Raw genomic sequence first — 115,343 nt, 5'->3', positions numbered from 1 at the left:
ATTTGCCGATCGTTTCCGGTCTCGCGGAAATGGCGGCATTGCTGGCGGCCTTGCCCGCGCCCGATATGCCTGCGTGGACCGGGGCCGCCACCGAGGCGCACGAAGCGTATCTCGCGTGGCGCGCGCCGCGCCCGATGCCCGGCGATGTGCAACTCGGCGAAGTCATGCAACAGTTGCGCGCGCAACTACCCGATGACGCGATCGTCACGAACGGTGCGGGCAACTACGCGACCTGGCTGCATCGGCACTTTGCTTACCGGCATTTCCGTTCGCAGCTTGCGCCCACCAGCGGCGCGATGGGTTATGGCGTGCCCGCTGCGATCGCCGCAAAGTCGCTTTATCCAGAACGCGCCGTGGTGGCGCTCGCGGGCGACGGCTGCTTCATGATGGCCGCGCCCGAACTCGCCACTGCGATGCAGTACGGCCTGAACGTGGTGTTCATCGTCGTGAACAACAGCCACTACGGCACGATCCGCATGCATCAGGAGCGCCACTATCCGAACCGCGTGCATGGCACGCAACTCACCAATCCGGATTTCGCGGCGTTCGCGCAGTCGTTCGGCGCGCAAGGCGAAGTGGTGACGAGCACGGCGCAATTCGGCCCTGCACTCGAGCGCGCGCTCAAGGCGGGCAAGCCCGCGCTGATCGAAATCCGCGTGACGAAGGAAGCGAGCACGCCAGCGGCTACGCTCGAACAGGTACGCGAAGCGGGCAGAAAATCGCGCGGCGAATGACGGGAAAAAAGACTGAAAAGGAATCCTGAATAAGCTCACCTTTGACGTTATCGAAGGCGCGCGCATAAAACAGAAGCCCCGCGGATCTTGCGATCTCGCGGGGCTTTTTTACTTCAGGCTAGCGTCAAGCGCTCAAAAGCGCTTACTTGCCGCCCACGCTTTGCAGCGTCGTCCACTTGCCGTCGACAACCTTGTACAGCGTGATGCCGCCGTTCTTCAGGTCGCCCTTCGCGTCATACGCGAGGTCCTTGGACGTCACAGCCGGCATGCTGGTCTTCGCGAGGAGCGGCAGGTACTTCGCCGGGTCCGTCGAATTGGCCTTCTTCATGGCGTCGAACATGGCCATTGCGCCGTCGTATGCGTACGGCGAGTACGTCTGCACGTCTTCACCGAAGCGCTTCTTGTACTTCGCAACGTAGTCCTTGCCGCCCGGCATTTCTTCCAGCGGCAGGCCCGCCAGCGAAGCGACCGTGCCGTTCGCTGCGTCACCCGCGATCTGCAGGAAGGTCGGCGTGTGAACCATTTCGCCGCCCATCAGCGGGGCCTTCACTCCCAGCGACTTCATCTGCTTGACCATCGGTGCGGCCTGCGAATCGGCGCCGCCGTAGTAGACCAGATCCGGGTTCAGCGACTTCACCTTCGTCAGGATCGACTTGAAGTCGACGGCCTTGTCGTTGGTGTATTCGCGATCGACGATGGTGCCGCCAGCAGCCTTGGCCGCCTTGGCGAATTCGTCGGCGAGACCCTGGCCGTAAGCCGTGCGGTCATCGACCACGACGATCTTCTTCATGCCGAGGTTCTTCACCGCGAACGCGCCAGCCACCGAGCCTTGCTGCGTGTCCGACGTCATCATGCGGAACGTCGTTTTGAAGCCTTGCTGCGTGTATTCCGGCGCCGTTGCCATGGCGATTTCGGGGATGCCCGCGTTCGCGTAGATGCGCGAAGCCGGGATCGTCGTGCCCGAGTTGAAGTGGCCGAGCATGCCCTTGATGCCGTCGTCGACAAGCTTCTGCGCGACCGTCGTGCCCGTGCGCGGGTCGGCCTGGTCATCCGCGGAATCCAGCACGAAACGCACTTGCTTGCCGCCGATCACCGGCTTGGTCGCGTTCATGTCTTCCACTGCGAGCGTGATGCCGTTCTGGAAGTCCTTGCCGTAGTGCGCCTGCGCACCCGTCATCGGGCCAGCGAAACCGACCTTCACGTCCTCGACCTGCTGCGCGTGTGCGGTCCCCGCCAGCGACAGGGCGGCAACGAGCGTTGCGCCTGCCAGCTGCTTCATCGTGTGTTGCATAGCTTCTCCTTGGTACCAGGTAACGAATGAGCGGCTTCGGCTCGTAGCTTTGCCGCTTCCTTGTCTTGAGACGACCGACAGTATGGACTGTGCTTAACCGATCGTCATCAGATTTGCATTGCCGCCAGCCGCAGCCGTATTCACGCTGACCGAGCGCTCCGTGAGGAGTCGTTCGAGCGCGTAATCCTCATCGCCGTTGGCGAGCGCGTGAGCCGCCACGCCCTGCACCGAGACGATCGGGCCGGTGCGTTTGGCCACGTCTTTCACGAGGCCGAGCAGTTCGTCGCTATCGCCTTCGAACAGCACGGCGTCGAAGTCGGCGTCGGCCGTCTTCTTGATCGCGACGTGTGCCTTGAGCGCTGCGGGCAGCGCGTTCACCAGCGCTTCGCCGGCCGCGCCCTGGAACAGCGCGCGGTTGCCGGTGGCCAGCACGACGGCGAGCTGCGCACGTGCGCCGGTCGGCGTCGAAGCCACGCACAGCACCGTGCCGCGCGCCGACAGCGTGTAGGTGTTGCGCTCGCCGGTCGGGCCCGAGAGCACCGCCGTAGCGCCTGCCAGCACGTATTGCAGATAGCCGTCGCAGCGCGCCGCGAGTGCGGGTTCGCGCTCGGCGATCAGCCAGTCGCGCAGCGTCGTGAGATTCGCGTGAGCGGAATTGCCCGAGCCTTCGCCTTGCGGTTGATCGACGATCAGCGCATCCGCGAGCGACTTCGGCAGACCGGCCGGACGCTTGGCCAGCAGACGCGACAGATACAGCGCGCCACCCGCCTTCGGACCCGTGCCCGACAGACCTTCGCCGCCGAACGGCTGCACGCCGACCACCGCGCCAATCACGTTACGGTTCACGTAGATGTTGCCCACATGCGCGCGGCCAATCACGTGCGCGATGGTTTCGTCGATACGTGTATGGATGCCGAGCGTGAGGCCGTAACCGGTTGCGCGGATCTGTTCGAGCAGCTTGTCGAGCTGGCTGCGGCGATAACGGATCACGTGCAGCACCGGACCGAACACTTCGCGCTTGAGTTCGTCGAGGTTGTCGATTTCGATCAGCGTCGGCGGCACGAAAGTGCCCTTCGCGCAGTCGTCGCCCATCGCCATCTGCAGGACCTTGCGGCCCTTTTCGCGCATGCCGGCCACGTGAGCGTCGATACCGCGTTTGGCATCGGCGTCGATCACCGGGCCGACGTCGGCCGAGAGACGATCGGGGTTGCCCACCGCCAGTTCCTGCATCGCGCCCGTGAGCATTTCCAGCGTGCGATCGGCCACGTCGTCCTGCAGACACAGCACGCGCAGCGCCGAGCAACGCTGGCCAGCCGAGTCGAATGCGCTTTGCAGCACATCGGCGACGACCTGTTCCGCGAGCGCCGACGAATCGACGATCATCGCGTTCTGGCCGCCCGTTTCGGCGATCAGCGGGATCGGACGGCCATCCGAATCCAGACGCTGCGACAGCGTCTTGTTGATGAGGCGCGCGACTTCGGTCGAGCCCGTGAACATGACGGCGCGCGTGCGTGCATCGGCGACCAGCGCCGCGCCCACGGTTTCGCCATCGCCCGGCAGCAGTTGCACCGCGCCTGCGGGCACGCCCGCTTCGCGCAGGATGCGCACGGCTTGCGCGGCGATCAGCGGCGTCTGTTCGGCCGGCTTCGCGAGCACGGTGTTGCCGGCGGCGAGCGCGGCGGCCACCTGGCCGATGAAGATCGCCAGCGGGAAGTTCCACGGGCTGATACAGACGACCGGGCCGAGCGGACGATGCGTGTCGTTCGAAAACTCTTCGCGGATCTGCGTGGCGTAGTAGCGCAGGAAGTCGATCGCTTCGCGGATTTCGGCGATGGCGTTCGGCAGCGACTTGCCCGCTTCGCGCACGATCAGGCCCATCAGCGTGTGCATCTGCGCTTCGAGCAGATCGGCAGCGCGCGACAGGCAATCGGCGCGCGCTTCGACCGGCGTGGCCTGCCAGATCGGCGCGGCGGCGACGGCGTGCGCGAGCGCGGCGCTCACGTGTTCGCTGGTGGCTTCGACCACGGTGCCGACCAGATCGCGGAGATCGGACGGGTTGCGCACGTCACGCGCCACGCCGTCGGCGAGATCGATGTCGGCGAGCATCGGCGCGGCGCGCCACGGATGATGCGCGCTTGCCAGCAGCGCCGACGACAGCGACGCCAGGCGATGTTCGTTCGAGAGATCGAGACCCATCGAATTCAGACGCTCGCTGCCGAACAGTTCGCGCGGCAGCGGAATCTTCGTGTGCGGCGCGCCCGGCGGCACGACCTTCGAGGCATCGTCGACGGGGTTCGTCACGAGCTCGCTGACCGGCACGGTTTCATCGGCGATACGGTTCACGAACGAGGTGTTCGCGCCGTTTTCCAGCAGACGGCGCACGAGGTACGCGAGCAGCGTTTCGTGCGTGCCGACCGGTGCGTACACGCGGCACGGACGGTTCAGCTTGCCCTGCGCCAGCGGGCCGGTGACTTCTTCGTACAGCGGCTCGCCCATGCCGTGCAGGCATTGGAATTCGTACTGGCCAGGATAGTAGTTGTTGCCCGCGAGGTGATAGATCGCCGCGAGCGTGTAGGCGTTGTGCGTGGCGAACTGCGGATACACCGCGTCCGGCGCGCCCAGCAGCTTCTTCGCGCAGGCGAGGTACGAGACGTCGGTGTAGATCTTGCGCGTGTAGACCGGATAGCCTTCGAGGCCGTCGACCTGCGCACGCTTGATTTCCGTATCCCAGTACGCGCCCTTCACGAGACGCACCATGATGCGGTGACGGCTGCGGCGCGCCAGATCGACGATGTAGTCGATCACGAACGGGCAGCGCTTCTGGTACGCCTGCACCACGAAACCGATGCCGTTCCAGCCCGCCAGTTCCTGATCGAAACAGAGCGCTTCGAGCAGGTCGAGCGAGATTTCGAGACGGTCGGCTTCTTCGGCGTCGATATTCAGGCCGATGTCATAGCGGCGTGCGAGAACTGCGAGCGCACGCACGCGCGGCAGCAGCTCGCTCATGGTGCGCTCCTGCTGCGCACGCGAGTAACGCGGATGCAGCGCGGACAGCTTGATCGAGATGCCCGGACCTTCGTAGATGCCACGGCCGCCCGCAGCCTTGCCGATCGCGTGGATCGCCTGCTCGTAGGCGGCGTAGTAGCGCTGCGCATCGGCTTCGGTGGTGGCCGCTTCGCCGAGCATGTCGTACGAATAGCGGAAACCGCGTGCTTCGAACTTGCGGCTGTTGGCCAGCGCTTCGGAGATGTTTTCGCCGGTGACGAACTGCTCGCCCATCAGGCGCATCGCCATATCGACGCCCTTGCGGATCAGCGGCTCGCCGCCCTTGCCGATCATGCGCGTGAGCGCCGACGACAGACCGGTTTCGCTATTCGTCGTCACCAGCTTGCCGGTGATCATGAGGCCCCAGGTGGCGGCGTTCACGAACAGCGACGGCGCGTGGCCAACGTGCGATTTCCAGTCGCCCTTGCTGATCTTGTCGCGGATCAGCGCGTCGCGCGTGGCGCGGTCGGGAATACGCAGCAGCGCTTCGGCCAGGCACATCAGCGCCACGCCTTCCTGGCTGGACAGCGAGAACTCGTGGATCAGGCCTTCGACGCCGCCGCCGGTGCGCTTGGCGCGCAGCGTTTCGACCAGCTTGGTGGCCAGCTTGGTGACGTCGGCGGTCAGATTGGCGGGCAGACGCGCTTCGCCGATCAGGAACGGCACGCACTCCGGCTCGGGACGGCGATACGCCGCCGTAATGGCCGCGCGCAGCACCGATTGCGGTTGCACGTTCTGGGCGAATTCGAGGAACGGGTGCGACGCGTATTCGTCGGGGCCGTCGCCGGTGTTATCGGAGAGATCGGCGGCGCTCACGTGACCGTTCAGCTCGGGCGGCAGCTGGCCGTGCTCGATCTTTTCGAGGTACGCGAAGATGGCCTGCTTGATGAGCCAGTGCGGGGTGCGCTCGAGGCGCGTAGCGGCATCTTTGAGCCGCGAGCGGAGGAGGTCGTCGACCTTGACGCCAAGGGTGGTGCTAGCCATGTTTCCTTCGTATGCCGGCTGACCCGCACCGGCCAAAGACTAAAAAGTTGGCGAATCGTACCCCTCCCAAAAAAAAGGTGCAACCAGTTTCGCGGCGCGGTTGCACCACGCCGAAAGCCCCGTGTAGCCTGGGTTTGAGGCCAGTGGCGGGGTTCGGGGCGACGGCGGGTTGCGCTCGGTATTTTCCCTGGGCGTGAATCTTTTTTGTCACCCTGTTCAAATCGCATCGATTGCCGATATACAGGCATGACGGGGAGCCGGTCAGTCCGGCGCGAGGACCAAAAAATGGAAAAGTGGATGGTGGTGGCAGGTGTCTGGAGCATGTGCGCGCTGTGCGCCGTGCTGTTTATCCGGGGCGCGACGGCGGTGTCGTCCCGGCGCGTCCGTATGGCGCAACCTGAGAGCGGCGAAGCGGCCCACGCGGTGCAACGCTGATCCGCCGTGCGCCAGCGGCGGCGCAGCCAGTATCGGAAAGATCGGCGAAATGACCGCAGCGGCAAGGCAGGGGCGCGTCTCACCGCAACGCATCGGCCACGGACCAGGCCATCGCGTTGCGCGAGCGTCTCGACACCTCGAAGGCGCGGGTTGCGCTTTTGAGCGCCCCGCTTTCATCGCTCAGATATCGAGCGGATCGACTTCGAGATTCCATCGCAACACGCCGCGCAGACCGCGCAGCGTGGGTTGCCACGCGCGCAGCGTCGCCTGCAGCGCGGCGCGCGAGCTGCTTTCCACGAGCAGTTGCGCGCGATGCACGTTCATCACCTTTACGATCGTCAGCGGCACCGCGTCGTAGGCCATCACGCGCGAGGCGGTCGGCATCGCCGCGAGCGCCTGTGCAGCTTCGGCGAGAAACGCCAGCGCCGCTTCCAGCGTGCGCCCTTCGGCGCGCAGCAAGGCCTGATAGACGAACGGCGGCAGATGCGCGTCGCGACGCTCGGCGATCTGCGAATTGGCGAAGCCGACGTAATCGTGCCGCGCCAGCGCGTGATAGATCGCGTGGCGCGGATAGCGCGTCTGCACCATCACTTCGCCCGGCAGCCCAGCGCGGCCCGCGCGGCCGCTCACCTGCATCAGTTGCGCGAACAGGCGCTCGCTGGCGCGGAAGTCGTGCGAGAACAGCGCGTTATCGGCGTTCATGACGCCCACCAGCGAAACGCGCTGGAAATCGTGGCCCTTGGCGACCATCTGCGTGCCGACGAGGATATCGACCTCGCCCGCGTGCACGTCCGAAAAGAGCGCCTGCGCGCTGCCCTTGCGGCGCGTGCTGTCGGCGTCGATGCGCAACACCCGCGCGCCCGGCACCGCGCTCGCCAGCGCTTCTTCGATACGCTGCGTGCCGCGTCCCATCGGCGCAATATCGACGTTGCCGCAATCCGGGCACGAGTGCGGAATGCGCGATTCCCAGCCGCAGTGATGGCAGCGCAGCGCCCGCTCGGGCTTGTGCAGCACCACGTAGGCGCTGCAGCGCGGACAGCCCGCCACCCAGCCGCAGGCGTCGCACGAGAGCACCGGCGCGTAGCCACGTCGATTCAGGAAGATCAGGCTTTGCTCGCCGCGTTCGAGCCGAGCTTTCATCGCCGCGACCAGCGGGCCGGACAGGCCTTCGAACGACGCCCGGCCGCGGCGGCGCTCTTCTTCGAGATCGATCAGCTTGACGGTGGGCAGCACGGCTTCGGCCACCGCGCGGCGTGACAGCGTGAGGCGCGTATAGCGGCCCTGATCGGCCTGCCACCAGCTTTCCAGCGACGGCGTAGCCGATCCCAGCACGACCGGCACACCGAGCTGCTTGGCGCGCCACACCGCCAGATCGCGCGCCGAGTAGCGCAAGCCTTCCTGCTGCTTGTAGGCGGGATCGTGTTCTTCGTCCACCACCAGCATCGCGAGGCGCGGCATCGACGCCATGACGGCCAGCCGCGTGCCCAGCACGATGCGCGCACGGCCCGTGTGCGCGGCCAGCCAGTGACGCGCGCGTTCGCCTTCGGCCAGGCCGCTGTGCAGCGTAACGATGGCGCCTTCGGGCAGCACGCCCGCGAAGCGCGTGCGGAACGCGGCCTCGAACTGCGGCGTGAGATTGATTTCGGGGACGAGGACCAGCGCCTGGGCGTCGGGCTCGCGTTCGAGCAGACCGGCGAGCGCGCGCAGATACACCTCGGTCTTGCCGCTGCCCGTGACGCCATGCAGCAAAAACGGCGCAAAACCCGTCGATTCGAGGATGGCCTCTACTGCCGTGGTTTGCTCGTCGCTGAGCTGATGAAGCGCGGGTTTGGCGGACTGTGCCTCGGTAGTTTTTGCAGCCGTGCTTGACGCTCCATGCGCGCCGAATTGCGCCGTGCCGAACTCGACGCATTCGTATTCGACCCAACCCGCTTCGCGCCACGATTCGAACGTGGCAGCGGCCTTGGGATGCAGCGCGCGGGCATCGGCGAGATCGAGTTCGCCGGCGTCCACCAGCGTCTGTGCGAGACGTCGCAATGCCTGCGCGCGTGCGGGCAGCGCATCGGGCAAGGCTTCGTGCCCGGCGGGCAGCACACGGTAGCGCTCTTCAGGGGCAAGCAGTCGCGCCCAGCGCGCGGGATCGCGCAGCGCCTGCGGCAAGGCCGGCAGCGCGACTTCGCCCAAACCGCGCTGGTAGTAATCGGCGGCAAAACCCACCAGCGCCAGCCAATGTTCCGACAGAGGCGGGCACGATGCGCACACCGCGATCACGTCGCGCAGCTTGTTGGCCGGCACGTCGCTGTGAGCGCTCACTTCGAAGATCAGCCCCACCGCTTCGCGACGTCCGAACGGCACGCGCACCAGCATGCCCGGCTGCGGCGGCGCGGCGTTGGCCGGATAGCGATAGTCGTAGAGCGCGGTCAGCGGATGATCCAGCGCGACGCGCACGAAGCATGGCGTCACGCTCCACCCCGCGACAGACGGCACATGCAACGTGCGCTGGCGCACCGACGCCCGAACTTAATGTGGAACGTCACTTTTCGCGCTAAGTTTTGGATTCGGCTGAACAATCGCGCTCCGCGCCGCTACGCCTGTGGATAACTTTGTTAAGAACTTCCCCCGAGCGCCCGGCTGCTCGCCGCGTGGGGCCATTATGTGGGACACCGCACAAATGGCCGTGGAGCGGCGAAAGCCTTATCTGTCAAGGGTCTGATTGATTGTTCACAGGCCTTGCTGACGCCCTGCGGCAATATTTCCCTCTTGCGCGCCGCAACGTGGCAAGTGTGTATAAGTCAAGACTTGACAGCGGCGCGATGGCGTCTGGATGGCCTGTTGCGCCGCACGCGACCCTAGTGCCCAGAGCCCAGATCGCTGCGACGCAGCAAAAGCTCAGGCGCCGGCGTGGATTGCGCGGCTATGACGATGGACCTCGTCGACCAGCTCGGAGACGCTCTCCGGCGGCGTGAACTGCGAGATGCCGTGGCCCAGGTTGAAGACGTGGCCGGGGTGCGCGCCGAAGCTGTCGAGCACCGCGCGCGCCTGTTCGCGGATCGCCGCCGGCGATGCAAACAGCACGTTCGGATCGAGATTGCCCTGCAGCGCCACTCGGTCGCCCACGCGCTCGCGCGCACGGCCGAGGTTGACGGTCCAGTCGAGGCCGACCGCATCGACACCGGTTTGCGCGATCTCGTCGAGCCACAGCCCGCCGCCCTTCGTGAAGGTGATGACCGGCACGCGCTGGCCGTCGTGCTCGCGCTTGAGCTGCGCCACCACGCGGCGGATGTATTCGAGCGAGAAGCGCTGATAGATGCCGTCCGCGAGCGCGCCGCCCCAGGTATCGAAAATCATCACGGCCTGCGCGCCCGCTTCGATCTGCGCGTTCAGATACGCGGCCACGGCCTGCGCGTTGACTTCGAGAATGCGCGTCATCAGATCCGGGCGCGCGTAGAGCATCGACTTCACGGTGCGGAAGTCGTCCGAACCGCCGCCTTCGACCATGTAGCACGCGAGCGTCCACGGGCTGCCCGAGAAGCCGATCAGCGGCACGCGCTGGCGACCTTCGGCATCGGTGAGCGCGCGGCGGATTTCGCGCACGGCATCGGTCACATAGCCGAGCGTTTCGCCGATATCCGGCACCGCGAGCTTCGCGACATCGGCTTCGGTGCGCACCGGATGCGCGAACTTCGGACCCTCGCCCTGCTGGAACGACAGGCCGAGGCCCATCGCGTCGGGGATCGTGAGGATGTCAGAGAACAGGATCGCGGCGTCGAGCGGATAGCGCTCCAGCGGCTGCAGCGTCACTTCGGTCGCGTAATCGGGATTCTTCGCGAGGCCGAGGAAACTGCCCGCGCGGCTACGCGTGGCGTTGTACTCCGGCAGATAGCGGCCCGCCTGGCGCATCAGCCAGATCGGCGTGTACTCGGTCGGCTGGCGCAGCAAGGCGCGCAGGAAGGTGTCGTTCAGAAGAGTGTGGGCCACGTGCGGAGGCGCTTGCGCGCGAGAATCGGAAGCAGTCTGTCATTTTACCGGAGGCGCCGCCGAGGCATGGCGCTGATGGCCGGGATAAGTGTGCCCGGCGAGCCTGCAATGCGCGGGCGGCCACCGCCTATCGGTGGAGTCCATGGTTATCGCGCCGATGCGTGCGGGCTAAGATCGATGAGCTTTTCGCTCCATAACACCGACATCGCATCAGACATCGATCGGCCAGATCGGGCACGAGGAGACCCCAATATGAAGAAGAACAGGATCGCGGCGGCGTGCGCGCTCGTATCGACATTGCTGACGGCGCTGGCTGTCACGCCCGCCGCATTCGCCGAGGGCAGCGCGAGCGCCTCGCGACTCGACGACGTACTGGCGCGCGGCACGCTGCGCGCCTGCACGACCGGCGACTACAAGCCCTACTCGTTCTACAGGCCGGACGGCACGTTCGAAGGGATCGACATCGACATGACGGAGTCGCTCGCGAAGTCGCTGAGCGTGAAGGCCGAGTTCGTGAAGACCACGTGGTCGAACCTCATGACCGACTTCCTCGCGAAATGCGATGTGGCCGTGGGCGGCGTCTCGACCACGCTCGAGCGCCAGAAGCGCGCGTTCTTCACCGAGGCCTATCAGGTCGACGGCAAGACGCCCATCGTGCGTTGCGACGACGTGAACAAGTATCAAAGCGTTGCGCAGATCGACCAGCCTTCGACGCGCGTGATCGTGAATCCGGGCGGCACGAACGAGCGCTTTGCGAAGCAGTTTTTCCCGCACGCGAATCTCACCGTGTACCCCGACAACGTGACGATCTTCAAGCAGATCCTCGCGGGCAAAGCCGATGTCATGGTGACCGACGCATCCGAAACGCTTCTGCAACAGAAGCTCAATCCCGGACTGTGTTCCGTGCATCCCGACAAACCGTTCCAGTACGGCGAAAAAGCCTGGATGGTGCCGCGCGGCGATGTGGTGTTCCAGCAATATGTCGATCAATGGCTGCATCTCGCGCGCGCGAGCGGCGAGTATCAGACGATCTCGGACAAGTGGTTGAAGTGATATTGCGCATCGAATTGATTGCCGCGCGCTCGTTCCGACGCGACAACATTCGTTAAACCGTATGACGAGTTGCAACCACTCGTTGCAATTGGATATGACGAATCATTGCATGACGCACATGAATGCGAACGTGAATGCTCGCTGCATGTGCGCCATGCATCATGCCTTTTGTGTGACGTATACCGTGCTTCGCCCAATCAGCGGGGCTTCCTTCATGCACATGGAATTGCGGCGTTACAAAACGCATTTTTACGGTTACGCAGCGCACTAAAATGCAGGTAAAAATGACTTTCGCAAAACGCTCAGGATGGCAAAAAGTCCCGCCGAGCCTTATCGGACGGGCGTTACAACCTGAAACACTTTGTTACCGCGAAGCTTCATTAATTCGCCCACAATGCCTTCAACGGTTTCAACACGGATGTGGCTCGGTGCCAGTGTGAGCGGACACGATCACCGGCCGGTCGGCATTATGCCGAAGCCCTTTCTTAGGGGCATCCTTGCTGGAGCCGTGACCGGCGTTTTTATACGTTTCTAGCCGGCTCCTCCTTTGGTCTCCTCGCGCTAACCCCGTAGCGTGTGGTTTTTAGCGGGCTCCAGGCCCGCTTTTTTTTCGTCTGCAGATTCCCAAACCCCTGTTTTGAGCGCTTTTTATCGATGCTTTTTTGCGCATCGGTATGACTATTGGTTTGTGCAAAACAGTATTCCGATTCGAATGAGCGGGTGCAGATTTCCGCTCATTCGTTCGGCATCCCGATTATTTTCCCGCGTCTCGATCAAGCGGTTTTCTGCTCGCCAATCTTGAGTTCGTCGATCATGCGCGCGCGCATCACGAACTTCTGCACCTTGCCCGTCACCGTCATCGGCAATTCGTCGACGAAGCGGATGTATTTCGGAATCTTGTAGTGCGCAATCTGGCCCTGGCAGAACGCCTGGATCTCCTCGGCCGTCGCGCCTTCGCCGGGACGCAGCACGATCCACGCGCACACTTCCTCGCCATATTTCGCATCGGGCACGCCGAACACCTGCACCGTCTGCACCTTCGGATGACGGAACAGAAACTCCTCGATTTCACGCGGATAAATGTTCTCGCCGCCGCGAATCAGCATGTCCTTTAGCCGCCCGACGATATTGCAGTAGCCCTCGGCGTCGAGCGTCGCGAGATCGCCCGTATGCATCCAGCCATCGACGATCGACTCGGCCGTTTTGGCGTCGTCGCCCCAATAGCCGCGCATCACCGAATAACCCTTGGTGCAGAGTTCGCCCGTCTCGCCCACGGGCACGATATTGCCCAGCGGATCGACGATCTTCACTTCCAGATGCGGCTGGATGCGCCCCACCGTGGTCGTGCGCTTGTCGAGCGGATCGGTGGTCGAGCTCTGGAACGACACCGGGCTCGTTTCCGTCATGCCGTAGGCGATGGTGATTTCCGCGAGATGCATCTTCGAGACCACGCGCTTCATGGTTTCGATCGGGCACGGCGAGCCCGCCATGATGCCGGTGCGCAGCAGCGAGAGATCGAAGCTCGCGAAATCGGGATGATCGAGTTCCGCGATGAACATCGTCGGCACGCCATGCAACGCGGTGCAACGTTCCTCCGACACGGCCTGCAGCGTCGCGCGCGGGTCGAACGCCTCGCCGGGGAACACCATGTTCGCGCCCACCGAAACGCAGGCCAGCACCGCGAGCACCATGCCGAAGCAGTGATACAGCGGCACCGGAATGCAGAGCGAGTCTTCCTCGGTGAGCCGCATCGCCATGGCAATAAAGCGGCCGTTGTTGAGCACGTTGCGATGCGTGAGCGTCGCGCCCTTCGGGTTGCCCGTCGTGCCGCTGGTGAACTGGATGTTGATCGGATCGTCGGGGGCGAGCGTGGCGCCCAGCGCGTCGAGTTCGACCTTGCCGGCTTGCGCGAGACGCTCGCGGCCCTGCTCGATCACGTCGCTGAAATTGAGCATGCCGGGCGTGTCGGTGTCGCACATGCGGATCACCGCGCGCAGATCCGGCAGCTTCGCCGCGTGCAGATCGCCCGGCGTTGCGCTCGCGAGTTCGGGCGCGAGCGTCTGCAGCATCTCCAGATACTTCGAGGTCTTGAAGCTCTCGGCCGCGACGATGGCCTTGCAGCCCACCTTGTTCAGCGCGTATTCGAGTTCGGCCAGGCGATAGGCCGGATTGATGTTGACCAGCACGGCGCCGATGCGCGCCGTGGCGAACTGCGTGAGCAGCCATTCCACGCGGTTCGGCGACCAGATACCCACGCGCTCGCCCGGCTCGATACCGAGCGCGAGAAAGCCCGCGGCCAGCACATCCACCTCGTCGGCGAATTCTCGCCAGCTCCAGCGAATGCCCTGCTCGCGAAACACGACCGCCGGGCGGTCGGGAAAGCGCTGCGCCGTGTCGAGCAGAAACGCGCCGAGGGTCGCATCGCTCAAAGGCGTGGCGGTCGAGCCGCGCACGTAGGAAAGCCCGTCTTTCGGCGCGATGAGCGCTGCCTGCGCACCTGCTGCGTCGATTGCCATGGTGGCTGTCTCCCCGGGAGTCTCCGTCCCGTTCGATATGGATTTGGAAACCTGCGATCTGGAAAGCGCCAAGCACAAACCATTCTGCCACCGGCTTTCCTGGCGGCGGCATCAAGTCTTACCCGCAGCGCATGCGCCGCGATTCACGCTCGCCGCAAGCACCATCGGCGAATACGAAGGCATGATTTCGCATTACCTTTCCGTAAACGTCAAGTGATTTTCCGATGTCGGGCAAGGAGATCCGGGAAGTCCCCGAAACGCGCGGACGAAAAAAAACGGGCTCCCGCTGGGGGAGCCCGTTTCACAACGCCCAGCACACCCGCAAAGGCGCGCTGTCGCGATATTTAATGCTGGTTCATCTTGCGCAGGCGCTGGATCGCCGCGAGTTGCGCCACTGCGTAGGCCAGTTCGGCCTGTGCGGTTGCGTACTCGAGGTTCGAACCGGCGTTCTGCAGCGCCTCTTCGGCACGCTTGCGCGCTTCGGCGGCCTTCGCTTCGTCGAGATCCTTACCACGGATCGCGGTGTCGGCGAGCACCGTCACGGCGCCCGGCTGCACTTCGAGAATGCCGCCTGCGACGAACACGAACTCTTCGTCACCGTTTTCGGCCACGATGCGCACCGCACCCGGACGAATCCGCGTGATCAGCGGCGTGTGGCCCGGCAGAATGCCCAGCTCGCCGGCTTCACCCGGAAGCGCGATGAACTTCGCCTGGCCGTTGAAGATGCTCTCTTCGGCGCTGACGACGTCTACCTTGATGGTTGCTGCCATATGTGTCGACTCCTTGGGGATTAATTGGCTGCTGTAGCGAACAGGCCGCATGACCTGTTCGCACTTAGGCAACTAACCCTTACTGGATCTTCTTGGCCTTTTCGAAGGCTTCGTCGATCGTGCCGACCATGTAGAACGCCTGCTCCGGCAGGTGATCGCATTCGCCTTCGACGATCATCTTGAAGCCGCGGATGGTTTCCTTCAGCGGCACGTACTTGCCCGGCGAGCCCGTGAAGACTTCCGCGACGTGGAACGGCTGCGACAGGAAACGCTGGATCTTACGTGCGCGAGCGACCGACAGCTTGTCGTCCGGCGACAGTTCGTCCATGCCCAGAATCGCGATAATGTCGCGCAGTTCCTTGTAGCGCTGGAGCGTCTGCTGCACGCGGCGCGTGATCGAGTAGTGCTCTTCGCCGATCACGTTCGGGTCGATCTGACGCGAGGTCGAGTCGAGCGGATCGACTGCCGGGTAGATACCCAGCGAAGCGATGTCACGCGACAGAACGACGGTTGCGTCAAGGTGGCCGAAGGTCGTAGCCGGCGACGGGTCGGTCAAGTCGTCCGCAGGGACGTACACGGCCTGAACCGACGTAATCGAGCCCTTCTTGGTCGACGTGATGCGCTCTTGCAGCTTGCCCATTTCTTCAGCCAGCGTCGGCTGATAGCCCACTGCCGACGGCATACGGCCGAGCAGTGCCGACACTTCCGTGCCAGCCAGCGTGAAACGGTAGATGTTGTCGACGAAGAACAGAACGTCGAGGCCTTCGTCACGGAAGTGCTCAGCCATCGTCAGACCGGTCAGCGCGACGCGCAGACGGTTGCCCGGCGGCTCGTTCATCTGGCCGTAGACCAGCGCAACCTTGTCCAGGACGTTCGAGTCCTTCATTTCGTGATAGAAGTCGTTCCCTTCGCGGGTACGCTCGCCAACACCGGCGAACACGGAGAAACCACCGTGTTCCTTCGCGATGTTGTTGATCAGTTCCATCATGTTGACGGTCTTGCCCACACCGGCGCCACCGAACAGGCCAACCTTACCGCCCTTTGCGAACGGGCAGATCAGGTCGATGACCTTGATGCCGGTTTCGAGCAGTTCAGCCGACGGCGACAGTTCGTCGAATGCCGGAGCCTTCTGGTGGATCGCGCGCGTGACTTCGTTCGAGATCGGGCCAGCTTCGTCGATCGGGCGACCGAGCACGTCCATGATACGGCCAAGCGTCGGCTTGCCGACCGGCACGCTGATGGGCTTGCCCGTGTTCTTGACCACGGTGCCGCGGCGCAGGCCGTCCGACGCACCCAGACAGATCGTACGGACAACGCCGTCGCCGAGCTGCTGCTGCACTTCCAGGGTCAGTTCCGACCCGTCGAGAACCAGCGCGTCGTAGATCTTCGGCATGCTCTCGCGCGGGAATTCCACGTCGATCACCGCGCCGATGCACTGTACGATCTTGCCTTCTACCAAAGCAGTTGTACTCATCGATTTTCCTTTAGATACCTGAATTCTTCACTCGCCCACCGGTTTAGCACCGGCGCGGTTCGCAATCGGTTCGCGTTTATCAGACGGCTGCTGCGCCGCCGACGATTTCCGAAAGTTCTTTCGTAATCGCGGCCTGGCGGCTCTTGTTGTACGAGAGCTGCAGTTCGTTGATAACCGTCTTCGCGTTATCCGACGCGGCCTTCATCGCGACCATACGGGCCGACTGTTCCGATGCCATGTTTTCCGCCACGGCCTGATAGACCAGAGCTTCGACATAACGCACCAGCAGTTCGTCCACGACGGTTTGCGCATCCGGCTCGTAGATGTAGTCCCATTGCGACTTCGGCGTCGCGCCATCGTCTTCGCCGCCTGCAAGGCGCTCGTTCGACAGCGGCAGCAGCTGCTCGATCACCGGCTCCTGCTTCATCGTGTTGACGAAGCGGGTGTACGCCAGGTAGACCGCCGACAGCTTGCCTTCCGAATACTGGTCGAGTTGCACCTTGATGGCGCCGATCAGCTTTTCGAGATGGGGCGTGTCGCCGAGCTGCACGACGTTCGAGACAGTCTTCGCGCGCAGACGGTTCAGGAAACCGAGGCCCTTGCTGCCGATCGCAGTTGCTTCGATCGACTTGCCGGACGCTTCCAGATCCTTGAACTTCTGCAGCGTCGCGCGCAGCACGTTGGTGTTCATCCCGCCGCACAGACCCTTGTCGGTCGTGACGAGAATCACGCCGGCGACCTTCGCATCGTTGTTTTCCGTCATGAACGGATGGCGATACTCGGGGTTCGCACGGCTCATGTGCGCAGCGATGTCGCGGACCTTATCGGCATACGGGCGAGCAGCGCGCATGCGCTCCTGGGCGCGGCGCATCTTCGATGCCGCGACCATTTCCATCGCCTTGGTGATCTTGCGCGTGTTTTGCACGCTCTTGATCTTGCCGCGAATTTCCTTCATTCCAGCCATTGCTTGCTCCTTTGTCGACCCGAGTTCGCGTTCACACGCTTACTCGGGTCCCAGTCCGATTATCCAGATTGATTCGCGGACGGATCAGTATGCGCCGGACTTCTTGAAGTCCTTGAGAGCCGCGTGGAGCGCGTTCTCGTCGTCCTTCGCCAGGTCCTTCTTGTCCTCGATGCGCGCGACGAGGTCGGCGTGCTTCGACTTCAGGTATTCGCGCAGGCCCTTTTCGAACGGCAGCACTTCGGCGACGTCGATGTCGTCGAGGTAGCCGTTGTTGGCCGAGAACAGCGCCACAGCCAGTTCCCAGACTTGCAGCGGCTGGTACTGGGGCTGCTTGAGCAGTTCGGTCACGCGGCGGCCGCGCTCGAGCTGCTTGCGGGTCGCTTCGTCGAGGTCCGATGCGAACTGGGCGAATGCTGCCAGTTCACGGTACTGCGCGAGGTCGGTACGGATACCGCCCGACAGCTTCTTCACGACCTTCGTCTGAGCCGCACCGCCAACACGCGACACCGACACGCCGGCGTTGATAGCCGGGCGGATGCCTGCGTTGAACAGGTCGGTTTCCAGGAAGATCTGGCCGTCGGTAATCGAGATCACGTTCGTCGGAACGAATGCGGTCACGTCGCCAGCTTGCGTTTCGATGATCGGCAGTGCCGTCAGCGAACCCGTCTTGCCCTTGACTTCACCGTTCGTGAACTTCTCGACGTAGTCAGCCGACACGCGTGCAGCGCGCTCGAGCAGACGCGAGTGGAGATAGAACACGTCGCCGGGGTAAGCTTCGCGGCCCGGCGGGCGGCGCAGCAGCAGCGAGATCTGACGGTATGCCCAGGCTTGCTTGGTCAAATCGTCATAAATGATCAGGGCATCTTGACCGCGATCGCGGAAGTATTCGCCCATCGTGCAGCCGGCGTACGGTGCGAGGTACTGCAGCGCAGCCGATTCCGAAGCCGAAGCCGCGACGACGATCGTGTACTCGATCGCGCCGGTTTCTTCGAGCTTGCGCAGCACGTTCTGGATCGACGAAGCCTTCTGACCGATGGCGACGTAGATACAGATCAGATCCTTGCCCTTCTGGTTGATGATCGTGTCGACGGCCACTGCGGTCTTGCCGCACTGACGGTCGCCGATGATCAGCTCACGCTGGCCACGGCCGATCGGCACCATTGCGTCGATCGACTTCAGACCGGTTTGCACCGGCTGCGACACGCCTTCACGCCAGATCACGCCCGGCGCGATCTTTTCGATCGCGTCGGTCATCTTGGCGTTGACCGGGCCCTTGCCGTCGATCGGGTTGCCGAGCGGATCGACCACGCGGCCGATCAGTTCCGGACCAACCGGGACTTCCAGAATGCGGCCCGTCGTCTTGACGATGTCGCCTTCCGAAATGTGTTCGTATTCACCGAGAATCACGGCGCCGACCGAGTCACGCTCGAGGTTCAGCGCGAGACCGAAGGTGTTGCCCGGGAATTCGAGCATTTCGCCTTGCATCACGTCCGACAGGCCGTGGATGCGCACGATGCCGTCGGTCACGGAGATCACGGTGCCCTGGTTGCGAACGTCCGCGCTCGCTTCAAGGCCCTGGATCCGGCTCTTGATCAGCTCGCTGATCTCAGAGGGATTGAGTTGCATTATTCGCTCCTGATGTTCAATTCTGTTGCGTGCCAGCCGCCACGCCCGATCGTTGCGATCGAGGCGTTCAAGCGGTCAAAGCCGCCTGCATGCTGGCGAGCCGCGCGCGGACCGAGGTATCGAGCACTTCGTCGCCGACCGTCACGCGCACGCCGCCGATAAGCGACTTGTCGATTTCGACAGTCGGCTTCAGCTTGCATTTGAACTTGCGTTCGAGGCTGGCGAGAAGTTCGGCCAGTTGCGCGCCTTCGAGCGGGAACGCGCTGACGATCAGCGCGTCTGCTGCACCGGCCTTGGCGTTCTTGAGCGCTTCGAACTGCGTGTGGATTTCCGGCAGCAGTTCCAGGCGGTGATTCGCGACGAGCATCTGAACGAGGTTCTTCGCCTCGGCCGAATCCTTGAGCGGGGACTTCACCGCCGCGAGCAGCAGCTCGACGACCTGTGCATGACTGACTTTCGGGCTCGATGCGACCGACAGCACGTCGGGCACGGACGCAACCTGTGCCAGCTCCGTAACGAGCGTGGACCAGGCGGCCAGGTCCCCTGCTTCGGCCACGCCAAACAGGGCTTCTGCGTACGGGCGGGCGATGGTTGCAAGTTCGGCCATGATCAGAGCTCGGCTTTCAGTTGATTCAGCAGTTCGGCATGTGCCGACTGATCGACTTCGCGCTTCAGGATCTGTTCGGCGCCTTGCACAGCGAGAGCAGCGACTTCGGCGCGCAGAGCTTCACGTGCCTTGACGACCTGCTGGTCTGCGTCCGCCTTCGCCGTAGCGATGATGCGGGCCGCTTCAGCTTGTGCCTGGGCCTTGATTTCTTCTGCGACAGCCAGAGCGCGCTTTTCTGCGTCGGCAATACGGCTTTGACCCTCGTTACGGGCCGAAGCGAGTTCTTCGCCTACGCGCTTGTGCGCCGCTTCGAGTTCCTGCTTACCCTTTTCAGCAGCCGCGAGGCCGTCAGCGATCTTCTTCGAGCGCTCGTCGAGGGCGTTGATCAACGGCGGCCACACGAATTTCATCGTGAACCACGCGAGGATCAGGAACACGACCATTTGCGCAAACAGGGTTGCGTTGAGATTCACGGTGTTTCCTTAATCAGCTATTCCGGGGAATTGAAACGGCAAGGCGCTCATCGGTTGTGAAACTCGATCAGCGCCTCGTCACCCGTTCCGCTCTGCGCCATTCCGTTATAGGTCAGGCGCAACCTTCCAGGGAACTTAGCCCGCGACCGCGGCGAGCTTCGACAGCAGCGGATTCGCGAACGCGAACAGCATTGCAACACCAACACCGATCAGGAACGCTGCATCGATCAGACCAGCCAGCAGGAACATCTTCGTTTGCAGCGGGTTCATCAGTTCAGGCTGACGTGCGCACGCTTCGATGTACTTGCCGCCCATCAGGCCGATACCGATACAGGCGCCAATTGCACCCAGGCCGATGATGATGCCGATACCGATGGCCGTGAAACCCTGGATGTTGGCGATGAAAGCTTGCATGATCACTCCTTTGTGAGATTTTCTGGAACTGGGGATTTGAAACTTAAAACTGCAATTCTTGGTTCGACTGCCGCTTAGTGGCTGTCGTGTGCCTGGCCGATATACACCAGCGTCAGCATCATGAAAATGAACGCTTGCAGCAGAACGATCAGGATGTGGAAGATCGCCCAGACGCTACCTGCAATCACGTGGCCGATGAAGCCAAGCACCGTCGTGTCCGCACCGAAGGTCCAGAGACTGCCCAGCAGGGCGATCAGCAGGAACAGCAGTTCGCCTGCGTACATGTTGCCGAACAACCGCAGCGCGAGCGAAACCGTCTTGGCGACGAACTCGATGATGTTGAGTGCAAGGTTCGGAATCCACAGCAGCGGATGCGAACCGAACGGGGCCGACAGCAGTTCGTGCACGAAGCCGCCAGGACCCTTGATCTTGAGGTTGTAATAGATCATCAGCACGAAGACGCCGAGCGCGATACCGAACGTGCCGTTAAGGTCGGCGGTCGGGACGATACGCTGGTGCGGCAGTGCTTCGGACAGACCCAGCCAGCCGATCACGCGGCCCGGCAGGTCGACGGGGATGAAGTCGAGACAGTTCATCAGCGCAACCCAGACGAACACCGTCAGAGCCAGCGGGGCGATGAATTTACGATTGCCGTGAATGATGGACTTCGACTGGTCTTCGACCATTTCGACCAGCATCTCGATCGCGCACTGGAAGCGGCCCGGAACGCCCGGGGTCGCCGAACGCGCAGCGAGACGCAGCAGGAAGATGGTCACGAGGCCGCAGAGAATCGACCAGAACAGCGTGTCGATATTCCAGACGTGAAAATCGACGATCGACGTCTGATGCGAGGTGGAAAAGTTCTGCAAGTGGTGCGCAATGTACTCTGACGGATCCAGAGCGCGCGTGCCTTCGCTAGCTGCCATATCGTTAAAAGCCACCCAAATTGTCGAAAATCGGTTCCGGCTGTTCCCGCGCAAAACTGTATTGCGGGAACACACCGCCGCGGAGTGAGTCATAACTCCGCATGTGCCGCCCCGCGTTGTCCAACCAGCACTGCCTCGATCGCTTCGACGCGCTCTATATAGATAGAGGGCGGCGCGATGTCAGCGTGGGTCAGCGCAACGCAAGCGCGATCCAGTATGTCTTCAGTGCGATCAGGTAAGTCACGAGCAACGGAATCCACTGCACGTCGTGATACCCGAACGCGATGGCGACGAACATCGCTATCGTCGCCCCCATCTTGAATGCTTCGCCGAGCACCCAGTTGAACACGGTCGCTGCACGGCTCAACTGCTTGAGGCGCGCCGCGAACAGCGCACCCGGTACCCAACAGATCGCTCCACCCAGGAACGCCGATAGCGCTACGGCGTTCGGCGCATGCACACCCGGCGGCTTATAAAACAGCCACCAGACCAGCGTAGCAACCAGGGACAAAACCACTTGCGCCGCCACGACACGAAAAGGTGTGACGCGGGATGGGCGGCTCACCTGTGCGCCGAAGATCTGCTCGGCTTCTGCCCGGGTGAGCGGAACGATGTCGTTGTTATCTGGCTGGTCGGCGTCCCACTCTGCGTTGTGGTCAGTACCTTTACGCACCGTGGCTCCTGCCGTATCCGTTACTGCATCCTGCTCATGGCTGGATGCTTCGCTCCCGCGTTGCGGACCATCGGGCCCTTCATGCGCCTGCGGCGCTTCGTCTGGCCTCTGACCCACCATCGTTTGCTTCCGGATATTTGCCTTGCGCGCGTTTCTTGCAACGTGCTTACAGCATCGCCAACCAAATAAATCCGGGCGATTGTAAGCGATAGTTGCAGCCAATTCAAGACTTTAGCCCGCTCAATAACACCCGTGAAATGCTACTTCATCATGCGGGAAACACGCCATTACGCGGGGGGTAATGCCAACTGTAAGGGAGCGCGCGCCGCACGTTCCGCACTCAGGAGAGCCAGGCAAAACGGGGCGCGATTTTACCGTGGAACGGCGCTCGTGTCGCCGCCTTGTCGCATTTCCGTCAGAAAAAATACAACAAAAGTCCGCCGCCAAATACTGCGATTAACCAGAATGGCATGGAGATCAGGTGGAACGGCAGCCATACGCCGCGTTCGCCGGACAAACGCACGGCAATCAGGTTGGCCAGCGAGCCGATCGCCAGCCCAAAGCCGCCGACGCTCACGCCGAATGCCAGCGCGCGCCAGTCGTGCGTGAAGTTGGCCAGCACGATTGCGGCGGGAACATTACTGATCGCTTGCGAGAGAACCGCTCCTGCGGCATAAGCGCGCAGGGGTGTCTGCAACGCGAGATCGGCGAGTGCGTGATGAATCCACGGCAGTGCCGCCGCGCTGCGCAAAACGATGAACATCAGCACGAAGATCAACAAAAGCAGCCAGTCGATCTTCAAAACGATGCGCGCACGCCACAGCAAAAAGCCCGCCCCTACTCCGGCCAGCGCGATGCCGGCGCGGTGCGCATCGGCGAGCAGCACAAAGCCGATGAACAACACGGCGGCCACGCCGGCCAGCGCGCGATCGACGGGATGTTCTTCGACGTCTTTCGTGAGGTCGAGCGCCTGTGGCTTGAACATCAGCGCGGCCAGCACGAATAGCATCGCCATCAGCAGGACGCACAGCGGCGCAAGCGCGACGACGAAGCGACCGAACGACGCGCCGCTCAGTTGCCAGAGAAACAGGTTCTGCGGATTGCCGAGCGGCGTGAGCACCGAGCCGGCGTTCACGGCCAGCGCGATCATGATGACGAGCCGCTTGAGCGGTAACGGCGTGAGCTTGTGCAGCGAGAGCACCAGCGGCACCACGACGAAAAGCGCGACGTCGTTGGTCACCACGGTCGAGAGCGCTGCCGCGAGCGCGATCAGCAAAAAAGCGAGCGAACGCTCAGAGCGGATGCGATGGACCAGGCGATGCGCCGTCCATGTGAGGAATCCTGAATATTCCAGCGCCTTGGTGAGAATCAGCAAACCGGCGAGCGTCATCACCGTTTGCCAGTCGACCAGCGCCGGTAGCGTGGACCATGGGCGCGGCGCAAAAACCTGCAGCGCAACGAATGCGACGACGAGGATCGTCAGCACTGGCTCGCCACGAGCAAACGCGCCGAACCGTTGCAACAGGTTCGGCGTTTCGTTCGCGGAGCCGCGCTTGGCGGCGTCGGATTCTCGCACTGGGCGCGGCGTGGCGCGTCAGACTGCGGTTTCGCCGCGCAGACGCAGCAGGATGCCCTCGAGCGAATCGAGGTCGCCGAAGTCAACAGTCAACTGACCTCTTCCACGGCGGCCCACTTTGATCTTGACCGTCGCAGCCAAGAGGTCAGACAACTCTTCCTCGAGCCGACGCGTATCGCGCCCGCCATCCTGCGCAACCTTGGCCTTGACTGCGGGTACGGCTTTGGTTGTGGCCGCAACGAGCTTTTCCGTTTCACGCACGGACAGGCGCCGATTGACCACCTGATGCGCGAGCTGGATCTGCGTTGCCGCATCCACGGCGAGCAGCGCGCGCGCGTGACCCATGTCGAGGTCGCCGGCGAGCAGCATCGTCTGTACCGGCATCGCCAGATTCAACAGACGCAGCAGATTCGATACTGCGCTGCGCGAGCGCCCGACCGATTCCGCGGCCTGCTCATGCGTGAAATTGAATTCGTCGAGCAGACGCTGGATACCCTGCGCCTCTTCCAGCGGATTCAGATCTTCGCGCTGGATGTTCTCGATCAGCGCCATCGCGGCGGCGGCCTGGTCCGGCACGTCCTTCACGAGTACCGGCACTTCCGTCAGACCCGCGATATTCGCGGCGCGGAAACGTCGCTCGCCGGCGATGATCTCGTAACGATCGCCGCCGATCGGACGCACGAGAATCGGCTGCATCAGACCCTGCGCGCGAATGCTCGCGGCGAGTTCCTGAAGCGCGCCTTCGTCCATGCGCGTACGTGGCTGGTACTTGCCCGCCTGCATCTGCGTGAGCGGGAGCGTGTTGGGTGCGCCTTCGATCTTCACCGCTTCGGTGATGTCCGCGCTGCCGCCGAGCAATGCTTCGAGTCCTCGGCCCAATCCTTTCTTACGTGCTACTGCGTTCATCGTGCTTCCCCAGTCTGCGTCAGAGCGCGCGCACGCGCTCGATCATTTCCGCGCCGAACTGCACGTAGGCCTGCGCACCGCGCGAAGCGCGATCGAACACCACGCCCGGCAAGCCGTAGCTGGGTGCCTCCGCGAGACGCACATTGCGCGGGATCACCGCGTCGAACACCTTGTCGCCAAAGTGCTCCTTGAGTTGCTCCGACACCTGCTGCTGCAGCGTGATGCGCGGATCGAACATCACGCGCAACAAGCCGATGACCTTCAGGTCGCGATTCATGTTCGCGTGGACCTGCTTGATCGTGTTCACGAGATCCGACAAACCTTCGAGCGCGAAGTACTCGCACTGCATCGGGATCACGACGCCGTGCGCTGCGCACAGGCCGTTCAGCGTGAGCAGCGACAGCGCGGGCGGGCAGTCGATCAGCACGAAGTCGTATTGATCGTCCACCTGGGCCAGCGCGTTCTTCAAACGACGTTCGCGTTGATCGACCGACACCAGCTCGACTTCGGCGCCGGCCAGTTCGCGGTTCGCGGGCAGCACGTCGTAGCCGACATGCTCGGGGCTCGTGCGTGCGTCGGGCACCGAGATGCCATCGACGAGCACTTCGTACACGGTGTACTCGCAGGCGGCCTTGTCGATGCCGCTGCCCATCGTGGCATTGCCCTGCGGGTCGAGATCGATGAGAAGGACACGCTGTCCCTGCGATGCGAGGCTCGCGGCGAGATTGACCGTTGTCGTCGTCTTGCCGACGCCGCCCTTCTGGTTCGCAACGCAGAAGATTTTTGCCATCTTGTGTGTGTCCCTTTTACTGCCTTGAAAGTTTGCTTACGTTAGCGCAGCCTTGTGGGCCACGCTATTCGGCCTTTCGGCCAATGGTGCTGGTTGTGCTGCGTGTGCTGCTATTCGTTGCGTACGCCTGGCGTACTTTCTGCCGCGCTCAAGCCTGCGGCAGCGGTTCGACCAGTACTTCGCTCAGATGGCGTTCTGCATCGAGCATCGGTACGGCCAGACGAATCGTCTTCACCGCACGCGCGCCCTCGGGCAAACGCTCGATTTCGCCGTCCGGACGTACACCCTTCATCGCCCAGATCGCGCCATCGTCGGCAACGAGGTGACGGGCCAGTGTAACGAAATCGGACAGTTCCGCGAATGCCCGCGAGACGATCATGTCGAATTTTTTCGGCACTTCGATGCCAGGGCGCAGCGATTCCACGCGCCCCGTCACGACCGCCAGATTCGTCAGTCCCAGTTCAGCCTTGGCCTGCGACTGGAACGCCGTCTTCTTATGCACGATGTCGTTCAGCGTCACATGCCAGTCCGGACGCGCAATCGCCAGCACGATGCCGGGCAGACCACCGCCCGATCCAACATCGAGCACCGTCGCGTTTTCACGTGAAGGCAGATGCGGCAGGATCGAAAGCGAATCGAGGATGTGCTGGATCATCATCTGGCGCGGATCACGGATGGCCGTCAGGTTGTAGACGGCATTCCACTTCGCCAGCAGCGTGACGTAGTCCAGCAGTTGTTCGTGTTGACGCTCGGTCAGATTGAGGGAAAGCGCCGTGGCGCCCTCCTCCAGCATGCGTGCAAGTCCGTCGCGGTCCGCGACACCCGGTTGCCGTGAACGAGCCGTCATTGAGCCGCCTTGTTATCGGTGCCGGCATCGGCCGGATTCTGGCGACGACGCCCCAGACCGCGCTTGAGGTGAACCATCAGCAGCGAGATCGCGGCAGGCGTAATACCCGAGATACGCGACGCCTGACCGATAGTTTCCGGGCGGAACTGGCTGAGCTTCTGGCACGCCTCGAACGACAGTCCACGCACTTCCGCGTAGTCGATACCCTCGGGCAAGCGCGTGTTCTCGTGCGCACCGTTGCGTTCGATTTCGTCGGCCTGACGGTCGATGTAGCCCTGATATTTGATGCCGATCTCGATCTGCTCCTTGATCTGCTCAAGAAGGATCGCGTCATCCGCAAGCGGAGCGTCGGGTGCGCAGGCACCTTCGCGCAGCGCAATCACACCGTCGTAGCTCACGCCCGGGCGACGCAGCAGATCGGCGAGATTGTATTCGTGGTCGATCGGCTTACCGAGCAGTGCCGTTGCTTCTTCCGCGCCAAGCGTCTTCGGATTCACCCACGTCGACTTCAGGCGTTCGGTTTCACGTGAAACAGCATCGCGCTTGCGACTGAATGCGTCCCAGCGTTCGTCGTCCACGACACCCAGTTCACGGCCGATTTCCGTCAGACGCATATCGGCATTGTCTTCACGCAGGCTCAGGCGGTATTCAGCACGGCTCGTGAACATGCGATACGGCTCGGACACACCACGCGTCACGAGATCGTCGACCAGCACGCCGAGGTAAGCCTGATCGCGGCGCGGGCACCATGCATCCTTGCCCTGCACCTGCAGACCGGCGTTGATACCCGCGAGCAAGCCTTGGGCGGCCGCTTCCTCGTAGCCGGTCGTGCCATTGATCTGACCCGCAAAAAACAGACCGTTGATGACCTTGGTTTCCAGCGAAGCCTTCAGACCACGCGGATCGAAGTAGTCATACTCGATCGCATAGCCGGGACGCAGGATATGCGCGTGCTCAAGGCCGCGCATCGAATGCACGAGGTCCAGTTGCACGTCGAACGGCAGGCTCGTCGAGATCCCGTTCGGGTAGAACTCGTTGGTCGTCAGCCCTTCCGGCTCCAGATAAATCTGATGCGACTCCTTCGAGGCGAAGCGATGGATCTTGTCTTCGATCGACGGGCAGTAGCGCGGCCCTACTCCTTCGATCACGCCCGTGTACATCGGCGAACGGTCCAGACCGCCACGGATGATGTCGTGCGTGCGCTCGTTGGTGTGCGTGACCCAGCACGGAATCTGCTGCGGATGTTGCTCGGCACGGCCGAGGAACGAGAAGACCGGCACCGGATCGAGGTCGCCCGGCTGCTCTTCGAGCACCGAGAAGTCGATCGTGCGGCCGTCGATACGCGGCGGCGTGCCCGTCTTGAGGCGGCCCTGCGGCAGCTTCAGCTCCTTCAGGCGTGCGGACAAGGTCACCGCGGCGGGATCGCCAGCGCGACCGCCGGTGTAGTTGTTCAGGCCCACGTGAATCTTGCCGTCGAGGAACGTCCCTGCCGTCAGCACCACGGCGCGGGCGCGGAAGCGCAGACCGATCTGCGTCACTGCGCCGACCACGCGATCGCCCTCGACCATCAGGTCTTCGACAGCTTGCTGGAACAGCCAGAGATTCGGCTGATTTTCGAGACGACGACGGATCGCAGCCTTATAAAGAATGCGGTCAGCCTGGGCGCGCGTCGCACGCACAGCCGGGCCCTTGGACGAATTGAGAATGCGGAACTGAATGCCGCCCTCGTCCGTCGCTGCGGCCATCGCGCCGCCGAGCGCATCGACTTCCTTGACCAGATGGCCTTTGCCAATACCGCCGATCGACGGATTGCAGCTCATCTGGCCGAGCGTTTCGATGTTGTGCGTGAGCAGGAGCGTCTTCACGCCCATACGGGCAGCGGCAAGCGCGGCCTCGGTGCCGGCGTGACCGCCGCCGACGACGATTACGTCAAACTCTGTGGGAAAAAGCATGGCGGGGACCTCACGCACGGACGAATGGACCGCGTGAGCCTTCTCAGAAAAAGTGGTATGCGCGGATTATAACGGTTTCAGGTTTTCGACCGATCACACCCGAATAAGGTTTAATCGGGCCGAAGAAAAAAAGCGGCGTGTTTCACGTGAAACACGCCGCCGATTTCTGCAGAGCCTGACGAGAACTAGACGGGTTTCTTCGCCAACCCAAGATACGTCTCGATCACTCGCGGGTTCTGCGCCAGATCATTTGCCGGCCCTTCCAGCGCCAGATCGCCCGTTTCCAGCACGTAGCCGTAGTCGGAAATCTGCAAAGCCGCGCGCGCGTTTTGTTCGATCAACAAGGTCGCGACGCCCGTTTGCCGCAGCGCGCTGATGATGTGGAAGATCTCTTTCACGATCAACGGTGCCAGGCCAAGGCTCGGCTCGTCCAGCATCAACAGGTCGGGCTTGCCCATCAACGCCCGGCCCACCGCGAGCATCTGCCGCTCGCCGCCCGAAAGCGTGCCTGCGGCCTGCGCGCGTCGTTCCTTCAAGCGCGGGAAAAGCTCGAACACGTGATCGAGTTGATCGAGAAAGTCGCGCTCCCCTGCCCGCTTGCGCCGGTACGCGCCGAGCACGAGATTGTCCTCAACCGACATCGACGCAAACAACTCCCGCTTCTCCGGCACGAGGCACATGCCACGCGCGACCCGGCGTTCGATGGGCAAGGCGCCGACGTCTTCGCCCTGGTAGGCAATCTTGCCGCTCGCATGCCCGGTAACCGGCAGCGCGCCCATGACTGCATTCAGCAGCGTCGACTTGCCCGCGCCGTTCGGCCCGATCACCGAGACGATCTGCCCGGCGCCAACCTTGATCGACGCCTTATGCAGCGCCTCGATCTTGCCGTAGCGCACGGCCAGGCCCGTTACTTCGAGGATGGCTTGCGTCATCATTCCACCCCGCCCAGATAAGCTTCGAGCACCGCCGGGTCTTGCTGGACATCTTGCGGCAAGCCTTCGGCGATGCGCGTGCCGAACTCCATGACGACCAGTCGATCAGTGAGATTCATCACGAAGTCCATATCGTGTTCGACCAGCAGCACGCTCATCCCCTCTTCCCTCAGCTTGCGCAGCAACGCCGCCAGTTGCAGCTTCTCCTGATAACGCAGGCCCGCCGCCGGTTCGTCCAGCAACAGCAGGGTCGGATCGCAGCAAAGCGCCCGCGCAATTTCCAGAATCCGCTGCTGGCCCAGCGCCAGACTGCCCGCTTCCTCATACATCTGCGACTCCAGGCCGACGCGCTTTAGCTGCCTCGCCGCCTCGCTCATCAGCCTCCCCTCTTCCGCCGCATTGAGCTTGACGACGCTGCGCAGCACGCCCGAATGCCCACGCAGATGCGCGCCGATCGCCACGTTCTCCAGCACGGTCATCGTCGGCAGGAGTTTGACATGCTGGAAGGTGCGCCCGATGCCACGCGCGACGATTTCACGTGAAGTCAGCTTGTCGATACGCTCGCCACGGAACGTGATCGCGCCGCTAGTCGGCTGAAGCACGCCAGTCACGAGGTTGAATGTGGTCGATTTCCCCGCGCCGTTCGGCCCGATCAGGCCGATGATCTGGCCAGCCTTCACCTCGAAGCTCACATCGTTCACCGCCACCAGCCCGCCGAACTGCTTGCGCGCCTTATCGACGGTCAACAGCAACTCGCCCGTCGCCGGCTTGCTGCGTTGCGGCAAAGGCTCGGCGTGCTCGGGCACGTGCGCCTGCGGCCCACGTGGAAAGAAGCGCGCAACAAATGGCCAGACGCCGCGCCGCGCGTACTGGAGCAGCAGCACCATCAGAATGCCGAAGACGATGATCTCGAAGTTGCCGTTCTCGCCGAGCAGTTTGGGCAGCAACGTCTGCAGCCAGTCCTGCAGCAAGGTGAGGATCGCCGCACCCAGCACTGCGCCCCAGACATGCGCAACGCCGCCCACGACCGCCATGAAGAGATATTCGATGCCGTGGTTCAGGCCGAACGGCGTCGGGTTCACGGCGCGCTGCAAGTGCGCGTAGAGAAAGCCCGAGACCGCCGCCAGAACCGCCGCGTAGACGAAGATCACCACGCGCATCCACGCCGTATTGACGCCCATCGCCTCGGCCATCAGACCGCCGCCGCGCAGCGCGCGAATCGCCCGGCCGGTGCGGCTGTTCAGCAGGTTCTGCACCGAGATCACCGAAGCCAGCACCACCACCCAGATCAGGTAGTAGATGTGCCGCCCCGACTCCAGCTCGATGCCGAACACCTTGAGCACCGGAATCCCGTTGATGCCGTCGTACTTGCCGAGCATGTCCAGATTGCCGAACAGGAAGAACAGCGCAAGGCCCCAGGCGATGGTGCCCAGCGGCAGGAAGTGGCCTGAGAGCCGCATCGTCACGAGGCCCAGCACGAGCGCGACCAGCGCCGTAATCACCACGCCGACGATCAGCGCGAGCCACGGCGAAACGCCGTACTGCGTCGTCAGATACGCCGTGGCGTAAGCGCCCAGCCCGACGAACGCAGCCTGCCCGAAACTCGTCATCCCGCCGATGCCGGTCAGCAGCACCAAGCCGATCGCCACGATCGAATACAAGCCGATGTAGTTGAGCAGCGTGATCCAGTATTCGGGCACGCGCACGACGCCGGGCAACACCGGCAGCGCGAACATCACCACGAGGAACAGCCAGAAGAAGTGGTTATGCAAAACAAGTCGTTTCATCGCGTCACTCCTCTTCCTCTTCGGCGTGCGGCGTGGACAGACTGCGCCACAGCAGCACGGGAATGATCAGCGTGAACACGATCACCTCCTTGTACGAGCTCGCCCAGAACGACGAGTACGACTCCAGCAGCCCCACGAGCACCGAGCCCGCCGCGGCCAGCGGATAGCTCACCAGCCCGCCGATGATCGCGCCCACGAAGCCCTTCAGCCCGATCAGAAAGCCCGAGTCGTAGTAGATGGTCGTGAGCGGCGCGACCAGCACGCCGCACAGCGCGCCCAGCCCTGCCGCGAGCGTGAACGCGAGCCGCCCGGCCTGCGTCGTGCCGATGCCAACCAGCCGCGCGCCCAGCCGGTTCACCGAGGTCGCGCGCAACGCCTTGCCGGAGATCGTGCGATCGAAATAGAAGTACAGCGCGACGATCAACACCACCGCCGTGCCGACCACCCAGAGACTCTGCCCCGAGATCGACAGCGCGCCGATGTTGAAACTGGCGTCCGAGAACGCGGTCGTGCGCGAGCCTTCCGCGCCGAACATCACGAGCCCGAGACCGACCATCGCGAAGTGCACGGCCACCGCCACGATCAGCAACAGCAGCGTGGTGGCTTCGGCGATCGGCTCATAGGCAAGCCGGTAGATGAACGGCCCCATCGGCACGACGATGGCGAGCGTCAGCGCAATCTGCGCGAGCATCGGCAAGGGCTGCCCTGCCAGGCCGCGCGTGAGCGCATAGAGCGCGATGGGGAACAGCAGATACTTGCCCGCGAGCGAGACGAGCGTGCGCGCCGCGTGGCGACGGCGTTCTGCATGACGCACGAGCCCCGCCGTTTCGACGACAAAGCACGCAGCGCCCAGCGCAACGAGCAGCCAGCAGGTGGCGGGAAACTTCTGCGATTGCAGCGCGGCCAGCGTCAAAGCGCCGTACGAAACGAACTCGCCCTGCGGAATGAAGATCACCCGCGTCACGGAAAACACCAGCACCAGGGCGAGCGCGAGCAGCGCGTAAATCGCTCCGGTGGTGATGCCGTCCTGCGCGAGGATCGCGGCGATCGATAAATCCATAACCCCTCTTTCTGGAACGCGTGAAGCCGCCAACGTCAGGACGACGTTGGGAGATGCGGGACAAGACAGCGCAGACAGCGCAACGGGAAAGCGCGCGGCGCGCCAGGTTCAGCCGCGCCGCTTCAGAGACAGGACAACAGATACCGATGCCGCGCCGCACGTGAAACACGCCAGCGTTTCACGTGCGAGCGCGCGGCATCGACCACGCGAACAAACCTCAATCGCCTTGCAGCTTCCACTTGCCGTTGACGACTTCGACGATCACGCGCGCGCGGTCGTCGAGGCCGTTATGGTCGGTCGCCGACGTGTTCATGATGCCGTGCGAAACCGGCAGATCCTTGATGTTTTCGAGCGAGTCACGCAGCGCCACGCGGAACGCCTCGGTGCCCGGTTGCGCGGTCTTGAGCGCGGCCGGAATCGCACGCTGAAGCATCTGGCCTGCGTCCCACGCGTGACCGCCGAAGGTCGCCACCGTGCCTGCGCCGTAGGCTTTCTCGTAGGCCGCCTTGTAGGCCAGCGCCGACTTCTTCACCGGGTTCGAATCAGGCAGTTGATCGGCGACGAGAATCGGGCCGGCGGGCAGCAGCTCGCCTTCGCAATCCTTGCCGCACACACGCAGGAAGTCGTTATTGGCGACGCCGTGCGTCTGATAAATCTTGCCCTTGTAGCCGCGATCCTTGAGCGTGGTCGCGGGCAGCGCCGAAGGCGTACCGGAACCGGCGATCAGCACCGCATCCGGGTTCGCCGCCATCAGCTTGAGCGCCTGCCCCGTCACCGAGGAATCGGTGCGGTTATAGCGCTCGCTCGCGACGATCTTGACGTTGTGCTTCGCCGCGGCCGCCGTGAATTCGCGCAGCCAGCTATCGCCATAGGCGTCCGTGAAACCGATGAAGCCCACCGTCTTGACGCCGTGCTTCTCCATATAACCGGCGATCGCATCGGCCATCAGGCTGTCGTTCTGCGGCGGCTTGAAGGCCCACTTGCGCTTGTCGTCCACCGGCTGGATGATGGCCGCCGATGCCGCGAGCGAGATCATCGGCGTCTTGCCTTGCGCGACCACGTCGAGCATCGCCAGCGAGTTCGGCGTCACCGAGGAACCGATGATCGCGTCGACGTGATCTTCGTCGATCAGCTTGTGCGTGTTCTGCACGGCCTTGCTCGTATCGGACGCGTCGTCCAGCACGATGTACTGCACGCTCTTGCCGCCGATCTCCTTGGGCAGCAGCGCGATCGTGTTCTTCTCCGGGATGCCGAGCGACGCCGCCGGGCCCGTCGCCGAAAGCGTCACGCCGATCTTCACCTGCGCGGCCGCCACGCCCGCCATGCTCATCAATGCCGCTGCGAGCCCGGCATTGAGCGCCGTCACCGACCACTGTTTCATCGCCAACTTCTTTTTCATTGCGCGTCTCCAAACGCTTCGTCTGCGTGTCGATTTGTTTTTCCAGCGGCGTGTCGCGAAGCGCCTGAAGGTGTTCGCGGCCGCGCCGGCCTTTGAGTGTAGTAATCGGGATCGCGCGTGTGACGCATGGTTTTCCCTGCCTGCGGCACTGCACAAGCCGCCACGCGATCCGCCCTGCTGCGTGCTGCCCTACCCTGCTGCTCTTCGCTGCTTTGCGCTACAACTGCTCGCGGCATCGACGCGCGCACATCGTTGCGGCAGCAACAAAAAAGGCACGTCCTGGGGAGCGTGCCTTTTGATGTCGGATGCGATGCGTGTGCGTTCCTTGAGAAACTCAGTCGCCAGCCAGCTTCCATTTGCCGCCGACGATCTCCACCATCACGCGCGCCCGGTCGTCGAGGCCCGCGTGATCGGTCGCGCTCATCGTGAAGATGCCGTGCGCGCCCGCTACGTCGTGCGTGTCTTCGAGCGCCTTGCGCAACGCCGTGCGGAACGCAGGCGTGCCCGGTTGCCCGGCCTTCAGCGCAACGGGAATCGCGTGCTGGAGCAACAAGCCTGCGTCCCACGCATGGCCGCCGAAGGTGGAAATGGAAGCTGCGCCGTAGGCCTTCTCATAGGCCGCCTTGTAGGCCAACGCCGACTGTTTCACGGGATTCGATGCGGGCAGTTGATCGGCGACCAGCAGCGGGCCGGCGGGCAGATACGTGCCCTCGCAGTCCTTGCCGCACACGCGCAGGAAGTCGTTATTGGCGACGCCGTGCGTCTGATAATACTTGCCCGCGTAGCCGCGCTCCTTGAGCGTCTTCTGCGGCAACGCGGCGGGCGTACCCGCACCGGCGATCAGCACCGCGTCGGGATGCTGCGAGATCATCTTGAGCACCTGGCCCGTGACGGACGCATCGTTGCGCGCAAAGCGTTCGTTCGCGACGATCTTGATGTTCTGCTTCGCCGCCGCCGCGCTGAAGGTCTTGTACCAGCTCTCGCCGTACGCATCCGAGAAGCCGATAAAGGCCACCGACTTCACGCCATGCGCGGCCATATGTTGGGCGATGGCGCCGGCCATCAACTGATCGTTCTGCGGCGTCTTGAAGACCCACGCGCGCTTCGCATCCATTGGCTCGACGATCGAGGCGGCGGCCGCCATCGAGATCATCGGCGTGCCGGTTTCGGCGGCGACGTCGATCATCGCCAGCGAGTTCGGCACGACGGTCGAGCCGAGCAGCGCGTCGACGTGATCTTCACTGGTGAGCTTGCGGGCGTTCTTGACGGCCTGGGTGGAGTCGGTGGCATCGTCGAGGACGATGTAATCGACCTTCTGACCCGCAATGTCCTTCGGCAGCAACGCGATCGTGTTCTTTTCCGGGATGCCCAGCGACGCCGCCGGTCCCGTGGCGGAAAGCGTGACGCCAATCTTCACGTCCGCATGCGCCGCGCCCGCCGTGGCGGCGAGCATCCCCGTGGCGGCCATGGCCGCACTCATCCAACGCCAAACCAACTGCATCTCCACTCCTTCGATCTTCGTATTCTTTATTGCGCCGGAAATGCGAGGTTTTCCGGGTTCGAAATCAGGCAGGGTTTTACGCGCCGATAATGCTGACCGCATGGTCGGCGAATGGCGAGTGTAACGGAGCGATGTTTTGCGCGGCAAGCGCTTTCCGGCAGCTTACAGCGCGGATGCAACGGTGCAAAAACGGCTGCGGAAATGCGTAACGGCGCAGGCCCCGCACGACGGCGGTTTCACGCAAAGCCAAGCTGTTTGCGTAAATCGACGCAATGCGACAAAGCGGAAACGACGGATTAATGGTGAATCGATGGCGAACGCCAGATTGAACTACCGGGAAAAACCGGGAAAACCGCGAGGGGGGAAAAACGGGAAGGGAGAGACGAGAGAAGACGAGAATGGAGAACGAGGTGCATTAGCGATTTGAGCCAATGCTGAATATTAAAAGCGCAGTTGGATTCTCATCCAACTGCGCTTCCTTGTCCGGGCACTTTGTGCCTCAGTTGTCTCCTCGTTCTCCACCTGCAAATTCGGTGCATCAGAACTAGGTGAAACTTTAACTTTCGCCCCTCTCATGGGCAACTAGCATTTACCCTAGTGGTGCAGTGCGGCACCGAATTGGGGCGCACTGACACAGAGATGTCGCATTCAAACGCTGTGCGGCAGGCCGTTTGGCACAAGACCCCGTTCACACACGAAGACACCTATTCTCACGTGAATTTCCACGTGAAGCAAGGGTCGGTGCACGCGCCGGTCAGGCGCGCAGCGGCCGCACCCGCGCCACGATTTCGCCGACGATGCCACGCCGGAACGCCAGCACGCAGGCGATGAAAATCAGCCCCGTGACGATGGTTGCGGACTCACCCAGCGAGCGGAACCACTCCACGCCCGTCACCGAAGCCAGCATGCCGCCGATATCGCCGAGCCGGTCTTCCAGCGCGACGATCAACGCCGCACCCAGCAGCGGCCCGAACAGCGTGCCCATGCCGCCCACCAGCGTCATCAGGATCACGAGGCCGGACATGGTCCAGTAAGCGTCGCCGAGCGTCTCGAAACCCAGCACCAGCACCTTGAGCGAACCGGCCAGCCCCGCAAGCCCGGCCGAAAGCACGAAGGCGAGCAGCTTGAAGCGATCGGTGTCGTAGCCCAGCGAAATCGCGCGCGGCTCGTTCTCCTTGATCGCGACCAGCACCTGGCCGAACGGCGAATGCACGATACGCACGATCAGCATGAAAGCCAGCACCATCACCACCAGCACGACGTAGTAGAGCGAGAGATCCGAATCGAGCGACACCACGCCGAACAGCTTGCCGCGCGGCACGCCCTGCAGACCGTCTTCGCCGTGCGTGAACGGCGCCTGCAGGAACACGAAGTAGACCATCTGCGCGAGCGCGAGCGTGACCATCGCGAAGTAGATGCCCTGGCGGCGAATCGCAAAGATGCCGACGATCACGCCGAGCAGCGTAGCCACCGCCGTGCCGGCCAGCACGCCCAGCTCCGGCGTGAAACCGAGCGACTGGATCGCGTAACCGGCGGTGTAGCCGGCGCTCGCGAGAAACATCGCGTGACCGAACGACAGCAGGCCCGTATAACCGATCAGCAGATTGAACGCGGCCGCGAACAGCGCGAAGCACAGCACCTTCATCACGAAGAGCGGATAGCCGCCGGCGAACGGCGCCACGATCAGCCCGAGCAGCAGCAGCGCATACAGCACTTTTCTTTGCATCATCGTTCCTTGCCGAAGAGTCCAGCGGGGCGGATCAGCAGCACGATCGCCATGATGACGAACACCACGGTCGCGGACGCCTCCGGCCAGAACACGCGCGTAAAGCCCTCGATCACGCCGAGCATCAGCCCCGTGAGAATCGAGCCCATGATCGACCCCATGCCGCCGATCACGACCACGGCGAACACCGTGATGATCATCGGCTGGCCCATCAGCGGCGAGACCTGGATCACCGGCGCGGCCAGCACGCCCGCGAAGGCCGCGAGCGCCACGCCGAAGCCATAGGTGAGCGTGATCATGAGCGGCACGTTGATGCCGAACGCCTCGACGAGCTTGGGGTTTTCCGTGCCCGCGCGCAGATACGCGCCCAGCCGCGTTTTCTCGATCACGAACCACGTGGCGAAGCACACGGCCAGCGAAGCGACGACAACCCACGCGCGATAGTTAGGCAGATACATGAAGCCGACATTGGTTGCGCCTGCAAGCAGATCGGGCACGTCGTACGGCTGGCCCGAAGCGCCATAGATCGAGCGGAACACGCCCTCCACCACCAGCGTCAAACCGAAAGTCAGCAGGAGTCCGTACAAATGATCGAGCCGATACAGCCAGCGCAGCATCGAACGCTCGATCAGCACGCCGATCAAGCCCACCACGAGCGGCGCGACAAAGATCATCACCCAGTACGGCAGATTGAAATACGCGAGACCCATCCACGTGAGCATCGCGCCCAGCATGAACAACGCGCCATGGGCGAAGTTGATCACGTTGAGCATGCCGAAGATCACCGCAAGGCCAAGGCTCAGGATCGCGTAGAACGACCCGTTCACGAGCCCGAGCAACAACTGGCTCAGCATTGCCGAAAGCGGAATGCCAAAGATCATCATGAAAGCCGCCCCCGATGGAACTGCGATGTAACCGCGATCTAACGATTCAGGCACGGGTTATCGGTTGAAGCATCGATGCGGCGCCTGGCGCGTACAACCGCACCGGACGCCGCATGCCCTCTTCCCGTCACGCGTGCGCGCTCAGTGCGCGCTCAATGCGCGCCTACTTCCACAACGCGCACTTCGATTCCGCCTTCGACGTGTAAGCCTGTTCGCCCGGAATCGTCTGCACGACCTTGTAAAGATCCCACGGTCCCTTCGATTCCGAAGGCTTCTTCACTTCGACCAGATACATGTCGTGGATCAGCACGCCGTCCTGGCGGATATAGCCGTTGCTCGTATAGAAGTCGTTGATCTTCGTCTTCTTGAGCTGCGCCATGACCTTGTCGGAATCCGTCGAGCCAACCGCCTGCACCGCCTTCAGGTAGTTCATCACCACCGAGTAATCGGCGGCCTGAAGCTCGGACGGCATCTTCTTGTTCTGCTCGTAGTAGCGCTGCGCCCACTTGCGCGTCGCGTCGTTCTGGTCCCAGTACCAGCCGCTCGTCAGCACGAGGCCCTGCGTGGTCTCCAGTCCGAGGCTCTTCACGTCGGGCAGGAACATCAGCAGCGCGGCGATCTTCATCGTCTTTGTGATGCCGAATTCCTTGGACGCCTTGATCGCGTTGACCGAGTCGCCGCCCGCATTGGCGAGGCCGAGCACCTGCGCTTTCGACGCCTGCGCCTGCAGCAGGAACGACGAAAAATCCGAAGCCGAAAGCGGATGGCGCACTTCGCCCAGCACCTGGCCGCCGTTGGCCTTCACCACATCCGCCGTGTTCTTTTCGAGCGACTTGCCGAACGCGTAGTCGGCGGTCAGGAAGAACCACGACTTGCCGCCCTGCTTGAGCACCGCGAGGCCCGTGCCCTTGGCGAGCGCGACCGTGTCGTAACCGTAGTGGATCGTGTACGGTGTGCATTGCTCGTTGGTCAGCGCGTCGGTGCCCGCGCCCGTGTTGAAGTAGACCCGCTTCTTCTCCTGCGCGACCTGGTTCATGGCCAGCGCAGTCGCCGAATTGGTGCCGCCGAGCAGCATGTCGATGCCATCGCGATCCATCCATTCGCGCGCCTTCGACGCGGCGATATCGGCCTTGTTCTGGTGATCGGCGTACATGATTTCGATCGGCTTGCCGTTCACCTTGCCGCCGAAATCGGCGATTGCCATCTTGATGGCGGCGAGACCGCCCTGGCCGTCGTCGTCCGCGTAAAGCCCCGACATATCCGTGATGAAGCCGATCTTCACCGCGTCGTTCGCGGCCTGCGCAGTCCCCGCGCAGAGCGCCGTAGCAGCCGCCGTGGCGGCAACGTAAGCCGCGAGCCGCGCGAACGTGGTCTTCTTCATTGCTGTCTCCTTCACTGGTTGCGTTGTGATGCAGCGTTGTTATTCAGGCAAGGCAAAACAGGACAAAACGACACGACTCGCGCGGACCGGGTTCGACAACCCCACTCCGCGCGCGATACGAATGCGCAAACTAGACACCGAGCAGATCGTGCAGCACGGGCATCTTGCCCTCGAGCTCGGCGATACCGAAACGCTCGACGATGCGCCCGTGCTCCATCACATAGAAGCGGTCGGCGAGCGGCGCCGCGAAGCGGAAGTTCTGCTCGACCATCACGACGGTGTAGCCGCGCGACTTGAGCGTGACGATCATGCGCGCGAGCGTCTGCACGATGACGGGCGCGAGGCCCTCGGAAATCTCGTCGAGCAGCAGCAGATTCGCGCCGGTGCGCAGAATGCGCGCGACGGCCAGCATCTGCTGCTCGCCGCCGGACAGGCGCGTGCCCTGGCTATGGCGGCGCTCCGCGAGGTTGGGGAACATCGAATAAATCTCGTCGAGCGACATGCCTTGCTCGCCGCTTTTCCCACCGCCTTTCACACCGATGGCGGGCGGCAGCAGCAGGTTTTCTTCGCACGACAGACTCGAAAAAATGCCGCGCTCTTCCGGGCAATAACCCACACCGCAATGCGCGATGCGATAGGTCGGCATCTGGATGGTTTCGCGCGCACCGATGCGGATCGAACCCGTGCGCCGGCCCGTCAAGCCCATGATGGCGCGCAGCGTGGTCGTGCGGCCCGCACCGTTGCGGCCGAGCAGCGTGACGACCTCGCCGCGCTTCACGGAGAGATCGACGCCATGCAGGATGTGCGATTCGCCATACCACGCCTGCAGGCCCGCGATTTCCAGCGCGCTCTCGCCCGCGCCCGCCGCGCTGTCCTGCTCACCGTGCTGCTCCGTCACCGTGCTCATGCGTGCGCTCCCGCGAGCGCAGCGTCCGCACTGCCCATATAGGCTTCGGCCACGAGCGGATTCTTCGACACTTCGGCGTAGCTGCCTTCGGCCAGCACTTCGCCGCGTTGCAGAACCGTGATGGTGTCGGAGATGCCCGCGATCACATTCATGTTGTGCTCGACCATCAGGATCGTGCGGCCCGTCGATACCTTCTTGATCAGCGCCGTCACGCGGTCCACGTCTTCGTGACCCATGCCTTGCGTCGGTTCGTCGAGCAGCATCAGTTCCGGCTCCATCGCCAGCGTGGTGGCGATTTCTAGCGCGCGCTTGCGCCCATATGCAAGCTCGACGGTCGGCACATCGGCGAAATCGGTGAGGCCCACCTGGGTGAGCAGATCCATCGCGCGGTCGTTGAGTTCGGCCAGCGAGCGCTCGCTTTTCCAGAAGTGATACGCGGTGCCCAGTTGCCGTTGCAGGCCAATGCGCACGTTCTGCAACGCGGTCAAATGCGGAAACACCGCCGAAATCTGGAACGAGCGAATGATGCCGCGCCGCGCAATCTGCGCGGGCCGCTCGCTGGTGATGTCGATGCCGTTGAAGACGATGCGCCCGGCGCTCGGCACGAGAAATTTAGTCAGGAGATTGAAGCAAGTGGTCTTGCCCGCGCCATTCGGTCCAATGAGCGCGTGAATCGAACCGCGGCACACGCGCAGGTTCACGCCGTTCACGGCCGTGAAGCCCTTGAACTGTTTCGTGAGGCCGCGCGTCTCCAGAATCGTGTCGCCGAGAATCATGTTCCCTTCCACGCGAAGTAGGCTGATGCTTCGACTGGCTTCGATGGGTTCGTGCGTGCCGGATCAAGTGGGTCTAGCCGAATCGGGCCGCGCACGACGATGCATGACGCGCCATGTTCCGGCGCCTGCCTCCCCCGCTTTTGTCATTCCGCGCCATTGTCTCGCCATTGATGCAGCGCAATCATTGGGATTTGCACTTACGGGTGAGCGTCAAGTTTCATGGAATCGCTGCGCGCCATTTAGCGCAACAATTAACCGACGATATCAGCACGATGACAGCACGTTAGAAACATCAGATCGATGAAGCCGACGCACGAAAGCGCACGCGCCGCAGTCGCGGCGCGTGTCCTGGATAGTGGTCCGAAACAACGGCTTTGCTGCGCGTCGTTTTGCGGGCATCGCCGCAAGACGCGCAGTTAAGCGGGTGCTTCACGCCACGGGTGCGGATGCAGCCAACTCCGTGCGCACGGTGGTCGATAGTCCCGCGCGGCGGTCTTCGCGCATCATCTGCGCCGCGCGTTCGGCGATCATCAGCGTCGGCGAATTGGTGTTGCCCGACGTGATAAACGGCATCACCGAGGCGTCCACCACGCGCAGCCCTTCCACGCCGCGCACGCGCAGACGCGCATCGACCACGGCGTCGGCGTCGTCGGTGCGGCCCATGCGGCAGGTGCCCACCGGATGGAAGATCGTTGTGCCGACATTGCCCGCCGCCTCGCGCAGCTCTTCCTCGCTCTGATACGCCACGCCCGGCAAAATCTCCTGCGGCTGGTAACGCGCAAGCGCGGGCGACGCCGCGATCCGGCGCGTCAGACGCAGCGCATTGGCGGCCACGCGCAGATCGTGATCGGTCGAGAGATAGTTCGGCGCGATGGCGGGCGCGTCCTCGGCACGCGCGGAAACCGCGTGAATGCCGCCACGCGACGTGGGCCGCAGATTGCACACCGAAGCCGTGAACGCATTGAAGCGATGCAAGGGCTCGCCAAAGCGATCGAGCGAAAGCGGCTGCACGTGATACTGCAGATCGGGCCGCGTGAGCGCCAGGTCGTTCACATCCGACTTCGCGAACGCACCCAGTTGCGAAGGCGCCATCGACATCGGGCCGCTTTGCAGCAGCGCGTATTCCATGCCGATCATCAGCTTGCCCCACCAATGCGCCGACGCCGTGTTGAGCGTGCGCACGCCGTTCACGCGAAACGCCATGCGCAGCTGCAGATGGTCCTGCAGGTTTTCGCCCACGCCGCGCAGATCGTTCACCACCTCCACGCCCAGTTGCGCAAGGCGCGCCGCATCGCCGATGCCCGAACGCTCCAGCAATGGCGGCGAATTCACCGCGCCCGCGCTCAGAATCACTTCGCAGCGCGCGCGGGCGCGATACGCCACATCGCCTGCGGACTGCGCCCGGTAATCCACGCCGACGCAGCGTTTGCCTTCGAAGATCACGCGCTCGGTCAGCGCGCCCGTCACGACGGTGAGATTGGGCCGCTTCATCGCCGCGCGCAAAAACGCCTTCGACGCATTCCAGCGCACGCCGCGCCGCTGGTTCACATCGAAATAGCCAACGCCTTCGTTATTGCCGCGATTGAAATCGCTGGTCGCGGGAATGCCCTGCTCCTGCGCGGCCTGCGCGAAGGTTTCGAGAATCTGCCATTTGAGGCGCTGCTTTTCCACGCGCCATTCGCCGCCCGCGCCGTGGAATTCGCTCGCGCCGCCGTGGTAATCCTCGCTGCGTTTGAAGACCGGCAGCACCGAATCCCACGACCAGCCCGAATCGCCCGTCACGCGCGCCCAGTTGTCGTAGTCCTCGCGCTGGCCGCGCATATAGATCATGCCGTTGATCGACGACGATCCGCCCAGCACGCGCCCGCGCGGATACGACAGCGCACGCCCGTTGAGGCCTTTTTCCCCGGCGGTTTTATACAGCCAGTCCGTGCGCGGATTGCCGATGCAGTAGAGATAGCCGACCGGAATGTGAATCCAGTGATAGTCGTCCTTGCCGCCCGCTTCGATCAGCAGCACGGACACGTCCGCGTCCTGCGTGAGGCGATTGGCGAGCACGCAGCCCGCCGTGCCCGCACCGACGATCACATAATCGAATTCACCTGCGGTTTTACGAAGCTCGCGCTTTGCGAAGTCATGAGTCGCTGACATGACGTGCCTCGCTTACTTCGCCACCGGCATGGTGAATTCGGCGCCCTTGGCGATGCTGTCCGGCCAGCGCTGCATGATGCTCTTGTAACGCGTGTAGAAGCGCACGCCCTCTTCGCCATACGCGTGGTGATCGCCGAACAGCGAACGCTTCCAGCCGCCGAACGAATGCCACGCCATCGGCACCGGAATCGGCACGTTGATGCCCACCATGCCCACCTTGATCTGCCGCGAGAACGCGCGCGCCACGCCGCCGTCCGAGGTGAAACACGCCACGCCGTTGGCGAATTCGTGCGCGTTGATCAGCTCGACCGCACTCGCGAAATCCGGCACGCGCACGACCGACAGCACCGGCCCGAAAATCTCTTCGCGATAGATCGACATATCGGTTTTCACCTCGTCGAACAGCGTGCCGCCGAGGAAGAAACCGTTCTCGCGCCCGGCAACCGTGTGACCGCGCCCATCGACCACGAGCTTCGCGCCCGAGGCGATGCCCGCGTCGATATAACCCTGCACTTTCGCGCGATGCGCCGCGGTCACGAGCGGCCCCATTTCCGAGGCCTCGTTCATGCCGTCGCCGATATTGAGCGACTTCACGCGCGGCGTGAGGCGCTCGATCAGTTCATCGGCGATATGGCCCACGGCCACCGCCACCGAGATCGCCATGCAGCGCTCGCCCGCCGATCCATAGGCCGCGCCGATCAGCGCATCGACGGCCTGATCGAGATCGGCATCGGGCATCACCACGAGATGATTCTTCGCGCCGCCCAGCGCCTGCACGCGCTTGCCGTGTTTCGTGCCTTCCGTGTAGATGTATTCGGCGATCGGCGTGGAGCCGACAAACGACAGCGCGGTGATGTCCGGGTGCGCGAGCAGTGCGTCCACCGCGACCTTGTCGCCGTGCACGACGTTGAACACGCCATCGGGCAAGCCCGCTTCCTTGAGCAGTTCCGCAAGCCGCAGCGACGCCGACGGATCGCGCTCCGAAGGCTTCAGCACAAAGGTATTGCCGCAGGCGAGCGCGACCGGAAACATCCAGCACGGCACCATCATCGGAAAGTTGAAAGGCGTCACGCCCGCCACCACGCCCAGCGGCTGGCGCAGATTCCAGTTGTCGATGCCGCCGCCGATCTGGTCGGTGAAATCGGTCTTGAGCAGGTTCGGAATGCCGCACGCGAATTCGACGATTTCGATGCCGCGCATCACCTCGCCTTTCGCATCCGAGAACACCTTGCCGTGCTCGCGCGTGACGAGTTCGGCCAGTTCGTCGTGGTGACGGTCGAGCAATTCCTTGAACTTGAACAGGATGCGCGCGCGCTTGATGGGCGGCGTTTCGCTCCAGGCGGGAAAGGCAGCGTGGGCGGCGGCCACGGCGGCATCGACTTCGGCGACGCTTGCCAGCGGCACGCGTGCGCTGACGGCGCCAGTGGCGGGATTGAAGACGTCGGCATAACGGCCGCTGCTGGATTCCCGTGCGCGGCCGTCGACGAAATGCGGCAGTTGCACCACGGCGCGCGCAGGCGCCTCGCTACGTTCTGTCTCGCTCATGTCTGCCTCTTCGATGGAGGTTTATCGATTGGATGGCGCGCAGGGCGCGCTTCTGCGCGTGACGCGCAGACCGGCTTTAGCGTAATCGCACGACACTGCGCCGATCCAATGATTAATCCTCAACAGCGATATAAGGCGCGTTAATATCAGCGCATGGACCTGACCTTGTTGCGGGCGTTCGTCACGGTCGCGCGCGAAGGCAATCTCACGCGCGCCGCCACGCATCTGCATCTCACGCAGCCCGCCGTGAGTCTGCAGATCAAGCATCTGCAGGAAACGCTGGGCGTGACGCTGTTCACGCGCACCTCGCACGGTCTTGCGCTCACGCGCGACGGCCAGGCGCTGCTGCCGCACGCCGAACGCGCGCTGGCCGCCGCCGGCGACGTGCAGCGGGCCGCTGCTGCGCTGCGTCATGAAGTGCGCGGCAAGCTGCGCATCGGCACGATTCTCGATCCGGCGTTTTTACGGCTCGGCGGCTTTTTGCGGCAGCTCGTGGAGACCTGGCCGCAGATCGAAACGGCGCTGCGGCATGGCATGTCGGGCTGGGTGCTCGACCAGGTGCGCGCGGGCGAACTGGACGTGGGCTACTACATCGGCCAGCCCGGCCCGGATGCCGAGACCTTTCACACGCTCACGCTCACGCATTTTCAATATCGCGTGCTCGCGCCCGCAGGCTGGAAAGATCGCGTGAAAGGCGCGCACGACTGGCGCGCGCTCGCGGCCTTGCCGTGGATCTGGACGCCGCCGGCATCCGCGCATAACCGGCTGCTGTCCGGCCTGTTCGAAGCGGCGGGCGCGAAGCCCAACAAGGTGGCGGAAGTGGATCAGGAGCCGTCGATGCTCGATCTCGTGAAATCAGGCGTGGGTCTGACGCTCGCGCGCGACGCCACGGCCATTGCCGAAGCGCACGCTCACGCGCTCACCATCGTCGATGGCGTGACGGTGCCCACCGAGCTCACCTTCATCACGCGCGCGGATCGTCGCGACGAACCCACCATCGGCGCAGCGCTCAAGGCCATCGAAACACAGTGGACGATATGAGCCGTACTCATGAACATGCGGCGGGATCGGTGGCGGATTCGGCAGCGTTAAAAGCAACTAACGTCTGATCTTATCCGCGCAGCATGCGCGATCGACGGCTCTGTCATCGGCTGTAACAGCGCGGTCACGCAAGTTTTGCTAGATTCGGAATTCGCGCCGTGATTTTCGATGCTCCCTGATTGGCTCAATGAGGAAGCGATGCGGCGCGTCCCGAGCCTCGCCCATCGTTCCCTCGTTCCAACAGGAGCCTTGCATGGCCCGCAACATCGAAATCAAAGCCCGTGCCCGTCAATTCGACGCCCTGCGCGAGCGCGCCGCCCAGCTCGCACCCGATGCGCCGCTGATCTTTCGCCAGCAGGACTTCTTCTACGACGTGCCGCGCGGCCGCCTGAAGCTGCGTCAATTCGACGACGGCACGCCGCCCGAACTGATCTTCTACCAGCGCGACGACCGCGACGGCCCCAAGGCCTCGTACTACACGCGCAGCCCCGTCACCAACGCCGAAGCGATGCACTCGCTGCTCGCCACCGCGCTCACCACGCGCGGCATCGTCTCGAAGGAGCGCCACGTCTACACGGCGGGCCGCACGCGCATCCATCTGGACCGCGTGGACGGCCTGGGCGATTTCGTCGAACTGGAAGTGCTGCTCGGCCCCGACGACGACGAGCAAGGCGGCGAAGCGGAAGCCGCAGCGGTGTTCAAGAAGCTCGGCGTGGAGGAAGCCGATCTCGTGGCCGTGGCTTACGTCGATCTGCTCAACACGCCGGCACAGGCGGCCTGATTGGCGCTCATCGTCGCTAACCGGCGCGGCACGCCTTAAAGCGGCGCCGCGCCAGGCTCCAGATGGCCGAGCGGCAGCGGACCATTGCGCTTGAAAGTCGTGAGCACGATGTTCGAGCGCACGCTGTCCACGCCGGGCACGCGCATGAGCTTTTTCATCACGAACGACGACAGCGCGTTCAGATCCGGCGCCACGATCCGCAGCAGATAATCGGCGTCGCCCACCACGGCATGGCATTCGAGCACTTCCGGCAGCACGTCGATCTGCTGCTGGAACTGTTCGATGATCGAATCGCCGTGGTGCTTCAACTTCAGGCTCGTGAACGCCGTGACGCCCAGCCCCAGTTTCTCCGGCCGCAGCACGACGCGATAACCGTCGATCACGCCCGACGCCTCCAGCCGCTGCAAACGCCGGCCGATCTGCGAAGGCGAAAGCGGCACCTGTTCGCCCAGTTGCTGATGGGTGGCGCGGCCAAAGCGCTGCAATACGTCAAGCAGCGCGAGATCGAAGTGATCGAGTTCGAGCATGAAAATATCCTGCATTGAATAGCTAATCGATGCACGATTATCGCATGACTAGCGCAATCAGCACCCGAAACGCGCACCTTCCGCATGCACTCCGCTCTACACTTTCTCATCGAAAAGTGCTTTTAGTGGAGCGTTCACAAACATGGCCATCGCCGCCACCGCCAAACTGCAGGAACAGTTCGACGCGGGTCTCGAAACCCGCGCGGATTTCACCATCGACCAGCCGCGCGAGCGCTATGGCGCGGTCGATCACGCGGTCTGGGACCAGCTTTACCGGCGGCAAATGGCGCTGCTCGAAGGGCGCGCCTGCGCGGCGTTTATTGAAGGCGCCAAACGCATTGGGCTGGACGTCGCGCAGGTGCCCGATTTCGAGGCCGTGAGCGAGCGCCTGATGGCCGCCACGGGCTGGCGCATCGTCGCCGTGCCGGGTCTCGTGCCCGATCGCATCTTCTTCGAGCATCTGGCCAACCGGCGCTTTCCGGTGACCTGGTGGATGCGCCGTCCCGACCAGCTCGATTATCTGCAGGAACCGGACTGCTTTCACGACCTGTTCGGCCACGTGCCGCTGCTCACCGACCCCGTTTTCGCCGATGCGATCCACGCCTACGGCCGCGCCGCACTCGCGGTGGAAGACCGCGCACTGCCGCTGCTCGCGCGCCTCTACTGGTACACGGTGGAATTCGGCCTGATGCGCGACGCCGACGATCGCTCAAACGTGAAGATCTACGGCGCGGGCATCGTCTCCAGCAAGGGCGAATCGATCTACAGCGTGGAAAGCGCCGCGCCCAACCGGCTCGGCTTCGATCTCGATCGCGTGCTGCGCACGCGCTATCGCATCGACACGTTCCAGAAAACCTACTTCGTGATCGACTCGTTCGCGCAACTGTTCGACGCGCTGGGCGCCGGTATTGCGGCACGCCTGACCGACCCCGCGCCGATCATCGCCTTCGAGCCGCACGCGGCCGGCGACGTGCTGGCCAGCGACACGGTCTACACGCGCGGCACGCGCGAAGGCTGGCTCGCGGACGGCGACGTTTAAGGCCTCGCCGCGCTTGCCTTGCGATCCCGTTTTGCGGCAACGCAATACGTGTGCCCTCCGGCACGCGCCGATTGCCGCAGCGCGCGGGCGCACGCTCGCACGCCCTGGCTATCCGTGGAAGAATCAAAGACGCGCCCGGCACGCTGGCCGATCCCAGCGCCGGACGCGAATCGCATTACGTACACATCGCGCATACAGGTGCCATGATGATCAACCGACTCACCTCCGAAGAGCGCGCCTCGCAGCTCGCACGTCTGCATGGCTGGCAGGCCGTCACCGGCCGCGACGCCATCCAGCGCCATTTCCGTTTCGCCGATTTCAACGAAGCCTTCGGCTTCATGACGCGCGTGGCCATCAAGGCGCAGGAAATGAATCACCATCCCGAGTGGTTCAACGTCTATAACCGCGTGGAAATCACGCTGTCGACGCATGAAGCCGATGGCCTCACGACGCGCGATATCGAACTCGCGAGCTTTATCGATTCGATCGCGCCGGGCCCGCTCGCCACGTAATCGCGGCGCGATAGCTAGTCGAGTACGACGCAGGCGCAACATGAAATGTGTTCATGAAGCGCCGACGCGTAAGCGCAATGGATGGGTCGCGCGTTAGGCAAGGGTGTGCACGGCGCTCAACAGGCAAATACGCTGCAATGAAAGCATAATGCAGGCTATCGGACGTCCAAACCTTCAGCTTTGAAGGCCATTCTTGAGGGACACGTAAGACTCCCAGGCAATGCGTGCCTGAGGGTCTAAACGATCCGGTGAGAAGACGTTCTGACGCTGTACAATCAGCAGCGCATATGGCCTGGAGAGCGCAACTGCCTCCTGGCACAACGCGAGTTCGTCGCCGCTCGAAGGCGAGCGGTCGCGCCAGAAGTTGATCGCGGCTTCGAGTTCGGTGATGGAGATATCGGACATGTTGGTCGTGATCGTGCAACTGTTGCACGCAGCGCCGCCCAGTCGCTGCGCTGCCGTTTCCGTTTCACGAACGAGCGGCGCATTGCGAACTGCGTGCCTGAACGCTAAACCCATTGTACTTGAGCGAAATCCATGCGACTCCTTCTGATCGAAGACGACCGCCCCATCGCACGCGGCATCCAGTCCAGCCTCGAACAAGCCGGCTTCACGGTCGACATGGTCCACGACGGCATCTTCGCCGAACAGGCTCTCACGCAGAACCGTCACGAGCTCGTGATCCTCGACCTCGGCCTGCCGGGCATCGACGGCATGACGCTGCTCTCGCGTTTCCGCCAAAGCAACCGTCATACGCCCGTGATCGTGCTGACCGCGCGCGACGAGCTCAATGACCGTGTGCAAGGCCTCAATTCCGGCGCCGACGACTACATGCTCAAGCCGTTCGAACCGGCCGAACTCGAAGCGCGTATCCGCGCCGTGATGCGCCGCAGCGGCCCGCACGGCGACGTGCCGCGCCCCGAAGTTTCGCTCGGCGGCGTGCGTCTGTCGGGCGTCGATCGCCGCATCTTCAACGACGACAAGCCGCTCGAACTCTCGCCGCGCGAATTCGCCGTGCTCGAAATGCTGCTGCTGCGTCATGGCCGCGTCGTCAGCAAGGCGCAGCTGCAGGACCACCTCACGCACTTCGGCGGCGATCTCGGCGATACCGCGATCGAAGTCTATGTGCACCGCGTGCGCAAGAAGCTCGAAAACTGCCGTGTCGAGATCGTCACGGTGCGCGGCTTCGGCTACCTGCTGCAGGAAATCCGCCAGGCGGCCTGACGCCAGCCTGCCGCCGTGCAAAGCCGGACGGCCTGAATCGCTCAGGACCGTTCGCAGGGCGCCTCGCCATTCCGGGAGGCGCCCTTTTTCCATCCTCTGCCGCGCGAGCCTGCACCCGCGTAAAATGATCCGGGCCTGCGTGGACCGCCTTCGCGCGCCACGCCCACGTCTTTCCTTCGCCCAAACCGATCATGTCCCTACCGGCCGCAACGAGCCTGCGGCGTACGCTGCTGCGGCGCCTCGCCGCCCCACTGTCGCTGCTCGCCTTGATGAGCGGCCTGATCGCCTATTGGCTTGCGTGGCAGTACACGCAGCACGTGGTCGACCGATCGCTCGCCGACCTCGCCACCGCCATCTCCAAACAGATCCAGATCGCCGGTCCCGACGCGCCCGTCACCGTGCCGCCGCTCGCCCAGGCGATGTTCTCCGACCCCGTCGAGCATCTGGTCTATCGCATCAGCAACGGCGAAACCGAAATCGCCGGCGATCACGATCTGCCCCTGCAAGGCACCAACGTGCGCCGCATGCATTACGCGTACGTGTTCGAGACCATTTATCAGGGCGTGAGCGTGCGCGTGGCGCAAGTGCGCGTGCCGCAGCCGCACGGCAATCCGATCGTCGTGGAAGTCGGCCAGCCTGTGCATCACCGCTTTCGTATCGCCGCCGAATTCCTCGTGGCGATCATGATGCCGCTGTTACTGCTGCTGCTCGCGGGCTGGGTGATCGTGTGGCGCGTGGTGAACCAGCAGCTCAACCCGCTGACCGATCTCGCCGATTCGCTCAACCGGCAGACGCACACGTCGCTGGAGCCGGTCGACGAAACCTATGTGCCCGTCGAGATCCGTCCGCTCACGGGCGCGCTCAACGCGCTGCTCGGGCGTCTGAAGACCGCGCTCGAAGGCCAGCGCAAATTTATCGCCGATGCCGCACATCAGCTGCGCACGCCGCTCACGGCTGTGAAGCTGCACGCGGAACAGGCCGTCAACGCGCGCGAGCCGCAGAAGGTCAACGACGCCGTGCGCGAACTGCGCGCCGCCGCCGATCGCGCGGTGCGCCTGTCGAATCAGTTGCTGTCGCTCGCACGCGCGGAACCGGGCGAACAGGCCGCGCGTTTCGTCGATATCGACATGTCTGCGCTTGCCTTCGAAACCGGCGCGGAATGGGTGCCGCGCGCGCTCGCGTGGCATGTCGACCTCGGCTTCCAGCGCCTCGACGATCCCGAGAACGACACGCCGCTGATGGTGCGCGGCAACCCCGTGCTGCTGCATGAGGTGATCGCCAATCTGCTCGATAACGCGCTCAAGTATTTGCCGCCCGCGCGCGCCGATGGCGGCCGCATCACCGTGACGGTTTCGCAAAGCGTGGCCGATGGTGTGCCGATGGCGGAAATCGTCGTCGAGGATAACGGCCGCGGCGTGCCGCAAGGACAGCAAGCCGATCTCTTCAAGCGCTTCTTCCGCGGCGACGGCCAGAGCGAAAGCGGCGTCGATAGCGGCGCGGGTCTGGGCCTGGCGATCGTGCACGACATCATGACCCTGCATCGTGGCAGCGTGCATTACGAAGATGCGCCCGAAGGCGGCGCGCGCTTCATCGTGCGTGTGCCGCTCAACCAGCGTCGCGCCGGCAGCACGAAAACGCTGAGCCCGGACGACGCGCTCGCGCACAAGAGCGCGGCAGCGCACGACGCGCCTGCAGAGACCAGCGAGAAAAAGCCTTCGCATCAGGCGCCGATCGATCTCTGAGCGCATTCAACGCAGCAACAAAAAACATGGGCCGCAATTGCGGCCCATGTGCTTTTCGATCGCGCGACGCCCAAACAACGGCATCGACGTCAGCGCCTCATTTCTTCTTTTTGCTCTTCGACTTCGCGCTCTTGCCCTTCTCTTCGCTTTTCTCGGGCGGCGCGAGCATCGTGCCGCGGCACTTGCGGGCGCCGCAGCGGCATTCGTATTCGCGCTTGAGCTTCTTGGTCTGCTTCGCGTCGATCACGAGACCGTAGTCGTAGAACAGTTCCTCGCCTTGCTCGATATCGCGCACGGCGTGGATGTACACGTGACCTTCGATCTCTTCGGCTTCGCAGTTCGGCGCGCACGAATGATTGATCCAGCGCGCGCTGTTGCCCTTGATCTTGCCGTCGATCACGTCGCCGTCGTCGAGCGCGAAATAGAAGGTGTGATTCGGTTCGTCGGGGTTATGCGGATGACGCCGCAATGCTTCCTTCCACGAGATGCGCTCGCCCTTGTATTCGATGAGGCGTTCGCCGGCCTCGATCGCATCGGCCGCAAATACGCCCTTGCCGTGTACGCCCGACTGGCGCACGACGATCCTGCGTACACTCATTGATGGAATCCTTGTGAAGTATCGCGTCCTGCGCTTCGCGGCGCGACGAGAAAGCCGCGCTCCACGCAAACACGGCGCCATGTCGGCGCCGCGCTCGTGTGCGTGCATCGAACTGCATGAGCCGTGCGAGGCGCGCCACAACCGGCATCGTACACGTTCGCGCCTCTTTCGTTCAACCTGCTGCACGGAACTCATTCACCGCGCACGATGAATGAGTTCCGTGTTGCGCTTAACGTTGACCGAGCGTGGTATCGCCGAACAGATGCTTCTGCTCGCGCGGTTGCGAACGCCAGTACTGCGGCGGCGCGCTGACCGTCGCGCCCAGTTGCGCAGCGGCGTGCCACGGCCAACGCGGATCGTAGAGCATCGCGCGCGCCATCGCGATCATGTCGGCTTCGCCATCTTCGATGATCTGGTTGGCCTGCAATGCATCCGTGATGAGGCCCACGGCAATCGTCGTCATGCCGGTTTCCTGCTTCACCTTGCGCGCGAACGGCACCTGATAACCGGGCTCGACTGGAATCTTCTGCAACGGCGAAACGCCGCCGGAAGACACGTCGATCCAGTCCGCGCCGCGCGCCTTGAGCGCCTGCGCGAACACGACCGTATCGTCCGGCGTCCAGCCGCCGTCGACCCAGTCGCTCGCCGAAACGCGCACGCCCACGGGCCGGTCTTCAGGAAACTCCGCACGCACGATGTCGTAGATTTCGAGCGGAAAACGCATGCGGTTCTCGAGCGAGCCGCCGTATTCGTCGGTGCGCTGATTGGCGATCGGCGAGAGGAATTGATGCAGCAGATAACCGTGCGCGCAGTGCACTTCGAGCGCGTCGATACCGAGTCGCGCCGCGCGGCGCGCAGTCGCCGCAAACGCGTTGCGCACGCGATTCAGACCGGCGGTGTCGAGCGCGAGCGGCGGCGTTTCGTCGTCCTTGTGCGGCAACGCCGAGGGCGCGTGCGGCAGCCATCCGCCATCGGCGACGGCAATCAGCTGGCCGCCTTCCCAGGGCACCTGACTCGATGCCTTGCGGCCCGCGTGCGAGATCTGCATGGCGATGCGGATCGGCGAATGACGGCGGATGGCGGCGATCACCGGTTCGAGCGCGGCTTCGGTGGCGTCGTCCCAAAGGCCGAGATCGCCGGGCGTGATGCGGCCATCGGGCTCGACGGCGGTGGCTTCGATGCACAGCATCGCCGCGCCCGAGAGCGCGAGATGGCCGAGATGGATCATGTGCCAGTCGTTAGCCTCGCCGCGTTCGGCCGAGTATTGGCACATCGGCGAAACGACAATGCGATTGGCCAGCGTCACGCCACGCAGCGCGAGCGGTGAGAAGAGCTTGCTCATGGGGAAATAATGCGGACGGTGGTGAGGAGCGTCCGAGAATAGCACGCGCTTTTGACAGGCGCTTTCAAGGCCCGCGAGGCGCGCCGGGGCGCCTCGGGCGGCTTATCCGCTGAAGAAATGCGCGGTTAAATAACGTCGCGAAAATGTCGCAGTAACGTCGGAATAGCGTCGCCGACCGTTGGCTTCAGGGCTGCTTCGCCGGCGCGTTTGCAAACTGCTGGTCGAGCGCGTCGAGCCATTCGTGGAACATCAGGCCCGCCTGGGTTTCCAGACGCGGCGCATGCTGCGCCGTTTCGGCGCGCAGGACATTGATGTCGATACCCGCGGCATCGAGTTCGCCCGCGTTGCCGATCAGCCAGGGCTCGAAGCGGTCGGCGCGCACTTCGGGATGACATTGCAGCCCGAGCACGTGATTGCCCCACGCAAACGCCTGGTTCTCGCACAGCGGCGTGGACGCCAGACGCGTGGCGCCCTGCGGCAGATCGAAGGTGTCGCCGTGCCAGTGCAGCATCGAGGTCGAGGCGCCATCGACGTGACGCAGCGGCGATTGGCGGCCGGCGTCGGTGAGCGTGAGCGGCGTCCAGCCGATTTCCTTGTGACCCGACGCATAGACGCGCGCGCCCAGCACACGCGCGATCAGCTGCGCGCCGAGGCAAATGCCGAGCGTGGGCAGACCCGCCGCGATGCGCTTTTCGATCAGCGCGGCAATCGGTGCAAGCGTGGGATAGCGTGCGTCGTCGCAGGCATTGATGGGACCGCCGAGGATCACCATCAGCGACGCAGAAACGGGATTGAGTGCGCCGACGCGGGCAAAGCCGACATCGACATAACGTACCGGCCGGCCCCGGTCGCCGAGCACGCGCTCGAAACTGCCGAGGTCCTCGAAATATACGTGGCGAACGGCCAATACTTCGCGATTCATCGGCAAATCCCTGGGTCAGCTACACAATTCGACGCGTGGCGCCGGCAGCGGGCCGGACACACATCGGGGGTACGTGACAGGCACGCTGGAAGCACGCCAACGCGTGTCACAGCCGTGCGGCAGACGGCGCGGGAACGACGCGCCACAAGGGACGCCTCGCCAACCCGCCCCACGAAACCGCCATGAACGCAGCACGTCAGGCGCAGCCGTCCATCCGATGGACGGCGCGGCTTCGTACCGGCCGCAGGTTTCGTGGGCTTTGCGTGGCGCTACATGGCGTCGTGAGACGCTACGTAGTGCCACGTAACGCTATGTGACCTTAAGTCACATCAAGCCGCGAAGATCTTCCAGTTTTTCTTCTGGGTCGTCGCGTCGGCCTGTTCGTAGACCGAGCAATCGAGACGCAGATCGGTATCCGCCATCTGGATGCCGAGCAGCGCACACTTGTGCGGCGTCTTCTTCGGGGTCTTGCTGGGCTCGAAATGCGTGCAGGACAGGCACATGCGGTGTTGCGGCATGGCTTCCTGCGATTCGAGCACGTAGACGGTCTTGAGCAGCGTGCGGTAGAACGCCGATTGCTCGTCCGCGCGCAGCGTGTTGACGGCCTTCGAGAGGAAATCCGGCCATTGTGCGGCCTTCTTCGCAGCCGTACGGCCACGCGCGGTCAGACGCACCGCGAGCGCGCGGCCATCGTCGAGCGCGCGGCGCTTTTCGACGAGACCCTTGGTTTCGAGCGTGCTCACTGCATCGCTGGTCGTGGCGGCAGTCAGTGCCGTTTCACGGGCGATCTCGCCGAGGCGCATCGGCCCCTTGCGCTGCATCAGCAGCACGAGAATTTCGCCCTGGGTCGGCGTGAGGCCTGCGCCTTCGGCCCAGTCCCACGCCTGGCTCCGCATTGCCGTGCTCAGTCGCAGCAGGCTATGGGTCACCCGCCCGGCTGCCTGCTCTCCGTATACGCCTTCGCTCATAGTCTTTCGCTGGTTATTTGGCAGCTTTCGCTGCGTCGTCAGCCGCCGCATGCGCCGACGGCCTTGTGGGAAACCTTGTAGGCAATCTCAGTGAATCGCCCACACCATCTCAAAAAATTCCTGCTTCGCACGCGCTGAATACTCTCGTAATCGCACGCTGCATCCAGTCATTTCCTGTTGCCTGGCAGACCCGAAGCTTCCTTCGCAACCTCGTGCCCGCGCAGCAAACCGACATTCTATGCGAGAGTGGCAAATCGCACAGCTAACTTATCAAGCCGCAATTGTGGATAACCAGTTAGTAAGTGCACTCAAGGTCTGTGGGCAAATTACCAGCCCTGCACAATTGCCGTTTGATTCGCATTCCGGCTATCGCGATCCGCTCTTGCCAGGCAAGCGCACCGCGTCCTCGCGTGCATGACGCAGGCCCTTGAGTTTTCAGGCATTTCCGCGGTTACCCACAGACACCATGAGGCCCTGCTGCACACTATTGCCCATAACGGCGCAAAGATCAAAAAAATAAGAACACCCTGGTATCTTGCCTGGGACAAAAAATTTTTAGTAAGTCGGCGCAAAAGTCCGTTGTGTGCTTCGACACGGCGCCGCGAAGGCCTTCGGGAAGACCTTCTGGCAAGGCTCAAACGACAAGGGCAGCCCGCAGGCTGCCCTCTCGTACTGCGGTTTTCAGCCGCATTTCAGCGGGTTTTCACCGGCCAGGCCACGCGCGCTGTCCGCCGTTTTCCGCTTTTCATGGCTTTTTCCATCAGGCTCGCCAACGCAGACACTGCTGGCGCACGGCCTCGTGCAGCGATTTTTCATCGGCGACCACGCTGCGCAGCCAGCTCGCATCGTTGTTCTGGTTGCGCGCGATCGTGCCGATTTCGGCCAGCGCGCGCGTCGAGCCGAGCGCCTCGCCATGCGGCGCGATCTTGTCGAGCGTGGCCAGAATGTCTTCGGAGATGGTGCGGCGCTCGCCCGTCTGCGGATCGACACAGGTGCCCGCAAGACCGAAACGGCAGGCCTGGAAGCGGTTGAACGTGTAGACGAGATAGTCGTCTTCGAGCGGCTGGATCGGCCGGTCGATCAGCAGATGGCGCGCCAGCGTCTGGATGTAGCAGGCGATCGCCGCCGCGCGCTCGACCGACAGCGGCGTATCCATCACGCGCACTTCGATCGTGCCGAAACCGGGCTTCGGGCGAATGTCCCAGTAGAAGTCTTTCATGCTGTTGACAACGCCCGTGTGAACCATCTTCGAGAAGTATTCCTTGAACTCCTCCCAGCTCAGCACGAACGGCGCGCGCCCGGACAACGGGAACGCGAACACGGAATTCAGCCGTGCCGAATGAAATCCGGTGTCCACGCCCTGCACATACGGCGACGACGCGGACAGCGCAATGAAATGAGGAATGAAGCGCGAAAGCGAATGCAGCAGGAACAGCGCGCTATCGGCATCCGGGCAGCCGATGTGGACGTGCTGGCCGAACACCGTGAACTGCTTGGCCAGATAGCCGTACAGCTCCGAAAGGTACTGAAAGCGCGGTGTATCGACGATACGACGGTCGCTCCACTGCTGGAACGCGTGCGTGCCGCCACCGCACAGGCCTACGTTCAGACGGTCGGCGGCGGCGACCAGCACGTCGCGGATCTTGCGCAGATCGGCCACCGCCTGCTCGTGATGCGTGCAGATGCCGGTGGACAGCTCGATCATGCTTTCGGTGATTTCGGGCGTGATATTGCCCGGAATCTCCTGATCCTTGATGAGGCGCATGAGATCGCTGCCGGCTTTGGTCAGATCGTAATCGTGCGTGTTGACGATCTGCATTTCGAGTTCGACGCCGAAGGTGAACGGCTTCGAATCGATAAAGGTTTCCAGTGACATGACGTCCCCTCTTTCGGCCACGCCGCGCGCGCCACCCGCTTCATGATGTGATGAAACGAAGGCAGCGCGTGCGGCAGGCAGTGTTTCGTGGCGGCGCGCTCAGAATGGCGCGGCCGCCGCCATCATTGCTCGTCGCGCTCGCCGACGAGCGCCAGCGCCCGGTACACGAGCCACGGCCCGAGCAGCTGCAATACGACGATTGCACACATCATGATCGCGCGCAGACGCGGATCGAAGCCCGGGTACAGATCGTAGGTGTCCTCCATGAGCAGCAGCGCGAGCGCGGACATCGGCGTGAGCGCGATGCCCAGCGCGACGCCCTGCTTCCATTCGAGGCCGCTTGGCTTCGCGAAGATCAGCACGCCGACCAGCTTGGCCACCAGACGCGCCACGATCAGCCCGGCCGCCGCCAGTCCGCCGACCAGAATGTCGTGCCATTCGAACGTGGTCATGGTCAGCACGAACAGGATCACCGTGAGCAGCCAGCCGGCCGTGCCGAAATGCTGCGGCCACAGTTGCGGGCGCACTTCCAGATTCTTCACGATGATGCCCGCGGCCAGCAGGCTCAGGATGGTCGAGAGCTTGAGCAGGTGCGCCACGGCAATCGCCAGCAGCACGAGGCCGAACAGCGCAACGAACGAATGCTCGTCCTGCGGGCTCAGGCGCCGGTAGAACAAGGTGCAGGCGCGCGCGAGCACATACGCGACCACGATCGAGCCGACCAGCAGATAGAGCGGCTGCAGGATGGTGGCAAACACGTTGCCGTAGATTTCCTGATGCAGCCAGCTGGAAGCGAGCTTTTCGATCACGACCGCATACATGCTGTTGAGCGCCGTGAGCGTGATCAGACGCTGCGTGACCTGCCCTTCCGCGCGCAGTTCGGTCTTGAGCTGGATCACCATGGCGGGCGACGTGGCCATCGCAATCGACGCTACGACGATCGCGACCATCGCCGGCACGGAAAGAAAGAGCAACACGGCCAGCACGAGCACGAAGGTGAGCGTGGCTTCGGCAAGACTCGAAAGGATCAGCCACGGACTGCGGCGAATCCAGCGCAGATCGAGGCGGCTGCCGAGTTCGAACAGCAGCAGGCCGAGCGCGACATCGAGCAATGGCCGCGCGGCGTTCGCCGTATCGATATCGATCACACCAAAACCCGCCGAACCGGCGATCAGGCCGATGACGGCATAGCCCGAAATACGCGGCAAACGCCAGGCGCGGTAGCACAGCTCGCCGCACAGACCGGCGGCCAGCAGCGCGAGGCCTGCCCAGAAAATGCCGTCGGGCTGCAACGGCCACGCGGGAAAGAACGAAAACGCCGACTTCATCGTGAAGGCTTCTCCTTGGCAACACCTTCCTGCAGGGGACCGAAGCGGCGCTGAAGCCCGCTTGGGCCGGCACAGAAGACAAGTCCAGCTGTCCGACGTACGAGTACCGCTACGGCCCGCATCATGGGCAAGCCGCGTGCCACGCAGACATAACACATGCGTGGCGAACGCGCGGCGAGGCGGTTCGCGAGCGGGAAGTTCCGCGTCAGCCGGGGACGCGCAAGCCCGCAGCCTGTATCAGGCAGCGGCTGGATTGCAGCGAACGACGGCGGGGAACCTCGCACCGGTGCCGCTTGCGCGGCGCACAGCCGGTCCAGGCGCGTTCTTTAAGGATTGTCGGCGCCTGGGTGGGTGAACGAACGCAGCCGGCTGTCCTGAGCACTGAGATTCAGTTCAGGCGGCATCCGTTCCGTGGACGCGTCGGCCATTTGATACCGATTTGATGTCGCTAGATATGGCGGGTGACGCGGAAAAGAACGGCGATTGTGCCATAGCTTTTTTGCAATTGTCCCGCTTCGAACGATGAAGCCAGGCGATGCCGGTAATTGCGCCCGCTTTGTACAAAGTTCAACGACGATGTGGAAAAAATGACCGTCGGCACGGTGTCGAACTTCAGGCAGCGAATCGACCAGCACAACAGTGCCGTTAACGCTTTTCCTGCCGACAGCGGTGGCGCCAGCTTCAGGTTTACGGTTTACCGTATGTATACGTAGTAGAAGTTAACAAGGGGCGCCCTTTCCTGTGGATAACCCCTGTATACCTATGTGAATCATCGGCTTGGCGTTCGCACAACCCGTCGCATACCGTGTGGCATGTTGCCTGGCAATCAAGAATAACTTTTTGAGGGCGCAAAGCGGTCGCCGAGTTATCCCGTTTACGCCCACATCGCGCCCACACCAAACTTGTCCACAACTCGCGCAGTTATCCACACGTTCGCGGGGATAACTGTATTGGTCGCGTTGTAAGCTTCGATGTAAGGTTTGCTTTCGTTTTCTGGAATCAGAGGCTGCGCTGGCGCAAGGCGCGCTGCAGGAAGCGCGCCGGATCGATCTGTTCGGCCAGTTCGCGTTCGAGCGGCCAGGGTTCGCCTTCGAGCTGCGAAGCGATCAGTTCCGCCCCCAGCGCCGCCCAGACGAGGCCGCGCGAGCCGAAGGCGAATGCGCCGTAAAGGCCAGGCGTGCGCGGCAGATCGAGCGGCCAGGCGCCCGACAGACGCTGGGCGTCCTGGCGTGCGGCGGATTCGTCGCCAAGCTGGCCGATCATCGGCATGCGGTCGCTGGTGACGCAGCGCAGCGCCACGCGGCCGCGCCAGCCAGTCGATGGTTCTGCGGCGGCGGCCAGTTCGGGCAGCATCAGCGCGACGCGTTCGAGGTTTTCCACGTGACCGGGCGCGCGCAGATCGAGATTCGTGTCGTCCACTTCGTAGGTCGCGCCCGCGAGCGTCACGCCGCCGTCGAGCGGCACCGCATAGCCGTCGCCGATCACGGGCACGCGCAGCGCCGCGAGCGGGCTTTCATCGACGAGCGTGAGCTGGCCGCGCACGCTGCGCGTCGGTGCAAAGTCGAGCGCGGCGGCACGCGCGGCATCGTGCGCGTTGGCGAAGATCACCGCGCCCGCCTGCGTAATCAGCGTGCCCTTGTCGTCGAAAACCTGCCAGGCGTCGCCGTTACGTTCGAGTTTCCCCACTTGCACGCCGTAACGCGTTTCCACCTGCGCGCCGCTGTATGCGCTGGCCGCCGCGATCTGCGCGCGGCACAGCGAAGCCGGATCGATCGCGCCGCCAAGCGGATAAAACCAGCCGCCCTGCGCGAGTTCGACACCGGCGAGCGCCTGCGCCTGCTCGCGATCGACGCCGTGCACGAATTCGTTGGGATAACCAAACGATGTCAATGCCGCCGATACCGCGCGCGATTCGTCGTCGGTGGCGAGATGCAGGAGTCCTGCATGACTGCGTGTGGGCGCATGGCCGAGCGCATCGAGCGCGGCCCAGCGTTGCAGCGCATAGAGAAAGCCCGCGCGCGTGATGCGCGAGGCGCTGCTGTCGTCGCGTGAAATCAGCGGATGGAATACGCCAGCCGGGTTGCCCGAAGCTTCGAACGCAGGCGCCGCGTGGCGCTCCAGCAGCGTGACGCGCCAGCCGCGCGCAGCCAGCCGCTCCACCAGCGCGCTGCCCGCAAGCCCCGCGCCGATCACGACCGCGTGCCGTTCGGCGAGCGGTATCGGCAACGGCGGTTCGTAACGGCGCACGCGCCAGCGCGGCGCGAAGCGCCCCGTCAGCATCGCCCATTTGCCGCTGAAACCCGGCGTTTTGCGGAATTCGAAACCGTTTTGTTCGAGCGCGCGTTTGACGTCGCCTGCGCTGCTCCAGGTGGCGAATGTGGCGCCTTCGCCTGCTACGCGTGCGAGCGCCTTGAAGATCGCTGGCGACCAGAGTTCGGGATTTTTCGCGGGCGCGAAACCATCCAGATAGATCGCATCGGCGCGTAACCACATTTTGGGCAGCGCCTCGACGGCGTCGCCGAATGTGAGCGTGAGCGTCACGCGCCCGCCCTCGAATTCGAGCCGATGGGTGCCCGGCACGAGCATCGGCCACGCTTGCGCCAGTTGCTGCGCGAGCGCGGCGAATTCGCTGCGCGGCGCTTGCGCAGCAACTGTGGCGAGCACCGCGCGCAGATCCTCGCGCGCAAACGGATGCTTTTCCACCGAGACAAAATGCAGGCGCTCGCATCGAGCGGGGTCGGCGCGCCACGCGGCCCAGGTCGTCAGGAAATTCACGCCAAGACCAAAACCCGTCTCCAGCACCGTAAAAATGCGCTGTTTTTGCCAGCGTTCGGGCAAATCGTTGCCCTTCAGAAACACGAAATCGGCCTGTTCGAAGGCGCCTGAAGGGCTGTGATAAACGTCGCCGAAGGTGGGTGAAAACGGTGTGCCGTCCTCGCGAAAGGCGAGCGTGGCGGGAATCAGGGTGGCGGTCATGACTGGCGCGAAGGCGGCGAAAGCGGGAAATTGCGGCGAAATGCCCGTGGGCTCTGGGTTTGCGGCCGCAAAGCGTTGGCGGGACGCAACGCGAGAATGTTAAATCTATGCATGCCGGCTGCATTCCTGAAGCGGCAAACATCAAAAATGTGGGATGGCGCAAAAAAACCCGCGCGGACCCCTCTAAATCTTCGAAACCCTTGTCGTTATTGGGTTTGCGCTGCGCTATCATAGCAAGCGCCGCCCAGGGAAGCGGCAGCACGGACGTTGCGGGAAAGTGCAGGCACTCGCCAGCCCTTCAAGCCGCGACGCAAATCCCCGGGGTGCTCCGGGTCCGCGCTGCTCGACGGCGCGGCACGCGTCCGTATAATCGGCGCGTTCGCGCTGTTCGTGTCAACCTAAACACAGAAAGGAATATCTCAATGAATAAACAGGAACTGATCGACGCCGTCGCAGCACAGACGGGCGCTAGCAAGGCTCAAACCGGTGAAACGCTGGACACGCTCCTCGAAGTGGTCAAGAAGGCTGTGTCGAAGGGCGACGCAGTCCAGCTGATCGGCTTCGGCAGCTTTGGCTCGGGCAAGCGCGCGGCACGTACGGGCCGTAACCCGAAGACCGGCGAGACCATCAAGATTCCGGCAGCCAAGACCGTCAAGTTCACGGCTGGCAAGGCGTTCAAGGACGCCGTCAACAAGCGTTAAAGCAATACCGCTTTAAGTTGACACCCGCCCCTGGCGGGTTTTTTTTCGTCCAACGGCGCCGCATTGCACGGCGCCGTTGTGGTTTTCGCCCGCATTTCGCAGGCTATTTTCAGCGTCGATCAATCGTGACGATGGACGATTTCGCCTTCGCCATCGTGGTCATGATCGTCGTCTTCGTCGAAATCCCAGACCGGGAACGGGTCGGCGTAAGCCTGCCAGGCGTCGGGGCCTGCTGCGAATTCCGCATCCGTGACGAGGCAGGCGTCGAGCTTCGCGCGCCACGCCGCATGATCCAGATTCACGCCGATCATCACCAGTTCCTGGCGACGGTCGCCAATGCGCGCATCGTTCGCGTCGCCAAACCAGTCGCGCGCGATTTCGGCTTCGAGTTCGGCATCCTGCGGCCATTCTTCGCGCGGCTGCGCGGCCCACCACGTGCCCGCCGGACCGTGGCGGCACACGCCGCCCGCCTGCGAAAGCTGACCGGCCACGTCGTTACGCGTGGCGAGCCAGAAAAAGCCCTTCGAACGCAGTACGCCGGTCCATTCCTGATTCAGCAGCGCCCACAGACGCTCTGGCTGAAACGGCTTGCGCGCGCGATAGACGAAGTTGCCGATGCCGTAGGTGTCGGCTTCGTTGCGATGCTGGTGATCCGGATGGCTGCAATGCGCGCCGCAGGCATCGCCGTGGTCGTGGTGGTGATCGTGATCATGATCGTGCGCGTGATCCGCGTGATCGTCTTCGTGCAGCGAAGCGAGCCAGCCCGGCGCGCTCGCGGCGGCGTCGAAATCGAAACGGCCCGTATTGAGCACGGTTTCCAGCGGCACTTCGCCGAACCGGCTCACCACCTGCACCGCGCGCGGATTGATGCGCGCAAGGATGTGCTGCAGGCGCGCGAGATCGTCGGCGCTCACGAGATCGGCCTTGTTGAGCACCAGCACGTCGCAGAATTCCACCTGCTCGATCAGCAATTCGACGATGGTGCGGTCGTCGCCCTCGCCCACCGTCACGCCGCGTTCGGCGAGCGGGTCGGCGCTGGCGTAGTCGCGCAGGAAGTTGAACGCGTCCACCACCGTGACCATCGTGTCCAGACGCGCGAGATCGGCCAGCGACCCGCCGTCTTCGTCGGTGAACGTGAAGGTTTCGGCGACCGGCATCGGCTCGGCGACGCCGGTCGATTCGATCAGGATGGCGTCGAAGCGCTGGCCCGCCTGGGCCGGATCGGCCAGACGGCGGATTTCGGCCAGCAGGTCGCCGCGCAGCGTGCAGCAGATGCAGCCGTTGGACAGCTCGACGAGACGTTCCTCGACGCGCGAAACCGCGGAGGCGTCGCGCACGAGCGCCGCGTCGATATTGACGGCGGCAAGATCGTTGACGATCACGGCCACGCGCAGACCGGCGCGGTTGGCGAGGACGTGGTTGAGCAATGTGGTCTTGCCCGCGCCCAGAAAACCGGAGAGCACGGTGACGGGCAGTGGCGTCTGGTTCATCGCAGTGTGCAGTAGAAAAAGGCAGGAAAAACGGTCCGCGCGGGCAGTCCGGCGGCGCAAGCCTGCATTTTGCACCATGCGGGCGTGCTGCGCTGTCAGGCGCAGCGCCGAAGCAGGTTCAAGCCTTACGGGGCGCGGGATGCTCGGCCGTCAGGGCATCAGCTTCCATTTACGCAGAATGGTGGCGATCTGCTGGGCGTACTGATCGCGCAGCGCCGGCGTTTCCGAATGGTAAGCGCCGACTGCAGACCAGGTATTGCCGTATTTATTCATCTTCTGGCGCAGATGCCAGGCGGCAATGTAGACGTTCTTGCACGGCTCCATCAGCGTGCTTTGCGAAATACCGTACTGCGCGAGCGCGGGCAGATGAATCGAGTTGATCTGCATCACGCCGTAGTCGGTCGAACCGTTCGCATTCCTGTGCATTGCATCAGGCGTGTTGTGCGACTCCTGCCACGCGATGGCGCGCAGGATCAGCGGATTGACCTTCTGGTAGCGGGCGGCTTCGTCGAAACAATCGGCGCGTGCGGGCGCGCTGGCCAGTGCGGCGAGCGAGAGCAGAACGGCGATCGTGGAGGACGCAACCTTTTTCATTGCAACGGCGATAGAAGTGCAAAACGGAATGAAGCGGTCTGGACGACACCGCGCGCGAACTCACGCGAGCCGGTGAAACTGCGGGAAAACCCGCGTCTTGCCGATGCAAGCTGCGCAGTCCCAGATCCATGCCGCCCGTATGATACCGGCAGTCGATGACGCTTCAAACAGACCGAACGGCCAGAATGCCTGCTTCCTTACGCAGGTCAATTCTTACAAATGCCTTGTGCCGCGATCAGCGTACTAGAGGAAATCCCCAGACGTTTTCGCTTTGTGACAAATTCGACACGAAAAGCTGCTACTGTTCCTCTTTTTGGTGAGCATCGGTTGCCGGGGAGGAGCGTCGGCAGTCGGCGGCGGTTGGGGAGCCAGGCGGGTGCACTCGAGTGCACCAGGCGGGCTGTTCGCACGGGCACGATGCACACGTTGAGCACGATAAGTACGACTAGCCGGCGGTGTCCATTGCCGGCTTCGATATGACACCCATGAGAAGAAATCGTATGGCTTTGCGTCGCGTCGCCACGGCGCTGCTCGTGAGCGGACTGATGACGGCGCAGCTCGCCTATGCCCAGGTCACGCTCAACTTCGTCAACGCCGATATCGATCAGGTGGCGAAGGCAATCGGTGCGGCCACCGGCAAAACCATCATCGTCGATCCGCGCGTGAAGGGGCAGCTCAATCTCGTTTCCGAGAACCCCGTTCCCGAAGATCAGGCGCTCAAGACGCTGCAATCGGCGCTGCGCATGCAGGGCTTTGCGCTCGTGCAGGACCACGGCGTCCTCAAGGTCGTGCCGGAAGCCGACGCCAAGCTGCAAGGCGTGCCCACCTACGTGGGCAACGCGCCGGCCGCGCGCGGCGACCAGGTCATCACCCAGGTGTTCCAGCTGCGCAACGAATCGGCGAACAATCTGCTGCCGGTGCTGCGTCCGCTGATTTCGCCGAACAACACGATCGCGGCCTATCCGGGCAATAACGCGCTGGTCGTGACCGATTACGCCGACAACGTGCGGCGCATCGCGGCGATCATCGCGGGTGTCGATACGGCGGCGGGCCAGCAGGTTCAGGTCGTGCCGCTGCACAACGCGAATGCGCTCGACATCGCGCCTACGCTGCAGAAAATGCTCGATCCGGGCGCGATCGGCGGCTCCGATCCCACGCTCAAAGTGACCGTGCTGGCCGATTCGCGCACCAATTCGGTCATGCTGCGTGCATCGAATCCGCAGCGCCTCGCGGCCGCGAAGGAACTGGCGAAGCAGCTCGACGCGCCGACCAGCATGCCCGGCAATATGCACGTGGTCGCGCTGCGCAACGCCGACGCCGTGCAACTCGCCAAGACCCTGCGCGGCATGATGGGCAAGGGCGGCAACGATTCGTCGTCGTCCGGCAGCGGCGCGAATTCGTTCAACCAGAACGGTGGTGGCGGCAACAACAGCACCTCGACCGGTGCATCGGGCACGCCGCCGCTGCCGAATTCGCTGAGCAACAGCGGTTCGTCGAATAATCCGATGGCGGGCGGCGGCTCGTCGAACGGCAACAACAGCGATTTCCTCGGCGACAACAGCAAGGACAAGAGCGACGACAACGCGTCGGGCGGCGGCATGATCCAGGCCGACGCCGCCACGAATTCGCTGATCATCACCGCGCCGGACCCGCTTTATCGCAATCTGCGCAGCGTGATCAACCAGCTCGACGCGCGTCGCGCCCAGGTTTATATCGAAGCGCTGATCGTCGAACTGAATTCGAATACGAACGCCAATCTGGGCATCCAGTGGCAGATCGGCACGGGCAACGTGCTGGCCGGCACCAACCTCTCCACCGGCAGCAGCAACAGCATCATCAACCTGACGGCAGGCGCCGTGGAATCCGGCAGCCTCGTCAGTTCGCTGGGCAATCTGCAGCAAGGCCTGAACGTAGGCTGGGTGCACAATCTGTTCGGCGTGCAGGGGCTGGGCGCACTGCTCCAGGCGCTCTCGCAGACCAACGACGCGAACGTGCTGTCCACGCCTAACCTGATCACGCTCGACAATCAGGAAGCGAAGATCGTCGTCGGGACCAACGTGCCGATCCAGACCGGTTCGTACTCGAATCTCACGAGCGGCTCCACGAGTTCGGCGTTCAATACCTACGATCGCGTCGATGTGGGTCTCACGCTGCACATCAAGCCGCAGATCACCGAAGGCGGCATCCTCAAGCTGCAGCTGTACACGGAAGATTCGGCGATCGTGAACGGCACGACCAACGCGACGACCAATCCCGCCGGCCCCGATTTCACCAAGCGCTCGATCCAGTCGACCGTGCTGGCCGATAACGGCGAAATCATCGTGCTCGGCGGCCTGATGCAGGACAACTATCAGGTCAGCAACAGCAAGGTGCCGCTGCTCGGCGATATTCCGTGGATCGGCCAGCTGTTCCGCTCGGAAAACAAGACCCGCTCGAAGACCAATCTGATGGTGTTCCTGCGTCCGGTGATCATCAGCGATCGCGATACGGCGCAGGCGGTTACGTCGAACCGTTACGACTACATCCAGGGCGTGACGGGCGCGTACAAGTCGGACAACAACCTGATGAAGGACAAGGACGATCCGGTCGTGCCGCCGATGCCCCTGGGCCCGGCCGAAGGCGGTTCGGCGCTGAATCTGTTCGATATCGACAAGATGCGCCGCGAGCAGGTCATGCGCTCGGTGCAGCCGGCCTCGGGCGCGAGCGCGGCGCAGATGCAGCCCGTGCAGACCGCGCCGGTGCAGACCCAGACGATCCCGGTTCAGACGATTCCGGCGCAAACCGCGCCCGCGCAATCGGGCGATCAGCAGCCGCTGACGACCACGCCGAGGACACAGCCTTGAGCACGGCCGATACGCCGCGCACTGCGCCCTCGCCGATCGCGGCGCGCCTCGTGCCGTACAGCTTCGCGCGCAGCGGCCAGATCCTGGTCGCGCAACAGCACGCCGACGGCCTGGAAGTGTGGATCAGCGAGCGCACTTCGGGTGCGTCGATCGCCGAGGTCGCGCGCAACTTCGGCGCCTTCACGCTGGTACGCGTGCCCGCCGACGAGCTTGCGCTCGCCATCAACCAGGCTTACGCGCGCCAGGACGGCAGCGCCGCGCAGGTGGTGGGCGAAGTCGAAGGCGAAGTCGATCTTTCGCGTCTGATGCAGGACATTCCCGAAGTGGAAGACCTGCTGGAGTCCGAAGACGACGCGCCGATCATCCGCATGATCAACGCGCTGCTGACCCAGGCGGCGCGCGAGCAGGCATCGGATATTCACATCGAGCCGTTCGAAAACGCGTCGGTTGTGCGCTTTCGCGTGGATGGCACGCTGCGCGACGTGGTGCGGCCGAAGAAGGCGCTGCACGGGGCGCTGATCTCGCGTATCAAGATCATGGCGCAGCTCGATATCGCCGAAAAACGTCTTCCGCAGGACGGCCGTATCACGCTGCGCGTGGGCGGGCGGCCGGTGGACGTGCGCGTGTCCACGCTGCCCACGGGTCACGGCGAGCGCGCGGTGCTGCGTCTGCTGGAAAAAGACGCGCAACGCCTGAATCTGGAAGCGCTCGGCATGGCGTCGGATACGCTCGGCCAGTTCGACCAGCTGATCGCCAAACCGCACGGCATCGTGCTCGTGACCGGGCCGACCGGTTCGGGCAAGACGACCACGCTGTACGCGTCGATGTCGCGGCTCGAAACCGCCACGACCAACATCATGACCGTGGAAGACCCGATCGAATACGATCTTTCGGGCATCGGCCAGACGCAGGTGAACGAGCGCATCGGCATGACGTTCGCGCGGGCGCTGCGCTCGATCCTGCGTCAGGACCCGGACATCATCATGATCGGCGAAATCCGCGATCTGGAGACCGCGCAGATCGCCGTGCAGGCGTCGCTCACGGGCCACCTCGTGCTCGCCACGCTGCACACGAACGATGCGGCTTCCGCGGTGACGCGTCTGACCGATATGGGCGTCGAGCCTTATCTGCTCGCGTCGTCGCTGCTCGGCGTGCTGGCGCAGCGTCTGGTGCGTCAGCTTTGTCCGCATTGCAAGGAAGCGCGCGTGGAAGAAGATGGCCGCACGCGCTATCACCCGGTCGGCTGCGAGCGCTGCGGCAATTCGGGCTACTCGGGCCGTCGCGGCGTGTATGAACTGCTGCTGATCGACGAACCGATCCGCGCGCTGATTCACCGCAACGCCGCCGATGCCGAAATCTTCGCCGCCGGCCGCGAGCAAGGCATGCGCACGCTGCGCGAAGACGGCGAGCGCTGGCTCGACAAAGGCACGACCTCGCTCGAAGAAGTGCTGCGTGTGACGGGCGGAGCGTAGCGGTCATGCCGGCATTCCGTTTTGAAGCGATCGACGCCGCGGGCAAAGCGCAAAAAGGCGTGCTCGACGCCGATAGCGCGCGCAGTGCGCGTCAGCAGTTGCGCGGCCAGGGCCTCACGCCGCTGGTCGTCGAACCGGCCGCAAGCCGCACGCGCGGCGCGCGTCAGCAGCGTCTGGCGCTCGGGCGCAAGCTCTCGCAGCGCGAGCAGGCGATTCTCACGCGCCAGCTCGCGAGCCTGCTGATTGCGGGCCTGCCGCTGGGCGAAGCGCTGGCCGTGCTCACCGAGCAATCCGAGCGCGACTACATCCGCGAACTGATGGCCGCGATTCGCGCCGAAGTGCTCGGCGGCCATTCGCTGGCCAATGCGCTGGCGCAGCATCCGCGCGATTTCCCCGATATTTACCGCGCGCTGGTTGCGGCGGGCGAACACACGGGCAAGCTCGGCATCGTGCTGTCGCGCCTGGCCGACTACATCGAGCAACGCAACGCGCTCAAGCAGAAGATCGTGCTGGCGTTCACGTATCCGGCGATCGTCACGTTGATCGCGTTCGGCATCGTCACGTTCCTGCTCAGCTACGTGGTGCCGCAAGTGGTGAACGTGTTTGCGAGCACCAAGCAGCAGCTGCCGTTTCTGACCATCGTGATGATGGCGCTGTCGTCGTTCGTGCGGCAATGGTGGTGGGCGGTGGTGATCGTCGTGGCGCTGGTGGCGTGGGTCGTGCGCGCGACCTTGCGCCGGCCCGGCCCGCGTCTCGCGTTCGATCGCTGGCTGCTGACCGCGCCGCTCGCGGGCAAGCTCGTGCGCGGCTACAACACGGTGCGTTTCGCGAGCACGCTGGGCATTCTGAGCGCGGCGGGCGTGCCGATCCTGCGCGCCTTGCAGGCCGCGGGCGAAACGCTCTCGAACAAGGCGATGCGCAACAACATCGACGATGCGATCGTGCGCGTGCGCGAAGGCACGTCGCTGTCGCGCGCGCTCGGCAATACCAAGACGTTTCCGCCGGTGCTGGTGCACCTGATCCGCTCGGGCGAAGCCACGGGCGACGTCACGACCATGCTCGATCGCGCCGCCGAAGGCGAAGCGCGCGAACTCGAGCGCCGCACGATGTTCCTGACGAGCCTGCTCGAACCGTTGCTGATTCTGGCGATGGGGGGCGTGGTGCTGGTGATCGTGCTCGCGGTGATGCTGCCGATCATCGAACTGAACAACCTCGTGCAGTAAGCAATGCAGCGCTGCGCTGCACGAGGCGGTTTTTTTAACGCACGTAGATGGTAGGACCGCCGGGGTTGGCGGGCAGGAAGATTTCGGAGTGCACGCCATGGCGGTCGATCACGATCGAGCGGGCGCGCACTTCGGCGAGCTTCGAATCCTGGCCGATCAGGCCGCCCAGCGAGATCGCCTTGGCCGGTTCGCCGCCGATGCTGACGATGGCCGCAGCGCCCTGCGAGAGCGCGAGGATGCCGAACAGATGGATATCCTGCGCGACGTTATGTTCGAGCTTGCCGCCGAACGGCGTGCCGGCCTGATCGAGCGAGACCGGCGCCTGGGCGGCGGCGGCTTGCACGGGCGCCGCGCGCGTAGCGGCGATTTCGAGTGTCCACCACGCTGCCGTGGCGCAAAACACCGCGAAGGCAGCGAGTGACAAAAGACGGATTTGTAGTGGGTTCATGCGTTCCATTGTACGGAGTAATGTGAACGTTTTGATGGCAGGAAGATGGCAGGAATCAGTGCGCGAAGGTTGTTCGGGAAAGTACCGGAAACGTTCGCGAAAAAGCGGGTCGCGAAGGCGTCATCGTGTGACATTACAATGACCCGTCATGTACGCGGATACGCTGCGAAACAGCTAGTGAAGCACGCAGCGAACCACGATCAACACCAGGAAACATCAGGAGGGAAGCAAGTCATGTCCATGTGGGCCAAATACCGTGGGCCAATCAGCCGCGACGTCATCGAGGGCCGGCGCGCGCGCCGTCAGGGCGGCTTCACGCTGATCGAAATCATGGTCGTGATCGCGATCCTCGGCATTCTTGCCGCGCTGATCGTCCCGAAGATCATGAGCCGTCCCGATGAAGCGCGCCGTGTGGCCGCCAAACAGGACATCGGCACCATCATGCAGGCGATGAAGCTCTACCGCCTCGATAACGGCCGCTATCCGGCGCAGGATCAGGGCCTGCAGGCGCTGGTCCAGAAGCCCACCACCGACCCGGTGCCGAACAACTGGAAGGACGGCGGCTATCTGGAGCGCCTGCCCAACGATCCGTGGGGCAATCCGTACCAGTATCTGAACCCGGGCGTGCATGGCGAGATCGACGTCTTCAGCTATGGCGCCGATGGCAAACCCGGCGGTGAAGGCAACGACGCCGACGTCGGTTCCTGGCAGTAGCCGCCCAGCCGCGATGTCACGCGTGGCGCGATCCGGTCGAATGGTGTTGAACGCATCCGATCCTCGCGCCGCGCGGCTTCGCCCCGAGTGCATGCCGATACGCCCCTCGCCGCGCATTTTCCTTCCGCTTGACCTCTTTTCAGCCCATGCAATCCCGCCCCATTCGCATCCCGCGCCGCTGTGACCGCGCGCCGACGCCTGCGCGCTCGGCGGGTTTCACGCTGCTGGAAATGCTCGTGGTGCTGCTGATCGCCGGGCTGCTGGTGTCGCTCGCCTCGCTCTCGCTCACGCGCAATCCGCGCACCGATCTCAACGAGGAAGCGCAGCGTCTCGCGCTGCTGTTCGAATCGGCCGGCGACGAAGCGCAGGTGCGCGCCCGCCCGATCGCCTGGCAGCCGCTCTCCGGCGGTTTTCGCTTCGATGTGCGTACCGAGGACGGCTGGCGCCCGCTGCGCGACGACCTGCTCGGCCCGCGCCAGTGGGAAGGCGGCGTGACGGGCGTGTCGATCACTTATCCCGGCGGCGAAGACGATTACCACGCGAACCGGCTGATTTTCGGCACCGAAGCGGTCGAGCAGCCGGTCGAGATCACGCTGTTTTCGGCGGCGGGCCGCGCCACCATCATCGGCACCGGGACTGGCCGTTATGAGGTTCGTTGAGATGCGCGCCCGTGGCTTCACGATGATCGAAGTGCTGGTCGCGCTTGCCATCGTGGCGATCGCGCTTGCGGCTTCGCTGCGCGCCGTGGGCAGTCTCGCCGCGAGCGAGGCCGAACTGCACGACCGTCTGCTGGCCGGCTGGAGCGCCGACAACGCGCTCGCCCAGTTGCGCCTCGCGCATGCCTGGCCCGATCTCGGCGAACACAGTTTCGACTGCTCGCAGGGCAATCTGCGCCTGACCTGCACGCAGCATGTCGCGGCCACGCCCAATCCGGTGTTTCGCCGCGTGGAGGTCACGGTGACGATGCCGGGCCGCGACGGCAATCTCGCGCAACTCGTCACGGTGCTCGGCAATGAGACGAACCGGTCCCTGTGATTTCCCGATGAGTATCCGACGCGCCCGCCCCGCCCGCGGCTTCACGCTGATCGAGCTGCTGGTCGCCATCGCGATCCTGGCCGTGGTGGCGATTCTGTCGTGGCGCGGCCTCGACCAGATCGTGCGCGGACGCAACGTCATTTCCACGTCGATGGCCGAAGAGCGCGTGTTCGCGCAGATGTTCGACCAGATGCGGATCGACACGCGCCAGGCCGTCAGCGACGACGAAGCCGGTTCGCCCGCCGTCGCCGTCGATGGCGGCGCGCTGCAGATCGTGCGCGCGTTCGCGGTGCCGCCCGGCGCGGCGCCGCGTCTGCAGGTGGTGCGTTATCGCGTGAGCGACGGGCGTGTCGTGCGTTACGCCTCGCCGCCGCTTGCCACCATCGGCGAATTGCGGCGCGCGCTGCGCGGCGGCGAAAGCAGCGCCTGGAGCGCTTTATCGATGATGCAGGGCGTGGGCTCGATCAACGCGCGCCTTTATGTGCCGAAGGTCGGCTGGACGTCCGATATGGGCGAAGTGCGCGGCCAGCTCAACGCCAACAATAACGGCGTGAAGGTCCCGCAGCTCGGCAACGCGCCGGTGCCGCGCGCCGTGACGGGGCTCGAGGTGAGCGTCGGCGCGCACGCGCTCGCGCGGCCCGTGACACGCGTTTTCCTGGTGGGGGAATGAGCATGCGCCGCCCCTTGTTTTTGCCTGTTTCACGGCTTTCGAGACTTTCCCGGCTTTCCCGACGTATAGGCGCGCGCGCAAAGCAGCGCGGCGCGGCGATCATCACCGCGCTGCTGGTAGTCGCGCTGTCGGCGATCCTGGTGTCGGGCATGCTCTGGCGCCAGCAGGTGCAACTGCGCCGCATCGAGAATCAGCGTCTGCTGACCCAGGCGCAATGGATTTCGCGTTCGGCGCTCGACTGGACGCGTCTCGTGCTGCGCTCGGAAGCCGATACCTCGGCGGGCGTGACCTATCTGGGCGGCGCGTGGGGCATGCCGGTTGCGCGCACGCGGCTGTCCGACTTTCTCGGCCAGATTGGCGAAGTGCGCGCCGATCAGGGCGCCGACACCTGGCTCTCCGGTTCGATCGAAGACGCCCAGGCGCGCTACAACCTGCGCAATCTGGTGACGGCGTCCGCGCCCGGCGCGCTGCAGCTCAATCTCACGCAGATCCAGGCGTTCGCGCGCCTGCTGCAACTGCTTGGCGTCGATGGCCAGCTCGCGAAGAACGCGGCGGTGTATCTGCGCTCGGGCCTGGCGTATTCGGTCACGCGCTTTCAGACCGCGTCGGCGGGCGTGACGGCGAGCGGCACCGCCGCGACCCAGCCGGTTGCGGGCGGCGCAGGCGGCGGCGCGAACTTCACCAGCAACCCCGGTCTTTCCGATGGCGACAGCAACAGCGGATCGGCGCCAATCCTCATGACGAGCGTGGACGCCCTGCTCGACGTGCCCGGTTTCACGCCCGACATCGTCGCGCGCCTGCGCCCTTTCGTGACGATCCTGCCGACCACCACGCCGGTCAACATGAACACGGCGACGGCCGAAGTGATCGCCTCGATCGTCCAGGGCATGAGCCTGTCGAGCGCGCAGGCCTTCGTGTCGCGACGCCAGACGGTGTTTTTCCGTAATCTGAGCGATGTGCAGCTCGCGCTGACCGGCGCCGGCAGCCCGCAGACCGGCATCGACTCCACGCTTTGCGACGTCAATTCGAATTACTTTCTCGTGCATGGCCGCGTGCAGCATGAGCGCGCGGTCGTGGACCGGACCACGCTCGTCTGGCGCGACCCGCTTACCCATGTGACGCGCATCGTGCGCGTTCGCGACGAATCATGAAACCGTACCAGTCCAACATCGAAAAGAGGTGCGTGTGAGCACGCTGATCGTCCTGATGCCGCCGCGCGACCCGGCGGTCCACTCGCAGGAATGGCAGTTGCCGGAACTGCCGTTCGCGCTGCTCGACAAGTCGGGCCGCACGCAGCGCGCGGGCCGCGCCGCGCTCGGCCTGTTGCCGAAAGCGTCGGCTACCGTGCTGCTGATCGCCGCGCGCGACCTGCTGATGATTACGGCCGCCGTGCCGCCGCTCAAGGGGCCGCGACTGCGCCAGGCGCTGCCCAACGTGGTCGAGGATCATCTGATCCAGGACCCGCAGACCTGCCATCTGGCACTCGATCCCACGCGCCTCGCCGATGGCCGGCAGACCGTGGCGGCGATCGATCGCGGCTGGTTCCGCTTTATCGTCGAAGGCTTTACGGGCGCGGGGCATCGCAACCTGCGCGCGGTGCCGGTGGCGCGCTGCCTGCCGCTCGCGCAAAGCATCGTGGCGCCCGTGGCCGAACCGGCGATGGCGGGCGAAGGCGCCACCGCTTCGAATCCCGCCGAACGTGCCGATAGCGCCGTGCGCGAAGCCGTCACGGCCTGCGTGCTCGGCCAGGTGATGTCGACCGCGCCGGAGCTGCTGCCCGATCTGGCGGCCGCGCCTGCCGCGCCCGCAGCCTTGCTCGAACTCGCCATCGTGCGCGGCACGGCGGCCGAAGGCTTCGCGGTGCCGTCGGCGAGCGTGGCCGCGACCGTCGACGCGCTGGCCGGCGACGCCGACATCGCGCGCTACGTGCTGACCGGCCTGCCCGGCGAACCCACGCGTGCCGCCGACAAAGCCGCGCTGGCCGCCGCCCTGCCCGGCGCGCAGCCGCTCGCCTTCGAAACGCTCGCGCAGCGTGCGCTTGCCTGCAAGTTCGACCTTTGCCAGTTCGAGTTCGCCGCGCAGCCGTGGCGCCTCGACCGCGCGACGCTGCGCCGCCTGCGCGTGCCGATCGTGCTGATCGCGGCGTCGCTGGTGGTGGCGATCATCGGCGCGAATGTGCAGTGGCTGATGCTGGCGCGCCAGCGCGACGCCATCAACACGCAGATGACCGAACTGCTGCTCAACGCCTTCCCGAAAACCACCGTCGTGCTCGATCCGGCCGGCCAGATGGCGCGGCAGCTTTCGCAGCTGCGCGTGGCCGCCGGCGAGCCCTCGCCCGACGACTTCCTCGCGCTGTCCGACGCGCTCGCGCGCTCGCTCGGGCCGATTCCCGCGAACGGCATCGCGGCGTTCGACTATCACGAGCGGCGCCTGGACGTGACCTTCAAACCGGGCGTCAACGTCGATGCCGATCTGGCCAAACGCCTCGCGCGCAACGGCCTGGCGGGCACGCAGGACAGCAGCACCGGCAAATGGACCATCAGGAGCGCGTCATGAAGACATCGGCATTGAGCGGCGCGTGGGCCGATACCTGGAACGAGTTCTGGGAAGCGCGCTCGGCGCGCGAGAAGGTGCTGCTGACGTGGGGCAGCGCGGTGCTGGCTGTGGCCATCGGCTATTCGGTGCTCTGGCAGCCGGCGGCGGACGGCCGCGCGAAGCTGCGCGAGAGCCTGCCCGCGATGCAGCGCGAACTGTCGCAGATGACCGCGCAGGCCGACGAGGCCCGCACGCTCGCGGGCGCGGCGGCCAGCGTCGCGCCGGGCGGCCAGGCGCTCAAGGACGCGCTTACGGCTTCGCTGGCCGATCACGGCATGCCGGGCGCGCAGGTGCAACTGATCGGCACGGCCGTGCAGGTGCAGATGAAGAATGCGTCGTTTCCGGTCTGGACGGGCTGGCTCGACGACGTGCGCAAGCAGTTCAAGGTGCAGGTGGTCGAGGCGCATATCACCGCGCTCAAGGCCGACGGTCAGGTCGATCTGACCGCGTCGCTGCAGCCCGCGAACGCGCGCTGAAACACCGTCAGGGGTTGATCGTATGTCTTACTGGATGCGGCGCGTGCGCGCCGCGCTACCCTGGCTGATCGTCGCCGTGCTCTCGGTGGGCACGGTGCTGCTCGTGCGCCTGCCCGCCGCGTGGATCGCGCCGCAATTCGCGCGCGTGACGCAAGGGCACGTGAATCTCGTCGATCCGCAAGGCTCGCTCTGGCACGGCTCGGCCACGCTCATGCTGGCTGCGGGCCGCGACGTGCAAGGCGCGACGCTGCTGCCTGGACGCATCGAATGGCGTGCGTCGTTCTGGGCGCTGTTCACCGGCCGCGTGCATCTGCAGATGCGCCAGACCGAGGCGATGCCCGATCCCATCGACGTCGAGGCCACGCCGCGCGGCGCCACGGTGACGGCGGGCGCGCTCGCGGTGCCGGCCTCGCTGCTCGCGGGTCTGGGCGCGCCGTTCAATACGCTCGATCTGGATGGCAATGTGCGGCTCGCGTGGAGCCCGTGGCGCGTGTTCGGCACCGATGCGTTCGGCCGTCTCACGGTCACGCTCGGCGACATGAGTTCGCGCGTTTCGCTGGTGAAGCCGCTGGGTTCTTACGAGGCGGTGCTGCAGGCGCAAGGCGCGTCGTCGACGCTCGATCTGAGCACGCAGAAAGGCCCGCTGATGCTCGATGGGCACGGCACGTTCTCGCGCAATTCGTCGATGTTCAACGGCACCGCGAGCGCCACGCCCGATCAGCGCGACAACCTCGCGGGCCTGCTGAACCTGCTGGGCCGCCCGATGGGTCCGGGACAGGTTGCGCTGACGTTTATGCGTTGAGCTTCAAGCGCTGGGCGCTTACTGTGCCTGTGTATTGACCGGGGTGACGGCGGCCTGGGTGACGGCGGCCGTGCTGGCCGTCGCACCCGAGGCTGCCGGCGCAGGCGCCGCCACGCCGCCGTTCTCGCGCGTCATCTGCGCGGTATCCCAGCCGCCGCCGAGCGCCTTCACCAGTCCCACCGACGACACCATGCGCTGCCCCGCGAGGCTGGCGAGCTTCTGCTGCGCCGTGAACGCGGTCGTCTGCGCCGACAGCACGTTCTGGTAATCGATCGTGCCCGCCTTGTACTCGTTGGTGACGATCGCGAGCGCATGTTGCGCCGACTCCACCGCCTGCTGCTGCACCACGATTTCCTGCGCGAGGATGCGCTGCGACGCGAGGTTGTCCTCGACGTCCTGGAACGCGGCCAGCACGGTCTGGCGATAGGTCGCGACCTGCTGGTCGTATGCGGCGCGCGCGGCTTCGGTTTGCGCGCGGCGCAGACCCGCATCGAACACCGTGGCCGCGAGCGACGGCCCGAGCGTCCAGAAGCGCGACGGCATCTGCAGCAGTTGCGAGAACACCGAGCTTTCGAAGCCGCCGCTCGCCGACAGCGTGAGCGTCGGGAAGAACGCGGCAATTGCCACGCCGATCTGCTCGTTGGCCGCCGCCGCCTTGCGCTCGGCCGACGCGATATCGGGACGCCGTTCGAGCAGCGCGGAAGGCATCGTGACCGGCACGACCGGCGGCGTGGCCGTGAGCGGCGACACCGGAATCGAGAACGACGAAGCCGGCTGGCCGACCAGCACGGCAATCGCGTGTTCGTCCTGGGCGCGCGCAACGCCGTTGTCGATGGCGGAAGCCTGCGCGGATTGCAGCTGCGTTTGCGCCTGGATCACGTCGGCGCGACCTGCTACGCCCTGCGCGTACTGGTTCTGCGTCAGCGTGAGCGACTTCTGATAGGCCGCGACGGTGTCGTCGAGCAGCTTCTGCTGGGCGTCGAGCGCGCGCAGCGTGAAGTAGGTCTGCGCGAGCGTGGCCTGGGCGGAAAGGCGCGCATTGGCGAGATCGGCGGCGGCGCCTTGCTGGCCCGCTTCCTCGGCGCTCACGGTGCGGCTCACCTTGCCCCAGAGGTCGGGTTCCCAGGTGGCGTCGAGGCCCAGATTGATGTTGTTCGTGATGCTGCCGGACGCACTGCCCGTGTTGCTCGACACGCGCGACGCCGTGCCCGAGCGCGTGCCCGCGAACGACGCGCTGACCACCGGGAAGTACGCGGCGCGCGCCTCGCCCACCAGAGCGCGCGCCTGACGATAAGCGGCGGCGTACTGCGCGACGGTCTGGTTGTTGGTGTTGAGCTGATCCATCAGCCCGTTGAGCTGCGCATCGTCGTAGATGAGCCACCAGGTACCGCGATCGATCGTATCGGACGGTTGCGCGACCTTGAAGCCTTCCGGCGCCTCCTTGTAGGCCGCTGGCACGGCCGTATCGGGCCGATGGTAGTCGGGGCCGACTGCACAGCCGCCGAGCTGGAAGGCGAGCACGGCCGCTGCGCCGATCAGCGCGAGCGTAGGCGCGCGACGGCGCAGCGAAACGGAAAGGCGACCGGGAACAACGAGACGGCGGGACATGCGGGAATTCCTGTCGATGCGGCTGGCAAATGATCGAATGGCGGGGCGGGCAGCGCGGCAAAACACTCGGCGTGCAAGACTTTGGCGCGTCGCTGTCAAAGCGGTTAAGGCCGCTGACGCCCGCGCAAGGCTGCGGCAATGGTAGCGCACGCGGATTGCGCCGGGCGCAATCCGCAAGCGTAAGCCGGGAACGGGGACGGATGTGTTACGGCGCGTAAGTTACAGTTTACGCGCCGTTACCGCGCCAGCGGCGCAGTGCATGAAGGGCGTCGTGAGCACGCAGTCGCGCGTTGCGTGCGATGCCTGCGCAGGAGGGACGGCAGGCGCGCTGGGCGTGGTTGCAGGCGGCTTTTGCCGCTTGGGCGATCGCAGGCCCGGAGGCGCCGATGGCCGTCACGCTCGTGACTTGGCTGCCGCGCTGCGAACGGCGGCGATCGGCCCACATCATCAACACGACGGCGATCGAGCCGCCCGGCAACACGAACATTGCCGCATAGAGCCCGATCTTGCGCCAACGCGCTGCCCCGCCGGCATGCGCGAAGGCATGGCGTGCTGTGCAGGTAACCGAGCGGCCAATGCCGCCGAGCGCGTTTTTGAGGTACAGCATGGCGCGACCAAAGAAGAAATTCGGGAATCCGATGAGTTTAAGTGCTTGCCTGCAATAATATTGACTATGCAAGCAAATCTCAACATACTTTGCACTGCGTCATTTCTGCTGTTGTTTTTACGCTGCGATAGCGACAGATCGATGAACGCTGCGCCCAGGTGAGCGCTGGGTGAACATCGGCGACGCCACACAATCCCGATTTATTTACCTGCCCAGGCAGGAAAATAACCGGCTAGAATGCCGGTGTTTTCGCGATCGAAGAGAGCGTTTTACCCATGAGTAGCGATGAATAGCGGCCCCGATATTCCACAAGACGTGCCCCACGTTCCGTACGTGCCGGGCAAGGTCGGCGTGGTGCCGAGTCTCGGTTATTTCCTCTCGACCGCGCGCAACGTGCTGGCCACCCGCATGGACCGCGCGGTCGCGCCGCTCGGGCTGACGTCTTCGCAGATCGGCGTGATTTTGCTGCTCTGGTACCAGCGCGCCCGCACGCCCAACGAGATGTCACGCGTGCTGTCGTACGACACCGGATCGATGACGCGCATGCTCGACCGGCTCGAAAAGAAGGGCTTTCTGGAGCGCCAGCGCAGTCAGGCCGACCGTCGCGTCGTGGAACTCGAACTCACCGAACTTGGCCGCGAAGCAGCGCAGCAATTGCCCGATGTGATCGCTTCGGTGATGAACGAGCAATTGCATGGCTTCAGCGCGGACGAAGTCACGACGCTCATCAGCCTGCTGCAGCGTTTCATCGCTAACGACGCGCAAACCCAGGCGGTATGCGGCCATGTCGAAGGTCTGGCGAGCGGCGATTGAAGGTGGGGTTGGCCTGACGCCAACCGTTGCTTGACCCCCGCCGCGCACCGTCGCGCAAAGGCCGTATTGCAGTCAAATAACTGTCTGGGCAGACAATGCCCCGGCATATAAAGACGCACGATCGTTCGGCTGCAGCTCGTTGATGCGGCAACGGTCCTGACGTCGAAGAATTAATCGAGATAAATCGAGCCAAATCCGGCCAACGATCCTGATCAAGGACCCGACGATGGACGCTTCAACCGCCGCGCCCGCCTCCTCCCCGGCCAGCGCCGAACCTCGGCCCCTGAGCGGCGGCACGCTCGCGCTGCTGACCGTGGGCCTCGCCCTCGGCACCTTTATGGAGGTGCTGGACACCTCGATCGCCAACGTCGCCGTGCCGACCATCTCCGGCAATCTGGGCGTGGCGAACAGCGAAGGCACGTGGGTGATCTCGTCGTACTCCGTGGCCTCGGCGATTGCCGTGCCGCTCACCGGCTGGCTCGCGCGCCGCGTGGGCGAAGTGCGGCTCTTCACGCTGTCGGTGCTTCTGTTCACGATCGCCTCGGCGGCCTGCGGCTTCGCCTCCAACTTCGAGACGCTGATCGCCTTCCGTCTCGTGCAAGGTCTCGTATCGGGGCCGATGGTGCCGCTATCGCAGACCATCCTCATGCGCTCCTATCCGCCCGAGAAACGCGGCCTGGCGCTCGGCCTCTGGGCGATGACGGTGATCGTCGCGCCGATCTTCGGGCCCGTGATGGGCGGCTATATCACCGACAACTACTCGTGGCCGTGGATCTTCTACATCAACGTGCCGATCGGTTTGTTTTCGGGCATCTGTGCCTACCTACTGCTGCGCGGCCGCGAGACGAAGACCACGAAGCAGCGCATCGACGCCGTGGGGCTCGCGCTGCTGGTGATCGGCGTGTCGTGCCTGCAGATGATGCTCGACCTCGGCAAGGATCGCGACTGGTTCAGCTCGAAGTTCATCGTCGCGCTGGCGATCATCGCGGTGGTGTCGCTGGCCTTCATGCTCGCGTGGGAGTTGACCGAAAAAGAACCGGTTGTCGATCTTTCGCTGTTCCGCGACCGTAATTTTGCGCTCGGCGCCTTGATCATCTCGTTCGGCTTTATGGCGTTTTTCGGCTCGGTGGTGATCTTTCCGCTCTGGCTGCAAACGGTGATGGGCTACACGGCGGGCATCGCCGGTCTGGCAACGGCGCCGGTCGGGTTGCTAGCGCTCGTGCTTTCGCCCTTGATCGGACGCAATATGCACCGGCTCGATCTGCGCCTGGTGGCGAGCCTCGCGTTTCTGGTGTTCGCGTTCGTTTCGATCTGGAATTCGACCTTTACGCTCGACGTGCCCTTCGGCCACGTGATCCTGCCGCGACTTGTGCAGGGCATCGGCGTGGCGGGCTTTTTCGTGCCGATGACCACCATCACGCTTTCGAGTATTTCCGATGATCGCCTGGCGAGTGCGTCAGGCCTGTCGAACTTCCTGCGCACGCTGTCGGGTGCGATCGGCACGGCGCTTAGTACGACCTTCTGGGAGAACGATGCGATCTATCACCACGCGGTATTGTCCGAATCGGTGAGCGTGTATTCGCCGAATACCACGGCGTACCAGGACGCGCTGGCGAACATCGGTTACGCGGGCCAGAGCATCACCGCCAAGCTCAACGACGTGGTGACCACGCAGGGTTACATGATGGCGACCAACGACTTCTTCCGCATCTCCTGCGTCGTGTTCCTCGTGCTGGCCGCGCTGGTGTGGATTACGAAGCCCAGAAAAGGCGCGGGACCGTCGATGGGCCACTGATGGCTCAAGAACGGTCCCGCGGTTGAACCTGCAGTTGAGCCTGCAGTTAAACCTGTTATGCAGGTTTATCGTGCAGTCACACCATTGGTCTGGATTTCGACGCGGCGGTTCTGCGCGCGGCCTTCCACGGTGGAGTTAGGCGCGACCGGGCGGGTTGCGCCGTAACCGTGCACTTCATACTGGCCAGCATGCAGGCCGTGCGATTGCAGATAGTTGCGCACGGTTTGCGCGCGGCGTTCCGAGAGGCGGTCGTTGAGCGCCTTCGAGCCGGTCGAGTCCGTATGACCGCCGATGACCACCGTGCCGATGTTCACGCCGTCGCTATCCGCGATGAACTTGTCGAGCGCCTGCTTGCCGGCCGGCAGCAGATCGTACTTGTTGATCGCGAAGTTGGCGTCCGCGTTCAGCGTGATCGTGCGCGGCTTGGTGTCGACGACCGGCGGGGGCGGCGGCGGCGGAGGCGTTTGCGGCTGGACGACCGGTTGCGGCGCCTGACAGACAAACATGATTTCACGCGGATCGTTCTCGGGCGCGAAGCCCGAAGCGGCGCGGTCCACCGAAGAAACACGCAGCGGCTGCTTGTCGCCGCAGATCTCGTTGACCTTCTTCATACACGCCTTCGAGCTTTCGAGCAGGCCCTGACACTGCACGCGATAAGCCTGTGTGCCGTTAGCGAGCGTCACGATGTCGAGATTGTGCATGGGCCCCGACGCAGTAGTGCAGCCAGCGGCGACGGCGATCAGAAAGGCCAGCAAGGTGGCTGGCAAAAATCGCATTTTCATTTTGGATTCGATTGATTGAAGAGGAATGAAACCGTCCGGCACGCGCCGAAGCACGGCCACAATACGGTTCCTCGATCCATCGCCCAATCAGAAAATGCCTAAATCCGCAATCGAATTGATTCGATTCGGAGTCCATCTTATTGCGCAAGGTCGTCTTTAAGACAAAGACGCGCGCCCCGGACAATCCGGGGCGCGAGAAGACCGGCTGGCGCCGGTGTGGACTCAGGGCGCCGAGGCCGAAGCCATCGGTACCGCAGCCGAAGCAGGCAGCGGCGCGGCGCCGGTTTCGCTCGCGTCGTTGGCGCCCGGAACCGACTGTTCGATACCCGTGCGCACATACTGCTTGAAGGCGGCACCTGCGGCCCACGGATCGGGCTTGCAGCCGATCGAGCTATCGCAATGCGCCGCGAAGCCGATCGTGGTGGTGCCGTCGCCGTTGACGGTTTTCGTGATCTCGTAGGCGAGCGCGCGCTTGCCGCCGCCGGGGCCGGCGGTGAGGATCAGCGAGTCGGTGACGGTCTGCACTTCGTATTTCGAATGGCCGCGCACCCAGTCCTGGGCGCGTTGCCACCAGATATCGCACTGCGGTTTGTCGCTGCAGGTGAGCGGCGCGGTGGCGATCTGCATGACGTCGGGGTTGACCTGGCCGCGCGGCGCGCAGGCAGCCAGCGCCGCGCAGAGCAGGATCGGCAGGATTCGTTTCATCGCTTGGGTTCCTCCCTGTGTCGGCCGGCGCGCGCTTGAACCCGCTTGAACCGAGAACGCGCGCGCAGTGCGGCCGGACCGTTTGTCGTTGGCGTGACTATAAGGGATGAATGCGCGGCGCGCGCCGCTCGACGGCACGGCGTCAGGCCCGTGAAGGTTGGACCGCGCCGGCCCGTGGGCGTTTCGACGCAATTGCGATGCCCGGCCCGTAGTGCGGACCCGGCATCGCGTCCGCTCGGGCGTCAGACGCTGAAGCGGTTGAGCGTGTAGGCGCGATAGGCGGCCACGAAGGCATCGAACGAGCCGACTTCTTCGCGTTCGAGCCTGGCCTGCTCGTCGACCGATTCGCGCGCGAGTTGCTCGAAGTGCGCGGTCGTCTGCGCATCCAGCGGACGCGCGAGGAAGTCCGCCGCATGACGCTCGCTTTGCGCGAGTGCAAATTGCAGGAAGGTTTGCTGCTGATCGCGCATGGTTTGCAGCACGCGCGCCGAAGGCGTGAGCGACGCATCGGCGAGCTTCGCGCGCTGGGCCGCAAGCGCTCGCGCGTGGGCGTCGCCGCCATGCAGCGCGTCGAGTACTGTGGCCGTGCGCTCGATCTTCGCGAACAGCTCGTTCGCCCAGTCCTGCATCGCAACCGGCTGGCCGTCGCGCGTCAGCGCTAGCCCCGGCTTGCGCCCTTCCTTCGTCACGAGGCCGAAGTTCTCGTTGGCTTCGGCGTATGCCGTTGCGGGCAGCGACGCGCTTTCGTCGAGCGCGCAGGCGAGCAGGTAAGCATCGAGAAAACGCGCCGTCTCCAGCGAAATGCCGGTGGGCTCGAACGGATCGATATCCATGCAGCGCACTTCGACGTATTGCACGCCGCGCGCGGCCAGCGCATGCAGCGGACGCTCGCCGGGCCACGTCACGCGCTTGGGGCGGATCGTCGAATAGAACTCGTTTTCGATCTGCAGGATGTTGGTGTTGATCTGCACCCACTCGCCGTCGCGATGCGTGCCGATCGCCTCGTAAGGCGGATACGGCTGGCTCACGGCCTGGGCGAGCGCGTCGAGATAACCGGGCAGCGTGTCGTAGTCGGCGTGCAGCGCGGATTGACCCGTCGTGTTCGAGTAGCCGAGATCGCTCATGCGCAGGCTGGTCGCGTACGGCAGATAGAGCGTGTCGGCCTCGAGGCTTTCCAGCGTGTGCTCGCGACCGCGCAGGAAACGCGCATCGAGCGCGGGCGAGGCGCCGAACAGATACATCAGCAGCCAGCTCGTGCGGCGGAAATTGCGGATCAGCGCGAGATAACGCTCCGACTGGTAATCCGTCTGCGTGGCCGTCGACTGATCGTGCGCATGCAGCACGCGCCACACTTCTTCGTTGAGCGAATAGTTGTAGTGGATGCCTGCGATGCACTGCATGGTGCGGCCGTAACGCAGCGCGAGACCCATGCGGTAGACGTACTTCAGCGTGCCGATATTCGAACTGCCGTAGCGCGCGATGGGAATGCCGTCGTCTTCCGGCGGCAGCAGGCCCGGCATCGATTCGTTCCAGAGCATTTCGCCGTCGCGCGCGAGCACGCTATAGACGTAGCGATGCAGCTCGTCGAGCTTGTTGAGCGTGATCGACGCGTCGCTTTCTGCGGGCGTGATGATTTCGATCAACGCTTCCGAATAATCGGTCGTGAGCGACGGATGCGTCAGCGCCGAACCCAGCGCGGCGGCGTGCGGCGTCATGGCGAGCGCGCCGTCGCGCGTGACCCGCAGGCTTTCCTTTTCGATGCCGCGCAGACCGCGCGTGAGCGCGTCGCGATGCGGCCCGGCGCTCAGCACGGAAAGGCGCTGCGTGAGAACGTCGTTCGTGCGTGTAGAGGTCGTGTCTGGCATTGAGGGCTGGTCGGGCACTGGCCGGCGGTGGTGCCGCTGTTGCACACACGCACACACCGCTGGCAGGGAATTTTTCGGTAGCGGGCACTTTAACATCTCGCCGGAAGACCTGCTTGAGGCCACTTCGGGCCTGCCTTTGCGGCCGATGCGGCAGCGCCGCAAGCCAGTCCTGGCGCGGCTTTTGCCGATTTTCCCTGGCCGGGCGGCCAGGCTTCGCTCATGCGGCGATGGCGCTTTACGCGTTGCGAAAGCGGGCGCCGACGCTACCGCATCGATAACCGTGTTGTTGCATGTATGCGGACAAGTACGCCGGGAACCCGGCCGGAGAATTGGGCGGCGTCACCCGCCGCGTGCGGCCCCGGCGCGATCGGCGATTTCGTTCCACAAATGCATGGCCGCGTAGGCGCGCCACGGCCGCCACGCGTCGGTGCGGGCGCGTTGCTGAGGTGCGCGCACGAGTGCGGGATCGCGGGCGGCGATGGTTTGCATCAGCACGAGATCGGTGGCGGGCCAGGCGTCGGCGTCGCGCCAGGCGCGCATCGCCACGTATTCGACCGTCCACGGGCCGATGCCCGGCAGCGCGAGCAGCGCTGCGCGCATGGCGTCGAGCGTGGCGCGTTCGGTGTCGGCATGGGCGTTGAGATCGGCGGCGTTTTTGCGCCGGCGGATCGCAGGCGCCGGCGTGCGCTCGATCGCCACCGCGCCGCTTGCCACGGCGGCCGCGAAACCCTGCAGCGCCGCGATGCGTTTGCCCGGCATGCCGATGCCGGTGAGATCCGCCGCCGCGAGATCGGCCGGCGTGGGAAAACGCCACGCCGTGCGCGTATGCGCATGACCGTCGATGCGCTTGCCCACGCGTTCGACCAGTCGCCCGACGATCGTCGTCGCGGCTTTCACGCTGACCTGCTGGCCGACAATCGCGCGCACCACCAGTTCGAAGCCCGACCACGCGCCCGGCACCCGCAAGCCAGGCGCCGCAGCGACGAGCGGCGCGAGCCACGGATCGGCGCTCAAGCCCGCGCCAACCGCAGCGGGATCGGCGTGAATATCGAAGATGCGCGCGAGCGGCACGGCGAGCGCGGCGGCGTGCTCGCTTACCGGCCCGTCGATGCGCGCAACGAGGCAGCGCTTGCGCGCATGGCGGCGCACGGCGAGCGTGCCGCTCGCGCCGTTGAAGTCGATGGCGCGCAGCCACGCGCCATCCTCGACGGCCTCGACACCCGGCGTCGCACGGCCGGTGAGAAAGCGCAGCATGCGCGGCCAGTCGTAGGGCTCGCGAAACGGCAATTCCAGTTCTGCGGATGCTGAAGAGAAATCGGAAGAAGCGTGCTGAACGGCGCTCAAACAGGAATCTCCGGCGTGGTGGCGGCGCGCTCGCGCCGGGCGGCTTGGTCCGAGGGTTCTACCACGTCGAGCGTCACGAGGACTTCACCCGCGCGCGCTTCGGCATCGATGAGCGCCGCCTTGCGCGCCAGCCCCCAGCGATAGCCCGCGAGCGCGCCGCCCTTCTGCACCACGCGATGACAAGGAATCGCCAGCGCCACCGGGTTCGACGCGCACGCCGTCGCCACCGCACGCACCGCGCGCGGCGAGCCCACGGTTTCGGCGATCTGCGTGTAGCTGCGGGTTTCGCCGTACGGAATGCGCTGCAGCGCGTCCCAGACGCGTTGCTGGAACGCCGTCGCGGCGATGTCGAGCGGCAGCTCGATGCGCTCGCTGCGGCCGTGCAGGTAGGCGTCGATGTGCGCGATGAACGGCGCGAGCGCTTCGGTGTCCTCGATACAGCGCGCGTTCGCGAAATCGGCGCGCAGGGTATCGACGAGGGTCTTCGCGCTGTCGCCGAAAGCGATCCGGCAGATGCCCTTATCGGTCGCCGCGATCAGCACGCGGCCGAGCGGCGTGGCCGCGCCCGCATGGCGGATCGTCAGGCCCGCGCCCTTGCGCCGGAACGCCGATGGCGCCATGCCCAGCTCGCCCGCCACGCTCTCGTAGAGCCGCGACGACGAGTTGAAGCCCGCGTCGACGCTCGCCCGCGTGACGCCGGCGCCTTGCGCGAGCGCGTCGCGCAGCACGGCGCCGCGGCGCGCGGCCTGATACTGGCGCGGCGAGACGCCCAGCACGCGCTTGAAGAGGCGCTGCAGGTGGAACGGGCTCAGATGCACGGCGTCGCCAAGCTGGGCGAGCGTGAGGCGCTGCTGCGGATCGGCGTCGAGCGCGGCGCAGGCGCGGCGCACGATCTCCAGTTCGCGCGGCAGGCCGCCCGGACGGCAGCGCTTGCATTCGCGATAACCGGCGGCGCGTGCGGTATCGGCATCGGCGAAAAAGTCGACGTTTTCGCGCCGAGGCAGGCGCGAGGCGCAGGACGGGCGGCAGAACACGCCGGTCGTGCGCACGCCGTAGAAGAACTGGCCGTCGGCGCGGGCGTCGCGCCCGGCGATGGCGGTCCAGCGCGCGTCATCGTCGGCGAAATCGAGGGTGTCGGGTGCGGCGGACGGGGCGGCGTTCATGTCAGGACTCCCAGTGAGAGCAGATTCGATGGTCCCACTGTATCGGCGCGGACCGGCGGCGGCGCGCCGGATCTTGCGCTGTCGTTCGAACCGTTATTTTGCGCTTTCGGCGCCGTCAGACGTGACTGCGACAATTTGGCACGATTGCGGGTTTTCCCTTAAAAACTTGTTGCAACGCGTCAGGCCGCTGTGTATAGTGATTCTTGTCTCCTCCATGTCTCCTCCTGATATGGATTAAGCCCGCTCACAGCAGCGGGCTTTTTTTCGTCCAGCGCTTTTGCCGCGCTCGTCTACGGCGTTTTTCCTACACTGCCTGCATGCACCCGCAACGGGAAACGCCATGCAGATCCAGATTCTCGACATCGATCATGTGGTGATTCGTGCAGCCGATCCGGCCGCCATGACGCACTTTTACTGCGATGTGCTGGGTTGCCGCGTCGAACGCGAAGAACGCGAACTGGGCCTCGTGCAGTTGCGCGCGGGGCGCGCGCTGGTCGATCTCATCACCGTGGGCGGCCCGCTCGACCGCAACGCCGAGAGCGGACCGGGGCGAAACATGGATCATCTGTGTCTGCGCGTGGAGACGTTCGACGGCGATGCGCTGAAAGCCTGGCTCGCCCAGGCGGGCGCGCAGCCCGGCGATGTGGCCGGGCGCTATGGCGCGGAGGGATTCGGGCCGTCGCTGTATCTGTTCGACCCGGAGGGCAATATGGTGGAGCTCAAAGGTCCACCTGCCGCGTGATGGGTTTTAAACGTTCTCGGGCGCCTTGAACACGGTCCACTCGACCGCGACCGGCTCGCTCGTCGTGCTGCCGATCCAGGCAGCGCCATCCTGCACCGTGCATTGCAGACGCATGGTGCGCTCCGCAAGCTTGCCGAGCGCATTGGCCACGCCCTCGCCCAGCGACCAGACGGTGACGTTGCGCAGGCGCTCCACCTTGCCGCGCACGCCCTGCCACCAGATATCCGAGGTGCGGCCGCCATAAGCGATCACGATGACTTCCTCGGCGCGGCCGCTGGCCTTGGAAATGCGGCGCTCGTCGGGCTGGCCGACTTCGATCCAGGTCTGGATCGCGCCCGTGTAGTCCTTGACCCAGAGATCCGGCTCGTCGGCGTCGGAAAGCCCCTTGCAGAACTCCAGCCGCTCGCCGGCGAACAGCGCGAAGGCGGCAATGCGCACCATCATGCGATCGTCGGTTTCGGACGGATGGCAGGCGATCGTGAGCGCATGGTCGGCGTAGTAATGCCGGTCCATGTCTGCGATCTGCAGTTCTGCCTTGAAAATCGTCGATTTGAGTGCCATACCGAATCCCGCGCCGCGCAAAAGCCGCACATGATAGCGAGTTTCCAGCACATCCTGTGCCGCATTCATCAGACGGCGCTGTGCGGGTCCTTTCCGGATGGTCTGACGCCAGAATGACGGCGCCATGACGCGCGGGCTCGCCGCGCGCGGTATTTCATCGACTGTTTGTCTGCTTGTTACCCTTTTATCACCCGCTTATTGCCTGATCGAGCGATCGCTGGTCCAGAGACCCTGATCGTCGGCGTTGGCGGCGTTCACGAATTCGACGTCGTGACCGACCACGCGCACGACGCGATACGTCTGGTTATCCGGCGTGGAAAGGCAGCGGAAATCGGCGAAATATTCCTGCATCTGCTGATGCTCGCCGGCCTGTTCGTGCAGGGAAACGGCGTCGAGCTTGTCTTTCGACAGGCAGCCGTAGGAGCCGGGCTTGAGTTGCACTGTCTGCTGCGGTTTGATCGCAGCGTCCTGAGCCTGGACGGAAACAGCGCAGAAGAAACCAGCGGCGAGCGCCACCACGGCGAAGTGTTTTTTCATGTTTGCCTCCTCGCTCCGGGTCCTTTCCGGTCCTGCTGGAGCGGCGGGAATTTTATTCAGGTTAGCTATGTATTTAACGGCGACTCCCGACCCACATTTTTGAATCTAGGAGACCGTGCGCGGACCGCAAGAAGTTCTTGTGTGCGGATGCAGCAGGACCGCGCATCGATTGTGCACAGCGCGCGCCGCGCCGGGTTGCCGCGACGCACATAGTCGCTATGCGCAATTCGCAGGCAGGGGCGCGAAAAGTCGCGCAGAACTCGCCAGACGCTGAAGAAAATCCATGCCAGGCAGGCACTTGCGCCGCGGGAATCTTCGTGGATAAATCGGGCATCCCCACTGGAGAACGTCATGACGCTTGCTCACTGGCTGCCATTTGCGATTGCATCGGCGATCCTCGTCGCCATTCCCGGACCGACGGTGCTGCTCGTCGTGTCCTACGCGCTCGGCCACGGCCGCCGCTATGCGCTGGCCACCACTGCAGGCGTCGCGCTCGGCGACTTCACGGCGATGACGGCGTCGATGCTCGGGCTCGGCGTGATTCTCGCGGCATCGGCGACGCTGTTCTCGATGCTCAAGTGGGTCGGCGCGGCCTATCTGATCTATCTGGGCATCAAGCTCTGGCGCGCGCCGGTCATGAACACCGATTCCGCCGATACCTCCGAAACGCGCACGGGCCGCATCTTCGCTCACGCCTACGCAGTGACCGCGCTCAACCCCAAGAGCCTCATTTTCTTCGTGGCGTTCGTGCCGCAGTTCATCGATCCGCACACCGCCGCGATGCCGCAAATCCTTATCTTCGAAGCCACGTTCCTCGTGCTCGCCACGCTCAATGCGTTTGGCTACGCGCTGCTTGCGGCGGCCGCACGCCGCGCCGTGCGCAGCCCGCGGGTGCAGCGGCTGATCAATCGCACCGGTGGCTCGCTGCTGATCGGCGCGGGGCTTTTTGCGGCGGTCTGGAAAAGATCGGCGACCTGACGCAGCGCCGCTGAAGCGCCCTGGTGAACCTGGGAATGCATGGGCACGCCGCCTGCTCAGTTCAGTACGTGCGGCGGCGCACCCTGCTTCCGATGAATCAGTATTCGCCCCCAGTACAAGCTGTCGCTTTCCAGCTACAATGAAGTCGCAATCGCTTGACAACCAGGAGGTTATCGTGATCGAACACGTAATACTGGGCGCGTTTCTGGTTATTCCCCTCGTCATTGTGGTTTTTCTGTTTTCGGATGAAATCCTCGAGGAGCATCGGATGCGCGTAGAGTCGGGCGCTCCTCATATCGACTGGCGTCACCCGCTGCGCAGCATCCTGCACCATTAAGGGCGGCGGCGTGCGCCGTGGCCGGGAGCGATCCTGGCTGGAGTGCCCACGCGCTAATCCGGCTGCTCACGGTTCAGGCGAGGGATGGAGGCACTCGTGGAATTCGAGTTCTCCTGGATGACGTACTTCGTCGCTCTGTTCGCGCTGATGGTTTGCTCCATCGCGCTTTCGTTGCTCTGTCCCGGCGCAGGCCGGCGGCACGACTCACCGCCTGATAAGGCGGAACACGACGCCTGAATCCGCTCGGATTCGGGCTGTTCACCTTCCCTTTAATTACGCCCAGACCGTAATTCATCGTCTGCGTAATTCGTCGTTACCACTTGCAGCACCTGTAATGGTTCATCGCGGCGACAATGGCTCGCATGTTTTCAAAGGTTCTCGAGGAGAACATCATGCGTAAGATTGCAGCCGTACTGGTAATGGCAGGTTGTGTGGTCGCGGCGAATCCGGCCAGCGCGCACGGTAATGGCGGCGATGTGGTGGGCGCGCTCGTCGGTGGCGCGCTGATTGGCGCCGTTGTGGGCGCCGCGGTCAGCGGCCCGGCAGTGTATGCTGCGCCGCCCGTCTACGCCGAACCGGCTCCGGTAGCCGCGCCGGTTTATGCCGCGCCCGTTTATGCCACCGCACCGGCTCCGGCGGGTTGCTACGACCAGTATTCGGGCCGTTATGTGCCCTGCGCACCGCCGCCGCCCCCGCCGCAGTATGGCGGCTACGGTCAGCCGGGCTGGTAAGCGCTGGAGGAAGCGGGCCGCGCGCCCGCTTCGCTATGCCAGCAACGCCTGTTCGACAGGCGTCAGCATCAAGGTCAGTTTCTGCGTGAGCCGCACGACGGTGAATTCCACCGCACGACCGATGCGCGAGGCGTCCAGCAGACGCTGAAGCGCATCGATTCCATCGACGGGCAAGCCGTCGATCGCCACGATCGTATCGTCCACGCGCAGCCCGCCCAGCGCGGCCGGACCGCCCTTCACCACCTCCATCACCCGTACGCCGCTCGTCGAGTCGAGCCCGAAAAAGCGTTGCACCTTGGGCGCGATCGGCACGTTCGTCCCTGCAATGCCCACGTGCGCGCGGCGCACGCGCCCATGCGCGAACAACTGCGTGATGACCCATTTCGCCGAATCGATCGCCGTGGCAAAGCAGATGGCCTGCGCACCCGGAATGATCGCCGTATTCACGCCGATGACCTGTCCCGCCGAATTGACGAGCGGCCCGCCCGAATTGCCGGGATTGAGCGCGGCATCGGTCTGGATCACGTCATAGATCATTCGTCCGGACTCCGAACGCAACGAACGTCCTAGCGCCGAGACCACGCCCGTGGTCACGGTCTGCGCAAGGCCGAGCGGACTGCCGACGGCAATCGCAATCTGCCCAACCCGCAATGTCGCCGATACCCCGAGTTCCGCGTGCGGCAGCACCTCGCTCGCGCCGATGCGCAGGACAGCGAGATCGGTGCTCGGATCGTCGCCGATCAGATCGGCCTCGTAGGTGGCGCCATCGGCCAGCGTGACGCGTAGCGCGCTGGCGCCGTGTACGACGTGGCTATTGGTGAGCAGATAGCCGTCGGGCGTGAAGAGGAAACCCGAGCCGGTGCCGCCGCGAACGGGGCCTGAGCTTCCCGCAGGCGCGCGGCGCTCGACGGCGATGTGGGCGACGGCCTGCTGCACGCGCTCGAGCGCGCCGATGACGGTTTGCGAATAGGCGTCGAGCAAGGCCTCGTCGCCAGTGGGACGGGGGCTCGCGCGGCTGGCTGCGAGGTCGCGCGCGAGATCGTCGATGAAGGATGGACGGCTTCCCACGATCAGAATTCTCCGATAAAAGTGGACCGTACATGCAGGGAGCGCGAGGCGTTTTCAAGAGGGGCGCTGGCCTCGGGTGATCAGCGCGGCGAGCCAGATTTAAGGGGCAAATCGCGAGTGATAGCCGAAGGTCAACGATTGTCAGATCGGCCTCGTAGCCATTGAAGGCTCTGATAAGAGCCCCGACAATGGTTTCGCGGCGACGTCCCCTCGCGCCGTGTTGTTAGTAGTTGGCAAAGCCTTTCGCCGCGGCCCCTGCCGCGGCTATTTTTTGCGCTTCGGAAACCTGGCAGCCCGACGGGCGTATGCGCCGTCCAGAAAGAAAGAAGCCCGCACTGAGGCGGGCTTAATCCATGCTCGGGTTACATGGCGAGGTAAATCAAAACGGTATTGCGGCGCCCTTTTTAGGTATATCGCGGGATGGGCTGCGCGCCGGTCGACTCGTCAGGCAGCGAGGCGCGCCTTGACCTGAAGACGCTCGAGTTGCGTCATCAGCGAGTCGATCGTACGAAATTGGGTTTGCGAAAGCTGGGCCGTATCGAGCAGGTTCGAAAGACGGCGATGCCAGTATTCGACCGTGAGGATCGGCACCGTGCCATCCGTCAACAGTGACGGCACCATGACGCGCATGATGTGCGCGATTTCCTGATCGATGAACATCATTTTGTTTCGGCCCCCGGATTAGTTCGGATCTCATTAATTGGATCCGTGAGGTCACTCTAGTTCGCTGGTAGCCGGTGCCTAGCTATCACAATTGATAGGGGGGGGGAGAGGGTCGAGGTAGGGTGGCGCGCGAAGCCCGCCAGGCGGGCTTTCCAGCGCACTGGCTATCTGGTTGACAAGCTTGATCCAGGAGATATCCTGGTGTTGTGCCGGTGTCCTTAATGACGCCAGCCATGGCCGTAATAGCCACCGACGCCGACCCCAATATCGACTGAAGGCGCGGCGTAATACCCTGGCGCGTAACCGTAGCCATACGCCGGTGCCGGCGCATACGCATAAGGCGGGGCGACGACACAGCCTGTGAGGGTCGCAACGCCGGCGGCGAGTGCCAATGCACAGAAGAATCGAATCGTTTTCATGACGTCCTCCTAATGCGCTTATTGTGGGCAATAGCGAGGTTTGAAAACGAAACGATGTGTGACCGCTGGTTACTGCCGTAACGTTTGTTTTGCGTGGCTTGGGTGGTCGGCGAAAGTGGTATGGGATTGGTTCACTATCCTTACTATTTGCCGATATTTAATTTGATTCGGCATCCTGCCGACCATCGACTACTTCCCAATACAAAACCGGCTAAAAATCACCCCAAGCAGATCATCGGACGTGAATTCGCCCGTGATCGAATTCAGCGACTCCTGCGCAAGCCGCAGCTCTTCGGCGAACAGATCGAGCGACTGCGCATTCTGCTGCGCGTGATCCGCCGCCTGCGCGAGTTGTTCGCGCGCCGCGCGCAGCGCGATCAAGTGGCGCTCGCGGGCGAGGTAGACGCTCTGCGCATCCGCCTGCCAGCCTGCGATACGCAGCAGTTCGGCGCGCAGCAGCGCCACGCCATCGCCCTGTTTGGCCGACAGGCGCACTTCGCAAAGCTCCGCGCCATGATCGGTCGTGCGCTTGCCCACTTCCGGCGCCGCGTCGGTCAGATCGGTCTTGTTGAGCACGCGCACCACCGGAACACCCGCCGGAAAACGCGCGGCGATCGCATCGTCTTCCGTTGTCATTCCCACACGCGCGTCGAGCAGATGCAGCACCACATCGGCGCGGCCAATCTCGCTCCAGGTGCGCTCGATACCGATTTTTTCGACTTCGTCTTCCGTGTCGCGCAGCCCCGCCGTATCGATGATGTGCAGCGGAATGCCTTCGATCTGGATCGTCTGCGAAATCTTGTCGCGCGTCGTGCCGGCCACCGGCGTGACGATGGCAAGCTCGGCGCCCGCGAGGGCATTGAGCAGCGACGATTTGCCGACGTTCGGCTGCCCCGCGAGCACCACCGCGAGCCCTTCGCGCAGCAGCGCGCCCTGGCGCGCTTCGGACAGCACATGGTCGAGCTGCGCGCGAATGGCCGCAAGCTTGCCGCGCGCGTCGGCGGCTTCGAGGAAATCGATCTCTTCCTCGGGGAAATCGAGCGTCGCTTCCACCAGCATGCGCAGCGTCACGACATCGTCGACCAGCGCGTGGATGTCGCGCGAGAATGCGCCGTCGAGCGAGCGGCCCGCCGAACGCGCGGCGGCTTCGGTGCTGGCCTCGATCAGGTCGGCGACGGCTTCGGCCTGGGCGAGGTCGAGCTTGTCGTTGAGGAAGGCGCGGCGCGTAAATTCGCCCGGTTCGGCAAGGCGCAAGCCGAAGGCACGACCCGCTTCGATGCAGCGCTGCAGCACGAGTTGAAGCACGATCGGGCCACCGTGGCCCTGCAGTTCGAGCACGTGTTCGCCGGTGTACGAATGCGGCGCCGGAAAGTAAAGGGCGATGCCGCGATCGAGTACCGTGCCTGCGCCGTCGAAAAACGGCACGTAGCTCGCATGGCGCGCGGTCAGCGTCTGGCCCGTGAGCGCCTGCATGAGCGCCTCGGCGGCCGCCGCACCGGCGCGGCCGGCCGACACGCGCACGACTCCGATTCCGCCGCGACCGGGCGCAGTGGCAATGGCGACGATGGGATCGGTATCGGTGGCGAGCATGGCGGGAGGAATCGAAGTGAATCGGAGAAATGGAGAGATATCACGCGACGCCGGTCAGACCCGGACGAGTGCGCGAAAAGTGCCTGGATTGTAACGCGAGGGCTGGGCGCACCCGGGTTGAGGCTTTTGGGCGCGAGCCGTCCTAATTTATCTCAAATTAGATAAGCTTTGTCTTAAGTTTAACAAGTAACATTAAGACAAAAAGCGCGCCCAGATGGGAGAAATAACCAGCCCGTGTGCTTTTTCGTCCAGGCATCAACTTGTTGAGGTAGTTGCGTTTTTAGGCGATTTGTTGCTTTTATAAGCTATATGTAGCCCATCTGGTTGTCAACTTCGATGAAAGCCGATTGCACAATCAGCGTCATGCCCACATCCGAAGAAAAAGCCGCCTTCTCCGAACGCCTCAAGTTCGCCATGAAGCGCGCGCCCGAAAAACTGCGCGGCAGCACCGACCTCGCGAACCGGTTCAACCTGCGCCATCAAGGCGATCAACCCGTTTCGCCGCAAACCGCCCATAAGTGGTTGAGCGGCCGCACCATTCCGACCAACGACAAGCTGGCGACGCTGGCCGTCTGGTTCGACGTGGATGTGCATTGGCTGCATTACGGTCCGTCGCCGGGCAAGAACACGCCGGCGGTGCCCAAACCCCGCAAGCCCGACGACAAATACCCGCTTTCCGAGGAAACCCTCGAACTGGCTTCGAAGATCCAGTCCTTGAGCGAGCATCACCGCTACCTTGTGGAAGAACTGGTGACGCAGTTCTACGGCGGCGCCGCGAAGATCTAGCTGGCTAGTATCGCCCGAGCACGCTTTGTGGCGTCAAGCCAATGGCGCACGCCAGGTTTGACCAACGTCACACGCGATACGAACAGCCATGAAAAAAGCCGCCTGGCAGTGACGCCAGGCGGCTTTGTTTTTACAGCCAGGAAACGACTCGCTTACGCGGCTTCCTTTTCCTTGTTCTTGCCTTTGCCCATCATGCGCGTGATGTAGTACTGCTGCGCGATCGACAGCACGTTGTTCACGACGTAGTACAGCACCAGACCGGCCGGGAAGAAGAAGAACATGACCGAGAATGCGATCGGCATGAACATCATCATCTTGGCCTGGACGGGGTCCGGCGGCGTCGGGTTCAGACGCGTCTGCAGGAACATCGAGACGGCCATCAGCACCGGCAGGATGAAGAACGGGTCTTGCTGCGACAGGTCGTGAATCCAGAGAATCCACGGCGCGCCACGCATTTCCACCGACGACAGCAGCACCCAGTACAGCGAGATGAACACCGGAATCTGGATCACCACCGGCAGGCAGCCGCCGAACGGATTCACCTTCTCGGTCTTGTACAGCTCCATGAGCGCGGCGTTCATCTTCTGCGGATCGCTCTTGAAGCGTTCGCGCAGCGCCTGCATGCGCGGCGTGATTTCCTTCATGCGCGCCATCGACTTGTAGCTCGCGGCGGACAGCGGGAAGAACACGGCCTTGATCAGCAGCGTGAGCAGCACGATCGCCCAGCCCCAGTTGCCGACGTAGCTGTGGATCTTCTCCAGCAGCCAGAACAGCGGCTTGGCGATGATCGTCACCCAGCCATAGTCCTTCACGAGTTCCAGACCCGGCGCGATGCCTTCGAGCATGCGCTCTTCTTCCGGACCGGCGAACAGACGCGCCTGGATGTTGTCGGTCGCGCCCGGCGCGATCGAACCCAGCGGCTGCTTCACGCCAACGCGATACAGCGAGTTGTCGAACTTCTCGACGTAGATGTCACGCTTGACGCCTTGCTGCGGAATCCATGCCGTCGCGAAGTAATGCTGCACCATCGCCACCCAGCCGTTATCGGCCTGGTTGACGAAATCGGCCTTGTTCTTGTCGATGTCGCTAAACGAGATCTTCTGGAAGTGATGCTCGTTCGAGTACACCGCCGGGCCGATGAAGGTGTGCGAGAAGCGCGGCGTTTCGACCGGCTGGCTGTCGCGCACGAGTTCCATGTAGAGCGTGGGCGAAACCGGCGTGCTGCCGACGTTCTGCACCTTCGTGTCCACGCCGATCACATAGCTGCCCTTCGTGAACGTGTAGGTCTTGGTGACCTTCACGCCGCCCTTTTCGGGCGAATCGAGGCTGATCTGGAACGAACCGGCTTCGCCGCTCAGTTCGCGCGGACCGGGCGCCGCCGTGTAGACGTCGTTGTGGTTCGGGAAGTCGCCACCGAGCAGACCCGTACGGGCGAGGTACGTGTGATCCTTGGTGTGATCGAACAACGTGATGTACTGGTCGGGCTGCTTGCCGTCGCCTTCCTTCACGAGCGACAGCTTCGTGAGCGTGCCGCCGCGCGTGTCGATCTCACCGTCGTAGACGTCGGTGTGGAAGTGCACGAGCTGGGCGGTGGCGGCGGCGGGTTGTGCCGTGCCGGTGGGCGCCTGGCCTGCGGCGGCTGCCGGCAGGTCGGAAGCGGCGTCAGGTGCGCTGGCGGGTGCTGCACCGCTGGCGGCGGTCTGCGTTTGCGTCGCGCTCGGGAAGAACATCGACTGACGTCCATGGTCGCGCTGCCAGTTGTCGTACAGCATGACCGCTGACATGAAGAAGATGACCCATAGGACGGTGCGTTTGATATCCATGCGTTGTCTCAGTGTCGATGGAATGGCGCATCAGCGCTTATTCGGGGATGCAGGCGGGACCGGATCGACGCCACCCGCCGAAAACGGATGGCAGCGGCACAGCCGCCGGGCGGCGAGGTAAGTCCCGCGCGCGGCGCCATGATACTGGATTGCCTCGCGTGCGTAATCCGAACAGGAAGGGTAAAAACGGCAGCGGTTGCCGAGATAGGGACTCACGGCAAGCTTGTAGAAACGCAGTAAAGCGATCAGTACCGTTTGCATGGCGTGGCGGCCAGACAGCGCCGCGAGAAAGACAGACAGCGAAGACGGACATCTTGCCGCACCCGCAAACGTGGCGGGTGAAGCATCGGCGGCGCAAACACGCGGTTCGCGCAGCGTGCTCATGAAGCTGCGGGCGCTGGCGGTGCCGCGTTGCGCTTTGCGATTTCTCGCGCCGCTTTTTCGAGCAAATACTCGATTTCGGTGCGGCAAAGCGTTTTGAGCGGCGGCGACGAGGCGCCCGGCATGGCCTTGCGGTCGAATTTCGTATGCAGACGCAGCAGCAGGTCGAAACCTTCGAACTGCGCGCGGCGCACGCGAAACGTCTCGCGGGCAATGCGACGCACCAGGTTGCGCGTGACCGCGCGCGGCGCGTACTTCTTGCCGATCACGAGCCCGAGCCGCGCGTCCTGACCCGTGGGCCGGCCGTACACGACGAAGTGTGCGGAGCGGCGCCAGGGGCGCAAACGAAAAACGGATGAGAACTCATCCGTTTTCAGTAGCCTTGCGGCCTTCGGGAAAGCGGCCTGCGTTCGCAGCGTGGCGGCGCACACATCCTCCGCTTTGCCCGATTCTTCCGGCAATTTCGGCTGTTCCGGCAGTGTCACGTCAGGCTCGCTATCAATCGTGCGGATAGCGATGCTATCGACAACACTTGTGCAACGTCGCTTAGATCGCGAGGCGCTTGCGACCCTTCGCACGGCGTGCGTTGATCACTTTGCGGCCACCGGCGGTCTTCATGCGCACGCGAAAGCCGTGGGTGCGCTTGCGACGGGTAACGGAAGGTTGGTAAGTACGTTTCATGTTGCTCTCACTTGTTGAGAAATGACCGCGGCGAGCATCGCGGAAAAAAGCAATGGCCGGTGGTACAAGGGATTGGTTTTCGCGGAACCCGCTATTTAATCCCGTTTTTCTTTGGCCGTCAATAGCTTAGGGTATCGAGAAGCGTGAAATTACCCTGGTCTGGTCCTGACGGCGCCCTCGCGCGACCAGGTTGTGGCCACGTTGAGACCTGGCCGTATGGATGGGGTACGAACACGCAATGCGTTGATCCGTCCCTGTGGATAACTCCCAGGCCAGGAGAAATCGGCGTTAGAATCTCGCCTATCCCAAGAATCCTGCATGCCGCTCCGGCCCGCCTGCTTGCCGCAAACCCTTTGCCGCGCGGGCTTCCGGAGCATTTGCCGTCGCCCCGACAGGGCCCGTTGCATCTGTGCGACACGCGCGGCGCGGCCGCAATGCCTGCAAACAAAACGACCACAGCAACTCGATGAACGATTTCTGGCAACACTGTTCCGCACTACTGGAGCGCGAGCTGACGCCCCAGCAGTACGTGACGTGGATCAAGCCGTTGGCCCCGGTTGCCTTCGACGCTGCGGCGAACACGCTGCAGATAGCTGCTCCTAACCGCTTCAAGCTCGACTGGGTCAAGAGCCAGTTCTCGGGCCGGATCACGGATCTGGCGCGCGATTTCTGGCAGACGCCGGTCGACGTGCAGTTCGTCCTCGATCCGAAGGCGGGCATGCGCGCGCCTGCTGCGACCGCCCCCGCCGCACCGCGCGCGCCGCTGGCGAGCGCGCCGGCCGCCGAGCCCGCATTGCAGGCAGCCCCCGCGTATCAGGCATCCCAGCAAGCAAACGTAATGAGCCCGGCCGGTCCGGGTTCGGCAGCGCTGGCCGCTGCCCAGCTTGCTCAGGCGAATGCCGCCGCAGCCGCCGCCGCACGTGACGACGCCGCCGACCTCGATCTGCCGAGCCTCGACGCCAATGAAGCCGCCGCCGGCCGCCGCAGCTGGCGCCCGGGCCAGAGCGCAGCCGCGGCTGCCGCCGCCAATGGCGCCGAGCCGGACCCGACCTACGAGCGCTCGAAGCTCAACCCGGTGCTCACGTTCGATAACTTCGTGACCGGTAAGGCGAACCAGCTTGCCCGCGCCGCGGCCATCCAGGTCGCGGACAACCCCGGCATCTCGTATAACCCGCTGTTCCTGTACGGCGGCGTGGGTCTGGGCAAGACCCACTTGATCCACGCGATCGGCAATCAGCTGCTGGTCGACAAGCCGGGCGCGCGCATCCGCTACATCCACGCGGAACAGTACGTTTCCGACGTGGTGAAGGCGTACCAGCGCAAGGCATTCGACGATTTCAAGCGTTACTACCACTCGCTCGATCTGCTGCTGATCGACGATATCCAGTTCTTCTCGGGCAAGTCGCGCACGCAGGAAGAGTTCTTCTATGCGTTCGAGGCGCTGGTCGCCAACAAGGCGCAGGTGATCATCACGAGCGATACGTATCCGAAGGAAATTTCGGGTATCGACGACCGTCTGATCTCGCGTTTCGATTCCGGCCTGACGGTGGCGATCGAGCCGCCCGAGCTGGAAATGCGCGTGGCCATCCTGATGCGCAAGGCGCAATCGGAAGGCGTGAGCCTGAACGAAGACGTGGCGTTTTTCGTCGCCAAGCATCTGCGCTCGAACGTGCGCGAGCTGGAAGGCGCGCTGCGCAAGATCCTCGCGTACTCGAAATTCCATGGCCGCGAAATCTCGATCGAGCTGACCAAGGAAGCGCTCAAGGATCTGCTGACGGTGCAGAACCGCCAGATCTCGGTGGAAAACATCCAGAAAACGGTGGCGGACTTCTACAGCATCAAGGTCGCCGACATGTACTCGAAGAAGCGCCCGGCGAACATCGCGCGGCCGCGCCAGATCGCGATGTACCTGGCCAAGGAGCTGACGCAGAAGAGCCTGCCGGAAATCGGCGAGCTGTTTGGCGGGCGCGACCACACCACGGTGCTGCACGCCGTACGCAAGATCGCCGACGAGCGCACCAAGGACGCCCAGCTCAACCACGAGCTGCACGTGCTGGAGCAGACGCTCAAGGGCTGATCTGCGGCGGGCTGGAGCCGGCGCCGTCCGGCAGCGGTCCCGCAACAAGCAGGAAAAAAAGAACTGGAAATGCACGGGTGCCCCGGCGGTCTGGCTGCCGGGGCACTGTTTATTTCCCGGATCGCCCCCAATTTAGGGAAGTGGTCCGTTTTCAGGCACAATATGGGTTTAACTGCGGGCGGCTGGACCGCCCGCGGATTTCACGCCGCGGCCTGCGCTGCAGGGCGGCGCCAGGGTTTATCGCCACGACTGGCGTGCCCTGGACGGGATGCGCAGACCGCCACATCAACGAAGGAACTCTATGCAACTGGTCAAGACCGAACGCGATAACCTGCTGAGGCCGCTGCAAACGGTGAGCGGCATTGTCGAACGCCGCCATACGTTGCCGATCCTCGCCAATCTGCTGATCACCAAAAACGGTCCCGACGTCTCGTTCCTGTCGACCGACCTCGAGTTGCAGATCACCACGACCGCCGATTTCGGCGTCGGCAACGACCAGGTGGCCACCACCGTCGCCGCGCGCAAGCTGCTGGACATCCTGCGCGCGATGCCCGACGGCCAGGTCACGCTCACGCTCGCCGACAAGCGCCTCACGGTGCAGTCGGGCAAGAGCCGCTTTGCCCTGCAGACGCTCGCCGCGGACGAGTTCCCCACGGTGGCGCAGGCCAAGGACTTCGGCGCGAATCTCGCAGTGCCGCAGAAGACCTTCCGCCAGTTGCTCGGCATGGTCTATTTCGCCATGGCGCAGCAGGACATCCGTTACTACCTGAACGGCATGCTGCTCGTGGTGGACGGCGACCAGCTGATGGCCGTGGCCACCGACGGCCACCGCCTTGCGTTCTCGTCGATGAAGATCGAAGGCTCGTTCGCGCGCCAGGAAGTCATCATCCCGCGCAAGACCATCCTCGAGCTGCAACGCCTGCTCGAAGATATCGACGACACGCTCAAGATCGACATCGGCTCGACCCAGGTGAAGTTCACCTTCGGTCAGGTCGAACTGGTTTCGAAGCTCGTGGAAGGCAAGTTCCCCGACTTCCAGCGCGTGATTCCGAAGGCGCACAAGAACACCTTCGAGATCGGCCGCGAAGAACTGCAGCGCTCGCTGCAACGCGCGGCCATTCTCACGTCGGACAAGTTCAAGGGCGTGCGCTGCATCATCGAGCCGGGCCAGCTCAAGATCATGTCGACCAACGCCGACCAGGAAGAGGCGCAGGAAGAACTGGAAATCGCCTACCAGGGCGACACCATCGACATCGGGTTCAACGTCACGTATCTGCTCGACGTTCTCGCGAACCTGAAGGTCGACACGCTTCAAGTGAGCCTTGGCGACGCCAGCTCCAGTGCACTCATCACGATTCCCGAGAACGAGGAATTCAAGTACGTGGTGATGCCGATGCGCATCTAAAAAGCGCGACAGAAGAAGACACCATGGGGGCGCTGCGCCCCTTTGGCGTTTTTATGGCTTTTCGAAAAAGTCTCGAGCAGCAACCCAGGCAGTACGCAGAACCGGAAAAAATCCATGACTGATACGAACAACTCGCAACCCGACAACAGCTACGGCGCCTCGTCGATCCAGATCCTCGAAGGACTGGAAGCGGTGCGCAAGCGTCCCGGGATGTACATCGGCGATACGTCGGACGGCACCGGTCTGCACCATCTCGTCTTCGAAGTGCTGGACAACTCCATCGACGAAGCGCTGGCAGGCTACTGCAACGACATTCATGTCGTGATCCACGCCGACAACTCCATCTCGATCACCGACAACGGCCGCGGCATTCCCACGGACGTGAAGATGGACGACAAGCACGATCCGAAGCGCAGCGCCGCTGAAATCGTCATGACCGAGCTGCACGCGGGCGGCAAGTTCGACCAGAACAGCTACAAGGTGTCGGGCGGCTTGCACGGCGTGGGCGTGTCGTGCGTGAATGCGCTCTCCAGCTTCCTGCGCCTGACCGTGCGCCGCAACGGCAAGAAGCACTTCATGGAATTCCACCGTGGCGTGGCGCAAAACCGCGTGCTCGAAGACCGCGACGGCGTGATGGTCTCGCCGATGCAACTGCTCGGCGACACGGAAAACCGCGGCACCGAAGTGCACTTCATGGCCGATGAAACCATCTTCGGCAGCGTCGAATATCACTACGACATTCTCGCCAAGCGTATCCGCGAACTCTCGTTCCTGAACAACGGTGTGCGTATCCGCCTGACCGACCAGCGTTCGGGCAAGGAAGACGATTTCGCCTTCGCGGGCGGCGTGAAGGGCTTTGTCGAGTACATCAACAAAGCCAAGACGGTCCTGCACCCGACCATTTTCTACATCTCGGGCGAGAAGGACGGCGTGGGCGTCGAAGTGGCGATGCAGTGGAACGACAGCTACAACGAAAGCGTGCTGTGCTTCACGAACAACATCCCGCAGCGCGACGGCGGCACGCACTTGACCGGTCTGCGTGCGGCCATGACGCGCGTGATCAACAAGTACATCGCCGATAACGACATCGCCAAGAAGGCCAAGGTCGAAACCTCGGGCGACGACATGCGCGAAGGTTTGTCGTGCGTGCTCTCCGTGAAGGTGCCGGAGCCGAAGTTCAGCTCGCAGACCAAGGACAAGCTGGTGTCGTCGGAAGTGCGTGCGCCGGTGGAAGAAGTCGTGGCGAAGGCGCTCGAAGAATTCCTGCTGGAAACGCCGAACGACGCGAAGACCATTTGCAGCAAGATCGTCGATGCCGCGCGTGCGCGCGACGCCGCGCGTAAAGCGCGCGAAATGACGCGCCGCAAGGGCGTGCTCGACGGCGTGGGCCTGCCGGGCAAGCTCGCGGACTGCCAGGAAAAAGATCCGGCGAAGTCGGAAGTCTATATCGTCGAGGGTGACTCGGCAGGCGGTTCGGCCAAGCAAGGCCGCGACCGTAAATTCCAGGCCATCCTGCCGCTGCGCGGCAAGGTGCTGAACGTCGAGAAGGCGCGTTACGACAAGCTGCTGTCGAGCGAGCAGATCGTCACGCTGATCACCGCGCTGGGCTGCGGTATCGGCAAGGAAGACTACAACCTCGAGAAGCTGCGTTATCACCGCATCATCATCATGACGGACGCGGACGTGGACGGCGCGCACATCCGCACGCTGCTGCTCACGTTCTTCTATCGCCAGATGCCGGAGATGATCGAGCGCGGTTATGTGTATATCGCGCAGCCGCCGCTCTACAAGCTCAAGGCGGGCAAGGACGAGCGCTATCTGAAGGACGACGCCGATCTGAACGCGCACATGCTGCGTCTCGCGCTCAACGGCTCGGAACTCGTGCCGACTGAAGGCGCAACGGCGATCGCCGGCGATGCGCTCGGCGAACTCGCGCGCTCGTACCAGCTCGCGCGTGGCGTGGTCGATCGTCTCTCGCGTCTGTACGACGTGCGTGCGCTCGAAGCGATCATGGACGGCGTGGCGATCGATCTGTCGAGCGAAGCGTCGACGGAAGCGTCGGCGCACGCGCTCGAAGCGCAACTGCGTGACGATCCGCTCAAGCCGGAAGTCAGCGTCGTGGCGATGTACGACCCGGTGCGCGAGCAGCGTTCGCTGCGCGTGGAGCGCACTCACCACGGCAACGTGAAGGTGTCGGTCATCGACGAGGAATTCCAGCTCACGGCCGATTACCAGCAGCTCGTGAACACGGCGAATACGTTCAAGGGTTTGATCGGCAAGAACGCCTTCATCAAGCGCGGCGAACGCAGCATGGCCGTGAACGACTTCAAGAGCGCGATGAAGTGGCTGATCGCCGATGCGGAACGTAACGTTTCGAAGCAGCGTTATAAAGGGCTGGGCGAGATGAACCCCGAGCAGCTCTGGGAAACGACGATGGACCCGACTGTGCGTCGTCTGCTGCGCGTGCAGATCGAAGATGCGATTGCCGCTGACGGCATCTTCACGACGCTGATGGGCGATGATGTGGAGCCGCGTCGCGCGTTTATCGAGAGCAATGCGCTGCGTGCGGGGAATATTGACGTTTGAGGGTTAATGTAGACGGACGCATATCCCTGGAAAAACGGACGCATAACCCGAGAAATTTATGGGTTGAGTCGTCTTGATAGCTTGGGTTGATGGCCGCGCAAAACTGTGATGGCCAAAGTCCGAAGGGCCTGTAAGTCCAGATATTTACAGGCCCTCTTTGTTCTGCGCTCGGGGTTTTTGCCTAGGGGTGACGGAAATACACAAGGACCGGAATCACGAGCAAAGTCACCCGGCTCCAGAGCCGCGCGTTGACGAGTCAGGTCTTCGACCCAGACGTCTTGTTGTCGCGGCTTGCATCGATAAGTACGATGTCCTCCCTATCCTGAAGCTTGAGGTCGTTCAGAATGCCCATAATTTTCACCAGCTCGGCATCCGAAAAGTACAAAATAACTTTGATAGCACGGTCCGTTTGACTAGCCTTCGCATAGACTTCGACTTGCTTCTCAAGGTTACGCCTCAGGCTTGAATTGCTCGCCAACTTGAATTCAACGAGGCTAGCATTCCGTTTTCCCTTCGAGACCTTGTAATCCACCGGGCCACGACCATTATTGACCTCGGCGTTTACGTCGAACATCGTTGCGTACCAAGTCAGGCGAAACATGGTGTGAAGGTCGCTCTCCCGCTTGACAGGCATACCGTCCACGTAGAAAACCCGATACCCGTCGTTGTCTTCAATGACATGTTTCAGGTACCTTACTCGCTGCAGAGCCTCATCATATGAGTCGCCTTTTTCGTAAAACTCTGTGCCAGCCAAGTGTTTCAGAACCAGCTCGCGAATGTTATCCACGAACTGTGTATGGGTTTCTTGAACCTTCTTGCCGCTGACCACATGCGCGTCAGAAGCGTGCTCCTCCTTCCCTTTGATGTAGTGGTCAATCAGCACGGTGAACTGCTCAATAGTTCGCAAAGCTGCGGCTTTACGTTCATCCTGCGTTGAACGTTCGTTGATTTGCCGCAGGAAGTGGTCGTTGACCTGAGCGCGGAGATGCTCGTCCGGCAATGACTGCCGGAGCTGAAAAAATTGACTCAGCATGTCCCCTTGGTTAATCCATGCTTCGTCGCGGGTCAGAATCTCACACGGCGTGAGGATGACATAGTCGCCGGCGTGCCATGGCAACGTAAAGTGTCGAGACTGCCAGCGTCTCGTCTCATAGTTAAAGTTGACCCGCTCGACGTGGACTTGCTTCAACTGGCTGGAATCCAGATGCTCCCGTGCAAAATCCTCGGTGTATTTGAGCAGGAAACCCTTGATGAGATTCGTCGTGAAATCGCTCAAGTGGTCCCGCCCAACACCACCGCTGAGCAGGCCGAGTTTTTCCAAGTGTGAGCTCTTCGTCAGAGTCTCCGTCCCAAAATCGCGAAATACCCTTTGAAAGTTCCGGGCAAGCGCCAGAGCAAAATGTTTCCCGAGCCCCGTACCATTATTCCCCTGCCGGCTGAATCCAAGCCAATTTTGCTTGACCTCGCGGAAGAAAAGCCACTGGGATATGGCACCCTCGGTTAATTCATTCGCTTGGGCCCGGTCACGCACAAACACTAGGTAATTAATGATGTCGTCGTGTAACGCCCGTAATTCTGGGCGCTTGCTATCGAACAGGAGAAACGGGTCGACGAAAAGCGGCAGGTCGTTAATCAGCGCAATATTGAAAGCACCATAGGCATCGAGAACATCGGGCTCGACATTGAATAAATCGGAGAAGTAAATCACCTGCCACACCTCCTTTTTTTCTTCTTTGCTGTCTACCTCGCCACAAACCAGCTGATTGGTGCGTTCGATTACGCTGCCTTGCTATATCTCGACCCCAAACACCGCCCGCTCCAACGCTTCGTGTTCACGCCGCCATCCCGGCATCATCTGGGCAACCAGACTCCAGAAGACCCGGGTGTGGTTCTTTTCGATGGTGTGGCAAAGCTCGTGGACGATGACGTAGTCCTGCACGCTGCCAGCCAGTTCCATCACCCTGGGGTGAAACTGCAACACGTTCGCAACATCACAGCTTGCCCATCGGCTTTGAAAATGCCGGATGCCGGCTCCCGCAGCTTTTAGCCCTGTTTGGCGTTCCCAATGGCGGACCCGGGGCAGCAGTTTTTCTTCCGCGCGCTCGCGGTAAAAGCCTTCCAACAGAGGAACCACGGCTTCGGGCGTGATTGCGCTGCCCCAAGGGCACTCCACCACGAAGCGTGACGCGGTAAAAGCCAACCGTGGCGCGGCGAGAGCCGGCATGTGCCGGACCTCCGTGAAGTAGCTGCGCCCGTAATACTTCAACCGGCTGCCGGTCACGATAACGTCTTCGAGCTGCGGCCTGTTGACCAGCGCCAGCTTCTCACGTATCCACCGGGCACGCCGCCGTACCAGCGCCTCCTGCTCTGACACCTCTACCCATGGCCCGCGCAACAACACCGGGTGGCCACGCTCGACCGTCACATAGTGGCGTTTCAGCCCTGCATCTAGCTGGAACTGCCACTCGATGGTGGTCTCTCCGTACTGCAAGCTCGGCATGGCTCAGTTCTTCAGCAAGATGGTCAGCAGGTTACCGGCGTGGTCTCGCGCCACGGCGCGCTGCCAGCCTGCCAACGGCACCAGCAAGCTTCTGATGCGCTTCTTGATGTCGGGGTGCAGGTCCGGCATGGCCTTCCAGTTGCCGGATGCCATGGTGTGGCTGAGTTCCTCGTCCTCGAACAGCTTCGTTGTCACGCCCCGGGCCACGTCGCTCGATAAATGCGACTCCAGGTAGTGGAACGCAGCGGATTGGGCCGGACTGGAAAAGCCGGTGTTGTCTTTCTCCTTGACGCGCTGACCGAACAGGTCCAACTGCTCCAGAAACTTGGCCTGGGTAATGCGGCCAGACTTTTCTTCTTCAAGCAGCTTTTCCAGCTCTTCCGCCAGCTTGTCGAAGAACACAGGGTCTTTGTCGCGACCGGTCGCGATGGTGTGTCTCAGCTGGTTTTTCATCACCAGCGCCCGGCTGCCGGGGCTGGCCAGTTTTTTCAGCCGGTCCATGTCCGAGGCATCGAGAATCGACACCTCTTTGCCGAGCAGGCTCTTGGCTGGGCTGGCGTTGATGTACTCATCCAGCAGTTGTTGCAGCAGCATCGATTCGAGCTTAGTGATGCGCTCGCGGTACGCCGTGCCGGGCAGTTTGTCCCGCAGCATCAGGCGGATTTCAGCAAACAGCGTGAAGTACGGTTTGAATGGCACCCCGCGCACGTCGGGCAGGATGATGTCGATGCTGCGGTTGAACTGTTTGACCAGTTCCAGAAAATCTTCCACCTTATCCAGCCGGCTTGCCGGGTCGAGGAAGGCTTCGGCATCGACCTTGTAGTCCTCACGCTGGCTGACCGGGTCATGCTTGCGCGGCAGGAGCTTGAGAATGCGCTCCTGGGTCGCCTGCAATTTGGGCAGCTCGCTTTCGATACCCTCCCACACCTGTGCTGGCTTGACCTCGCCGCCGTAAACTTTGAGGGCATGGTCTAGATGCTCTACCACGCCGTGATAGTCCACGATGTAGCCCGCGTTCTTGCCTGCCAGAGTGCGATTGACACGTGCGATGGCTTGCAGCAGGGTGTGCTCCTTCAGCGGCTTGTCTAGGTACATGGTGCTGACAATTGGCGCATCCCAGCCGGTGAGCAGCATGTCAGACACGATGATGAGCCCGACGTTGTTGGAGTGGACCTTGCCGTCCTTGCCCTTGGTTTCGTCGCCATAGGACAGTGGAAACAGCTTGCTGACGAAGTTGGCAATCTGCTCCGACGGCATAGCGACCGGCGCTTTGCCGGCCTTGATTTCATCGCGTACGCGCTCTTCGATGGTGCGTACCTTATCGACGCCGACACCCTTCTCGGCAGCCGCTTCTTTCTCAGACGCACCGGTGCGCGACGCTGTGATGCTGCCCAGCGATACCACCACCCGGCTCTCGAAGGTGGGCAGCCCCTGCCCGGTGCGCTCCTTCATGATGGCGTCCAGCAGGTCTTTGTAGCGCACGGCCATCTCGCGCCCGTCACACACCAGCATGCCTTTGAAACCTTTGGCCCGCACGTTGGCCAGAAAGTGCCCGACCAGATGGTGCGCTATCTTCTCCATGCGGTCGCCGGCCTGTCGCCATCGTGTGAGAAGCTCTTTTTTTAGGGCGTGCTGCCGCGCCTCGGGCTCGTTGACGAACTGCTCTTTGAACGCCTGGTCGAGGTCAGCATCGGGCGCCAGCGACACCCAAGCATCCTGATACTTGATGGGCAGCGTAGCCCCGTCGGCCACGGCCTCGTGCAGCCGATACTCGTCGATGTACTCCCCCCCGCCGAACTCGGCCAACGTGTGTTTGTCGTCGTTCAGGAGCGGCGTACCGGTAAAGGCAATGAACTTGGCATTCGGCAGGCTGGCTCGCATGAAGGCGGCCAGAAAGTCGTACTGGCTTCGGTGCGCTTCGTCCACCAGTACATAGAAGTTGGGCTTGGTGCTCAACACACGGAAGTGGACCTTCTCGCGGCTGACCTCTTCCCATTCGGGAGGCAGCAACACCCCGTTTGCATCGTACTGGCCAAAGTTGGTGTTGCGCTCGTCGACCATGAAAAAGTCCTTGCCGTCACGCACACGCCGGTGACGGGTCGCTAGAAGGCTCTCGTCGTCATCCGGCGAGGGGTCCGCCGATGCGTCCACCTCAGCATCAACCTCGTCCTTCTCCTGGAACTTCTGCACCGTACTCGTGAACACACTGCCATAGTCGTTCGACAACATCTTGACCAGGCCATCGACGGAGACTGCCTGGATGGCCTTGATGCCCACCGCGTGAAAGGTGTCGAAGATTTGCTTGTCGAGGTCTCGCCGGTCGGTCAGCACGAGCACCGTAGGGTTGTCTAGGCCCGTGCTTTCGGCGCGCAGCAGGCGAGCCAGCAACGCCATGGTGAGCGACTTGCCGCTGCCCTGCGTATGCCACACGACACCGCCGAGTGGCTTGGGCGCGGTCAGTCGCTGCACCGTTTTGCGCACGGCTCGCCACTGCTGGTAGCGCGGCAGCTTCTTGACCGTCTTGCCGTCGCGGGTTTCGAACAGTACGTAATGGGTAATGAACTCTAGCAAGCGCGCGGGCTCGAACAGCGCCCACAGCAACTTATCTTGTTCGCTCGGCTCATCCCCCAGCAAAGCCGCCACCTCCGCACGCTCGGCGTCTTGCAGCCGGTAGTGCGCGTAGAACGCTGGGGGCGTGAAGATAGCGCCATACAAACCTTGCCGGCCATTCAGCCCCACGCTGACCTGATTGAAAACAAACTGGGCCGGGAAGGTCGCCCGGTATCCATCCAGTTGCGCGAGGGCCTCGTCCAGCCGGTGATGGCTGGCCTTGCACTCGATGATGGCCATGGGCAGGCCGTTAACAAACAGCAGAAGGTCCGGGCGAAACACATCGTCGTCGGCATTGCGCCCCACGTACTGGTCCACCACGTGGAAGTCGTTGTTGGCCACAGTGCCGGCGTCAAAGAAACGCACGCTGCGCGGTTTGCCCTCGGCATCGTTGACCTGGATGTCGGAGCGGTTCACCACCTGCTCCCAGAACGCCTTGTTGGCTGGCAGCAGCTCGTCGGTGACCCGTTTGCGCAGTTCGATGAGGGCGGCATTCACACCGCCGGGTGCGGATTCCAGCCATGGATTCAGTGCCAGTAGCCTAGGCTTGAGGACATTTTCCAGCACCGGGGCCAAATGCCGATGTTCGACCACAACCTTGCCGCCCGGCAGGTGGGTGTAACCCAACCTGACCAGCCATTCGATAGCAGGAACTTCGACCCCATTCTTTTCGGCGTTGGCCATTGGCGTTACCCTTCCAAGTACTTGTCCAGTGCGGCGCTCAGGCGGCTATTTCGGCGACGGCCGCCTTGACGCGCCATTCGCCGGTCAGCAGCTTTTGCATCAGTCCTTGTTTAAGTGCCTCACATTGAGCACGTCTAGCTAATAGCGAAGCGGTCTTCTTATCCACCTCATTCAGCATGAGTGAAACCTTCTTCTGCTGTGCAAGCGGCGGAAGCGGAATAGGGATATTTGCAAGGGCACTCAGACCGAGAGTCTTGTTTCGCCCTGCCCCACCTGGGGACGCAAGCTCAAGTAGCGCCAAACCAGCAGAAGTGGTCAGGAATCTAAAGAGATAATCCACTCTTGCGCGGGACTTATCAACTACACACGTTATGTATCTATGGGAGCCAAAACGACCGTCATCCTCTTCCCGCGCCACCGCCACTGCGCCCTCCCATGCGAACACATTAGAGAAAAGCAGGTCACCCTCTTTGATTTCGAAAAGGCGCTTGTTTCCAACCTCTTGCCCTCGCAATGCAGGCTTGTGAAATGTCCCTTTCCCATAAGAGCGCAAGCCGAGCTCGGGATATATTCCCTCCGAGTGTACATCGACGGGCCGCCTGACAAGCGGTGCGATGTCTCCCAATCGAACGACTTGCCATCCGTTCGGCAGAACACCAGGGGGGGACAATGAAAGGTTCCTGGGCGTCCACTCGCCATGCATATCATTGCCGACCGCACCTCTGCTAAACAATTTTTGTATCAAACCGCGCTTTAAAATTTGTGCGACTTCGATTTGACGGGAAATCAAATTCAGTTTGGAATCCACCGTTATGAGTATCTCAGCGATTCCCCTTTGCTCGTGCAGCGGAGGCACAGGTAGCTTAATGTCGAGCACCTTTTTCTTTGAGATGTTATAGCGCGTCGACCCTTGAGCTAGGAACGTAATTCTCCTTCGCATGTATTCGGACCGAAATGCATAGCCTGAGTAGGCAATGTCGAGACACGATTCTCTCGGTCGAAACCCAAAACAAAAGCTATTGAGGTAAAGCTCCTCGGCTGGCTTGTGCGCGACCACTGACGACATCCCGACCTCCTCCGGCGTTTCGGAGGAAATCGTGAAGAGTATGTCTCCCTTCTCCACCTGACTCTGGGTTTCCCCAGGCTCTATCGCGACTCGCTCGAGAAAGTTCTCTGACACGAACGCGTTAAGAAAGACGTTTTTGTACGGAACATAGGTGTAACCGTCGCCGAAGTCTTCCTTCGACTTTCCTGACAGCCCGGAGTATGAATCACCAAAGTCGCCTAGGCGACGAAGCTTCCATTCCTTTGGGTATTGACACACAACGTTCGCGTTACTGTTAGTAGTAGACTTCACTTGCTGTCTCCTTCAACCGCAAGCTCAGCCAAATACTTCTCCAACTGTGCATCAATGAGAGTTTCTTCCTGCGCAAGCTTCGCCAGTTGTGCCCAGGTCGCTGCCACATCGACAGTCTCTTCTACTTTGCCATTGTCGATATATCTGGCGATGTTGAGGTTGCCGTCGTTCTTGCGTATTTCGTCAAGCGTCACTACTCGACAATAGCTCTGTACTTCAGTCTGATGTTCGAATGCATTCTTATGCGCGCTGGAGATACGACGAATGTCTTCAGGTCTAAGGCGATTCTGCACCTTATCGTCGCCAAAGTCGGCGCTCGCGTCGATAATGATGACCTTGCCCTGTAGCCCTATGGGTTTCCGCTTATTTAGCACCAGCACGCACGCTGGGATTGGCGTGTTGTAAAACAGCGCAGGTGGCAAGCCGATAACGGCTTCGATAAGGTCGCCTGGCTGGCTACCGCTGGCCGCGTCAGTGCCGAATAGCAACCCCTCACGAATCTTGCCTTCCTCGCCGCTGCGGAACAGCACGCCATGCGGCAAGATGACCCCCATGCGGCCATCGGCCTTCAGGCTGGCGAGCATGTGCTGAGCAAAAGCCAAATCCGCATAGCCGCGCGGCGGAACGCCGTAGCCAAATCGGCCATACGGGTCGCTGACCTGCTTGTAGTTTGGCGCCTTGGTTTTCTTTTCTCCCTCCTGCTCAGCTTCGGCGGCGAGTTCCAGCGGTGCCCACCACGCCTTGGCCGAGAACGGCGGGTTCGCAATCACCCTGTCGAAGGTTTTCAGATAATCGCCGTTCAGGTGCTTGGGTTCAACCAGGGTGTCGCCGCGCTCAATTTCGGCCCGCATGTTGTGCAGGTACAGGTTGAGCTTGGCAATGGCCCAAGTGCCCAGGTTCTTTTCCTGACCGTAGAGCAGCACATTGGGCTTGCCCATGAGCGTGCCGTTTGGCAGCTCGGCGATGTGGTGAGCGCTCTCCACCAGCATGCCGCCGCTGCCGCAGGTGGGGTCATACACGCTCATGCCGGGCTGCGGGTCGAGGAGCTCTACCACCAGTTGCACCACGCCCTTGGGCGTGTAGAACTCGCCCCCCTTCTTGCCGGCGTCGTCAGCAAACTGCTTGATAAGGTATTCGTAGGCATCGCCCAGCATGTCGGCCTTGTAGAGGTCGGCATTGCCCAGCTTGTACTGGTTGAAGTGGCGCAGCAGGCGTTGCAACGTGTGGTCAGACAGCACACGCTTGTCGCCGTACTGCGTGGCGGTCAGTACGTGCTGCAGGTCGGTGCCTTTCACGCCGGCTTCGATGTCGTGGAAGGCCTTGTCGAGCGCTTCGCCAATGTTCTCAGTGCGGGTGGTGAGCCAGCCCCAGCGTGCCGTTGGCGGGAAGGCGCCTTGGTCCTCGCAGACTTCAGCGTCGGCTTCTTCTTGGCTCAATCCTTCGTCAGCCATCAATTGGCTCACACGCTCTTCAAACACATCGTTGAAGCGTTTGAGGAACAATAGGCCGAAAATGTAGTTCTTGAAGTCGGATGAGTCGATGGAGCCGCGCAAGATATTGGCGGACTCCCAGAGCCAGCTTTCCAGCGTGTCGAGGGTCAGTTGAGCCATGTGTTTGTTCAGTTGTTCATGTGAGGTATTGGGAGCAGCCCGTCAAACGGAGCCGCGGCTTATTGGAGCGTCTCTGGCCAGCGTCGCTGCGAAATGTCTGCCATTTCTCCGCCGAGGCTGGCGACTTGGTGTTCGAGGTGGCAAAGCTGGTCGTAATCTTGCCGGATTTCCACACAGGTCTGCGCGGATGGCAGTGGCACCATGACAGCACTCATGAGCGTCCCCGGACTGATGTGCTGTACGCCCGCGCCGACCTGGAGACCGTCAAGTTGCGCCTGGCCATGCGGGGAGCGCAAGTACATGACAAGGATTTCCGGCGACAGGTTCTTTTCGCGCCATTGCGGGTCCAGACGCAGCACGAGGCAACTCTGAGACACGACGGTTGGCCGGTGCTGCGCGGCAGCGCCCATCAGGGCGACCCGACCGACCGAGCCCTTTATGGAAATCACGATGTCCCCGGGCTGTGCCAGCATTGCACGTTTGGGCGCGGACTTCAGGTAAACGGTCTTTTCGATGTTGCGATTGATAGGTTGCCACTGATGCAGGTCTGGCAGTCCCACCTCTGCGACTTCAAAGGGCGTTTCCTCCTTGGTGGAAGCAGGGGGCCTGATGGCCTCGCAGATGTGGCCAAGCTTAACCGCGTCATCACCGAGGTCGGCGACGCGTCGCAGGTAGCGCGAAGGGGCGAAGCTGAATTCGTTTGCCTCAATCTCGGCATGGCTCACGCGCCGGGCTTTCTCCGACTGACTGCGGCCAAGAGCTATCTCCCGGCTCGCGGAAATAATGTCTCCAGCCTCCTGAAGCGAGCGGCGGCCGCTGCCCAAGTCAGCCATATAGATAGCAGCGTCTGGCCGACTGCCGGCGTTCAGCACCGTAATGGCGCCGGCAATGCCAGTGTTCCTGAACACGCCAGGCGGCAGTGAAATAACAGCCTGGACGCTGGTGCCTTCGCCGCCCCTGTCTAGCAGGTATTCACGCAGACGTTGCTCCTGTCCCTTAGTGAACAAAACACCTTGGGGCGTCACAAACACTGCACGCTTGTCGACACGGTTCGCGAACTCGAACAGGGCCCAGGACTCGCTACGAGCGAATTGCTCGTAAGCTCGGGTTTCGGTGACGTCCCACATTGACATTGAACTGCCCTTGATGGGCATGCCAAAGGGCGGCATCACCAGCGCATAATCTGCACGCCCTACCGGACGACCAGCAGCGTCACGCTCGACATCGTCGCGCACTAATCGCGGCTGACACTGTCCAGTTTCAATGGTCAAAAGAAGTTGTCGAGCCAACTGCCAATACGTCAACGGAGAAGCTGCAAGAACATGCCACCCACGGCGCAACGCTTCGACTGTCAACTGCCCTTTGAGGTCAAACGGAATCCAGACTTCACTACCTGGAGGCGCATCAACCATGTCCATCAGCAGCGAAGCCATCTCCGGTATCACCAAGCCTTCGGCCTCGCCAAGCCGCCCCGTCAACTCGGACATGTACGGCAGAACATCCCAACGGTGCCGTCCAAGCTCCCGCTCCAGTTCCGATACGATAGCTGCCGCCGCAGCGCGCTGACCGATGTCGTGGGCGGCAGAAGAGCGCTTGGCTGCAACGCGGTCGAATGCCTCCGATGGCAACCCGGCTACCAGTAGCTCATGCCACGCCTCAGGACCAGTAAGTTGGTCAACCGTGGAAATGTTCCCGGCTTTACCTTCCACGACCATCCGGCCTGCGGCCAGCCAAGTCAGGACAAATAATTGGGTATCGAAGGCCCCATCGGCACGCCCAAGGTCGGCGAGTTGCCAGCAGGCACGTGCGACCGGCGTATCAATTCGTGGCATGGTGTTATCTATCGTCTTCAGTTGTAGCGGTGGCCCATCGTAACGACGGTCGGGTCTTCAACGCTGACCAGAGCGTAGACGCCAGCGAGCGCCTGTACTTGCTTCGTGCGGCCAACGGCGCGGCAAAGCGTGTCAAGCGCATCAGATGTCATCGTGTAGCGGATACAGCCCTTGCCATCGAACTCTCGTTGGCCGTACGCCAACAGCAACGGCAGAACGGCCTTGTCGATGCCGCGTTGTTGCGCACGTTTGGCGCTACCGTCGCGCATCCATTTCCCACGCATGCGGACAGGTCGCGACTCGAATGCTTCGTTGCTGTAGCTCACAATAATTGTCGTCCGCTCGATGAATTGCATCGTAGCACGCTACAAAAAATATGCAAGAGGGGATGTTCTGTGGTTTAAAGGCTCCCTTTTGGCACCTGGCCCCGTTTTTTCAAGTTGTGACCTGTGAGTGTGCGCGAGGCGGGCCGCGGTGAGTGTCAGCTATTGAGCGGCGAAGCAGTCAACGCGATGACCTGCAAACCGTCCTTGCTCGAAGGATGTTCATGAAGCTTCTCGCAAGAACCCGTGCTTATTTGCGTTGCATGCTCGCGAGCGACCATTGTCGTTGATTGCAGCAACCTGCAAATGAACGAGGGCGAGCCATATTGTTCCGCCACGGGTCAGTGGCTTGCGAGAA

General features: G+C 63.2%; 100 protein-coding genes (1 of these 100 only partly in view). 33 read left to right on the top strand and 67 right to left on the bottom strand.

From position 1 onward, the window contains the following. On the top strand, window positions 1–734 hold the 3' end of the coding sequence (locus U5A67_RS09810; protein WP_321813835.1) for a thiamine pyrophosphate-binding protein. The gene continues 991 nt to the left of window position 1, outside the view; the window shows 734 of its 1,725 coding nt (coding positions 992–1,725); its start codon lies off the left edge, out of view; the stop codon is at window positions 732–734. A gap of 142 nt (window positions 735–876) precedes the next feature. Here U5A67_RS09810 and U5A67_RS09805 read toward each other — a convergent pair whose 3' ends face one another. Together U5A67_RS09805 and putA are read right to left on the bottom strand one after the other, a co-directional pair. After that, window positions 877–2,025, bottom strand: a complete 1,149-nt coding sequence (locus U5A67_RS09805; RefSeq protein ID WP_205983200.1) for a branched-chain amino acid ABC transporter substrate-binding protein — start codon at window positions 2,023–2,025, stop codon at window positions 877–879. Between the two features lie 93 nt (window positions 2,026–2,118). After that, the gene (putA, locus tag U5A67_RS09800; protein WP_321813834.1) at window positions 2,119–6,054 is read right to left on the bottom strand and encodes a trifunctional transcriptional regulator/proline dehydrogenase/L-glutamate gamma-semialdehyde dehydrogenase; all 3,936 of its coding nucleotides are present in this window, start codon (window positions 6,052–6,054) and stop codon (window positions 2,119–2,121) included. 285 nt (window positions 6,055–6,339) lie between these two features. Here putA and U5A67_RS09795 point away from each other — a divergent pair, with 285 nt between their 5' ends. Then, window positions 6,340–6,489, top strand: coding sequence for a hypothetical protein (locus tag U5A67_RS09795; protein ID WP_205983198.1), 150 nt, complete (start codon window positions 6,340–6,342; stop codon window positions 6,487–6,489). 180 nt (window positions 6,490–6,669) lie between these two features. Here U5A67_RS09795 and U5A67_RS09790 read toward each other — a convergent pair whose 3' ends face one another. Further along, a complete protein-coding gene (locus U5A67_RS09790) occupies window positions 6,670–8,952 on the bottom strand; it encodes a primosomal protein N' (protein ID WP_321813833.1) in 2,283 nt (760 codons plus the stop codon). A gap of 426 nt (window positions 8,953–9,378) precedes the next feature. Then, a complete protein-coding gene (gene hemE / locus U5A67_RS09785; RefSeq protein WP_205983196.1) occupies window positions 9,379–10,467 on the bottom strand; it encodes a uroporphyrinogen decarboxylase in 1,089 nt (362 codons plus the stop codon). 252 nt (window positions 10,468–10,719) lie between these two features. Between hemE and U5A67_RS09780 the strand changes: the two genes are divergently transcribed. Further along, window positions 10,720–11,520 carry a transporter substrate-binding domain-containing protein gene (locus U5A67_RS09780; RefSeq protein WP_321813832.1) on the top strand — a complete coding sequence of 267 codons (801 nt, stop codon included), beginning with the start codon at window positions 10,720–10,722 and terminating at the stop codon, window positions 11,518–11,520. A 773-nt stretch (window positions 11,521–12,293) separates the two neighbouring features. Here U5A67_RS09780 and U5A67_RS09775 read toward each other — a convergent pair. Continuing rightward, window positions 12,294–14,036 (bottom strand): AMP-binding protein, encoded by a 1,743-nt coding sequence (locus tag U5A67_RS09775; RefSeq protein WP_321813831.1) that lies wholly within the window; start codon window positions 14,034–14,036, stop codon window positions 12,294–12,296. On the opposite strand from U5A67_RS09775, the gene U5A67_RS09770 reads away from it, so the two are divergent. Further along, window positions 14,035–14,253, top strand: a complete 219-nt coding sequence (locus tag U5A67_RS09770) for a hypothetical protein (RefSeq protein WP_321813830.1) — start codon at window positions 14,035–14,037, stop codon at window positions 14,251–14,253. The genes U5A67_RS09775 and U5A67_RS09770 overlap by 2 nt on opposite strands. Window positions 14,254–14,380: 127 nt before the next feature. Here U5A67_RS09770 and U5A67_RS09765 read toward each other — a convergent pair whose 3' ends face one another. The 26 genes from U5A67_RS09765 to U5A67_RS09640 form a co-directional block, all read right to left on the bottom strand. After that, entirely contained in the window at window positions 14,381–14,806 is a 426-nt protein-coding gene (locus U5A67_RS09765; protein ID WP_042296371.1) for a F0F1 ATP synthase subunit epsilon, read from the bottom strand. Window positions 14,807–14,885: 79 nt separating this feature from the next. After that, entirely contained in the window at window positions 14,886–16,280 is a 1,395-nt protein-coding gene (gene atpD, locus U5A67_RS09760; protein ID WP_205983192.1) for a F0F1 ATP synthase subunit beta, read from the bottom strand. A gap of 79 nt (window positions 16,281–16,359) precedes the next feature. Beyond that, a complete protein-coding gene (gene atpG / locus U5A67_RS09755; protein ID WP_205983191.1) occupies window positions 16,360–17,244 on the bottom strand; it encodes a F0F1 ATP synthase subunit gamma in 885 nt (294 codons plus the stop codon). An 84-nt stretch (window positions 17,245–17,328) separates the two neighbouring features. Beyond that, window positions 17,329–18,870 (bottom strand): F0F1 ATP synthase subunit alpha, encoded by a 1,542-nt coding sequence (gene atpA, locus U5A67_RS09750; protein ID WP_205983190.1) that lies wholly within the window; start codon window positions 18,868–18,870, stop codon window positions 17,329–17,331. Between the two features lie 67 nt (window positions 18,871–18,937). Beyond that, a complete protein-coding gene (locus U5A67_RS09745) occupies window positions 18,938–19,477 on the bottom strand; it encodes a F0F1 ATP synthase subunit delta (RefSeq protein WP_205983189.1) in 540 nt (179 codons plus the stop codon). Window positions 19,478–19,479: 2 nt separating this feature from the next. Continuing rightward, a complete protein-coding gene (locus U5A67_RS09740; protein WP_027816000.1) occupies window positions 19,480–19,950 on the bottom strand; it encodes a F0F1 ATP synthase subunit B in 471 nt (156 codons plus the stop codon). A 135-nt stretch (window positions 19,951–20,085) separates the two neighbouring features. Next, a complete protein-coding gene (gene atpE / locus U5A67_RS09735) occupies window positions 20,086–20,364 on the bottom strand; it encodes a F0F1 ATP synthase subunit C (protein ID WP_027815999.1) in 279 nt (92 codons plus the stop codon). Window positions 20,365–20,438: 74 nt separating this feature from the next. Continuing rightward, a complete protein-coding gene (gene atpB / locus U5A67_RS09730; protein ID WP_205983188.1) occupies window positions 20,439–21,290 on the bottom strand; it encodes a F0F1 ATP synthase subunit A in 852 nt (283 codons plus the stop codon). Between the two features lie 190 nt (window positions 21,291–21,480). After that, complete coding sequence (locus U5A67_RS09725) at window positions 21,481–22,083, bottom strand: ATP synthase subunit I (RefSeq protein ID WP_415767802.1); 603 nt, start codon at window positions 22,081–22,083, stop codon at window positions 21,481–21,483. A gap of 295 nt (window positions 22,084–22,378) precedes the next feature. Beyond that, complete coding sequence (locus tag U5A67_RS09720) at window positions 22,379–23,488, bottom strand: SLC13 family permease (protein WP_205983256.1); 1,110 nt, start codon at window positions 23,486–23,488, stop codon at window positions 22,379–22,381. Between the two features lie 69 nt (window positions 23,489–23,557). Next, window positions 23,558–24,445 carry a ParB/RepB/Spo0J family partition protein gene (locus U5A67_RS09715; protein ID WP_205983186.1) on the bottom strand — a complete coding sequence of 296 codons (888 nt, stop codon included), beginning with the start codon at window positions 24,443–24,445 and terminating at the stop codon, window positions 23,558–23,560. Window positions 24,446–24,464: 19 nt separating this feature from the next. After that, window positions 24,465–25,235, bottom strand: coding sequence for a ParA family protein (locus tag U5A67_RS09710; protein WP_205983185.1), 771 nt, complete (start codon window positions 25,233–25,235; stop codon window positions 24,465–24,467). 148 nt (window positions 25,236–25,383) lie between these two features. Next, a complete protein-coding gene (rsmG, locus tag U5A67_RS09705; protein WP_205983184.1) occupies window positions 25,384–26,082 on the bottom strand; it encodes a 16S rRNA (guanine(527)-N(7))-methyltransferase RsmG in 699 nt (232 codons plus the stop codon). Further along, on the bottom strand, window positions 26,079–28,034 hold the full coding sequence (gene mnmG, locus U5A67_RS09700) for a tRNA uridine-5-carboxymethylaminomethyl(34) synthesis enzyme MnmG (RefSeq protein ID WP_205983183.1): 1,956 nt from the start codon (window positions 28,032–28,034) through the stop codon (window positions 26,079–26,081). Before mnmG ends, rsmG begins: the two co-directional genes overlap by 4 nt. A 185-nt stretch (window positions 28,035–28,219) precedes the next feature. After that, window positions 28,220–28,969 carry an ABC transporter ATP-binding protein gene (locus U5A67_RS09695; RefSeq protein WP_321813829.1) on the bottom strand — a complete coding sequence of 250 codons (750 nt, stop codon included), beginning with the start codon at window positions 28,967–28,969 and terminating at the stop codon, window positions 28,220–28,222. Beyond that, window positions 28,966–30,753, bottom strand: coding sequence for a branched-chain amino acid ABC transporter ATP-binding protein/permease (locus U5A67_RS09690; RefSeq protein ID WP_321813828.1), 1,788 nt, complete (start codon window positions 30,751–30,753; stop codon window positions 28,966–28,968). The genes U5A67_RS09695 and U5A67_RS09690 overlap by 4 nt, the downstream gene beginning before the upstream one ends. 4 nt (window positions 30,754–30,757) lie before the next feature. Further along, window positions 30,758–31,813 carry a branched-chain amino acid ABC transporter permease gene (locus U5A67_RS09685; RefSeq protein ID WP_205983180.1) on the bottom strand — a complete coding sequence of 352 codons (1,056 nt, stop codon included), beginning with the start codon at window positions 31,811–31,813 and terminating at the stop codon, window positions 30,758–30,760. A 217-nt stretch (window positions 31,814–32,030) separates the two neighbouring features. Continuing rightward, window positions 32,031–33,212, bottom strand: a complete 1,182-nt coding sequence (locus tag U5A67_RS09680; RefSeq protein ID WP_415767801.1) for an ABC transporter substrate-binding protein — start codon at window positions 33,210–33,212, stop codon at window positions 32,031–32,033. A gap of 334 nt (window positions 33,213–33,546) precedes the next feature. Continuing rightward, window positions 33,547–34,713 (bottom strand): ABC transporter substrate-binding protein, encoded by a 1,167-nt coding sequence (locus tag U5A67_RS09675; protein ID WP_321813827.1) that lies wholly within the window; start codon window positions 34,711–34,713, stop codon window positions 33,547–33,549. Window positions 34,714–35,467: 754 nt separating this feature from the next. Continuing rightward, on the bottom strand, window positions 35,468–36,439 hold the full coding sequence (locus U5A67_RS09670) for a branched-chain amino acid ABC transporter permease (RefSeq protein ID WP_205983255.1): 972 nt from the start codon (window positions 36,437–36,439) through the stop codon (window positions 35,468–35,470). After that, on the bottom strand, window positions 36,439–37,323 hold the full coding sequence (locus U5A67_RS09665) for a branched-chain amino acid ABC transporter permease (RefSeq protein WP_205983177.1): 885 nt from the start codon (window positions 37,321–37,323) through the stop codon (window positions 36,439–36,441). Before U5A67_RS09665 ends, U5A67_RS09670 begins: the two co-directional genes overlap by 1 nt. Window positions 37,324–37,486: 163 nt before the next feature. After that, the gene (locus U5A67_RS09660; RefSeq protein WP_205983176.1) at window positions 37,487–38,704 is read right to left on the bottom strand and encodes an ABC transporter substrate-binding protein; all 1,218 of its coding nucleotides are present in this window, start codon (window positions 38,702–38,704) and stop codon (window positions 37,487–37,489) included. 130 nt (window positions 38,705–38,834) lie between these two features. Continuing rightward, window positions 38,835–39,611 (bottom strand): ABC transporter ATP-binding protein, encoded by a 777-nt coding sequence (locus tag U5A67_RS09655; protein WP_321813826.1) that lies wholly within the window; start codon window positions 39,609–39,611, stop codon window positions 38,835–38,837. Then, window positions 39,608–40,387 (bottom strand): ABC transporter ATP-binding protein, encoded by a 780-nt coding sequence (locus U5A67_RS09650; RefSeq protein WP_205983174.1) that lies wholly within the window; start codon window positions 40,385–40,387, stop codon window positions 39,608–39,610. Before U5A67_RS09650 ends, U5A67_RS09655 begins: the two co-directional genes overlap by 4 nt. A gap of 429 nt (window positions 40,388–40,816) precedes the next feature. Continuing rightward, entirely contained in the window at window positions 40,817–42,538 is a 1,722-nt protein-coding gene (locus U5A67_RS09645) for a GMC family oxidoreductase (protein ID WP_321813825.1), read from the bottom strand. A gap of 12 nt (window positions 42,539–42,550) precedes the next feature. Beyond that, window positions 42,551–44,083 carry a CoA-acylating methylmalonate-semialdehyde dehydrogenase gene (locus U5A67_RS09640; protein WP_321813824.1) on the bottom strand — a complete coding sequence of 511 codons (1,533 nt, stop codon included), beginning with the start codon at window positions 44,081–44,083 and terminating at the stop codon, window positions 42,551–42,553. 153 nt (window positions 44,084–44,236) lie between these two features. Between U5A67_RS09640 and U5A67_RS09635 the strand changes: the two genes are divergently transcribed. Together U5A67_RS09635 and U5A67_RS09630 are read left to right on the top strand one after the other, a co-directional pair. Continuing rightward, window positions 44,237–45,124 carry a LysR family transcriptional regulator gene (locus tag U5A67_RS09635; protein ID WP_321813823.1) on the top strand — a complete coding sequence of 296 codons (888 nt, stop codon included), beginning with the start codon at window positions 44,237–44,239 and terminating at the stop codon, window positions 45,122–45,124. 253 nt (window positions 45,125–45,377) lie between these two features. Continuing rightward, the gene (locus tag U5A67_RS09630; protein ID WP_205983170.1) at window positions 45,378–45,905 is read left to right on the top strand and encodes a class IV adenylate cyclase; all 528 of its coding nucleotides are present in this window, start codon (window positions 45,378–45,380) and stop codon (window positions 45,903–45,905) included. Between the two features lie 35 nt (window positions 45,906–45,940). Here U5A67_RS09630 and U5A67_RS09625 read toward each other — a convergent pair whose 3' ends face one another. After that, a complete protein-coding gene (locus tag U5A67_RS09625; RefSeq protein ID WP_027815978.1) occupies window positions 45,941–46,432 on the bottom strand; it encodes an Lrp/AsnC family transcriptional regulator in 492 nt (163 codons plus the stop codon). Between the two features lie 142 nt (window positions 46,433–46,574). Here U5A67_RS09625 and phhA point away from each other — a divergent pair, with 142 nt between their 5' ends. Both phhA and U5A67_RS09615 read left to right on the top strand, forming a co-directional pair. Continuing rightward, a complete protein-coding gene (phhA, locus tag U5A67_RS09620; protein ID WP_321813822.1) occupies window positions 46,575–47,471 on the top strand; it encodes a phenylalanine 4-monooxygenase in 897 nt (298 codons plus the stop codon). A 206-nt stretch (window positions 47,472–47,677) separates the two neighbouring features. After that, complete coding sequence (locus U5A67_RS09615) at window positions 47,678–47,983, top strand: 4a-hydroxytetrahydrobiopterin dehydratase (protein WP_321813886.1); 306 nt, start codon at window positions 47,678–47,680, stop codon at window positions 47,981–47,983. Between the two features lie 174 nt (window positions 47,984–48,157). Here the strand turns inward: U5A67_RS09615 and U5A67_RS09610 are convergent, their stop codons facing one another. Then, a complete protein-coding gene (locus U5A67_RS09610; protein ID WP_205983168.1) occupies window positions 48,158–48,388 on the bottom strand; it encodes a DUF3717 domain-containing protein in 231 nt (76 codons plus the stop codon). Window positions 48,389–48,520: 132 nt separating this feature from the next. On the opposite strand from U5A67_RS09610, the gene U5A67_RS09605 reads away from it, so the two are divergent. Together U5A67_RS09605 and U5A67_RS09600 are read left to right on the top strand one after the other, a co-directional pair. Beyond that, window positions 48,521–49,207: a response regulator transcription factor gene (locus tag U5A67_RS09605; protein WP_027815974.1), complete on the top strand. Its 687-nt coding sequence runs from the start codon at window positions 48,521–48,523 to the stop codon at window positions 49,205–49,207. 191 nt (window positions 49,208–49,398) lie between these two features. After that, window positions 49,399–50,949 carry a sensor histidine kinase gene (locus U5A67_RS09600; protein ID WP_321813821.1) on the top strand — a complete coding sequence of 517 codons (1,551 nt, stop codon included), beginning with the start codon at window positions 49,399–49,401 and terminating at the stop codon, window positions 50,947–50,949. Window positions 50,950–51,046: 97 nt separating this feature from the next. Here the strand turns inward: U5A67_RS09600 and U5A67_RS09595 are convergent, their stop codons facing one another. The 7 genes from U5A67_RS09595 to mnmC all read right to left on the bottom strand — a co-directional run bounded on the left by U5A67_RS09595 (window position 51,047) and on the right by mnmC (window position 60,959). Next, the gene (locus tag U5A67_RS09595; RefSeq protein ID WP_321813820.1) at window positions 51,047–51,547 is read right to left on the bottom strand and encodes an SET domain-containing protein; all 501 of its coding nucleotides are present in this window, start codon (window positions 51,545–51,547) and stop codon (window positions 51,047–51,049) included. Between the two features lie 229 nt (window positions 51,548–51,776). Further along, window positions 51,777–52,889, bottom strand: a complete 1,113-nt coding sequence (locus U5A67_RS09590; protein ID WP_205983165.1) for an NADH:flavin oxidoreductase/NADH oxidase — start codon at window positions 52,887–52,889, stop codon at window positions 51,777–51,779. A 184-nt stretch (window positions 52,890–53,073) separates the two neighbouring features. Beyond that, entirely contained in the window at window positions 53,074–53,811 is a 738-nt protein-coding gene (locus U5A67_RS09585; protein ID WP_205983164.1) for a glutamine amidotransferase, read from the bottom strand. A 329-nt stretch (window positions 53,812–54,140) separates the two neighbouring features. After that, on the bottom strand, window positions 54,141–54,779 hold the full coding sequence (locus U5A67_RS09580) for a MarR family winged helix-turn-helix transcriptional regulator (protein WP_205983163.1): 639 nt from the start codon (window positions 54,777–54,779) through the stop codon (window positions 54,141–54,143). Window positions 54,780–55,539: 760 nt separating this feature from the next. Continuing rightward, a complete protein-coding gene (locus U5A67_RS09575; RefSeq protein WP_205983162.1) occupies window positions 55,540–56,655 on the bottom strand; it encodes a YbdK family carboxylate-amine ligase in 1,116 nt (371 codons plus the stop codon). A gap of 122 nt (window positions 56,656–56,777) precedes the next feature. After that, window positions 56,778–57,983 (bottom strand): cation:proton antiporter, encoded by a 1,206-nt coding sequence (locus tag U5A67_RS09570; protein WP_205983161.1) that lies wholly within the window; start codon window positions 57,981–57,983, stop codon window positions 56,778–56,780. A 999-nt stretch (window positions 57,984–58,982) separates the two neighbouring features. Continuing rightward, the gene (mnmC, locus tag U5A67_RS09565) at window positions 58,983–60,959 is read right to left on the bottom strand and encodes a bifunctional tRNA (5-methylaminomethyl-2-thiouridine)(34)-methyltransferase MnmD/FAD-dependent 5-carboxymethylaminomethyl-2-thiouridine(34) oxidoreductase MnmC (RefSeq protein WP_321813819.1); all 1,977 of its coding nucleotides are present in this window, start codon (window positions 60,957–60,959) and stop codon (window positions 58,983–58,985) included. A gap of 422 nt (window positions 60,960–61,381) precedes the next feature. Here mnmC and U5A67_RS09560 point away from each other — a divergent pair, with 422 nt between their 5' ends. After that, entirely contained in the window at window positions 61,382–61,660 is a 279-nt protein-coding gene (locus tag U5A67_RS09560; RefSeq protein ID WP_027815965.1) for an HU family DNA-binding protein, read from the top strand. Between the two features lie 119 nt (window positions 61,661–61,779). Here U5A67_RS09560 and U5A67_RS09555 read toward each other — a convergent pair whose 3' ends face one another. Further along, window positions 61,780–63,150 carry a GTP-binding protein gene (locus U5A67_RS09555; protein ID WP_321813818.1) on the bottom strand — a complete coding sequence of 457 codons (1,371 nt, stop codon included), beginning with the start codon at window positions 63,148–63,150 and terminating at the stop codon, window positions 61,780–61,782. 150 nt (window positions 63,151–63,300) lie between these two features. Then, on the bottom strand, window positions 63,301–63,744 hold the full coding sequence (locus U5A67_RS09550; protein ID WP_321813817.1) for a lytic transglycosylase domain-containing protein: 444 nt from the start codon (window positions 63,742–63,744) through the stop codon (window positions 63,301–63,303). A 500-nt stretch (window positions 63,745–64,244) separates the two neighbouring features. On the opposite strand from U5A67_RS09550, the gene gspD reads away from it, so the two are divergent. The 3 genes from gspD to gspF are packed head-to-tail and all read left to right on the top strand — an operon-like array spanning window position 64,245 to window position 69,282. Beyond that, window positions 64,245–66,587, top strand: coding sequence for a type II secretion system secretin GspD (gene gspD / locus U5A67_RS09545; protein ID WP_321813816.1), 2,343 nt, complete (start codon window positions 64,245–64,247; stop codon window positions 66,585–66,587). Then, window positions 66,584–68,059: a type II secretion system ATPase GspE gene (gene gspE, locus U5A67_RS09540; protein WP_205983155.1), complete on the top strand. Its 1,476-nt coding sequence runs from the start codon at window positions 66,584–66,586 to the stop codon at window positions 68,057–68,059. The genes gspD and gspE overlap by 4 nt, the downstream gene beginning before the upstream one ends. A 5-nt stretch (window positions 68,060–68,064) precedes the next feature. After that, entirely contained in the window at window positions 68,065–69,282 is a 1,218-nt protein-coding gene (gene gspF / locus U5A67_RS09535) for a type II secretion system inner membrane protein GspF (protein ID WP_205983154.1), read from the top strand. A gap of 34 nt (window positions 69,283–69,316) precedes the next feature. Here the strand turns inward: gspF and U5A67_RS09530 are convergent, their stop codons facing one another. Further along, on the bottom strand, window positions 69,317–69,730 hold the full coding sequence (locus U5A67_RS09530; RefSeq protein WP_205983153.1) for a general secretion pathway protein GspC: 414 nt from the start codon (window positions 69,728–69,730) through the stop codon (window positions 69,317–69,319). A 240-nt stretch (window positions 69,731–69,970) separates the two neighbouring features. On the opposite strand from U5A67_RS09530, the gene gspG reads away from it, so the two are divergent. From gspG to U5A67_RS09490, 8 genes are all read left to right on the top strand, one after another. After that, on the top strand, window positions 69,971–70,444 hold the full coding sequence (gspG, locus tag U5A67_RS09525) for a type II secretion system major pseudopilin GspG (RefSeq protein ID WP_205983253.1): 474 nt from the start codon (window positions 69,971–69,973) through the stop codon (window positions 70,442–70,444). 146 nt (window positions 70,445–70,590) lie between these two features. After that, window positions 70,591–71,103 (top strand): GspH/FimT family pseudopilin, encoded by a 513-nt coding sequence (locus U5A67_RS09520; protein ID WP_205983152.1) that lies wholly within the window; start codon window positions 70,591–70,593, stop codon window positions 71,101–71,103. Beyond that, window positions 71,090–71,479, top strand: coding sequence for a type II secretion system minor pseudopilin GspI (gspI, locus tag U5A67_RS09515; protein WP_321813815.1), 390 nt, complete (start codon window positions 71,090–71,092; stop codon window positions 71,477–71,479). Before U5A67_RS09520 ends, gspI begins: the two co-directional genes overlap by 14 nt. Window positions 71,480–71,486: 7 nt before the next feature. Then, window positions 71,487–72,149, top strand: a complete 663-nt coding sequence (locus U5A67_RS09510) for a type II secretion system protein J (protein WP_205983150.1) — start codon at window positions 71,487–71,489, stop codon at window positions 72,147–72,149. Continuing rightward, window positions 72,146–73,300, top strand: coding sequence for a type II secretion system minor pseudopilin GspK (gene gspK, locus U5A67_RS09505; RefSeq protein WP_205983149.1), 1,155 nt, complete (start codon window positions 72,146–72,148; stop codon window positions 73,298–73,300). The genes U5A67_RS09510 and gspK overlap by 4 nt, the downstream gene beginning before the upstream one ends. A 34-nt stretch (window positions 73,301–73,334) precedes the next feature. Then, window positions 73,335–74,705 carry a type II secretion system protein GspL gene (gspL, locus tag U5A67_RS09500; protein ID WP_321813814.1) on the top strand — a complete coding sequence of 457 codons (1,371 nt, stop codon included), beginning with the start codon at window positions 73,335–73,337 and terminating at the stop codon, window positions 74,703–74,705. Continuing rightward, window positions 74,681–75,220, top strand: a complete 540-nt coding sequence (locus U5A67_RS09495; protein ID WP_205983147.1) for a type II secretion system protein M — start codon at window positions 74,681–74,683, stop codon at window positions 75,218–75,220. The genes gspL and U5A67_RS09495 overlap by 25 nt, the downstream gene beginning before the upstream one ends. Window positions 75,221–75,242: 22 nt before the next feature. After that, window positions 75,243–76,022, top strand: coding sequence for a type II secretion system protein N (locus U5A67_RS09490; RefSeq protein ID WP_205983146.1), 780 nt, complete (start codon window positions 75,243–75,245; stop codon window positions 76,020–76,022). A gap of 18 nt (window positions 76,023–76,040) precedes the next feature. Here the strand turns inward: U5A67_RS09490 and U5A67_RS09485 are convergent, their stop codons facing one another. Next, on the bottom strand, window positions 76,041–77,630 hold the full coding sequence (locus U5A67_RS09485; protein ID WP_321813813.1) for an efflux transporter outer membrane subunit: 1,590 nt from the start codon (window positions 77,628–77,630) through the stop codon (window positions 76,041–76,043). A 226-nt stretch (window positions 77,631–77,856) separates the two neighbouring features. Then, window positions 77,857–78,237: a hypothetical protein gene (locus U5A67_RS09480; RefSeq protein WP_321813812.1), complete on the bottom strand. Its 381-nt coding sequence runs from the start codon at window positions 78,235–78,237 to the stop codon at window positions 77,857–77,859. Between the two features lie 285 nt (window positions 78,238–78,522). Between U5A67_RS09480 and U5A67_RS09475 the strand changes: the two genes are divergently transcribed. Further along, window positions 78,523–79,050, top strand: coding sequence for a MarR family transcriptional regulator (locus U5A67_RS09475; protein ID WP_321813811.1), 528 nt, complete (start codon window positions 78,523–78,525; stop codon window positions 79,048–79,050). A 226-nt stretch (window positions 79,051–79,276) separates the two neighbouring features. Next, the gene (locus tag U5A67_RS09470) at window positions 79,277–80,845 is read left to right on the top strand and encodes a DHA2 family efflux MFS transporter permease subunit (protein ID WP_205983142.1); all 1,569 of its coding nucleotides are present in this window, start codon (window positions 79,277–79,279) and stop codon (window positions 80,843–80,845) included. Window positions 80,846–80,910: 65 nt separating this feature from the next. On the opposite strand, the gene U5A67_RS09465 is transcribed toward U5A67_RS09470, so the two are convergent. The 5 genes from U5A67_RS09465 to ada all read right to left on the bottom strand — a co-directional run bounded on the left by U5A67_RS09465 (window position 80,911) and on the right by ada (window position 86,704). Beyond that, window positions 80,911–81,627 carry an OmpA family protein gene (locus U5A67_RS09465; protein WP_241023419.1) on the bottom strand — a complete coding sequence of 239 codons (717 nt, stop codon included), beginning with the start codon at window positions 81,625–81,627 and terminating at the stop codon, window positions 80,911–80,913. A 222-nt stretch (window positions 81,628–81,849) separates the two neighbouring features. Further along, window positions 81,850–82,332: a hypothetical protein gene (locus tag U5A67_RS09460; RefSeq protein WP_321813810.1), complete on the bottom strand. Its 483-nt coding sequence runs from the start codon at window positions 82,330–82,332 to the stop codon at window positions 81,850–81,852. Between the two features lie 242 nt (window positions 82,333–82,574). Next, complete coding sequence (gshA, locus tag U5A67_RS09455) at window positions 82,575–84,197, bottom strand: glutamate--cysteine ligase (RefSeq protein ID WP_321813809.1); 1,623 nt, start codon at window positions 84,195–84,197, stop codon at window positions 82,575–82,577. A gap of 339 nt (window positions 84,198–84,536) precedes the next feature. Further along, the gene (locus U5A67_RS09450) at window positions 84,537–85,451 is read right to left on the bottom strand and encodes a DNA-3-methyladenine glycosylase family protein (RefSeq protein ID WP_415767804.1); all 915 of its coding nucleotides are present in this window, start codon (window positions 85,449–85,451) and stop codon (window positions 84,537–84,539) included. A gap of 86 nt (window positions 85,452–85,537) precedes the next feature. After that, window positions 85,538–86,704, bottom strand: a complete 1,167-nt coding sequence (gene ada, locus U5A67_RS09445; protein ID WP_321813807.1) for a bifunctional DNA-binding transcriptional regulator/O6-methylguanine-DNA methyltransferase Ada — start codon at window positions 86,702–86,704, stop codon at window positions 85,538–85,540. A 340-nt stretch (window positions 86,705–87,044) separates the two neighbouring features. Here ada and U5A67_RS09440 point away from each other — a divergent pair, with 340 nt between their 5' ends. Next, entirely contained in the window at window positions 87,045–87,446 is a 402-nt protein-coding gene (locus U5A67_RS09440) for a VOC family protein (RefSeq protein WP_321813806.1), read from the top strand. 6 nt (window positions 87,447–87,452) lie between these two features. On the opposite strand, the gene U5A67_RS09435 is transcribed toward U5A67_RS09440, so the two are convergent. Both U5A67_RS09435 and sap1 read right to left on the bottom strand, forming a co-directional pair. Next, window positions 87,453–88,007, bottom strand: coding sequence for a YaeQ family protein (locus U5A67_RS09435; RefSeq protein WP_205983136.1), 555 nt, complete (start codon window positions 88,005–88,007; stop codon window positions 87,453–87,455). A gap of 195 nt (window positions 88,008–88,202) precedes the next feature. Further along, window positions 88,203–88,544 carry a surface attachment protein Sap1 gene (gene sap1 / locus U5A67_RS09430; protein WP_205983135.1) on the bottom strand — a complete coding sequence of 114 codons (342 nt, stop codon included), beginning with the start codon at window positions 88,542–88,544 and terminating at the stop codon, window positions 88,203–88,205. A gap of 351 nt (window positions 88,545–88,895) precedes the next feature. Here sap1 and U5A67_RS09425 point away from each other — a divergent pair, with 351 nt between their 5' ends. The 4 genes from U5A67_RS09425 (at window position 88,896) to U5A67_RS09410 (ending at window position 90,590) form a co-directional block, all read left to right on the top strand. Next, the gene (locus U5A67_RS09425) at window positions 88,896–89,522 is read left to right on the top strand and encodes a LysE family translocator (protein WP_321813805.1); all 627 of its coding nucleotides are present in this window, start codon (window positions 88,896–88,898) and stop codon (window positions 89,520–89,522) included. Between the two features lie 175 nt (window positions 89,523–89,697). Beyond that, window positions 89,698–89,859: a hypothetical protein gene (locus U5A67_RS09420; protein WP_205983133.1), complete on the top strand. Its 162-nt coding sequence runs from the start codon at window positions 89,698–89,700 to the stop codon at window positions 89,857–89,859. 96 nt (window positions 89,860–89,955) lie between these two features. Continuing rightward, window positions 89,956–90,096: a hypothetical protein gene (locus tag U5A67_RS09415; RefSeq protein ID WP_205983132.1), complete on the top strand. Its 141-nt coding sequence runs from the start codon at window positions 89,956–89,958 to the stop codon at window positions 90,094–90,096. A 155-nt stretch (window positions 90,097–90,251) separates the two neighbouring features. Further along, on the top strand, window positions 90,252–90,590 hold the full coding sequence (locus U5A67_RS09410; RefSeq protein WP_321813804.1) for an ecotin precursor: 339 nt from the start codon (window positions 90,252–90,254) through the stop codon (window positions 90,588–90,590). Window positions 90,591–90,623: 33 nt separating this feature from the next. On the opposite strand, the gene U5A67_RS09405 is transcribed toward U5A67_RS09410, so the two are convergent. The 4 genes from U5A67_RS09405 to mnmE form a co-directional block, all read right to left on the bottom strand. Then, window positions 90,624–91,658: a S1C family serine protease gene (locus tag U5A67_RS09405; protein ID WP_321813803.1), complete on the bottom strand. Its 1,035-nt coding sequence runs from the start codon at window positions 91,656–91,658 to the stop codon at window positions 90,624–90,626. A 444-nt stretch (window positions 91,659–92,102) separates the two neighbouring features. Further along, on the bottom strand, window positions 92,103–92,321 hold the full coding sequence (locus U5A67_RS09400; RefSeq protein ID WP_205983129.1) for a hypothetical protein: 219 nt from the start codon (window positions 92,319–92,321) through the stop codon (window positions 92,103–92,105). A 218-nt stretch (window positions 92,322–92,539) separates the two neighbouring features. After that, window positions 92,540–92,740: a hypothetical protein gene (locus U5A67_RS09395; RefSeq protein ID WP_205983128.1), complete on the bottom strand. Its 201-nt coding sequence runs from the start codon at window positions 92,738–92,740 to the stop codon at window positions 92,540–92,542. Between the two features lie 189 nt (window positions 92,741–92,929). Continuing rightward, on the bottom strand, window positions 92,930–94,330 hold the full coding sequence (gene mnmE, locus U5A67_RS09390; protein WP_205983125.1) for a tRNA uridine-5-carboxymethylaminomethyl(34) synthesis GTPase MnmE: 1,401 nt from the start codon (window positions 94,328–94,330) through the stop codon (window positions 92,930–92,932). 363 nt (window positions 94,331–94,693) lie between these two features. On the opposite strand from mnmE, the gene U5A67_RS09385 reads away from it, so the two are divergent. Next, window positions 94,694–95,116 carry a transcriptional regulator gene (locus tag U5A67_RS09385; protein ID WP_321813802.1) on the top strand — a complete coding sequence of 141 codons (423 nt, stop codon included), beginning with the start codon at window positions 94,694–94,696 and terminating at the stop codon, window positions 95,114–95,116. A gap of 152 nt (window positions 95,117–95,268) precedes the next feature. Here U5A67_RS09385 and yidC read toward each other — a convergent pair whose 3' ends face one another. The 4 genes from yidC to rpmH all read right to left on the bottom strand — a co-directional run bounded on the left by yidC (window position 95,269) and on the right by rpmH (window position 98,001). Further along, window positions 95,269–96,939 (bottom strand): membrane protein insertase YidC, encoded by a 1,671-nt coding sequence (gene yidC, locus U5A67_RS09380; RefSeq protein WP_321813801.1) that lies wholly within the window; start codon window positions 96,937–96,939, stop codon window positions 95,269–95,271. A 30-nt stretch (window positions 96,940–96,969) separates the two neighbouring features. After that, on the bottom strand, window positions 96,970–97,200 hold the full coding sequence (yidD, locus tag U5A67_RS09375) for a membrane protein insertion efficiency factor YidD (protein WP_027815935.1): 231 nt from the start codon (window positions 97,198–97,200) through the stop codon (window positions 96,970–96,972). 119 nt (window positions 97,201–97,319) lie between these two features. Next, window positions 97,320–97,781 (bottom strand): ribonuclease P protein component, encoded by a 462-nt coding sequence (locus U5A67_RS09370; protein WP_321813885.1) that lies wholly within the window; start codon window positions 97,779–97,781, stop codon window positions 97,320–97,322. 85 nt (window positions 97,782–97,866) lie between these two features. Next, window positions 97,867–98,001, bottom strand: coding sequence for a 50S ribosomal protein L34 (rpmH, locus tag U5A67_RS09365; protein ID WP_004198824.1), 135 nt, complete (start codon window positions 97,999–98,001; stop codon window positions 97,867–97,869). Between the two features lie 466 nt (window positions 98,002–98,467). On the opposite strand from rpmH, the gene dnaA reads away from it, so the two are divergent. The 3 genes from dnaA (at window position 98,468) to gyrB (ending at window position 104,069) form a co-directional block, all read left to right on the top strand. Next, window positions 98,468–100,078: a chromosomal replication initiator protein DnaA gene (dnaA, locus tag U5A67_RS09360; RefSeq protein WP_241023417.1), complete on the top strand. Its 1,611-nt coding sequence runs from the start codon at window positions 98,468–98,470 to the stop codon at window positions 100,076–100,078. Window positions 100,079–100,379: 301 nt separating this feature from the next. Then, window positions 100,380–101,483, top strand: coding sequence for a DNA polymerase III subunit beta (gene dnaN / locus U5A67_RS09355; RefSeq protein ID WP_027815932.1), 1,104 nt, complete (start codon window positions 100,380–100,382; stop codon window positions 101,481–101,483). 114 nt (window positions 101,484–101,597) lie between these two features. Continuing rightward, window positions 101,598–104,069, top strand: a complete 2,472-nt coding sequence (gene gyrB, locus U5A67_RS09350; RefSeq protein WP_205983121.1) for a DNA topoisomerase (ATP-hydrolyzing) subunit B — start codon at window positions 101,598–101,600, stop codon at window positions 104,067–104,069. 256 nt (window positions 104,070–104,325) lie between these two features. Here gyrB and U5A67_RS09345 read toward each other — a convergent pair whose 3' ends face one another. From U5A67_RS09345 to U5A67_RS09315, 7 genes are all read right to left on the bottom strand, one after another. Beyond that, window positions 104,326–105,777 (bottom strand): hypothetical protein, encoded by a 1,452-nt coding sequence (locus tag U5A67_RS09345; protein WP_321813800.1) that lies wholly within the window; start codon window positions 105,775–105,777, stop codon window positions 104,326–104,328. Window positions 105,778–105,858: 81 nt separating this feature from the next. Next, on the bottom strand, window positions 105,859–106,569 hold the full coding sequence (locus U5A67_RS09340; protein WP_321813799.1) for a SprT family zinc-dependent metalloprotease: 711 nt from the start codon (window positions 106,567–106,569) through the stop codon (window positions 105,859–105,861). Window positions 106,570–106,572: 3 nt separating this feature from the next. Next, window positions 106,573–109,863 carry a type I restriction endonuclease subunit R gene (locus U5A67_RS09335; RefSeq protein WP_321813798.1) on the bottom strand — a complete coding sequence of 1,097 codons (3,291 nt, stop codon included), beginning with the start codon at window positions 109,861–109,863 and terminating at the stop codon, window positions 106,573–106,575. A gap of 37 nt (window positions 109,864–109,900) precedes the next feature. Further along, window positions 109,901–111,220: a restriction endonuclease subunit S gene (locus U5A67_RS09330; RefSeq protein ID WP_321813797.1), complete on the bottom strand. Its 1,320-nt coding sequence runs from the start codon at window positions 111,218–111,220 to the stop codon at window positions 109,901–109,903. Beyond that, a complete protein-coding gene (locus U5A67_RS09325; protein WP_321813796.1) occupies window positions 111,217–112,830 on the bottom strand; it encodes a class I SAM-dependent DNA methyltransferase in 1,614 nt (537 codons plus the stop codon). The genes U5A67_RS09330 and U5A67_RS09325 overlap by 4 nt, the downstream gene beginning before the upstream one ends. A gap of 59 nt (window positions 112,831–112,889) precedes the next feature. Continuing rightward, entirely contained in the window at window positions 112,890–114,662 is a 1,773-nt protein-coding gene (locus U5A67_RS09320) for an N-6 DNA methylase (protein ID WP_321813795.1), read from the bottom strand. Window positions 114,663–114,679: 17 nt separating this feature from the next. After that, window positions 114,680–115,018, bottom strand: a complete 339-nt coding sequence (locus tag U5A67_RS09315) for a hypothetical protein (RefSeq protein WP_321813794.1) — start codon at window positions 115,016–115,018, stop codon at window positions 114,680–114,682. Window positions 115,019–115,343: the final 325 nt, after the last annotated feature.

The sequence above is a fragment of the Paraburkholderia sp. J69-1 genome (genome assembly GCF_905220255.1).
GTDB lineage: Bacteria > Pseudomonadota > Gammaproteobacteria > Burkholderiales > Burkholderiaceae > Paraburkholderia.
This window is presented reverse-complemented; position numbering and strand designations above follow the sequence as displayed.

What these genes read in the sequence shown, in the direction of transcription:
- U5A67_RS09780 (WP_321813832.1), top strand. Translation starts at nt 10,720, where the DNA reads ATGAAGAAGAACAGGATCGCGGCGGCGTGCGCGCTCGTATCGACATTG.
- rpmH (WP_004198824.1), bottom strand. Translation starts at nt 98,001, where the DNA reads ATGAAACGTACTTACCAACCTTCCGTTACCCGTCGCAAGCGCACCCAC.
- U5A67_RS09550 (WP_321813817.1), bottom strand. Translation starts at nt 63,744, where the DNA reads ATGAAAAAGGTTGCGTCCTCCACGATCGCCGTTCTGCTCTCGCTCGCC.
- gspG (WP_205983253.1), top strand. Translation starts at nt 69,971, where the DNA reads ATGTGGGCCAAATACCGTGGGCCAATCAGCCGCGACGTCATCGAGGGC.
- U5A67_RS09635 (WP_321813823.1), top strand. Translation starts at nt 44,237, where the DNA reads ATGGACCTGACCTTGTTGCGGGCGTTCGTCACGGTCGCGCGCGAAGGC.
- U5A67_RS09690 (WP_321813828.1), bottom strand. Translation starts at nt 30,753, where the DNA reads ATGAAACGACTTGTTTTGCATAACCACTTCTTCTGGCTGTTCCTCGTG.
- U5A67_RS09440 (WP_321813806.1), top strand. Translation starts at nt 87,045, where the DNA reads ATGCAGATCCAGATTCTCGACATCGATCATGTGGTGATTCGTGCAGCC.
- U5A67_RS09695 (WP_321813829.1), bottom strand. Translation starts at nt 28,969, where the DNA reads ATGATGACGCAAGCCATCCTCGAAGTAACGGGCCTGGCCGTGCGCTAC.
- phhA (WP_321813822.1), top strand. Translation starts at nt 46,575, where the DNA reads ATGGCCATCGCCGCCACCGCCAAACTGCAGGAACAGTTCGACGCGGGT.
- U5A67_RS09770 (WP_321813830.1), top strand. Translation starts at nt 14,035, where the DNA reads ATGGTGGCTGTCTCCCCGGGAGTCTCCGTCCCGTTCGATATGGATTTG.
- gspI (WP_321813815.1), top strand. Translation starts at nt 71,090, where the DNA reads ATGAGGTTCGTTGAGATGCGCGCCCGTGGCTTCACGATGATCGAAGTG.
- U5A67_RS09520 (WP_205983152.1), top strand. Translation starts at nt 70,591, where the DNA reads ATGCAATCCCGCCCCATTCGCATCCCGCGCCGCTGTGACCGCGCGCCG.
- U5A67_RS09610 (WP_205983168.1), bottom strand. Translation starts at nt 48,388, where the DNA reads ATGTCCGATATCTCCATCACCGAACTCGAAGCCGCGATCAACTTCTGG.
- putA (WP_321813834.1), bottom strand. Translation starts at nt 6,054, where the DNA reads ATGGCTAGCACCACCCTTGGCGTCAAGGTCGACGACCTCCTCCGCTCG.
- gspD (WP_321813816.1), top strand. Translation starts at nt 64,245, where the DNA reads ATGGCTTTGCGTCGCGTCGCCACGGCGCTGCTCGTGAGCGGACTGATG.
- U5A67_RS09410 (WP_321813804.1), top strand. Translation starts at nt 90,252, where the DNA reads ATGCGTAAGATTGCAGCCGTACTGGTAATGGCAGGTTGTGTGGTCGCG.
- U5A67_RS09560 (WP_027815965.1), top strand. Translation starts at nt 61,382, where the DNA reads ATGAATAAACAGGAACTGATCGACGCCGTCGCAGCACAGACGGGCGCT.
- U5A67_RS09715 (WP_205983186.1), bottom strand. Translation starts at nt 24,445, where the DNA reads ATGAACGCAGTAGCACGTAAGAAAGGATTGGGCCGAGGACTCGAAGCA.
- U5A67_RS09805 (WP_205983200.1), bottom strand. Translation starts at nt 2,025, where the DNA reads ATGCAACACACGATGAAGCAGCTGGCAGGCGCAACGCTCGTTGCCGCC.
- U5A67_RS09435 (WP_205983136.1), bottom strand. Translation starts at nt 88,007, where the DNA reads ATGGCACTCAAATCGACGATTTTCAAGGCAGAACTGCAGATCGCAGAC.
- U5A67_RS09655 (WP_321813826.1), bottom strand. Translation starts at nt 39,611, where the DNA reads ATGAGCACGGTGACGGAGCAGCACGGTGAGCAGGACAGCGCGGCGGGC.
- U5A67_RS09665 (WP_205983177.1), bottom strand. Translation starts at nt 37,323, where the DNA reads ATGATGATCTTTGGCATTCCGCTTTCGGCAATGCTGAGCCAGTTGTTG.
- atpB (WP_205983188.1), bottom strand. Translation starts at nt 21,290, where the DNA reads ATGGCAGCTAGCGAAGGCACGCGCGCTCTGGATCCGTCAGAGTACATT.
- U5A67_RS09400 (WP_205983129.1), bottom strand. Translation starts at nt 92,321, where the DNA reads ATGATGTTCATCGATCAGGAAATCGCGCACATCATGCGCGTCATGGTG.
- dnaA (WP_241023417.1), top strand. Translation starts at nt 98,468, where the DNA reads ATGAACGATTTCTGGCAACACTGTTCCGCACTACTGGAGCGCGAGCTG.
- U5A67_RS09385 (WP_321813802.1), top strand. Translation starts at nt 94,694, where the DNA reads ATGCCCACATCCGAAGAAAAAGCCGCCTTCTCCGAACGCCTCAAGTTC.
- U5A67_RS09320 (WP_321813795.1), bottom strand. Translation starts at nt 114,662, where the DNA reads ATGCCACGAATTGATACGCCGGTCGCACGTGCCTGCTGGCAACTCGCC.
- U5A67_RS09640 (WP_321813824.1), bottom strand. Translation starts at nt 44,083, where the DNA reads ATGAGCGAGACAGAACGTAGCGAGGCGCCTGCGCGCGCCGTGGTGCAA.
- U5A67_RS09335 (WP_321813798.1), bottom strand. Translation starts at nt 109,863, where the DNA reads ATGGCCAACGCCGAAAAGAATGGGGTCGAAGTTCCTGCTATCGAATGG.
- U5A67_RS09530 (WP_205983153.1), bottom strand. Translation starts at nt 69,730, where the DNA reads ATGAACCCACTACAAATCCGTCTTTTGTCACTCGCTGCCTTCGCGGTG.
- U5A67_RS09675 (WP_321813827.1), bottom strand. Translation starts at nt 34,713, where the DNA reads ATGCAGTTGGTTTGGCGTTGGATGAGTGCGGCCATGGCCGCCACGGGG.
- U5A67_RS09765 (WP_042296371.1), bottom strand. Translation starts at nt 14,806, where the DNA reads ATGGCAGCAACCATCAAGGTAGACGTCGTCAGCGCCGAAGAGAGCATC.
- U5A67_RS09340 (WP_321813799.1), bottom strand. Translation starts at nt 106,569, where the DNA reads ATGCCGAGCTTGCAGTACGGAGAGACCACCATCGAGTGGCAGTTCCAG.
- mnmC (WP_321813819.1), bottom strand. Translation starts at nt 60,959, where the DNA reads ATGACCGCCACCCTGATTCCCGCCACGCTCGCCTTTCGCGAGGACGGC.
- U5A67_RS09315 (WP_321813794.1), bottom strand. Translation starts at nt 115,018, where the DNA reads ATGCAATTCATCGAGCGGACGACAATTATTGTGAGCTACAGCAACGAA.
- yidD (WP_027815935.1), bottom strand. Translation starts at nt 97,200, where the DNA reads ATGCAAACGGTACTGATCGCTTTACTGCGTTTCTACAAGCTTGCCGTG.
- gspK (WP_205983149.1), top strand. Translation starts at nt 72,146, where the DNA reads ATGAGCATGCGCCGCCCCTTGTTTTTGCCTGTTTCACGGCTTTCGAGA.
- U5A67_RS09645 (WP_321813825.1), bottom strand. Translation starts at nt 42,538, where the DNA reads ATGTCAGCGACTCATGACTTCGCAAAGCGCGAGCTTCGTAAAACCGCA.
- U5A67_RS09725 (WP_415767802.1), bottom strand. Translation starts at nt 22,083, where the DNA reads ATGGTGGGTCAGAGGCCAGACGAAGCGCCGCAGGCGCATGAAGGGCCC.
- U5A67_RS09670 (WP_205983255.1), bottom strand. Translation starts at nt 36,439, where the DNA reads ATGCAAAGAAAAGTGCTGTATGCGCTGCTGCTGCTCGGGCTGATCGTG.
- rsmG (WP_205983184.1), bottom strand. Translation starts at nt 26,082, where the DNA reads ATGACGGCTCGTTCACGGCAACCGGGTGTCGCGGACCGCGACGGACTT.
- U5A67_RS09660 (WP_205983176.1), bottom strand. Translation starts at nt 38,704, where the DNA reads ATGAAGAAGACCACGTTCGCGCGGCTCGCGGCTTACGTTGCCGCCACG.
- U5A67_RS09650 (WP_205983174.1), bottom strand. Translation starts at nt 40,387, where the DNA reads ATGATTCTCGGCGACACGATTCTGGAGACGCGCGGCCTCACGAAACAG.
- U5A67_RS09470 (WP_205983142.1), top strand. Translation starts at nt 79,277, where the DNA reads ATGGACGCTTCAACCGCCGCGCCCGCCTCCTCCCCGGCCAGCGCCGAA.
- U5A67_RS09580 (WP_205983163.1), bottom strand. Translation starts at nt 54,779, where the DNA reads ATGAGCGAAGGCGTATACGGAGAGCAGGCAGCCGGGCGGGTGACCCAT.
- atpA (WP_205983190.1), bottom strand. Translation starts at nt 18,870, where the DNA reads ATGCAACTCAATCCCTCTGAGATCAGCGAGCTGATCAAGAGCCGGATC.
- gspF (WP_205983154.1), top strand. Translation starts at nt 68,065, where the DNA reads ATGCCGGCATTCCGTTTTGAAGCGATCGACGCCGCGGGCAAAGCGCAA.
- mnmG (WP_205983183.1), bottom strand. Translation starts at nt 28,034, where the DNA reads ATGCTTTTTCCCACAGAGTTTGACGTAATCGTCGTCGGCGGCGGTCAC.
- U5A67_RS09745 (WP_205983189.1), bottom strand. Translation starts at nt 19,477, where the DNA reads ATGGCCGAACTTGCAACCATCGCCCGCCCGTACGCAGAAGCCCTGTTT.
- atpE (WP_027815999.1), bottom strand. Translation starts at nt 20,364, where the DNA reads ATGCAAGCTTTCATCGCCAACATCCAGGGTTTCACGGCCATCGGTATC.
- U5A67_RS09630 (WP_205983170.1), top strand. Translation starts at nt 45,378, where the DNA reads ATGGCCCGCAACATCGAAATCAAAGCCCGTGCCCGTCAATTCGACGCC.
- U5A67_RS09475 (WP_321813811.1), top strand. Translation starts at nt 78,523, where the DNA reads ATGAATAGCGGCCCCGATATTCCACAAGACGTGCCCCACGTTCCGTAC.
- U5A67_RS09575 (WP_205983162.1), bottom strand. Translation starts at nt 56,655, where the DNA reads ATGTCACTGGAAACCTTTATCGATTCGAAGCCGTTCACCTTCGGCGTC.
- U5A67_RS09465 (WP_241023419.1), bottom strand. Translation starts at nt 81,627, where the DNA reads ATGAAAATGCGATTTTTGCCAGCCACCTTGCTGGCCTTTCTGATCGCC.
- gyrB (WP_205983121.1), top strand. Translation starts at nt 101,598, where the DNA reads ATGACTGATACGAACAACTCGCAACCCGACAACAGCTACGGCGCCTCG.
- U5A67_RS09680 (WP_415767801.1), bottom strand. Translation starts at nt 33,212, where the DNA reads ATGAAAAAGAAGTTGGCGATGAAACAGTGGTCGGTGACGGCGCTCAAT.
- sap1 (WP_205983135.1), bottom strand. Translation starts at nt 88,544, where the DNA reads ATGAAAAAACACTTCGCCGTGGTGGCGCTCGCCGCTGGTTTCTTCTGC.
- U5A67_RS09605 (WP_027815974.1), top strand. Translation starts at nt 48,521, where the DNA reads ATGCGACTCCTTCTGATCGAAGACGACCGCCCCATCGCACGCGGCATC.
- gshA (WP_321813809.1), bottom strand. Translation starts at nt 84,197, where the DNA reads ATGCCAGACACGACCTCTACACGCACGAACGACGTTCTCACGCAGCGC.
- U5A67_RS09325 (WP_321813796.1), bottom strand. Translation starts at nt 112,830, where the DNA reads ATGGCTCAACTGACCCTCGACACGCTGGAAAGCTGGCTCTGGGAGTCC.
- U5A67_RS09495 (WP_205983147.1), top strand. Translation starts at nt 74,681, where the DNA reads ATGGACCATCAGGAGCGCGTCATGAAGACATCGGCATTGAGCGGCGCG.
- U5A67_RS09570 (WP_205983161.1), bottom strand. Translation starts at nt 57,983, where the DNA reads ATGAAGTCGGCGTTTTCGTTCTTTCCCGCGTGGCCGTTGCAGCCCGAC.
- U5A67_RS09450 (WP_415767804.1), bottom strand. Translation starts at nt 85,451, where the DNA reads ATGCTGCGCTTTCTCACCGGCCGTGCGACGCCGGGTGTCGAGGCCGTC.
- U5A67_RS09485 (WP_321813813.1), bottom strand. Translation starts at nt 77,630, where the DNA reads ATGTCCCGCCGTCTCGTTGTTCCCGGTCGCCTTTCCGTTTCGCTGCGC.
- U5A67_RS09395 (WP_205983128.1), bottom strand. Translation starts at nt 92,740, where the DNA reads ATGAAAACGATTCGATTCTTCTGTGCATTGGCACTCGCCGCCGGCGTT.
- U5A67_RS09590 (WP_205983165.1), bottom strand. Translation starts at nt 52,889, where the DNA reads ATGAGCAAGCTCTTCTCACCGCTCGCGCTGCGTGGCGTGACGCTGGCC.
- U5A67_RS09490 (WP_205983146.1), top strand. Translation starts at nt 75,243, where the DNA reads ATGTCTTACTGGATGCGGCGCGTGCGCGCCGCGCTACCCTGGCTGATC.
- ada (WP_321813807.1), bottom strand. Translation starts at nt 86,704, where the DNA reads ATGAACGCCGCCCCGTCCGCCGCACCCGACACCCTCGATTTCGCCGAC.
- yidC (WP_321813801.1), bottom strand. Translation starts at nt 96,939, where the DNA reads ATGGATATCAAACGCACCGTCCTATGGGTCATCTTCTTCATGTCAGCG.
- dnaN (WP_027815932.1), top strand. Translation starts at nt 100,380, where the DNA reads ATGCAACTGGTCAAGACCGAACGCGATAACCTGCTGAGGCCGCTGCAA.
- atpG (WP_205983191.1), bottom strand. Translation starts at nt 17,244, where the DNA reads ATGGCTGGAATGAAGGAAATTCGCGGCAAGATCAAGAGCGTGCAAAAC.
- U5A67_RS09555 (WP_321813818.1), bottom strand. Translation starts at nt 63,150, where the DNA reads ATGAACCAGACGCCACTGCCCGTCACCGTGCTCTCCGGTTTTCTGGGC.
- U5A67_RS09600 (WP_321813821.1), top strand. Translation starts at nt 49,399, where the DNA reads ATGTCCCTACCGGCCGCAACGAGCCTGCGGCGTACGCTGCTGCGGCGC.
- U5A67_RS09685 (WP_205983180.1), bottom strand. Translation starts at nt 31,813, where the DNA reads ATGGATTTATCGATCGCCGCGATCCTCGCGCAGGACGGCATCACCACC.
- U5A67_RS09460 (WP_321813810.1), bottom strand. Translation starts at nt 82,332, where the DNA reads ATGAAACGAATCCTGCCGATCCTGCTCTGCGCGGCGCTGGCTGCCTGC.
- U5A67_RS09480 (WP_321813812.1), bottom strand. Translation starts at nt 78,237, where the DNA reads ATGCTGTACCTCAAAAACGCGCTCGGCGGCATTGGCCGCTCGGTTACC.
- U5A67_RS09595 (WP_321813820.1), bottom strand. Translation starts at nt 51,547, where the DNA reads ATGAGTGTACGCAGGATCGTCGTGCGCCAGTCGGGCGTACACGGCAAG.
- mnmE (WP_205983125.1), bottom strand. Translation starts at nt 94,330, where the DNA reads ATGCTCGCCACCGATACCGATCCCATCGTCGCCATTGCCACTGCGCCC.
- U5A67_RS09795 (WP_205983198.1), top strand. Translation starts at nt 6,340, where the DNA reads ATGGAAAAGTGGATGGTGGTGGCAGGTGTCTGGAGCATGTGCGCGCTG.
- U5A67_RS09585 (WP_205983164.1), bottom strand. Translation starts at nt 53,811, where the DNA reads ATGAATCGCGAAGTATTGGCCGTTCGCCACGTATATTTCGAGGACCTC.
- U5A67_RS09625 (WP_027815978.1), bottom strand. Translation starts at nt 46,432, where the DNA reads ATGCTCGAACTCGATCACTTCGATCTCGCGCTGCTTGACGTATTGCAG.
- U5A67_RS09775 (WP_321813831.1), bottom strand. Translation starts at nt 14,036, where the DNA reads ATGGCAATCGACGCAGCAGGTGCGCAGGCAGCGCTCATCGCGCCGAAA.
- U5A67_RS09510 (WP_205983150.1), top strand. Translation starts at nt 71,487, where the DNA reads ATGAGTATCCGACGCGCCCGCCCCGCCCGCGGCTTCACGCTGATCGAG.
- atpD (WP_205983192.1), bottom strand. Translation starts at nt 16,280, where the DNA reads ATGAGTACAACTGCTTTGGTAGAAGGCAAGATCGTACAGTGCATCGGC.
- U5A67_RS09615 (WP_321813886.1), top strand. Translation starts at nt 47,678, where the DNA reads ATGATCAACCGACTCACCTCCGAAGAGCGCGCCTCGCAGCTCGCACGT.
- U5A67_RS09710 (WP_205983185.1), bottom strand. Translation starts at nt 25,235, where the DNA reads ATGGCAAAAATCTTCTGCGTTGCGAACCAGAAGGGCGGCGTCGGCAAG.
- U5A67_RS09425 (WP_321813805.1), top strand. Translation starts at nt 88,896, where the DNA reads ATGACGCTTGCTCACTGGCTGCCATTTGCGATTGCATCGGCGATCCTC.